Below are 113647 nucleotides of genomic sequence, written 5' to 3' on the forward strand. Positions count from 1 at the left end.
GCGAATTGCTGCTGCGCGTATCCGATGCGGGCGATGACCGGCTGACCCTGTTCGTATTTGCCAATGCCGATGGCAGCCAAGCGCGCCTTGCCGCGCGGCTCGACAATCTGGGCAAGGGCGCGAGCGGCGCCTGCGTGCAAAATCTGAACATCATGGCGGGACTGGACGAAACAGCGGGTCTGCGGCTGTAGGATTTCTTTCCCCTAAGCGCCCGTCATCGTTGCGTTAGAAAGCTGGGTGCTCCGCCAAAGCCCTAATGCACCGTCCCGTGCACATCCTCGGCGGCCAGATAGGTGATCAGCCGCTCGATCTGGCGCCAGCGCGCAAAGAAAATGTGATTGCCGCGCGCCCGATATTGTTCGGCGCGCGCCGCTGCGGCGAAACCCGCTTCTTCGCCATGCTGCGCGATCAAAGCCGTCGCATCGGCGATAGCGTCCCGGTCGGCGAGAAAAGGCGCGGATAGCTGCATGGGATCCTCAGACAATCGGTGGTTTGCCGCCAATAACCCTCCCCCCTCACCGCGCCGTTCCCAAATGTGATGAACAAAAGGGTAAGCATAATTTCCCGGCAAGCCATCTGCCGCTCTATTCGCCCCTTTGCCGCCGCGCCGCAGCGGTGTAAGCAAGGGGCCATGCGCAAGATATTGAAATATGCCGCCCTCGCCCTGTTGCTGCTCGTCATCATCGGGGGCGTCACCCTCTATATGATGGCGCGGCCCGATGTGGCGCGTTTCTCGACCGCCGAACTCAGCGGACGGGTGCCGGTGATGGCCTCGCAAAAGGTCGAAACCTTCCCGACGATCAATGTGCCAGAGGCGACAAGCTGGCCCGCGGGCACCACCCCGCGCGCGCCCGAAGGCCTCAGCGTCGCGCCCTTTGCCGCCGGGCTCGACCATCCGCGCACTATCCTCGTGCTCCCCAATGGCGATGTCCTCGCTGCCGAGGCGCAAAGCCCGCCGCGCGGCGACAGCGGCATCGAAGGCTGGGTGATGAAGAAATTGATGGGCAAGGCTGGCGCGGGCGGCACCTCGGCCAACCGCATCACCTTGCTGCGCGACACTGACGGCGATGGCAAGGCGGACGTCAAAAGCTCCTATATCACCGGGCTCAACTCGCCTTATGGCATGGCGCTGGTCGGTGACACGCTTTATGTCGCCAATACCGACGCGCTCCTCGCCTTTCCCTATGTCGCGGGCGAAACGAAAATGACCGGCAAGGCAAAGAAGGTCGCCGACCTTCCCGCCGCCGCAACCAACCGCCACTGGACCAAGAGCCTCGCGGCCGCCCCCAATGGCTGGCTTTATGTCGGTGTCGGCGCCGACAGCAATATCGCCGAAAATGGCATGCGCGCCGAATTTCGCCGCGCCGCGGTGCTCGAGGTGCGCCCCGACAGCGGCTATGTCCGCACCTTCACCGCCGGACTGCGCAACCCCGTCGGCCTCGCCTTCCACCCCACGGGCGGACGGCTCTGGACCGTGGTGAACGAACGCGACATGCTCGGCAGCGATCTTGTCCCCGATTATCTCACCGATGTGACCGAAGGCGATTTCTATGGCTGGCCCTGGTATTATTGGGGCGGCTTCATCGACCACCGCGTCCCGCCCGATACGGAAGACCGCCGCCAATATGTCAAGCGCCCCGAATATGGGCTGGGCGCGCATACCGCGCCGCTCGGCTTCACCTTCACCCAGGGGCTGGACCTTGGCGACCGCTGGTCAAATGGCGCGCTGATCGCCCGCCATGGCTCGTGGAACCGCGAGCCCGTCGCGGGCTATGATGTGGTGTTCGTGAAATTCGGCGCCAATAGCAAACCGCTCGACGCGCTGCCCATCACCTTCCTCGACCAGTTCCTCGCGCCCGATGGCAAGACCACCCGCGGCCGCCCCGCCGATGTTCAGGTGGCAAAGGATGGCAGTGCGCTGGTCGCCGACGACACCGGCGGTGTCATCTGGCGCGTGGCGAAGGCCGACTAAAAAGCGTCGCCCCCGCACAGGCGGGGCAATCCAGCCCCATCCTCGTCATTGCGGGGAGCCCCGGACCTGATCCGGAGCGACGCGGCAATCTCCAGCTATTGCCGCACAGCGAACGGTGCGAACGGTGGCTGGGATTGCTTCCCCCGGCTTTCGCCGGGCTCGCAATGACGGTGAGTGGTGCGGGTCCTAAACCCGCATCGGCATCAGTACATAGAGCGCCGGGCTCTTCTCGCTTTCGCGGATCAGCGTCGGGGCATTGGCATCGGCCAGATGCAGTTCGACCTGATCGCTGTCGATCTGCCCCAATATATCGCTGAGGTAGCGCGCATTAAAGCCGATCTCCATCGCCTCACTGTCATAGCCAGCGGCGAGTTCCTCGGCCGCCGTGCCATTTTCGGGGCTGGTGACGCTCAGCGTGATGCGATCCTTGTCGAGCCCGACCTTGACCGCGCGGGTCTTTTCGCTGGCGATCGTCGACACGCGATCGACGCCCTGGAACAGGCTTTTGGGATCGACTTTCAGCAGCTTGTCATTCGCGGTCGGAATGACGCGGCTATAATCAGGGAAAGTGCCGTCGATCAGCTTCGACGTCAGCACGGCATTGCCAAGCTGAAAGCGGATCTTGCTCGCCGACAGGCTGATTTCAACATTGCCTTCGGCCTCGTCGAGCAGCTTGCGGATTTCGGCGACGCATTTGCGCGGCACGATCACGTCGGGCATGTCGTTCGCGCCGTCGGGCCGCGTAACGGTATAGCGCGCCAGCCGGTGCCCATCGGTCGCCGCCGCCTTCAGCACCGGTCCCGTCGCATCTTCGGCGACATGGAAGAAAATGCCGTTGAGATAATAGCGCGTCTCTTCGGTCGAAATCGCAAAGCGCGTCTTGTCGATAATCTGGATCAACTCGGCAACCGGCAGTTCGAAAATGGTCGGCAGGTCGCCCTCGGCGATCACCGGGAAATCGTCGCGCGGCAAGGTGGGCAGGTTAAAGTTCGACCGCCCGGCCTTCACCTGCATCTTGCCCTCGGCGGCGGTCAGGCTGACCTCGGCGCCTTCAGGCAGCTTGCGGGCGATTTCGAATAAGGTATGCGCCGAAACGGTGATGGTGCCCGGCGTTTCCACCTTGGCCGCGACGGTTTCGACAACCTGCAGGTCAAGGTCGGTCGCCATCAGCTTCAGGCTGCCCGCGCCATCGGCCTCGATCAGCACGTTCGACAGGATCGGAATCGTGTTGCGCCGTTCCACCACCGACTGGACGTGGCTGAGGCTCTTCAAAAGCACTGCGCGTTCGATCGTCGCTTTCATTCTGTTCCGCCATCCTAAATGTTCGTGCGGGAATAGTCCCTGGACGGAGCCGACACCTTGAGCGCAGGACGCGCCCCGATTCCCTGCCCCGAAAAATGTCCACCTTCCTTAACGCACCCGCCGCGACGCGCAAGCCATGCTTGCAAATCAGCGGCTTTCGCGCGAACGAAGGGCGATGCGCCGCATCCCGCTTTTCCTGTACCTCGGCCTTCTCGCCAGCGCCCTCACCCCCGCGGCGCTCCGGGCGGCCGCCCCGACGGCGCTGGGGGTCTTCGACGGCTGGGGCGCCTTTCGCGAGTCCGAAACCCCGCGCTGCTACGCCCTTTCCAAACCCGCCGCCACCATCGGCAGCCGCAGCGAACAGGCCTTTGCCAGCATCGGTTTCTGGCCCCGCGCGCGCATTCGCGGCCAATTTTATGTGCGCCTGTCCAAGCCGCGCCGCGCCGACAGCGAGCTTCGCCTGTCGATCGGCGCGCGCCGCTTCATCCTCACCGGACAGGGCGTTCACGGCTGGGCGCGCGATCAGCGGATGGACGCCGCCATCATCGCCGCCATGCGCTCGGCCCCCAGCATGAGCATCGAGGGGCGCGGGGCCGAGGGCGGCGCCATCGCCGACACCTATCGCCTGCGCGGCGCCGCCACCGCGATCGACGCCGCCGCCCTCGGCTGCGCGCGTTTGCGCTGATAGGCCGGTCGTTCAGCTGCGGGCGATGCGCGTCAGTTCGCGCGCAAGAAAATCGAGCACAAGCCGGACGCGCGGCACATGCCGCACCCGCTCGTGCGTCAGCAGCCAAACGCCCGTAATATCGTCGTTTCGCGGCGGCAGGCAGCGAACCAGATCCTCCTCGCGGTCGGCCAGAAAGGCGGGAAGAATGGTCAGCCCCATGCCCGCGCGCACCCCGGCGAGCAGCCCCGCAACCGAATCATATTGCATCACCACCGACTCCTCGAGCCGATATTGGCGCAGCCACGCCTGATAAGGCTCCCACAGCGCGCCGCCGCCGCCGATGAAGGGGTGGCGGGCCAGCTGTTCGCGGTTGTTCGGAATGCCGTGAAGCGCTGCATAGTCGCGGCTGCAATAGAGGGTCCAGCCGCTGTCGGCGATACGCCGCCCGACCAGCCCGGCGCCAGCCGGCCGCTTGCTGCAGCGAATGGCGATGTCGGCCGCGCCCGCCCCCAGCTCGCGCAGTTCGTCCGATGTATCGAGCCGTATCTGGATGCCGGGATGCGCGGTACGCAGGTCGCGCAGGATCGCCGGCAGCACGGTGAGCGCGAAAATCTCCATCGCGGTCACGCTGACCACCCCGCCCGCATCGCGCGATTCCGCCCGCGCCAATTGTTCAAAGCGCGCCGCCGCATCGCGCACTCCCAACGCATTTGCGAGCATCGCCTGCCCCGGCGGAGTCAGCGCATAGCCAGCCGAACGCCGCTCGAAAAGGTGCAGCCCCACCTCCCGCTCCAGCGCGGCGACCCGGCGCGCCACCGTCGTCTGGCTGACGCGCAACTGCCGCGCCGCCGCCAGCGTGCTCCCCGTTTCGGCAACGGCGATAAAATATTTGAGGTCATTCCAGTCGAACATAGGCTGTTGTGCCCGATTCCCGCCGCCGCCGGCATTCTGCATTTTTGCAGAATGGGCAGCCATCATCGTTGCTCCCGGTGCAGGCGACAAGCCCCTATCTCGAAAGGGTCGGTTCTTCTCCTCCCCTCCTGATCCCTTGCGAACCGGCCGATGGAGATAAAGATGCAAAAGCTGTCGCTCCTCCCCTTCCTTTTCATCAGCGCTGCCGCCTTGCCGGCGTTCGCGCAGGTTGAACCCGCAACCGAACGGCAGGCGGTAAGCTATGCCGACCTCGACCTGCGAAAGGACCAGCATGTCCGCAAGTTGGACCGGCGCATCGCCCGCACCGCGCGCAGCCTGTGCGGCGATGCGCCCGACTATGACCTCAAGGGCAAAAATGCGGTGCGCGCCTGCCGCCGCGACGCAGCCCAGCGTGCCCGCGCGCAGGCTGCACCCATCATTGCCGCCGTCCGCCGTGCCTCCCCCGTACGCGTGACGGCGCGCGACTAAGGGGCAGGACGCCTTAAGCCCCCGCCGCAAAATAGCGCGCAAGGGGCTTCTGTCCCGGCGCGGCCGACAATAGGTTGCAATTCCATACTTGCCCCCGCGCGGCGGGTGGCGCATGATCCTCCTGCCCCTTGAATCTGGCCCGGCAGAGGCCGCCAAGGGGGTGTTAGGAGAGGAATTGCATATGAACGCTGTCACTCGCTGCGACGCCGACGCCCGCGAACGGCACCGCACGCTCGATTTCATCGGGCTTCGTGCCCATGCCACCACCGTCGGCCTGATCCAGCTTTGCGAGGAACTGCTCAACGCGGGCGTGCTCAAGCCCGAAGGGCTGGAGCGAATCAAGAACGCCATTCGCACCGAACTCACCGTATCCAACGCCCGCATTTCCAATCAGCAGGATTTCGATACGACGCTGCGGCACCGGATCGACGCGATTTTCCCGCAGGCGCCGGGCCAGCCGCCCAAGGAACATGTTGGTTCGCTGGATGAATTTGAGGATGCGCTGGGCGAATATCACGGCGCCTGACCCCTTGGTCGCCTGATTGGCCCAAGCACGGAGGCGGCACGCGCGCAATTGCGCTTGGGCCGCTTCCACCCTATATGCCCGCCCATCATGCAGATCCCCGGCCATATTGACCCGGTTACGACCGGCACCGTGCCCCTGCGCGGGGGCAACCGCATCGACCTTGTCGGTCTGACGCGCGAGGAAATTCGCGCGCGCCTCGAAGAAGCCGGGCTCGATGCCAAGGCGGCCAAGCTGCGCTCGAAACAAATCTGGCACTGGATCTATCATCGCGGCGTGACCGAATTCGACGCGATGACCGATATTGCCAAGACGATGCGCCCCTGGCTGACCGAGCGCTTCATCGTCGGGCGCCCGAGAGTGCGCGAGGCGCAGGTGTCGAACGATGGCACGCGCAAATGGCTGCTCGCCGCCGCTGATGGCCAGGAATATGAAATGGTCTTCATCCCCGACGCCGATCGGGGAACCTTGTGCGTCTCAAGCCAGGTCGGCTGCACGCTCAACTGCCGCTTTTGCCATACCGGCACGATGCGCCTTGTCCGCAATCTGACCGCGGGCGAAATTGTCGGCCAGGTCTTGCTCGCGCGCGATGCGCTGGGCGAATGGCCCAAGGGCACGATGGCCTCGCACGCCGATATGGAGGATGAGGATGATGAGGCGGGTCATTATACCGCCGATGGCCGCATGCTCACCAACATCGTCATGATGGGCATGGGTGAACCGCTCTATAATTTCGAGGAAGTGAAGGGCGCGCTCAAGATCGTCATGGACGGCGACGGCCTTGCGCTTTCCAAACGGCGCATCACCCTGTCCACCAGCGGCGTCGTGCCGATGATGGCGCGCGCGGGTGAGGAAATCGGCGTCAATCTTGCCGTCTCGCTCCATGCGGTGACCAAGGAAATTCGCGACGAAATCGTCCCTCTGAACCGCAAATATGGCATAGAGGAACTGCTCGAGGCCTGCGCCGCCTATCCCGGCGCGAACAATGCCCGCCGCATCACCTTTGAATATGTGATGCTGAAGGACAAGAATGACAGCGACGCGGACGCCCGCGAGCTGGTCCGGCTGATCAAGCAATATCGCCTGCCCGCCAAGGTCAATCTTATCCCCTTCAACCCCTGGCCTGGCGCGCTTTATGAATGCTCGTCGCCCGAACGGGTGCGCGCCTTCAGCAATATCATTTTCGAAGCGGGCATTTCGGCGCCGATCCGCACCCCGCGCGGGCGCGACATCATGGCTGCCTGCGGCCAGCTCAAAAGCGCCTCGACCAAACCCAGCCGCGCCGAACTCGACCGCATCGCAGCGGAGAAACAGGCGGCGCTCGGATAAGCGCGCGATTAATATTTAATCCCGCCTTATTCCCCGAACGTCATTGCGAGCCGGCAAAGCCGGGCGAAGCAATCTCCAGCCATCACCCTTGCACTCCCGATAGCCGGGCAGAGTTGTGTACCCCGGCGAAAGCCGGGGCCCAGGGACGGAAAGCACCAACCTCTCCGCCGCCCGGTCTTCGCCGGGGCACACCAGCCTATTGGCCAAAGGCCACAAGCACCGCCTCTGCAGGGAACCGCCCCTTTCCGCTGTCAACGCCCCTCCGTGTTGCAAAAACAACACAGGTAAGGAAATTGTCATATTCTGTACGATCCGTTCATTGAAGCGACAGCCGCAAACGCCATCTAGGGGGCGATCCGCGACCCAAAGGGCGTGGGTTCGAATGAAAGCAAAAGGAAAAGAAAATGAAAAAATTCGCAGTTGCTGCCGCTCTCCTCTCGGCCGTTGTTGCCACCCCCGCTCTCGCCGCTGACGGCGGTGAAGCCCGCGTCGAAGTGCGCGGCGGCTATATCTGGGGCAATGGCGCAGACGAAGCCACGCTCGGCATCGCTGGTGGTTATGATTATGACCTCGGCACCAACACCTTTGTCGGCGCCGAAATCGCGGGCGACAAGGTGCTCGTCGACGGCGCGAACGTGCAATTCTCGGCTGGTGGCCGCGCCGGTGCCAAGGTTGGCACGGCTGGCAAGGCCTATGTCAACGCCGGTTACACCTTCGGCGACATCGATGATCCCTATGTCGGTGCTGGCTATGAGCACAAGATCGGCCAGAATCTTTATGGCAAGGTCGAATATCGTCACCAGTTCATCAACAATTTCGGTGACTTCGACACGGTTGCAGTCGGCCTCGGCATGGCCTTCTGATCGACCGCACAGCGATCAAGGGAAAGGGGCGGTCCAAGCGGCCGCCCCTTTTCTTTTGTTCCCTGCAACTGCCCCGGACGGCCCCTAAAAGCTTCCCTCCGACATTCCCGCCGGAAAAATCGCCGGAAATCCGCTAAATATTTGACATGAATTGATAATATCAAAGTTTAGCTTCCATCCCCGCTTAACGTTCCGCAGCATTTTCGCCAACTTCCGCGCCTTTTCTCCTTTCCCTCCCCTCCTTGCCTTTCCTTCGCCCGCAAGCAAAGGTCCCGCCGACGACGCCCTTCCTCCTCTTTCGACCCCGGAGCTCCTCAGCATGACCTTTCCCATCGACGCCATTCTCACCGGGAAAGCGCAGATTTTCGGGACAAAGGGCGAGAAAAGCGCCATTGCCAAAAGCCCAACCGACGCGCCGTGCAGGGTCGGCTTTCTGGGTCTCGACGGCGATGAACAGGGTGACCTGTCGGTCCACGGCGGCCCTGACAAGGCGATCCACCATTATCCGCGCGACCATTATCCCTTTTGGGTCGAAACGCTGGGCACCCACCCTCTGCTTGCCGAAGCTGGCGCTTTTGGCGAAAATATCTCCACTCACGGGCTGACCGAAAGTGCCGCCTGTATCGGCGACCGCTATCGGCTGGGGAGCGCGCTCGTGGAAATCAGCCAGGGACGCCAGCCATGCTGGAAACTCGGCTACCGCTTCGGCATCGCAAGCGTCCCGGCTATGGTGGTAAAAAGCCGACGCAGCGGCTGGTATTATCGCGTGCTGGAAGAAGGTATGGTCGCGCCCGGCGACCGGCTGGAACTCATCGAGCGCCCACAACCCGAATGGAGCGTCGAGCGCGTCTTCATGCTGCTGATCGGCGGCACGGGCAAGCTCGAGCCGGAGGCGCTGCGCGCGCTCGCTGCGATGGAAGGTCTCGCCGGAAACTGGCGTGCGCGCGCCGAAAAGCTGCTCGACTGAAATCGGCCTTATTCGGCGCCCGGCAACGCCTGTTCGACAAGTGGTGCCAGCGCCTCCGCCACCAGCGCTACCCCCTTGGCATTGGGGTGGAGATTGTCGGCCAGCATCAGATCCTTTTGCCCCACCACATCATTGAGGATGAAGGGATAGAAAGAGGCATTATATTTGGCGGCGAGCTCGGGGTAGATGGCGTTGAATTCCTGTACATAATCACTGCCCAAATTGGGCGCGGCCATCATGCCGGTGAGCAGCACGGGAATGTCGCGGCGCTGAAGCTCGGCCAGCATGGCGTCGAGATTGGCCCGGGTTTCATCGGGACCGATACCGCGCAACATGTCATTGCCACCCAGTCCCAGGAGAACGAGCGCAGGTTTTGCCTTGGCATTGTCGAGCACGAAGGACAGGCGCTGCCGTCCCGCTGCGGTGGTATCGCCCGAAACCCCGGCATTTTGCACCCGCGCCTCTATCCCATCGGCGCGCAAAGCGGCCTGAAGCCGGGGCGCAAGCCCCTCCTTCGGTCCCAGGCGATAACCCGCATAGAGGCTGTCGCCAAAGGCGATGACGAGCGGCGCATCCTCCGCCACCTGCGCCTCGGACGCTGCCGATGCCGCCCGGTCGTTGGTCGATCCCGAAGGCGCGTCGGCAGAGCCGCACCCGGCAAGCGGTTGGCAAATCGCGATCAGAAATCCATATAGGGCGAAATTACGCCAGCCGGCTTTTCTCATTATCCAAAGGGTCCCTTCTTGACCAATGCCTCCCGACCGTCGCCCGATCCGGCGATTGCCGCCCATAATGTGACGTTGACGCTGGGGACCGACAAGGCCCCCGTCGAAATTTTACGCGGCGTCGATCTGGAAGTCGCAGCAGGCAGCTCGGTCGCGCTGCTCGGCCCCTCGGGATCGGGCAAAAGCTCTTTGATGGCGGTGCTCGCGGGGCTGGAGCGCGCCAATGGGGGCAATATTCGCGTTGCAGGGCTGGATTTCACCCGCATGGACGAGGATGCGCTGGCACGCGCCCGGCGCGGGCGGATCGGCATCGTGCTGCAAGCCTTTCACCTGCTGCCGACCATGACCGCGCTCGAAAATGTCGCGGTGCCGCTGGAGCTGGCGGGTATCGCCAACCCTTTTGACCGCGCCGCCGCCGAACTCGAAGCCGTCGGGCTCGGCCATCGGCTGGGCCATTATCCGGCGCAATTGTCCGGCGGCGAGCAGCAGCGCGTCGCCATTGCGCGGGCAATGGCGAGCGAACCCGCGATCATCTTTGCCGATGAACCGACGGGCAATCTCGACACGGCGACGGGCCATGCGATTATCGAACTGATTTTCGCGCGCCGCGCCGCGCTGGGTGCGACCCTGCTGATCATCACCCATGATCCCGAACTGGCCGAGCATTGCGACCGGGTCGTGGTGATGCACGACGGACGGATCGAGGAGCGTTCGTGAGCGCCGCGCTTCATACGCATCGCGCGAGATCGAGATGCCCCTCCGCCTTGCTCTATGCCGATGAGTGTCTCGCCTTCGCTCGACACGAGCGGACAAACGGGGGGCACAGCTAATGCTCCCCCTCCCCTCGCTCTGGCGCATTGCGCGGCGTGATTTTGCGACGCGGATTCGCGGATTGCGGCTGCTCGCCATTTGCCTGTTTCTGGGCGTGGCGACGCTCGCCGCCATCGGCAGCCTGACGCGCGGGATCACCGCCGAGCTGGAGGTGCGCGGCCAGACGATCCTGGGCGGCGACATCGAGTTCGAACTGCCCCAGCGCGAGGCCAGCGAAGCCGAAATGGCGGCCTTTCGCCGTGAGGGGGCGGCATCAGCAACGGTGCGGATGCGCGCCATGGCGAGCGCACCCGATGGTGAGGCGCTGCTTGCCGAATTGAAAGCGGTCGACGCCGCCTATCCCCTCTATGGTGAAATGCGGCTGCGTAGCGGCGCGCGCAAGGGGCCGCCTAGGCCGGGACATATCTGGATCGGTGCCGATCTCGCTTCCCGCCTGACGCTGGGGCCGGCAGACGAGGTCAAATTTGGTGACAAATATTTCCGCATCGAAGGGATTATCGCGCAAGAACCCGACCGGCTGGGTGAAGGCTTTACGCTGGGGCCGGTGGCGATCATCGGCCTCGCCGACCTGCCCGCCACCCGGCTGATCCAGCCGGGAAGCCTTTATGAAAGCAAATATCGCATTCGCCTGCCCGCCGGAGTCGCCCCGGAGGAAGTCGCCGACCGGCTGGACGAAGAATTTCCGGACGCTGGCTGGGATATCAACGACCGAAGCAACGGCGCCCCCGGCACGCGGCGCTTTATCGAGCGTATGGGGCAGTTTCTCTCGCTCGTCGGTCTTGCCGCACTGGTGATTGCGGGCATCGGCGTCGGCAATGGGGTGGCGAGCTATCTCAATGGAAAGCGTCCCGGTCTGGCGACGCTGAAAGTTCTGGGGGCGGATAGCGGCACCTTGCTGCGCATCTATGGCTTGCAGATATTGGCAGTGGCGCTGATTGCGATTGGCGCCGGACTGGTCGTGGGCGCGCTGGCGCCAGCAGCCGTCGGCTGGGTCGCGGGCGACGTCCTGCCAGTGAAACCGGGACTCGCGCTCTATCCGCTGCCGCTCGCGGTCAGCGCCGCCTATGGCCTGCTGATTGCACTGGCCTTTGCACTGCCCCCCTTGGCGGCGACGCGCCATATTCCGGCGGCGGGCCTGTATCGCGCGACGGTCGGCGGCGCGGGACGGATCGACCTGCGTACGCTCGCCATCGTTGCCGCCGCTTTTGGAGCGATTGTCGCGCTGGCAGTCGGGACGGCACGCGAGCCTCTATTTGCGCTGAGCTTTATCGGGGCAGCAATTGGCCTGCTGCTGGTGTTGATGGCGATTGGCTGGGCGGTGCGGCGCGGCGCGAGCCTGTTGCCGCCGCCGCGCCGCCCGCTGCTGCGGCTGGCGCTCGCCAATCTCCACCGGCCCGGATCGGCGACCGGCGCGCTGGTCGTGGCGCTGGGGCTGGGGCTGACGCTGTTCGTCACACTGGCGGCGACGCAGACGAGTATCACCGCCGAGGTGAGCCGCACCGTGCCGCAGCGCGCGCCAAGCTTTTTCATCCTCGACATTCCGCGCGATGCCGAAGACCGGTTTCGCGCCACCGTGCGGCAGGCCGAACCCGATGCCGATATCAACATGATCCCCGCCTTGCGCGGGACGATCACCGAATTTGCCGGGCAGCGGGTCGATGAACTGGAAGAATTGCCCGAAGGCGCCTGGGTGCTGCGCGGTGACCGCGGACTGACCTATAGCCCGACCTTGCCCGAAGGCAGCAGTCTGGTCGCGGGCCGCTGGTGGCCCCGCGATTACAAGGGCCCGCCGCTGGTCAGCGTTGAACGCGATGTCGCCGAGACATTGGGGCTGAAGCTGGGCGATACGCTGACCGTCAATGTGTTGGGGGTCGAGGTGCAGGCAAAGATCGCATCCTTTCGCACCGTCGATTGGGACAATTTCGGGCTGAACTATGTGCTGGTCTTTTCCCCCGGCACATTCGACGCCGCGCCGCATAATATGGTCGCAACGGTGGCGGTCGGCCCCGAGGCCGAGGCGATGTTGGCGCGCAGCATCCCGCGCGCCTTCCCGTCTGCCTCGCTGATCGCGGTGCGCGATGTGGTGGGACAGGTGACGACGCTGCTCACGCAAATGGGTCAGGCGATTGCAGTAGCGGCGAGCATCGCCATCCTCGCCGGGATCGCGGTGCTGATCGGCGCCATTGCTGCCAGCCGCGAAAGGCGCGTGTATGACAGCGTGATCCTGAAACTGCTCGGCGCGACGCGCGGGCAGATATTGGGGGCGCAGGCGATGGAATATGCGCTGCTGGCGCTGATTTTGGGCGCGCTGGCGCTGGGGCTGGGGCTGGCGGGCGCCTGGTATGTGGTGACGCAGATTTTCGAGTTCGGCTTTGCGCCCGACCCGATGATCGTCGGGCTGACGCTGGTGGGCGGCGCGGGGCTGGCCTTTGTGATCGGCATCGCGGGAAGCTGGCCCATCTTGTCGGCGAAGCCCGCACAGGCGCTGCGCGACCTGTGATACCTTATTGCAAGCGCGTTGGCGGAAGATGGCCTAGTTGAGGATTCGCACCACCGCTGACACCGCCGCAATGCCGAGGACGAGCGCGACCATGGCTTGCCAGACATGGGGCGGTACGCTGCCGAAATGGCGCCCGCCGAGCCGGTTTCCGAGCCACATCGGCGGGAAGAGCAGCAGCGAAAGCAGGAAAAGCTTGAGCGTGGCAATCCCCACCCACAGGGCCGCGAGCGTTCCGGCGATGGCGGTCAGGAAAAAGATGAGCAGCATTGACGCGCGCGAAATGCGCGGATCGAGCGCGCGGCGCAGGTAAAAGGGCACGACGGGCGGCCCCGGCATGGCGGCAAAGCCGGTGAGCAGCCCCGACGCCAGCCCCGTGCCCGCAACTGCCACCCGTCCGGGACGATGCCCGGCGGGCTGTTTGGGAAGCAGCACGGCAACAAAGGCGCCGACCGCGACCAGGGTGATAAGCAGCCGCGCGACATCAGGCCGCGCAGCCTCCAGCGCCATCATCCCCAGCGGCGTCGTCACCATGGCGATAAGACCGATGGGAAGCGCCGTGGCACGATCCGCATCGGCCATGATGATCTTGATCCCCACCGGGCCGATGAGCAGTTGCAGCAAGATGCCAAGCACCACCGCCTCCCCCGGCGCGATGATAAGGCCGAGCAAGGGCACAAGGATGATCGCCATGCCAAAGCCGGTGAGCCCGCGCACATAGGCCGCGCCAAAGGTCATCGCCGCCGCGCCCGCCAGCGTCAGCAGCGGCAGGCCGAGAAAGGTGCCGCTTGCGCTCAAGACCCGCTCAGGCGCCGCGCAGATCGGGCGGGGTCGCCTCTGCCTTCAGCATCGCGATGGCTTCGGCGAGCGGCAGGATGCGTTGGCCTTCCTGCCCCAATGTACGGACCGCGACCGTGCCCTCTTCTGCCTCGCGCTTGCCGACGACGAGGAGATGGGGGACTTTGGCGAGGCTGTGTTCGCGCACCTTGTAATTGATCTTTTCGTTGCGAAGGTCGCTTTCGACGCGAATGCCCGCGGCTTCCAGCTCGGCGGCCGCCTGCCGGGCATAATCATCGGCGTCGGAGACGATGGTGGCGACCACCGCCTGTACGGGCGCGAGCCAGACGGGCAGGCGACCGGCGAAATGTTCGATCAAAATGCCGATGAAGCGTTCATAGCTGCCGAAAATGGCGCGGTGGAGCATGACCGGGCGGTGGCGTTCGCCATCTTCGCCGACATAGCTGGCGTCGAGCCGGTCGGGGAGGACGCGGTCGCCCTGGATAGTGCCGACCTGCCAGGTGCGGCCAATGGCGTCGGTGAGATGCCATTCAAGCTTGGGCGCATAAAAGGCGCCTTCGCCGGGCAATTCTTCCCAGCCATAATCGTCATTGGCCATGCCGGCTTCGGCCACCGCATCGCGCAATTCCTGTTCGGCCTTGTCCCACATGTCCTCGCTGCCGAAGCGCTTTTCGGGGCGCAGCGCGAGTTTGACATGATAGGAAAAGCCGAAATCCTTGTAGACGCTGTCGGCGAGTTCGCAGAATTTGCGGACTTCCTCGACCACCTGATCCTCGGTGCAGAAGATATGCGCGTCATCCTGCGTGAACTGGCGCACGCGCATCAGGCCGTGGAGCGCGCCATGCGGTTCGTTGCGGTGGCAGCAGCCCATTTCGCCAAGACGGATCGGCAGGTCCCGATAGCTGGTGATGCCCTGCTTGAAGACAAGGACATGCGCGGGGCAGTTCATCGGCTTGATCGCCATCCAGTCGGCGTCCGCGGCGACGGTGGGGGATGCGACGCCGCTGTCTTCATCGACTTCGGGGACGATGTCGGGGACGGCGAACATATTTTCGGCATATTTGCCCCAATGGCCCGACTGGGTCCATTGGCGCACGTCCATCAGCTGCGGCGTCTTGATCTCCTGATAGCCGCCACCGTCCATCTTGCGGCGCATATAGGCTTCAAGCTCGCGCCAGATGCGATAGCCCTTGGGGTGCCAGAAAACGCTGCCATGCGCTTCTTCCTGCAAGTGGAAGAGGTCCATTTCGCGCCCCAGCTTGCGATGGTCGCGCTTTGCCGCTTCCTCCAGCCGGGTGAGATGGGCGTTCAGCTGCTTCTTGTTGAGCCAGCCGGTGCCGTAAATGCGGGTAAGCTGGGCATTTTTCTGGTCGCCGCGCCAATAGGCGCCCGCGACGCGCATCAGTTTGAACGCCTGGGGGTCGAGCTTTCCGGTACTCGCGAGGTGCGGGCCGCGGCACATGTCGAGCCAGGCGTCCTTGCTGCCCGGTTCGCCCGACCAATAAACGGTCAGTTCCTCATCCTCGGGCAGTTCCTTCGCCCATTCGGCCTTGAACGTCTCGCCCTCGGCCTCCCATTTGTCGACAAGCTGCTGGCGGCTCCACACTTCGCGCACCAGCGGCTTGTCGGCCTCGATGATCGCGCGCATCTTTTCCTCGATGGCGGGAAGATCGTCCATCGAGAAAGGATCGCGGCTGTCGGGCGCCTTTACGTCATAATAAAAGCCGTCGTCGGTCGCGGGGCCGAAAGTGATCTGTGTGCCCGGCCACAGCGCCTGCACCGCTTCGGCAAGCACATGGGCATAATCATGTCGGACGAGTTCGAGCGCATCCGCCTCGTCGCGCGCGGTGATGAGCGCCAGATCGGTGTCGCCGTCCAGCGGGCGCATGATGTCGCGCACTTCGCCGTCGATTTTGGCGGCGAGCGCGGCCTTGGCAAGGCCGGGGCCGATGTCGGCGGCGATCTGCGCCGGAGTCGTCCCGCGTGCGACTTCGCGGGCAGAGCCATCGGGAAGAGTAACGCGGATCATGTCGGACATCGAAGAAAAGGCCTTTCTGGGCGGATAAACTGCGCCCCTTTGCCAGCGCGGCACGCGGGCGGCAAGGGGGCGATTGGACGCGATTGGACAAGGGGGCGCGATAAGGGCATAGGAAATGAGGGGTTGAAATGATACAATGTATCACTACCTGAGCCTCATCGTCCGTCTGAAAGCCACGCTGCATGAGCTCTCCCCCCTCACCCGCCCCCCTTCCCGACAGCCGCGCCGCCGATGCCGCGGGGATTGCCCTGTCCTTTGCCTGCCTGATCCACTGTCTTGCCCTGCCGATGGCGCTGCTGCTGGCGCCCGCGCTGGCGGCGTGGATCATCCTGCCCGATGGGTTTCATGCCGCGATCTTGATTCTGGTCGTCCCCGCCGCGCTGATCGCGATGCGCGCAGGCTGGCGGCGCCACCGCCGCTGGACACCCACCCTGCTCGCGGCGGCGGGACTGGCGCTGCTGTTGCTGGGCCTTGCCGCGCACGAAGCGCTGATCCCCGTTTCCGACCCCGAAGCCGCCGACCGGTTGCTGACAACGCTGGGCGCGCTGACCCTGGCGAGCGCGCATCTGATCAACTGGCGCCGCGGCGTGCATCCGGCGGCGCATGATTAGGGGGCGCTGGTCGGGGCCAAAACTCATCTGGCTCAATCAACCAGTCACCACGGACTAACAAACTTGTCTTTTTGACAAGGGCGCTTGACTCTGAATGAGCGTGATGTCAAAGATACTTGACATCACGCGAGGGGGTCGGGACGCGCCGGCTGTGCGATCTCGCGTCAGCAGGAGGCCCATGATGTTTCGATTCCAGAATCCCGCGATCAAGCGCTACACGTGGCGGATCTTCTGCTTGATGAGCGCTTACATGATTGCGCTGTTCGGTGTGCGCTGGCTCTTCGACCATCATCCCGTGACCGGCGCGGCGGCCTATGCGCTGGCGATTGTGCCCGCTCTTCCCATTATCGGCGTTTTTGTCGCAGTGATGCGGCTGATCATGGAAATGGAGGATGAGTATCTCCGCATGTTGCTGGTGCGGCAGTGCCTGTTCGCGACGGGCTTTTGCCTCGTTGTTGTGACTATCTGGCAGTTTTTGCAGAATTTCGAGCTGCTGCCGCCCGGCAATGGCGGTTTTGGCGCGGCCTTTTTCTGGTTCATGGGCCTCGGCCTCGGCGCTATTTACAATCGTTTGACATGGGACGCTCCCGGGAAAGAGGCGTGAAAAACCGCTTGAAGATTTTGCGCGCCGAGCGGGACTGGAGTCAGGCTGATCTGGCCGAGCGGCTGGAGGTGTCCCGCCAGTCGGTCAATGCCATTGAAACGGGCAAATATGATCCCTCGCTGCCCCTGGCTTTTCGCATCGCCGACCTGTTCGGCTTGCCTATCGAGGCGATATTCCTGCGGGATTGAACCGTCCCCCCGCCCTTGCGGGCCATGGCTGGCGCGGCTAGGGCGGCGGGGTGTCGCAGCAAAGGGATTCACACTCATGTTCAAGCGCCTGTTCGTCGATCATCCCAAGAGCGTCGATGAAAGCTATGTCGAACATTTTGGCGTCGCTTCGCGCTTTGGCGTGACGATGATCTGGGGCGGGCTGTGCGCGCTGGTCCATGCCGTGGTTCCCGGCTGGTGCATCACCACGGGCAGCGACACCATCCAGCGGCTCAACCGCATCATGGTCGAACAGCGCCGCGCCAAGGGACAGGCGGTGACTCAGATGCAGACGATCGACTGGGTGATTTGAGCCTGTCCGATATGGGCGGCTGAGGCCTATGCGCCCGGGGTGTCCCGACTTCGCTCGACACAGACGGGACGTGACGTGACCAGGCAAGCCCTGGGACTGAAAAAGAGCGCGATGGGGGAAAGCGCAGGAAAGTGGATCCTATGACCAATTTGTCTCCCCCTTTATTTTTCGAGCGCAGCGGGCGGCCGCGGCTGGCCTATCGCCATATGGCGGGGCGCGGGCCGACGATTGTCTTTCTGCCCGGTTATATGTCCGACATGGAGGGCGGCAAGGCGAGCGCGCTGTTTGCCTGGGCGGCGGCCGAGGGGAGGTCCTGCCTGCTGATGGATTATGCCGGATGCGGATCGTCCGATGGGCTGTTCGCCGAGCAGAGCCTGACAAGCTGGTGCGGCGACGTGCTCGATCTGGTCGATGCCAGGGTCGAAGGCCCGGTGATTTTGGTGGGATCGTCGATGGGCGGCTGGCTGATGCTGCTCGCCGCCATGGCGATGCTGCGCCACGACGGGCCGCGCCGCGTCGCGGGGCTGGTCGGCATTGCCGCCGCGCCCGACTTCACCGACTGGGGCTTTACCGCCGAAGAAAAGGCGATCATCCAGGCCGAGGGCGAGCTGCGCGAGGAAACGCCCTATAGCGACCAGCCCTATGTCACCACGCGCAAATTCTGGCAGTCGGGCGAGGCGAACCGGTTGCTGGAGCGCGAGATCCCGCTGTCCTGCCCGGTACGGCTGCTCCATGGGCAGCAGGATGGCGATGTCCCGCCCGAAATCAGCCTGAAACTCGCCGCCGCGCTGGCGAGCGAGGATGTGCAGGTGACGCTGGTGAAGGGCGGCGACCACCGCCTGTCGCGCGATGGCGATATCGCCTTGCTGATCGACACGGTGGCGCGGCTTGCCGACACGCAGACATAACAGAAATAAAGGATAAAATATGGCGCGCAGCGATTTTCGTTTCTCGGTCCGCAAACGGGTCCGCTATGCCGAGATTGACGCGCAGGCGGTGGTATTCAACAGCCGTTATCTTGAATATTTCGACATTGGCATCACCGAATATTGGCGCGCCGCCGGGGTACATGACCGCTGGCCGCACAATGCCAGCCCCGAATTTCACGTCGCCCGCGCAGAGATCGACTATAAGGCGCCGATCCTGCTGGATGAGGAAATCGACATTTGCGTGCGCTGTTCGCGGGTCGGGCGCACGTCGATGACCTATTTGTTCGAACTGCATGGCGCGGGTGCCGATGACCTGCGCGCGGCGGGATTGCTGGTCAATGTCCATGTCGGCGAGGCACGCGGCGCATCCAGCCCGCCGCCGCAAGAATTTGTCAGCCTGTTCGAAACATTTGAAGACGCGAGCCTTCGTTCCTAAATAGCCGCCATGCCCAAATATCTTCACACCATGATCCGCGTCACCGACCCGGATGCCACCATCGCCTTTTTCAAGCTGATCGGGCTTGAGGAAGTGCGTCGTTTTGACCATGAGGCGGGACGCTTTACGCTGATCTTCCTCGCCTGCCCCGGCGAGGAAGGGGTGGCCGAGGTCGAGCTGACCTATAATTGGCCCGCCGAGGATGGCAGCGCGCCCGAAACCTATACGGGCGGCCGCAATTTCGGCCACCTCGCCTATCGCGTCGAGAATATTTACGAGACGTGCCAGCGGCTGATGGATGCGGGGGTGACGATCAATCGTCCGCCGCGCGATGGTCATATGGCCTTTGTCCGCACCCCCGACTGCATTTCGGTCGAGCTGCTACAGGATGGCTATCTGGAGCCGCAGGAGCCTTGGGCTTCGATGCCGAACACGGGTAGCTGGTAGGTGAGCGACTGGCCCGACCGGCGGCTTTCCGGCCTGTTGGGCTCGCTCCATCCGATTATCCAGGCGCCCATGGCGGGGGCGACGTCGAATGCGCTGGTCCTCGCCGCGATGGCGGGAGGCGCGACGGGGTCGCTGCCCTGCGGGATGATGACGCCGGAGCAGATGCGCGCCGCGGTCGCCGAGATCCGGGCGGCGAGCGACGCGCCGCTCATCCTCAACTTTTTCTGCCACCGCCTGCCGCCTGCGCCCGACATGAGCGAATGGGTGGCGGCGCTCGCGCCCTTTTACGCCGAATATGGCATCGACGACCCCGGCCCGCCGCCGCCGATCCGCGCGCCCTTTGACGCGGCCATGGCGGCAGCGACCGTTGCGGCGGCGCCGACGGCGGCCAGCTTTCACTATGGCCTGCCCGACGAGGCGCTGCTCGCGCCGCTGCGCGAAGCGGGGATATTGATCTTGTCGAGCGCGACTACTCTGGCGGAAGCGCGGGCGCTGGCCGCGCGTGGGTGTGACGCGATTATCGCCCAGGGCTGGGAAGCCGGCGGCCATCGCGGCTGGTTCCTTGATCCCGATATGGATAACCAGATGGGAACAATGGCGCTGGTGCCGCAGATCGCCGATGCGGTCGATTGCCCGGTGATCGCGGCAGGCGGGATCAGCGACGCGCGCGGGATTGCCGCGGCGATGATGCTGGGCGCGAGCGGGGTGCAGATGGGCACCGCCTATCTCTTCACCCCCGAATGCCCGATCGCCCCCGCCTTTCGCGCCGCGCTGGCGCGTCCCGAGGCTGAGGAGACGGTGCTGACCAATTTATTTTCGGGGGGCATGGCGCGGGGGACGCATAACCGTCTGATCGAGACGTTGGGCGCAAGATCGCCTGCCGCCCCGCCCTTCCCCTATGCCTCCGCCGCGCTGGCGCCGCTTCGCAAGGCCGCCGAAGCCGCGGGCAAGGCCGATTTCACCCCGCTGTGGGCCGGACAGGCCGCGGGGCTGGGGCGCGAGGGCGAAGGCGCCGAGGCGTTGACGCGGAGGCTGGCCACGGAAGCGCTCGCGCTGATGAGCGGCGGACGGGCTTAACAAGACGCGGCGTCCATGCGATGCTGTCCCCAAATGGCGGGTCCGCCCGGCATGGCCAAGGCGCCCCCGCCCCGGCTCCGTCTTTGGGGTGAGGAGGCCGGAAGAGAAAGGAGATGCCTGTGACCCCGCTTGAGATCCTTCGCATTCCGGTGCTGAGCGACAATTATGTCTGGCTGGTCCATGAGCCCACCAGTAAGGCGACGATGGTGGTCGATCCCGCCGTTGCCGAACCGGTGCTTGCCGCCGCCGCCGCGCGGGGCTGGACGATCACCGATATCTGGAACACCCATTGGCACCCTGATCATACGGGGGGCAACGCCGCGATCAAGGAAGCGACGGGCTGCACCATCACCGGCCCGGCGGCGGAGTTTGAACGTATCCCGACGCTCGACCGGCAGGTGAAGGGCGGCGACGTGGTGCGGCTGGGCGACCGGCAGGCCGAAGTGTGGGACGTGCCCGCGCATACGGCGGGACATATCGCCTATCATTTCGCGGGCGATAACGCGATTTTTGTTGGCGATACGCTGTTCGCCATGGGTTGCGGCCGCTTGTTCGAAGGCACGGCGGAGCAGATGTATGCCAATATGCAGCGGCTGGCGACGCTGGACGATGCGACGCGCGTTTATTGCGCGCATGAATATACGCTGTCGAACGCGCGCTTTGCCATAACGGTCGAGCCCGAGAATGAGGCGCTGGCGGCGCGGCTGAAAGCCGTGGAACGCGCCCGCGCCGAGGGCGAGGCGACCGTGCCCACCGACATCGGCGCCGAACGCGCCACCAACCCCTTTTTGCGCGCACAAAGCGCCGCCGAACTGGCCCGTATCCGCGCGCTGAAAGATGCGGCATAATGGCACTGCCGTTTCTGATCCCCCCAGCCACGCTTCGCAGGAAGGATATCCCCATGGCAAAGCCCCTATTTTCCGCAGCGCTGATCACCGCCCTGCCCCTGCTCGCCAGTTGCACGCCCGCCGGAACCGCCGAGCCGGGCGCCGCGGCGCTGACGCCCAAACAGGCCGAGCGCATGGCGACCTATCTGGCCGACAAGGTGCCGGGCGAGCCCGAAAAATGCCTGCCCAATTACCGGTCGAACGACACGATCCGCATTTCGGACAATGTGCTGCTCTATCGCCAGAGCGGGCGCGTCGTCTATCGCAACGATTTGCGCAGCAGTTGCCCCGGCCTTGCGCGGGACAGCGACATCATGGTCGTACGCCAGTTCGGATCGGCGACCTGTGCCGGCGATTTCTTTTATCTGGTCGACCGGTCGAGCGGCATTCGCGGCCCGACCTGTGTTTTTGGCGAATTCACCCCCTATCGCAAACCGGAAGGGGATGAAGGTTAAATCTGCGGATTTGACCGCGGGCGGGGACCGGTTTGCCTAGGGCTTTTTCCGGGTCGCTCCTCGCCCGTTATGATGAAGCGAAATGGCGGCTCGCCGATATCCCGTCCGCTGGCGCTTTGCCCCGCGCTGAAGATTGCTTCGCCCGTCATCCCCGGGCCCCGCAATGACGTGCGAGGTAGAGGCGGAAACGGAGACTGAGGCGCCCCTTGCCCCTCAAAGGGTATCACACCCCCCTGTCCCCCTTTCGTCACCCCGGACTTGATCCGGGGTCTATAACCACGCGGCCGCCATGGATCCCGGATCAAGTCCGGGATGACGAATAGGCCGTCTGGAGCTACCCCTTATAAAGCGCCGCGATTTTCCTGGCGTAAACCTCGCGCAGGATATGGCGGCGAATTTTCATCGACGGGGTCATTTGCTCATTTTCGATCGAGAAAGGCTCGTCGGCAAAGTCGAATTTGCGGACCTTTTCGATCACCGATAGCTGGGCGTTGACCCGGTCGACGGCGGCGCGGACGGCGGCGCGGAATTTTTCATGTTCGCGCAGCAGATTCATGTCCTTGGGCAGCCCTTCGGCCTCGGCCCATTCGCTCGCCCATTCGGGATCGGGGACGAGCAGGCCGACCAGATGCGGGCGCTGGTCGCCATAGACCATCGCCTGCAGGATTTCGGGCTGGAGCGTCAGCATCCCCTCGACCCGCTGGGGCGAGACATTGTCGCCCTTGTCATTAACGATCAGATCCTTTTTGCGGTCGGTGATGACGATCCGGCCTTCCTCGTCGATATGGCCGATATCGCCGGTGTGAAGCCAGGGCCCGCCCTCTGCATCATCGGGATCGGTGATCAGCACCCGCTCGGTTTCAGACGGATTGTGCCAATAGCCCTTCATCACCAGTTCGCCGCGCACGCAAATCTCGCCATCATCGGCGATGCGCACTTCGGTGTTCATCAGCGGCGGGCCGACCGTGTCCATCTTCAGCCCCGTCGCGGGGCGGTTGCAGCTGATGACCGGGCCGGATTCGGTCTGGCCATAGCCTTGCAGCAGGGTCAGGCCGATCGAATGGAAAAAGACGCCGATTTCGGGGTTGAGCGGCGCTCCCCCCGACACCATCGCCTTTAGCCGACCGCCGAAACGCGCCGAAATTTTGGGCCGGAATAGCTTGTCGAGCAAAAGATCGACAGGTTTGTCGAGCACGCCCATGCGCCGTTCATAGCTTTTGGTGCCGACTCGCATCGCCTGATCGAGCATCCAATTGGCGAGCTTGCCCTGTTTTTCGACCGCCTTGATCATCCGGGCGCGGATCACCTCGAACAGGCGGGGGACGACGACCATGATCGTCGGGCGCGTTTCCTCTATATTGGAAACCAGCTTTTCCAGCCCTTCGCTATAATAGATTTGCGCGCCGACCATGATGGGAAGGAACTGGCCGCCCGAATGTTCATAGGCGTGGCTGAGCGGCAGGAAGGAGAGGAAAACCTCCTCATCGGCGATGCCGAAATCATTGACCAATATCTCGGCGGCGCCCGCCGCATTGTGGAGGATGGCGCCATGATGCTGCATCACCCCGCGCGGTGCGCCGCCGGTGCCGCTGGTATAGATGAGGCAAGCGAGTTCATCGCGCGTCATCGCTTCGCTCTGCGCGCGGGTTTCGGCGACATATTGCGCCCCGTCCCCGACAAGCTTGTTCCAGTCGTGGATTTCGACTTCGCCCTGCTGGCCGACGCGCAGGCTTTCCATGCTGATCACAAAATGGGCATCGGAGCGCATGACCGCGGGCATCAGCGTGCGCGCAAGCTTGGCGGTCGAGACGATCACCGCCTGCGCGCCACTATTGTCCAAAATGTGCTGATGGTCGCGTTCGGTGTTGGTGGTGTAGGTCGGCACGGTGACGCAGCCCGCCGCCATGATGCCAAGGTCGGCGATGCACCATTCGGGGCGGTTTTCGCTGACCAGCACCACCCGGTCGCCCTTCCGCAGACCCAGCTTTCGAAGGCTGTGCGCGAGCGCGGAAACTTGTTCGGCGACTTCGCGCCAGCTCATCGGTTGCCAGACGCGGTCCGCCTTGCGCCACAGGAACGGGTCGTCTCCGCCCCGTTCGGCGCGGTCAAAGAACATCGCGACCAGGCTGGGGAAATGGTCGAGATGCGGGTTATCAAGCTTCATGCCTCTACTCTCCCGGGGAGGATATGATTTTGTCTCTTTCCGCCCGTTTAGCCCTGCGGCGGGGCGCCATCAACGGTGGCGGTGCCGGGGCCGCGCGGATCGGCGGCGCCGCGCCACACGCCGTCGACGCGCTCTGCGGCATTGAGCTTGGACCCGATGGCAGCAGGGGTGAAGCTGTAGCCAAAGGGCTTCATTTTGGCGGCGATAGCGCGGCCCGCCTCATTATCCTCGATCAGCACGCCCTCGCGCCCAAAGAAAAGGTTGGGAAGCGCAATGGCTTCTTCGGCGCTGAGGCCCCAGTCGAGCACACCGATCAGCGTCTTGGTCACATGCATGATAATCCGCTTGCCCCCCGCCGAGCCGACCGCCAGCACCACCTTGCCATCGGGGCCGTACACGATGGTGGGCGACATGGAGGATAAGGGGCGCTTGCCGGGTTCGACGCGATTGGCGGCGGGCGCGCCGTCGCGCATGGGGTTCAGATCGAAATCGGTCATTTCATTGTTGAGGAAATGGCCGTTGGCGATGAGCTGGCTGCCGAAAATACTTTCGACGGTCGAGGTCATCGAGGCGACATTGCCATCGCGGTCGACGACGACAAAATGGGTCGTGCCGCTCTCAGCGACGGGCCCCGACGCGGTGCGCGGCTCTGCCCCCGGGGGCGAGCCGGCGGGATAATCGCCCGCAGGACCGAAGGGCGAGATGAGGTCGCGGCGCTGGGCGAGATATTGCTTGTCGAGCAGGCCCGCGACGGGGACGCTGACGAAATCGGCATCGCCCAGATATTTGGCGCGGTCCGCATAAGCAAATTGCATCGCTTCGGCGAGCAAATGCCAGCTCATCGGATTATCCTTGCCCATCGTCTTCATGTCCCAGCCCTCGACCATGCCGAGAATGCCGAAGACGGTGGTCGCGCCCGACGAGGGCGGCCCCATGCCGCAGACCTTGTAGATGCGATAGCTGGTGCAGACCGCGGGGCGCTCTTTGGCCCGATAGGCGGCAAGATCGGCCATGGTGATGACGGCGGGATTGCGCGGTGCTTGGCCCACCGCATCGACGATCGCGCGGGCATTGGCGCCGCTGTAAAAAGCGTCGGGCCCGCGCGCTGCAAGGTCGCGCAGCAGCGCGGCATAGGCGGGATTCTTGATCCGCGTGCCGACCGGCGCGGGCTTGCCATCGACATAATAGATGGCGCGGGCGACGGGAAAATCCTTCCACACCGGTTCATAGCGGGTCAGCCAGTCGTGAAGGACGGGGGTGACCTCAAACCCCTCTTCGGCAAGCTTGATCGCGGGCTGAAGCAAAGCCGCCCAGTCGAGCTTGCCCCATTTCTTATGCGCCATTTCCATCAGTCGGACATTGCCGGGGACGCCAACCGACAGCCCGCCGGGAACAACGTCCATGAAGGGGCGCGGCTTGCCGTCGGCGCCCAGAAAGCGGTCGGTCTTCGCCGCAGCGGGAGCGGTCTCGCGCCCGTCGATGGTGGTGATGCCATCCTTTTGGTCATGATAGACGAGGAAGCCGCCGCCGCCGACGCCGCTCGATTGCGGTTCGACGAGGGTAAGGACGGCGACCATCGCGACCGCCGCATCGGCCGCCGAGCCGCCCTGATGCAAAATCTGTCGCCCCGCCTCGGTCGCGCGCGGATCGGCGGAAGAGGTAACACCCTGCGCGGCAGCGAGCGGCGCGGTGAGGACAAGCAGGAAAGCGGCGAAAAGGGAGGAGAGTCGGTTCAACATGGGCCGACATTGGCCCGCGTGCGGGGCCAGCGCAAGCCTTGTCGGCCCTTTTGGAGCGGGCGTGACGCGGGACCTAGGCCGCGGCGCTGCCCACGGCGTCGGCGATATGGGCAAAGCCTTCGCGCCGCGCGCGTTCCTCCAGCCCGCGGGCGATGCGCGCGGCAAGTCCCGGCCCTTCATAGATCATCGCCGAATAAAGCTGGACGAGGCTGGCACCGGCGCAGATGCGATCCCAAGCCTGATCGGCCGAGCCGATGCCGCCAGCGGCGACCAGCGCGATGCGTCCGCCGCTCGCGGCGCGGAAATCGCGCAGGCGCTGGAGCGCGAGGCCGGTGAGCGGCGCGCCCGACAGGCCGCCCGCTTCGCCCGCGTAGCGCGAGGCGAGCGCGGGGCGTTCGATGGTGGTGTTGGAGATGATGATCGCCGCCAGCCCCTTGTCCATCGCCACGCCGACGATATCGTCAATGTCGGCGGGTTCGAGGTCGGGCGCGACCTTCAGGAACACGGGGCGGGCGCTATCCTGCTGCGCCGCGGTCACGCCATCGAGCAAGGCTTCGAGCGCGCCCTTGTCCTGCAGCGCGCGCAAGCCCGGCGTGTTGGGCGAGCTGATATTCACCGTCAGATAATCGGCGAGCGGCGCCATGGCGGCGGCGCCCCTGGCATAATCGGCAATGCGGTCGGCGCTGTCCTTGTTCGCGCCGATATTGATGCCAAGCGGGACGGCGAGCGGCGACTGGCGCAAGCGGCGAAGGCGCGCGGCGGCGGCCTGCTGCCCGCCATTGTTGAAGCCCATGCGGTTGATCACCGCCTTGTCCTCGACCAGCCGGAAAAGGCGCGGGCGCGGATTGCCCGCCTGCGGCAAGGGGGTGAGCGTTCCCACTTCGACAAAGCCGAAACCGAAATGCGGCAGGACATGCGCGGCGCGCGCATCCTTGTCGAAACCCGGCGCGACGCCGACAGGGTTGGGAAAGCAAAGCCCCGCCACTTCGGTTCGCAGCATCGGGCTGGTCAGCGCCTTTCGCGCGCGCGGCAGCGCCTGAAGCGCGGCAAGCGTGGCATTATGCGCCGCCTCTCCATCGGCGGCATGGACGAGCGGGCGGACGAGCGCATAAGCGCCATCGGCAAGAGATGCGACAAGCGACATGCCCCGCGCCATTGCGCGGCAACACGCGCTATGGCAAGCCCCGCGCAACTGGTTACCAAAGAAATTAGGGGAGACGTTCGTGTCGCATCTGTCGCTTGCCGCCAAATTATCCGCCAGCCTGATGGCCTTGGCCCTTGCCGGTTGTGCCGCAACCGGATCCCAGCCGCCGGCCGCCGCGACTGGTGCCCCGGTCCCGCCCGTCGCGGGCGCCGATCTGGGTCAGTTTTTCGATAATTATGATGAGGCGCAATTGTCGCTAAGCCCCGAAAGCAAGGCCTATCGCGGCATTCGCGACGCGGATTATGGCCGCTGGACCGACGAAAGCGATGAGGCCGCTGTGGCCCGTCACAAGTTGCAGCAAGCCAGCGCCGCGGCGATGCGCGCCAGTTTCGATCCAGCGCGCCTGTCGGCGAACGACGCGCTTTCCTATGAATTGTTCGACGCCCAGGCGCAGCGCGGCGAACAGCTTTTTCCCTTTCGCGACCATCGCTATATTTTTGATCAGATGAACGGGGCGCAAAGCAAGCTTCCGGCCTTTCTGATCAATATTCACCGCGTGTCGAACCCCGCGGAGGCCGCGGCCTATATCGAACGGATCCGCGGACTGGGGCCTTTGCTCGATACGCTGTCGGCGCAATCGCGCGACCGCGCCGCCAAGGGCATGGCGCCCCCCAAATGGGTTTACCCCCATGTAATTTCGGACATTCGCAACCTGCTGGGCAGCGACAATGCCGTGGTCGCCGATTTCGATGCCAAGGTCGGCAAGCTGAGCATCGCCGACGCCGACAAGGCCGCGATGAAGGCCGCCGCCCGCGCCGCATGGAACGAAAGCGCCGCGCCCGCCTATCAGCGGCTGCTCGCCGAAATGGAGCGCCAGCATAAAATTGCCCCGACCGAGGATGGCGTGTGGCGCATGCCGGGTGGCGAAGCCTATTATGCCGCGCTGCTCGCCAATTACACGACCACCGACATGAGCGCCGAGGATATTCACGCGCTGGGTCTGGCCGAGGTCGCGCGCATTCATGGCGAGATGCGCAAGATCAAGGACAAGGTCGGCTTCAAGGGCAGCTTGCAGGAATTTTTCGTTCATCTGCGCACCAGCCCGCAATATTTCCACACCAGCCGCGAAGCCTATCTGGCCGAAGTCGACGAACATGTGAAAGCGATGGAAGCGCGCCTGCCCGCTTTCTTCAACACCCTGCCCAAGGCGCCGCTGGTGGTGAAGCCGGTCGAAGCCTTCCGCGAGAAATCCGCTGGGAAAGCCTTTTACCAATCGCCCTCGCCCGACGGGTCGCGCCCCGGCACCTATTATGTGAACCTCTATGATCTGCGCGACATGTCGAAGACCGAGCTGGAAGCGCTCGCCTATCATGAAGGCGTACCGGGACACCATTTGCAGCGCGCGGTGCAGACCGAGCTGACCGGCCTGCCGCCCTTCCGCCGCTTTGGCGGCTTTACCGCCTATACCGAGGGCTGGGGCCTTTATACCGAGGAACTGGCCAAGGATATGGGGTTTTACACCGATCCCTATAGCGATTTCGGCCGGCTGGGCATGGAGTTGTGGCGCGCGTGCCGCCTGGTGGTCGATACCGGCATCCATTCGAAAAAGTGGAGCCGTGAACAGGCAATCCAATATCTGAAGGACAATACGCCCAACCCCGATGGCGACATTGAAAAGGCGATCGAGCGCTATATCGTCTATCCTGGTCAGGCGACCGCCTATCTGATCGGAAAGCTGAAGATCATGGAGCTTCGCGGACGGGCGCAGGCCGCGCTCGGCGAAAACTTCCAATTTGGTGATTTTCATGATGTGGTGCTGAAATCCGGCCCGGTTCCGTTGGATATACTGGAACGGCGGGTGGATCAGTGGATCGCGAAGGGGGGCGGCAGCGTCAATTGACGCTTGACGCCTACCGGGAAAATGCAAACGATGCCCCCCGAACAAGACAGCAATAAAGCTGTTCAGGGGTCGCTACGTCATGTCGGAAATTCTCATCTCATCGGGGGATGGGGACGGTCAATCGCCGTTTGAACTCAACTATTACCCGCCCGATCCCGACCTGTCCGAACTGGTGTCGAGCTTTTACATCGCGCGGATCGATATGCCGCGCTTTGAGGAATATGAGCGCGCCGACCGTCCCCAATTCCGTTTCATGGAAGTGGCGGACGGCGCCTATGTCTTTGCCGACGGCCACCGCGCCCCGGCGTGCAGCGCCAATATCATCGGTCCGACCAGCAGCCGCGTGCTTGCCATCTGCAACCAGCCGACCCGTCTTTTTGGTTTTGGCATGTTGCCGGCAGGCTGGGCCGCATTGATGGGCGATCATGCCGAAAAACTGACCGACCGCGCCATCGACGCCGCCGATATTTTCGGCCCTTGGATCAATGAGGTGGCGAGTGAATTGCAGGCCGCGCAAAGCGCCGAGGAAAAGCTGGTCATCGGCAATAATTTCGTGCGCGAGGTGGTGCGGCGCGACGAGGCATCGCCGATGTGGTTCATTCGCACCGTGGATGAATGGCTGACGGCGTCTCCCTCGCCGCAGGTGCCCGACCTTGTCGCCGCGACGGGCATGTCGATCCGATCGGTCGAGCGCATGACCAAACATTTTTACGGCCTGTCGCCCCGCATGCTGGCGCGCAAATATCGCGCCGTTCGTGCCGCCGCCGCGCTGGCGCGGGGCGAAACGCTGGACGATGCAACGCTGGGTGACGGCTTTTACGACCAGTCGCACCTGATCCGCGAAGTCAAGCATTTTGCCGGCGCGACTCCGGGGCAGCTTAGCCGCCCATCGCTCTATACGGAGGCGACATCGCGCGGACGAAAGCAGCTTGCAGGGCTGGTCAGCCCGATCGTGTCGGAAACCTGAGCCAGCGCGGCACAGAAACCGCCGACCTTGCCCGAAAATATTCATCGCCGATTCCATTTTGGCGTTTCCATACAATCCATTGGGTGCGCTGCAGCATAATCCGGCGCTGCGACCCAGAAGAGCTCATCCTCTCTGACGAGATTGAGACCTTCATCTTGGCACCCGTCCGGTTTCGACCAGGCGGGTGCCTTTTTTTGGCCGGCGTGGATCGACGGGTTGCGCCGCCCTTACCCCCTGCCTATATAAGTGGAGTAATTTACTCCAGTTAAGAATCGCTCGCAATTTTCGGGTGATGAGAAAATATGCGCCTGTCCAACCTTGCCGATTATGCTGTCGTGCTGATGAGTGCCGCCGCGCGTCAATGCGGCGCGGTGCCGCTGAGCGCGGGCATGTTGGCCGAGCAGACGGGCATTCCCGCCCCCACGGCGCAAAAGCTGGTGAGCAATCTGGCGCGCGCGGGCCTGCTGGTCGCATCGCGCGGCAGCGGCGGCGGCGTACGCCTCGCCCGGCCCGCCGCGACGATCAATATCGCCGACATCATCGAAGCGGTCGAAGGACCGATTGCGCTGACAAGCTGCGTCGACGAAGGGCGCCATGATTGCGCGCTGGAGGCCAGTTGCAAGGTGCAGCCGCATTGGGGCGTCGTGAACGGTGCGGTGCGCGATGCGCTCGCCGGGATAAGTCTGGCCTCACTCTCCGTCGTCCCCGCGAAGGGTGCCGGGAGTCACGTGCCTCCCGACACGACCGCTGGAGGCATGGCCCTGCCGCCGCCCAACAAACCGACAACGCCCCCCGCCTTCGCGGGGGCGACGAGCTAGAGATATGACCAATACACCCGAAACCCCGACCAAGGATATTGGCGTCAAGGACCAGGCCGCGCATGACGCCGCCGCGCGCGTCGCCGAATATGAGCATGGCTGGTCCGCCGACATCGAAACCGACTTTGCGCCCAAGGGGCTGACCGAAGATACGGTGCGCTTTATCTCGGCCAAGAAGAATGAACCCGAATGGATGCTCGATTGGCGGTTGAAAGCCTTTCGTCACTGGCAGACGATGACCCCGCCCGACTGGGCGAAGCTGAATGTGCCGCCGATCGACTATCAAGATGCCTATTATTACGCGGCGCCCAAGGCGAAGCCGAAGCTGTCGAGCCTGGACGAGGTCGATCCCGAAATCCTGCGGGTCTATGAAAAGCTCGGCATTCCCATCGAGGAGCAAAAGGTGCTCGCCGGCGTCGAGGGCGCGCGCAAAGTCGCGGTCGATGCAGTGTTCGACAGCGTCAGCGTCGCGACGACCTTCCGCGAGGAACTCAAGCGCGCGGGCGTCATCTTCCTGTCGATCAGCGAAGCGATCCGCGAATATCCCGAGCTGGTGAAAAAATGGCTCGGCAAGGTCGTGCCGATGCACGACAATTATTTTGCGACCTTGAACTGCGCGGTCTTTTCGGACGGCACCTTTGTCTATGTGCCCGAGGGCGTGCGCTGTCCGATGGAGCTTTCGACCTATTTCCGCATCAATGCGGAGAATACCGGACAGTTCGAGCGCACGCTGATCGTCGCCGACAAGGGCGCTTATGTCTCCTACCTCGAAGGCTGCACCGCGCCGATGCGCGACGAAAACCAGCTCCACGCCGCAGTGGTCGAACTGGTTGCGCTCGACGATGCCGAGATCAAATATTCGACCGTGCAAAACTGGTATCCCGGCAATGCCGAGGGCCTTGGCGGCATCTATAATTTCGTGACCAAGCGCGCGCTGTGCCAGGGCGCGCGATCCAAGGTGTCGTGGACGCAGGTCGAAACCGGCAGCGCGATCACCTGGAAATACCCAAGCTGCGTGCTGAACGGCGACGACAGCGTCGGCGAATTCTATTCGGTCGCGGTGACGAACAATTATCAGCAGGCCGACACCGGCACCAAGATGATCCACAATGGCAAGCGCACCCGCTCGACAATCGTGTCGAAAGGGATCAGCGCGGGCAAATCGAACAACACCTATCGCGGGATTGTCCGCGTCGCGCCGAATGCCGAGGGCGTGCGCAATTTCACCCAGTGCGACAGCTTGCTTTTGGGCGACCGCTGCGGCGCGCACACCGTGCCCTACATCGAAGTCCGCAACCCCAGCGCAACCGTCGAACATGAAGCAACGACGAGCAAGATCAGCGACGACCAGCTTTTCTATGCCATGCAACGCGGGCTCGATGCCGAGGAAGCGGTGGCGCTGATCGTCAACGGCTTCGCCAAGGAAGTGTTGCAGCAGCTGCCGATGGAATTTGCGGTGGAAGCGCAGAAATTGCTGGGGATTAGTTTAGAGGGGAGTGTCGGGTGACCGCGTCATCAACCTATCACCTTATGGATGACGATGGCCCCATTTTGGCGCGCGAAGATGACGTCAATGATTTCATTGCGGTGGCATGGGAAAAAGGAGCCGCATGGCTCGTCGTTCCGCGGGAACGCTTGTCCCCCGATTTTTTCTACCTGCCGACCGGCCTACTCGGCACCGTCGCGCAGAAATTCCAGCAGTATAATATCGGCCTCGCGATCTTAGGCGATGTCGAAAAGGAAAAGACGCAAAGCAATGCCTTGCGCGACTTTGTTCGTGAAACCAATCAGCGCCGCGCCTTGTGGTTCGTGGCCGATGAAAATGCCTTCCAGGAAAAGCTAAATGCTAAAAATTGAAAACCTCCACGCCACCATCGCCGACAAGCCGATCCTGAAAGGCCTGTCGCTCGCCATCAATGCGGGCGAAATCCATGCGATCATGGGGCCGAATGGCGCGGGCAAGTCGACGCTCTCCTACGTCCTCGGCGGTCGCCCCGGCTATGAAGTGACCGAGGGTTCGGTGAGCTTTACCGCACCTCGTCATGCCGGACTTGATCCGGCATCCACTGCGACGGCGCCGGAAGGGACCCCGGATCAAGTCCGGGGTGACGAAGTGGGTGCGCGCGGTGACGCGGGTGAGACAGTCGACCTCCTCGCGCTCGACCCGCACGAGCGAGCCGCTGCCGGGCTGTTCCTCGGCTTCCAATATCCCGTCGAAATCCCCGGCGTGTCGAACGTCCAGTTCCTGCGCGAGAGCCTGAACGCCCAGCGCAAGGCGCGCGGGCAGGAGCCGCTGTCGGGCGGCGATTTCCTGAAGCTGGCGCGCGAAAAGGCGGCGCTGCTCAAGATGGACATGGACATGCTCAAGCGCCCCGTGAACGTCGGCTTTTCGGGCGGCGAGAAGAAGCGCAACGAGATGGTGCAGATGGGCATTCTCGACCCGCGCCTCGCGATTCTCGACGAAACGGATTCAGGGCTAGACATCGACGCGCTGCGCACCGTCGGCGACGGCATTAACAGCATCATGCGCGCGCCCGACAAGGCGGTGCTGCTGATCACCCATTACCAGCGTCTGCTCGACTATGTGCAGCCCGATTTCGTCCATGTTCTGGCAGGCGGGCGTATCGTCAAATCGGGCGGGCCCGAACTGGCGCGCGAGCTGGAAGAACATGGCTATGCGGAGATTGCGGCGTGATGAGCGCCCATTTTTCCTTCGTTCGTCATGCCGGACTTGATCCGGCATCCATGACCGCGTGGACCCCGGATCAAGTCCGGGGTGACGAAGTGGGGGAGATCGTGATTTGATGACCAATACCCTCCCCACCCGGCGCGACGAAGCGTGGCGCTATAGCGACATCGACGCGGTCGCCGCCGCCTGGCCGCTGCCCGCGCCCGAGAGCATTATCGTGCCCGCAGGCGGCGATTACCGCCGCGCCATTGTTCAGGATGCTGGCACAATCCATCAGATCGAGATGAGCGTCGGCAAGGGCGCGCGCGCGGCGCTGCATGTGCTCAACATCGGCGGCGCCTATGGTCGCCTCGAACTGAATGTCACCCTCCACGAAGGCGCCGACTTCACGCTTGGCGCGGCGCAGATCGGCGGGGGCGAGCAGAATCTGGAGATCGTCACCACCGTCACCCACGCCGAACCCGGCGCGACGTCGCGGCAGGTGGTGCGTTCGGTGCTCGGCGGGACGGCAACCGGCACCTATCTCGGCAAGGTCGCCGTCGCACGCGACGCGCAAGCGACCGACAGCGAGCAGGATGTGAAGGCGATGCTGCTGAACCGCAGCGCGACCGCCAACGCCAAGCCCGAACTCGAAATTTTCGCCGATGATGTGAAGTGCGCGCACGGCTGCGCGATCGGCGAACTTGATGCCATGGCGCTTTACTATCTCCAGTCGCGCGGCCTGCCGCCGGGCGAGGCAAAGAAGCTGATGTTGCAGGCTTTTGTTGCAGGTGTGTTCGACGGCGCCGAGGACGAAGAGCGATTGCAGGCGCTTGCGCTGGCAAAGCTGGGGGAATTGGTGTGAGCAACCTCCCCTCCCCGTCCGCATCGAGCGAAGTCGAGATGCCCATCGATAGCGCACGACATCAGCGTGTCTCGACTTCGCTCGACACGAACGGGATTAGAGACCAGTTCCCCGGTCTCACCCCCGGCTGGCATTATCTCGACACCGCCGCAACGGCGCAGAAGCCGCAGGCGGTGATCGACGCCATGGCGAACGCGATGGGGCGCGATTATGCGACGGTGCATCGCGGCGTCTATGCGCGCTCGGCCGACATGACGCTTGCCTATGAGGCGGCGCGGCGGCGGATCGCGGCCTTTGTCGGCGCCAAGGAGGACGAGATCGCCTTTGTGCGCGGCGCGACCGAGGCGATCAACCTGGTCGCCTATTCGCACCCCAGGAAAGGCCGCGTGCTGCTGTCGATGCTGGAGCATCACAGCAATATCGTGCCGTGGCAGCTTGCGGGGTGGCAGGTCGATGTCTGCCCGCTGACCGAAGATGGCTGCATCGACCTCGACGCCGCCGAGAAAATCCTCACCCCCGATCACAACATGGTCGCTTTCGCCCATGTCTCGAACGTGCTCGGCAGCCCGCTCGACGTCGCGCGCGCAGCCGAACTTGCGCACCGCGTCGGCGCCGAACTGTTGATCGACGGATGTCAGGCGGTGCCGCGCCTGCCGGTCGATATGACGGCGCTCGGCTGTGACTATTATGTGTTTTCGGGGCACAAGCTTTATGGCCCCACAGGCATCGGCGTGCTGTGGAGCGACAAGCTCGATGCGCTGCCGCCGTGGCAGGGCGGCGGGTCGATGATCGACCGGGTGACGTTCGACCGAACCACCTATGCCCCCGCCCCCACCCGCTTCGAGGCAGGAACGCCGGCAATTGTCGAGGCGCTGGGCCTCGCCGCCGCGGTCGATTATGTCGATGCCATCGGGATCGAGGCGATCCACGCGCACGAATGCGCGCTCGTCGCCAGCCTGCGCGAACAGCTCGCACGGCGCAACAGCATCACCCTATATGGCCCTGAAAACAGCGCGGGAATCGTCAGCTTCTCGATGGCGGGGGTTCATCCGCACGACATCGGCACTATCTTGGACGAAAGCGGGGTCGCGATCCGCGCGGGGCATCATTGCGCGCAGCCGCTGATGGAGCATCTGGGCGTTCCGGCGACCGCGCGCGCGAGCTTTGGCGTATACAGCAGCGACGACGATGTCGCGGCCCTGAGCGAAGGGCTGTCGCGCGTCGAAAGGATTTTCGGATGAACGAGGAACGGGCGATCAAGGTGGAAGAAGTGACGAGCGTCGAGGCGCCGCCCAAGGCGCGCGTCGGCGATGCCGAGAGTGCCCCCGAGAAGCTGGAACGCAAGCGCGATTATCTGGAAGGTTTTCTGGCCGCCAAGCCCGCGCCCGCCGACCCGCACAGCGTTGGCGGCGACCTGTATGAAGCGGTGATCGCGGCGCTGAAGGATATTTATGACCCGGAAATTCCGGTGAACATCTATGACCTTGGCCTTATCTATAATGTCGAGGTCGACGAAGGCCATGTGCTCGTCACCATGACGCTGACGACCCCGCACTGCCCCGTCGCCGAATCCATGCCCGCCGAGGTTGAATTGCGCGTCGGCGCGGTGCCGGGGGTCGGCGATGCCGAAGTGAACCTTGTCTGGGACCCGCCCTGGTCGCCCGAAAATATGAGCGACGAGGCCCGGCTGGAATTGGGGATGCTATAAATCCCCCTCCCGCTTGCGGGAGGGGCTAGGGGTGGGCCTGGGGCCGAACCATCCCTATATTGAGTGAACCGGCCCCGCCCCGCCGCCGTCACGCTGACGCCCAATGCCGAAGCGCGCATCGCGAAACTGATGGCCGCCGCCCCGGAAGGCGCGATCGGTGTCAAGCTGTCGACCCCGCGCCGCGGCTGTTCGGGCCTTGCCTATTCGGTCGATTATGTGACCGAGGAAGCGAAGTTCGACGAAAAGATCGAGACGCCCGGCGGTCTTTTCTACATCGATGGCGCGTCGGTCCTCTACCTGATCGGCAGCACGATGGACTGGGTCGAGGATGACTTTGCCGCCGGCTTTGTCTTCAACAACCCCAATGCCAAGGGTGCCTGCGGCTGCGGCGAGAGCTTTACCGTCTGACGATGCAGGCGCGTCCCGCCGCGACAGAGGATATGGCGGCCTGGGCCGCAATGCGCGCGCGGCTGTGGCCCGATGCGGAACCGGGCGAGCTTGCTGGCGAACTTCCCGCCATGCTGGCGGACACGGAACTGTGGAATTTCATTCTGGTCGATGGCGACCAGCGACCGATCGGCTTTGCCGAAGTTCGGCTGCGTTCGATGTTCGACGGTTGCGACGTCCCGCCCTATCCCCATTTGGAGGGCATATGGGTTGCCGAAGAGCATCGCCGTAGCGGCGGCGCGGCGGCGCTGCTGACGGCGATTGAAACCCGCGCGCGCGCCGAGGGTCATGAGTGGATCGGCTCCGACGTCGAACTTTCCAACGAGGGTAGCCAGAAATGGCATGATGCTCATGGCTTTGAAGAAGCCAATCGCATCATCCTTTATTCCAAAAAGCTCTGACGCTGCTCATCCCGAGGGTCAGGACCCTAGCGGCACACCGTCCAGCCGCCGCTTCTCTCCGCCATGTCGAGGTGGAAATGATCGGCATGGGCCTGATTATAGTCGGGCGACAGGGTCGTGCTGAACAGGGTGCAGGCGCCGTCGCGCACGCGACGCAGAAATTGCCCCTTGGCGCCCGCATCCGACCAGTCGCGCAGCAAGGATATGCGTGTGCCGTCGGCAAGGATGAAGGCTGAAATGTCGATAGCATTGGCGGTCGAATGTTCGCTGAGCACATCACGCCCGGCGATGGGGCGGCAATTATAGCTGCCCATATTTTCCATCCGCACCACCTTTTGCCCAAAATATTGGCGGGCGAGCGGCTGCACCGCATCGCGCGTCCACAGCGCCAGCCCGGCGGTCACCGCACAGCCGGGGCCAGCGCCAGCAGGGGCAAGGCTGGGGACCAGCGCATTGCCGGTCAGCGTCATGCGCTGCTTCGCGCGGCACGGCCCCTCCCCCACGGGCGGAAGCCGTTCATAGCCCGCCTCTGCCCGGTCAAAGGCGGCGAAACAGGCGGCGTCATCGCCGACCAGATATTGCAGCTTATCACTGGTCGCCCAGCCTTGCGGATCGGCAAGGTTGAAGGGCGCGAACATATTATGCTGCGGATGCGCGCGCAGCCATTCGATCCCGCGAATGACCGCGAAAGCCCCCAATATCAGCAGGATGAAGGCCGTCAGATAAGAGCGGAAGGAGCGCACAGCCCCATATTGGGGGCGGATGGGGCGCGAGACAAGCTCAGAGCGGCTCGAACCGGACCTTCAACCCGTCCCTGGGCCGGGGGATAGGCAAAATCTGCCATTCGGGCGCATAGCCATCCTCCACGACAATGCGGTGCGTCGTCACCACATGATGGAAGAAGATTTTCGCCTGCATATAGGCGAAATGCAGCCCCAGGCACATATGCGCGCCGCCGCCAAAGGGCACCCAGGCATATTTGTGCCGCCCGCGCGCAACCTCGGGGGAGAAGCGCATGGGATCGAATTTCTCGGGCTGCGGCCAATGTTCCTCCATCATATGGGTGAAGGCGGGGCTGACCCCGACCGACGTGCCCGCGGGGATGCGATAGCCGCCGAATTCGAAATCCTTGAGCGCGCGGCGCGGAAAGCTGGGAACCGGGGGCACAAGGCGCAGCGCCTCCTTGAATGCCCATTCGGTCATTTCAAGCTCACCCAGGCTGTTATGCCCCACGCCTTCGCCTGCGGGCGCAACGGCGAGCATTTCCTCGCGCAGCCGGTCCTGCCATTCGGGATGCTGGCCGAGTTGCCAGACGAGCGTGGTGATCGAGCTGGTGATGGTGTCATGCGCCGCCATCATCAGGAAATTCATATGATCAACAATGGCATCGACCGACAGAAAGCGGCCTTCCTCGTCGCGCGCGCGGCAGATCTGGCTGAAAATATCCTCGCCCGCGCCTTCGCGCCGTTCGGGCACCATGGCGCTGAAATATTCGACCAGATAGGCGCGCCCCTTCACCCCGCGCCGCATCGCGGTGAAGGGCATGGGAACGCGCACCACACCGATTGAGGCCTGCACCATATCGACAAAGGCCTTGTTCACCTTGTCCGCCTCTGGCCCGAGCGGAATGCCCAGAAAGCTGGTCGCGGCCAGATCGAGGGTAAGCTCCTTGATCGCCGGATAAAATTTGAACGTCTTGCCGCTCCATTCGGCGACGCGCTGCGCGATACCTTCGTTCAGCGCCTCGGCATAATGGCGCATCGGTTCGGGCTTGAAGGCGACCGACAGGATTTTGCGGTCGGCGCGATGCTTGTCAAAATCCATCAGCATCAGCCCGCGCGGAAACAAGAGGTTGAGCACCGGGCCCCAGCCCTGCTCGGACGAAAAGATCTTCTCCCGGTCGAACATGACCAGCTCGTTTGCCTCTGGCCCATGCAGCGCGACATTGCGCCCGCCAAAGCTGTTGTTGCGATAGACGCGGCCATATTTGGCGACCATGCGCCGGGTAAATTCGGGATAGTTGCGAAGCTGCTCCAGCGTGTTGCCGACAATCGGCAGCCCGTCCTCGCCCGGAATATGATCGAGCGCGCTTTCGGGGTTGCGCGGCAGCCAATGCGTGGTTTCGGGGCCGAAACGCTGTTCAGCCCAGTGAATTCTGGCAGGGGCATTCATTGCGGCAAATCCTTTGAAAGCATCAAATTACGGCGAGCCTATCGCGTTACTGACATATGTGCAAGTATGCTGAATCGAGGCGCTCGATTCCATTCACCGCAAATTCAACTCGCCTCGTGCAATTTTATGACAAGATGGCGCCGAATATCCGTCGCGCCCCAAGGAATCGGCCACGCCCATGACCTTCAAGAACATGTCTTTCAAGAAGCTGATGCCCGTCGCGCTCGGCACCCTCGCCTCCACCGCTTTGGGCGGATGCTATTATGGCGATGTCTATGGCGCGAGCTATGCGTCGTCGGGCGCCTGCTCGAACGGCTATTATGACTATGACCCTTATGCCTATGACGACGGCTATGGCTATGGCTGCTATGATCCGCAGGATTACAGCGGGGGCTTCGTGCAGATCGGCTTTGGCGGCGGCTGGTATGATGATTATTATTATCCCGGCTATGGCATGTGGATGTTCGACCGCTATCGCCAGCGCTATCCGCTGCGCGGCCAATATCTGAATTATTGGGGGGGACGCCGCGCCTGGTGGCGGCATCGCGACCGCTATGACCGCCCCGGCCATTGGCGCGACCGCGACGGTTATCACGGCAATCGGCCTGGGCGAGACCGCCCTGATCGGGATCGCCCCGGCCGTGACAGACCGGATCGTGACAGGCCCGACCGGGATCGGCCGGGGACAGAACGTCCAGGCCGCCCTGATTCGGGGGCCGAGCGCCCTCCTCGCCCTGGCCGTCCGGGCGTTACCCGTCCCGATCGCCCGACCCGACCCGACGGCGCGCGGCCCGATCGCCCGACCCGACCCGACGGCGCGCGGCCCGAACGCCCGGGCAGACCGGACGGCGCCCGGCCGTCGCGGCCTGAGCGTCCGTCTGGGACAAGGCCCGAACGGCCCAGTCAGCCCGTCGTGACGCGTCCACAGCGCCCGGACCCGATAGTGCGGCCTGAACCCGCTCCACGTCCAGCGGTCTCCCGCAATCCCCGCAATTTGCGGGGCGAGCGGATGAGCGATCAGTAAGTTCGACGTCCGCCGTTACACATCGTCGGCAGACTCAAGTTCCTCGACGTTCAACTCGCCCGTCATCGATGCCACGGTCACTGCGACCGCGGCGTCGCCGGTGACATTGGTGGTGGTGCGCATCATGTCCATGATCCGGTCCACACCGGCGACCAGTGCGATGGTTTCCAGCGGTACGCCGACGCTGCCAAAGACCAGCGCCATCATGATCAGCCCCGCACCGGGAATCCCCGCCGCGCCAATGGCGCCCAGCGTCGCGGTGATAGAGATCATGACATAATCGGCCCAGCTAAGGGTGACGCCGAACGCCTGCGCGCCAAACAGGGTGGCAAGCCCCAGATACATGGCGGTGCCGTTCATATTGATCGTCGCCCCCAGCGAAACGACAAAGCTGGACACGCTTTTGGAGACACCCAGATTACGCTGGGCGCAGCGCAGCGTTACTGGCAGCGTTGCGTTGGACGAAGCGGTCGAATAGCTGACCGCCATGGCGTCCACCATGCCGCGATAAAAGCCGAGAACCGGCACTTTCGCGAGGAAACGGATCATCAGGCTGTAAATAATCGCGATGATCAGGATACAGCCGAGATAGTTGAGGAAAACGAGCGAGCCGAGCGCCTGAAGCGCGTCCATCCCCAGGGTTCCGGCAACCCACGCCATCAGTGCAAAGACGCCAAAGGGGGTGAGTTCCATCACCACCATCGTCACCTTCTGCATGATAACCGCGCCGCTGTCGAAAATCCGCGCGACCGGATCGCCCTCTTCCTTGGCCATCAAAATGCCGATGCCAATCAGCAGGGCAAAAACGATCAGCGGCAGGACATTGACGTCGGCCATCACCTGCACCGGGCTTTCGGGCACGATCGAGAGGATCATGTCGGTCCAGCTTTGCGTTTTGGGTTCGGGCACCGCGCCCATGCTGATCTGATCAGGGTCGATCAGCGATCCGGGTTTGAAGATGCTGCCCAGGAACAGGCCCAGCCACACCGCCATCTGGCCGGTGATGACAAAGATCAGCATGGCCCGGCCGCCGACCTTCCCCAATTTTCGCAGATCGCCAATCGCCGCGACTCCCGCCACGAGCGAGAAAAAGATCAAGGGCACGACGAGCATCTTCACCGCCTTGATGAAGAAGTCACCGATCCATTTGATGCTGGCAGCCTCTGGCCCCCAAAGGAAGCCGGCCAAAATTCCCAGGATCAGCGCAGCGATCACCCGCTGCCACAGTGGAATACGAAACCACCAGCCCATAAATTTCCTTCCCCCGATCCCGCCCGCGGCGCGATTCTCTCTCAATCGCCCTAAAGCTGTGCTTCGTCGGCGGCAAGCACCGCTATATCAGGAGGGTGATGGCAACGCAGGTGATCGCCCCGACGCAAATCGTCATCGGAATGCCGGCGCGCAGAAAATCGACAAAGCGATAATTGCCCGCCGCATAAACCAAAGTATTGGTTTGATAGCCGATGGGGGTCGCAAAACTGGCCGAGGCGGCGAACATCACCGCAACCACTAACGGATAGGGATCGACGCCCAGATCGCGCGCCACGGCAATGGCGAGCGGTGTCACCAGGATGGCCACGGCATTATTGGTGACGATTTCGGTGAGCAGCACCGAAATGACATAAGTCGCAAGCACCAGTCCCCACGGCGGCACATCGTGCAGAAACGGCGTCACCTTGGTAACGATCAGCGCGACACTGCCCGAATTTTCGAGCGCCAGCCCGACCGCGAGCATGGCGAAAATCAGCACCAGCACATTGCCGTCGATCGAATCCCATGCCTCGTCCGCATCGATGCAGCGGGTGACGAGGATCAGCCCGACACCGATAATGGCGGCAACGCCGATATCCATGATGTTGAACGTCGCGAGCAGGATGACGCCCAGCAGCGCGCCGATGGCAATGGGTGCCTTGCTGCGACGAAACTCGCGCCCGCTGGTCGTTCCCACCCCATAAAGATGGGGGTTGCCATACATTTGCTCAATCTGGTTTGCCGGGCCGGTCACCAGCACCCGGTCGATCGCCTGCACACGAGCATTGGGCAGATCGGGGCCCGGCGTCTTGCGAAAGCGTGCGATGCCGAGGATACGGACGCGAAGGGTCGATAAAAAGGGAATTTCGATGAGCCGCCGTCCGATGGCGGGATGGCTGGGCGCGATCATCGCCTCGACAATCGCTTCTTCTTCCTGATCAATCTCATTATCGCCGACGGTCAGGCCGATTTCGACATTCTTGTTCGCGCGCAGCGACAAAAGCTCTGCCAGTTCCAACCGCAGGACAAGACGGTCATTCGCCTCCAGCCGTTCCTCCGCCACGCCGGTGCGCCGCAAGGTCACGCCGCGCTTCAGCCCGACCAGTTGAACATTGGCGCGCTTGGCAAAAGGCACATCACCGATTCTGCGGCCGACCAGATTGCCCCCTTCCAATATCCGCACTTCCGACAGAAAAGCGCGGTGATCCTGGCTGAGAGCGATTTGCGAGGGGGAATCGTCGGGAAGGAAACGACGCGCAATGAACAGAAGCGCAAAAATGCCCGCCACCCCGGCGACAAGACCGACAGGGGTTATGGTGAAAATACCGAAGCGATCGAGCCCGCTGTCTTCGGCCACCGCAGCGACAAGCAAGTTGGTCGATGTCCCGATCAGCGTCGTCGTGCCGCCGAGGATACAGACATAGGAGAGCGGGATGAGCAGCCGCTTTGCACTGATTCCCAACGCAGAGGCGAGTTTCAGCATGATCGGGATCATCACAACCACCACGGGGGTGTTGTTGAGAAAGGCCGAGGCCACATAGACGCCGAAGAACATCTCCGCGAGCGCAAGGCGCGGCCTTTGCTTGGCGCGTTCGATAATCCGGCTGGCGATGGCGTCGAGTGTCCCGGTGCGCAGCAAGGCGCCCGACAGGATGAACATCGCACCGATCGTCACCGGTGCCGAATTGGAAAAGACCGAGAAGAAATCGCGTCCCGACAATATGCCCAGGAAAAGGAAGGTGCAGGTCCCCAGGATCGCCACCACCGTGGCGGGGAACCGCTCCATGACAAAGCCGACGAACATGACGCCCAGCACCACCAGGCCGATCACCGCCTGATGCTGCTGAATGAAGTCCTGAGCCCCCGCGATCATGCCGGGCCTAGCCGCACTGCGCTCTATGGAGCAATTTATGGTCGGCAAGGACCAGCGCCATCATCGCTTCGACCACCGGCGCGCCGCGAATGCCGACGCAGGGATCGTGCCGACCCTTGGTCACAATATCGGTCGCCTCTCCGGCCTGATTGATCGTCGGTACAGGGGTCAGGATCGAACTGGTCGGTTTGAAGGCGACGCGCACGACGACCGGCTGGCCGGTTGAAATGCCGCCTGCGATGCCGCCCGCATTGTTCGACAGGAAATCGGGGCGGTTGCTGCCATCGGTGGCGGGGCGCATCGGGTCGGCATTTTCCTCCCCGCGCAGACGCGCCGCGTCAAAGCCCGCACCGATCTCGACGCCCTTGACCGCATTAATGCCCATCATCGCCGAAGCGAGATCGGCGTCGAGCTTGGCGTAAAGGGGCGCGCCCCAGCCCGCGGGAACGCCGCTCGCCGCGCATTCGATGACCGCGCCCAAGGAACTGCCCGCCTTGCGCGCATCGTCCATCAGCCCTTCCCAGCGCTGGGCCGCGGCGGGGTCGGGGCAGAAAAAGGGATTGCGATCAATCTCTTCAAGGTCAAAGTTGGCGGGGTCTATCGCATCGCCGCCGATTTCGGCGACCCACGCATGGATCTGCACTTCGGGAATGACCAGCCGCGCTATGCCCCCGGCAGCGACGCGCGCCGCCGTCTCGCGCGCGCTCGACCGCCCGCCGCCGCGATAGTCGCGATGGCCATATTTGGCGTCATAGGCATAATCGGCATGGCCGGGCCGATAGGCCTTGGCAATATCGCCATAATCCTTGGAACGCTGATCGACATTTTCGATCATCAGGCTGATCGGCGTGCCCGTCGTCTTCCCTTCGAATACGCCCGACAATATGCGCACCTGATCGGGCTCGCGCCGCTGGGTGGTGTGGCGCGACTGGCCGGGGCGACGCTTGTCGAGAAAGGGCTGAATATCGGCTTCGGACAAGGCAAGGCGCGGCGGACAGCCATCGACGACAGCGCCCAGCGCGGGGCCATGGCTTTCCCCCCAGGTCGTGAAACGAAGCACCCGTCCGAAACTGTTAAAGCTCATGGTCCCCTATCCCAAGCGGCCGAAGGCCGGTGCATAATCCGCCTGCCCGCCTTGCGGCCATTCGGCGTGCGAGTCCAGCATCATCGCCATGAAACAGGCCCCGGAAAAAGGTGAAGCGAAGCGCGCGGCGAGGACGGGTGAATAACCGAACCGCATATAATAAGCCGGGTCGCCAAGCACGAAGCTGATAGCGATACCCTGCGCCCGCAATTCGTCCAGTCCAGCGCGGATCAGCGCACTGCCAATCCCCTGCCCCTGCACATCGGGGGTGACCGAAACCGGCGCGAGGCCAGCCGCCGTCAAGGGCGCGCCATCGGCTTCGACCGTCATGCGGCTGAACAGGATATGCCCGGCCCTGGCAGCGTCGCGCTCGGCGACGAGCGACAGCAGGATATCCCCATCGGCGGCGAGCATGGCGGGAAGGTCCGCCTCCCCCTGATACCCATGCTCGCTCGCGGCGAATGCCGCGCTGATCAGTCTGTGGATCGCCTCCGCATCCTCTGCCGTGGCAGGCCGGATGCGCACAGCGTCATGCAAGCGCGATGTCCGGGGCATCTTCCTGCTTCATGCCGATCGTGTGGTAACCGGCATCGACATGATGGGTTTCGCCGGTCACGCCCGAGGCAAGATCGCTGAGCAGATACAGCGCCGAGCCGCCCACATCGTCGATGGTGACATTGCGGCGCAGCGGCGCGTTAAATTCATTCCATTTCAGGATCAGGCGGAAATCGCCGATGCCCGAGGCGGCGAGCGTCTTGATCGGCCCCGCTGAAATGGCGTTCACGCGCACGCCCTGCGGCCCATAGTCATTGGCGAGGTATTTGACGCTGGTTTCCAGCGCCGATTTGGCGACGCCCATGACGTTATAATGGGGGATCACCTTTTCCGCGCCATAATAGCTGAGCGTGAGGAGCGATCCGCCATCGGGCATCAACGCAGCAGCGCGCGCGGCGACGGCGGTGAAGCTGTAGACGCTGATGTTCATCGTCATCAGAAAATCGTCGAGGCCGACATCGGCATATTTGCCCCGCAGCGCTTCCTTGTTCGTATAGCCGATGGCGTGAACGACGAAATCAATCGTCGGCCAGCGATCGGCCAGCGTCGCAAAGGCGTGGTCGAGATTGGTCATGTCGCTGACGTCGCAGTCGATCAGGAAATCACAGCCCAATTCGTCGGCCAGCGGCTTCACCCGCTTCAGCATCACATCGCCCTGATAGCTGATCGCCAGCTCGGCGCCCGCGGCGTTGAGCGCCTTGGCAATGCCCCAGGCAAGCGACTTGTCATTGGCGAGGCCCATGATCAACCCGCGCTTGCCCTTCATCAGACCCGTCATTTCACTTCTCCGGTCATGTCGTTACCGCTGCCGGTCCCGGCGGCGCTATCGACCAAAATATCATCCACGCGCCCAATAGCGTCATGGTCCAAATCCTCAACCTCGACGAGCGCGGCATTCAGCTCCGCCCCCATCACCATACCCAATCCGACGAGGTAGAAAAAGAAAAGCGCGACCATGACCCCGGCCAGGCTGCCATAGGTCGCGTCATAGCGCAGCAGGCTGGCGAGCAGCGGCGGCAGCGCGAGCGTAACCCCGATCCACCAGCAGGTGGTGAACAAGGCGCCGGGCCATTTCGGGCATTTCAGGCGCCGATATTTGGACGGGGTGAGGCTGTAAAACAGCATATAAATGGCCGCGAACAGCCCCAAGCCAGATACGCCGCGCGAAATGGCAACGACCCCGAATGCCTGATATTGTTCGGGCAGAAAGCGGGTGACAAATTGCTCGACCCCCGAAATCAACACCTGCATGCTGAAGGAAAGCAGCATCAACACCACCGCCCCGGTTATGATGCCGATCGACATCAGCCGATAATGGAAAAAGCCCCTGGAAAAATGCGTGCCATAAGCGCGGCGCAAAATATCCCGGATGGTTTCAACGAGGCTGCCCACTGTCCAGAGCGCCACGAGCGCGCCCAGCCAGAGGAACATGCCGGTGCGGGCGTGCATTACCTCGCGCACCGGGCCGGACAGGACGCGCACCACCGTCGGCGGCATCAGCGAAAACACCGTTTCAATCGCCGCCTCGCCCGCTTCGCTGCCGCCGAACAGGCTGAGCGCGGCGGCAAGCAGGATGAAGAAAGGAAAAAGCGAGATCAGCGCCAGATAGGCGAGATTACCCGCATGGATGAAACCGTCGGTATAGGTGCCAACCACCACTCGCCGTACGACCTGAAAGGCGCGGGTTCCGGGGCCAAGACGCTCCCGCCCGCGTTCGATCAGGCCCTGGGCATCGGCCTTCAGATGCAGGCGATGCGCGTGATCGGCGCGCGCTTCGGGAGAATGAGGCGAATGGCCCTCTGCCAGATATTGCCGGCCGACCTCGTCATCAACTTCGCGCTTCAGCGCCTTGACGGCTTCTTTTTGATGGCGGTCAGCCACGCATCACACGCCCAGATCGGCCCGTACGGCGCGCTCGTCGGTCCAGCCATCAATCAACCGGGCGAGGCCGGGATCGTCGGCGGGAATATCGACCATCAACCGGACGAGCTGGTCGCCGCGTCCGCCATTCTTTTGGCTGAACCCCTTGCCCTTCAGGCGCATCACCTTGCCCGACGTCGAACCGGCGGGAACCGAAAGCATCACCGCGCCATCGACGGTCGGCACCTTCACCTTTGCGCCCTTCACCGCCTCGCCCAACGTGATCGGCAGGTCGAGGCGGATATGGGCGCCGTCGCGGGTGAAAAAGGGATGGTCCTTGACCGTGATCGTCACAATGCCGTCGCCATGGCCGCCTGGCCCTGGCTGCCCCTTGCCCGCGAGCCGCATCTGCGTCCCCGTTTCGACCCCGGCAGGAAGCTTGAGATCAATGGTGCTGCCATCGGCAAGGGTGATGCGCTGCGGCGCCTGTGTCGCGGCGTCGATGAAGGACACCGCCAGACGATAGGCGACATTTGCGCCCTTGGGTGGGGCCTGCCGTCCGCCAAAACCGCCAAAGGGACCGCCCGCTGCACCAGCCGCTCCGCCGCCGCGGGAGAATAATCCTTCGAAAATGTCGCTGAAATCGGCGCCTTCGCCGCCGAAACCGCCGCCCGGATGCCCGCGCGCGCCGCGAAAACCGCCGCCCGCGCCGCCATAGCCATAGGGCATGGCGGGATTGCCGTCGGCGTCGATCTCGCCCCGGTCGAACTGCGCGCGCTTTGTCTTGTCGGACAGAAGGTCATAGGCCTTGGTCACGTCCGAAAACCGCTCTGCCGCGCGCGGATTATCCTTGTTCCGGTCGGGATGCAGCTCTTTCGCCAGCTTGCGATAGGCGGACTTGATCTCCGACTCGTTCGCATTTTTTGCTACGCCCAAGGTGGAATAGGGATCTGCCATAATCTTCCTGTAGCTTGATAAAGCCCTGGCCGTAAGGGCCGAATGAAGCCCGCCATGTGGGCATCGCGGCGGGTGCGGTCAAGTTTCAGCAAGACCAAGGCTTTTGCTCGACCGCGCGCGCGGGCGCGATTATGGATGGCCGCCATGACAAGCACCGACCCCTTCGCCCTGTTCGACAGCTGGTTTGCCGAAGCGCAGGCGAGCGAACCCAATGACCCCAATGCCATGGCGCTGGCGACGACCACGCCAGCGGGGCGTCCCTCGCTCCGCATGGTGCTGCTCAAGGGTCATGGGCCGGACGGCTTTGTCTTTTACACCAATCTCGACAGCCGCAAGGGCGGCGAGCTTGCAGAAAACCCGCATGTCGCGCTGCTGTTCCACTGGAAATCGCTGCGCCGGCAGATACGGATCGAAGGGCCGGTCGCCCCGGTCGATGATGCCACCGCCGACGCCTATTTCGCAACGCGCAGCCGCGACAGCCAATTGGGCGCCTGGGCAAGCGACCAGTCGCGCCCGCTCGACAGCCGCGCGACCTTTGAAGCGCGCTTTGCCGAAATGCAGAAACGCTTCGAGGGACAGGATGTGCCGCGCCCGCCGCGCTGGTCGGGCTGGCGCGTGACGCCGGAGGCCCTTGAGTTTTGGCAGGACCGCGCGCATCGTCTGCACGAACGCAGGCTGTTCACCCGTGTGGAGGACGGCTGGAGAGAGGGGATGCTATATCCATGAGCTGGCGCCGTTTCCCCCTCACCCGGGTCGATGCCTTTGCCGATCGCGCCTTTGCCGGCAATCCGGCAGCGGTGATGCCGCTCGACGAATGGCTGGGCGACGATATGCTGCAAGCCATGGCGGCGGAGAATAATCTGTCCGAAACCGCCTTCCTCGTTCCCGACGAAAGCGACGAGGCCGATTATGAGCTGCGCTGGTTCACCCCGACGGTGGAGGTGGCGCTATGCGGTCATGCAACGCTCGCCAGCGGCCATGCCCTGCTGTCGGCCGCGCCCTGGCGCAGCGAAATGGTCTTTCGCACCCGCAAGGCGGGGCTGCTGCGCGTCAAACGTCTGGAGACCGAGGGCGCCGACGAATATGCCATGATGCTGCCCGCCTATGGCGCGAGCGCGAAGCCGCTTCCCAAGATCGCCAGGGCGATGGGCGGCGATATTGTCGAAACGCTGTGGCATGACGGGGGCTATGCGCTGATCGTCTATGCCGATGCAGCGGCGGTGCGGGCGTTGAGCCCCGATCTTGCCGCGCTTCGCAAGCTGGGCGACATCGCGCTGATCGCGACGGCGCCGGGTGACGGCGACGCGTCCGGCGCCGATGTCGTCAGCCGCGTGTTTGTGCCCGGCGCGGGGGTTGACGAGGATCCGGTGACGGGATCGGCGCATTGCATCCTCACTCCCTATTGGGCCGACCGGCTGGACCGCGCATCTTTCGCGGCCTTTCAGGCAAGTGCGCGCGGGGGCCATGTCGGATGCCGCCTCGATGGCGACCAGATCGAGCTGACGGGCCGCTGCGTGACGACGCTGACCGGTGAATTTCTGCTCTGACGCTGTTCTGACGCTGTTCCGAGGCTATAGCGCCGCCTGCAAGGCGGCGAGGCGGCGGCGCAATTCGGGGAATTGATCGTCGCGCGTGATGCCCAGCCGCACGATCGTCAACCGCTGCGACGGCGAAACGATGATATATTGGCCCTGATGGCCAATGGCGGCGAACAGGTCATTCGGGCCTTCATCGGGCCACAGCGCGGCATTGGCACCCGCGGGGCGGGGCCGGTTGAGCCAGATATGGCCGCCATAGCCCGCATCATTGGCCGAAGGCGCGAGCATGAAGCGCATCCAGCTTTCGGGCAGCAGCCGCTGCCCTTCCACCACGCCATGATTGCGCAGAAATTCGCCGAATTTGGCATAGTCGCGGGCGGTGGCGTGCATGATCGACCCGCCGATCATCGTGCCGCGCGCATCAAATTCGGGGGTCAGGCTGGTCATGCCGAGCGGCTCGATCAGCCGCCCGTCGATAAATTCGCGCACCGCCTGCCGCCGCGCGTCGGCATTTTTTGACGGCGTGAGCGTATCGGCCAATATATCGGCGAGGATGACGCTGGTTGCCGAACTATAGTTGAACAGCTCGCCCGGCCGCGCCACCGCGGGCTTGGCCTCGGCAAAACCCGCCATGTCGGGGGCCGCATCGCCGAACAGCATCTCTACGGTATCGCCCTGCCATATGGGATCGCCATTTTCGACATGTTCAAGCCCCGCCGACATATGGAGCAGATGGCGCAGGGTGATCGCGCCGCGCGGATCGCCGCTGCGCTGCCATGCCGCGACCGGCGCGGGACCATCGAGCGCCAATTGCCCGTCGGCGACCAGAAAACCGATCAGAACCGCCGTGATGCTCTTGGCCATTGACCAGCTGATCAGCTTCGTATCCGGCCCGAACCCCGGCGCATAGCGTTCAAAAACCGGCTTTCCGTCGCGCAGCACATAAAGCGCGCGGGTTTCCCCGGTCGCCTCGAAATCATCGAATAGCGCATCGGCCTTCGCCTGTTCCAGCGGCGGCAGGATCGAAAAGGGTTCCGCTTCGTCCGCTTCCCCGACGCGCGCGGCGTCGGCGGCCACCTGTGTCGGCGACCCCGCGCGCACCCCCTGCGCCTCGGCAGGTGCTGCGCTCGCCTCGCGCCCTGCATGGGAAAAACCCCATAGCCCAAGGGCAATCAGCGCGGCACTTGCAAGCATGCGTTTTTTCGTGATCATGGCCCACCGTGAGTAACATCAACCCACCCCCGACGGCAACGCCCGAACCGACGTCCGAACTGACGTCCCCGGCCGCGTCGCCCGCCCCCATTTCCGGGGCCGAACCCGCACCACCGCCGCCTGCCAGGCCGCGGCGGAGTCGCTGGGGCGGTTGCCTCCCCTGGCTTGGCATATTGGCTTTGCTGTTCGGCGCATTCCTCGTCTGGAAATTTCCGTCCTTCAAGGCGCAGGCGGAGCTGGGATCGGCCTATGCCGCGCGCGTCGGCTGTTCGTGCCGCTATGTGCAGGGACGCAGCCTCGATAGCTGCCAGAGCGATTTCGAACCCGGCATGGAACTGGTCTCGCTGAGCGAGGATCCGGCGACGAAGACGGTGACGGGAAGCGTTCCGCTGCTCGCATCGCGCAGCGCGCGCTACGCCGGGGCGAGCGGCTGCCTGTTCACGGACGGCAAATAACAGCTGCGGGATTTAGCGCGGCAGGAAATCCCCGATCGCGCGATTGACCGCGTCGGGCGCTTCCCACGGCACAAAATGGCCGCAGCCGGGCACTTTGACCAGCGAGAGAGCGGGCACCAGCTCCTCCATCCCTTCCAGATTGCACGGGGGAAGCGCCGTGTCGTCGAGCGCCCAGATCACCAGCGTCGGAATCTCCAGCTTGGGGAATGGCGCCGCGGGCGGCTCAGCATAAGGTTCGTCCATCGCGGGCACATGGATCGGTGATGCGCGATACCAGTTGATCATGCCCCGGCAGGCGTCGCGATCCTCCCAATCCGCAAGCAGACGCGCGATCTCATCGGTCGGCTGCAGCCCGCCACTGGGCACACGATCCCCAAAGGCATGCGCCAGAATCCCCGCAATCCCCCGCTCTTCCAATATCGCGTCGTTAGACAGATCGCGAAAAACCCGAATATATTGACTAGCCCCCCGCTGTTCTTCATTGGTGGCGAGCAGGCGCTGGAAAATGCCCGGATGCGGAGCATTGGCGATGATCGCGCGGGTGACGCGCCCGGCCCATTGCGGATGCAGTCCGCCCGGCTGGCCGGCCAGCGCCACGCCCCAGGCAATGGCGCCGCCCCAATCATGGCCGATGATAGTGAATTGCTCGACACCGCAGGCATCGGCGAGCGCGAAAATATCGGCGATCAGCTTGTCGGGCGTATAGGCATCGACCGCCTGCGGCTTGGAGGAACCGCGATAGCCGCGCTGGTCGGGCGCGATGCAGCGGAAGCGATCCGAAAAATGCACAAGTTGATGCCGCCATGTGCGATGCGATTCGGGAAAGCCATGGAGGAAGATGAGCGCGGGGGCATCGCGCGGACCGATGTCGATGACGTCCAGCTCAACCCCGGTCGAAAGCGCGACCCGCTGCTGCTCGAAATCTTCCATTGCCCCACTCCATTGGTTTCGTTTCAAAACCAATCTGAAGGTTATGAAGGCGATTGGCAAGCGGGGATAGGCGCTGGGTGGCTGTGCGTCCCGCCCGCCCCCTCACCCGTCATGGCGAGGAGCACGGACTTGTCCGGGCGACGACGCCATGTCCCACTATCGGTCGTGCGGGACGATGGCTGGAGATTGCTTCACCCGGCGCCGCCGGGCTCGCAATGACGATTTGGGAGAGGCGGATCGCTCCTTATGGATAGCTGACCGTTTTGGGCACCTCGGGAATGGGAATATATTCCTCGCTATCGCCGGGGACGAGGGGGAAGTTGCCGGCCTTCCAATCCTGTTTCGCAGCGTTGATCCGCTCACGCGAGGAACTGACGAAATTCCACCAGACATGGCGCGGGGTGGAAAAGGCTTCGCCGCCGAGCAGCATCACGCGGGCGTCGCTGCTCGCGCGCAGCAGCATCGCCTGCCCCGGCTTCAATATGTGGAGGCTGTGACGGGCCAGCGGCTCGCCGTCCAGCGTGGCATCGCCCAGCGCCACGACCAGCGCGCGCTCATCGGCGTCGGCATCAATGGGCAGGCTGGCGCCTGCATTCATCAAAATATCCGCATAGATGGTGGCGGCTTGCTGGGTGATTGGCGATGTCGCGCCCCAGAGGCTGCCCATGATGACGCGCGCCGAAACGCCCCCATCCTCGACCAGCGGCAATTCCTCTTTTGCCGCATGTTCGAAGGCGGGGTCGATCTCTTCCTTGCCATCGGGCAGCGCAAGCCAAGTCTGCATCCCCGAAATGGGCGATCCGGTCGCGCGCTCCGCCGACGGAGTACGCTCCGAATGAACGATGCCGCGCCCGGCGGTCATCAAATTGCAGGCACTGGGGCGGATGGTGGCATGGGTGCCGAGGCTGTCGCGATGGTCGATCGCGCCTTCGAACAAATAGGTGACGGTGGCGAGGTTGATATGCGGATGGGGGCGCACGTCCATCCCCTGCCCGATATCGAAATGCGCCGGACCGAACTGGTCGACGAAAATAAAGGGACCGACCATCGTGCGCGCCTTGTCGGGCAAGGTGCGCCGCACCTCGAACGCGCCAAGATCATGGGTCGAGGGGGTGATGGTGGTCAGCATGGACATCCCTTTATGTTCGAGGCGCGCGGTTAGCCGGGAGCGCGCAAAATCTTCTCCATCGCCTTGCCTTTGGCAAGCTCGTCGATCAGCTTGTCGAGATAACGGATCTCGCGCATCAGCGGTTCTTCAATCTCTTCGATCCGGACGCCGCAAATCACGCCCTTGATCTGGTCGCGCGCCGCGTTCAGCTTGGGCGCCTGGTCAAAAAAACCGCTAAAATCGACCTCGGAGGCAATCGCTTCATCAACCTGTTTCTGACTGTAGCCGGTCAGCCAGCGGATGACTTCATCCACCTCTTCCCAAGTGCGCCCCTTGCGCTCGGCCTTGGCGATATAAAGCGGATAGACGCTCGCGAAGCTCATCGAATAAATGCGATGCTCCTCCATCGCCCTATTCCTCCGGTGCGGCTGCGCGAATGGCCAGCGCATGGACGCGCTCGCCCGGAAGGTCGCCCAACGCCTTGTTCACCGCACGCTGGCGCGCGACGCGGTTTTGCCCGGCGAAACCGTCCCAGAGGATCGTCAGGCTGAAATGCGATTCGCCGCTGCCGTCGTCGCCGACATGGCCGTGATGCTGTGCACTATCGTTGGTGAGGTGGAAATCGCCGCCGGGGAAGGCCGCGCGGAGCCGCGCCTCCATCTCTTGTTGCAAGGGACCGGCAGCCGATTTGTGAGGCATTTCATTCTCGCTCATGACTTGACCATAGGCTTTTGCGCGCCAAATGATAAGGCCCTCGCCCTCGCCTTGGACCGCATAGATCCCGAAAGCCTGTTTTGCCTGCCTCCTCCCGTCCCAATCGTTTTCATGGCCGTGTCCCACGCGAAGCCCCGTGCGCTGTCCCCGGATGCACCCAAGCGGGCGAATTTCGTGCGCCCATTCCCTCCACTCGCTCGCCCGACGGTCCGCCGCAATATCGCTGGCTGTGCCTTGACCATGTGCGCGAATTCAACGCGAGCTATAACTATTTTGAGGGGATGAGCGCCGATCAGATCATGGCCGCGCAATCGCCAACGTCGGGCTGGGAAACCGAGACCCGCGCTTTTCGTCCCGCGGGCAGCGTCGACCTGCCGCCGCGCTGGGCCGATTTCAAGGACCCGATGGATGCGCTCAGCGCCCGCTTTCGCGAGCGAATGGACCAAGCGCGGCGCGAGGAAAGCAACCCGCGGCTCAATCGGGAGGAGCATCGCGCGCTCAAACTGCTCGCGCTGCCCGCCGACGCCGACCGCAGCGCGCTGCGCCGCCGCTATGCGGAACTGCTGCGCAAATATCATCCCGACCGCAATGGCGGCGACCGGCGGTTTGAAACGCGGTTGGGCGAAGTGGTGGCGGCCTATCAACTGCTCCGCAAAAGCGCGGCCTTTGCTTGAGGATCAGCGGCCCGAAAGCACGGCTAAAGGCGGAAAGGCGTTGCAAGCTGAAACGGAGAGCGATACCGCGCTATCGCAGTCGGCAAAACAGCGCCGACTCTTCTCCCTCGTCACCCTGGGCTTGATCCGGGGTCCATGACCGGACTTTTCCGCTGGCGCGGTGCCAAAAGAATATCCCGGCCCTGGATGTTGAAGCCGCTTCAGCAGGGCGATCATGACATATGGACGCGATGATGACCGATATTCCCAACAGCCTGCCCGATCACCATGGTTCGACGCTGCTCGCAGCGCCCGATATCGAGGTCGATGCGCGCGAGATGTTCGGGGTCGATATCGATATGAAAATCCCCGCTTTCAGCGAGGCGGACGAGCGCGTTCCCGATCTGGACCCGGCCTATGTTTTCGACGGCGACACGACGCTCGCCATTCTGGCGGGGTTCAAATATAATCGCCGCGTCATGGTGCAGGGCTATCATGGCACGGGCAAATCGACCCATATCGAACAGGTGGCGGCGCGGCTGAAATGGCCGTGCATCCGCGTCAATCTCGACGCGCATATCAGCCGTATCGATCTGGTCGGCCGCGATGCTATCGTGCTGAAGGACGGCCAACAGGTCACTGAATTTCGCGAGGGCCTGCTCCCTTGGGCGCTGCAGACGCCGACCGCGCTGGTCTTCGACGAATATGATGCGGGCCGCCCCGATGTGATGTTCGTTATCCAGCGCGTGCTGGAGACCGAGGGCAAGCTGACCCTCCTCGACCAAAACCGCGTGATCCGCCCCAACCCCAATTTCCGCCTGTTCGCGACCGCCAACACCGTGGGTCTCGGCGATACCAGCGGACTCTATCATGGCACGCAGCAGATCAACCAGGGCCAGATGGACCGGTGGAATATCGTCGTCACGCTGAACTATCTGCCCGCCGCCACCGAAAGCGCGATCATCCTCGCCAAAGTGCCCGACACCGACGACACGACCGTCGCCAATATGGTGAAAGTCGCCGACATGACCCGCCAGGGCTTTATCAACGGCGATATCTCGACGGTGATGAGCCCGCGCACGGTGATCAGCTGGGCACAGAATACGGCGATTTTCGGCAGCCTCGGCTTTGCCTTCCGCCTCTCCTTCCTCAACAAATGCGATGAGGCGGAGCGGATGATCGTCGCTGAATATTATCAGCGCGTCTTTGGCGAGGACCTGCCCGAAGGCGTGGTCGGCAAATAGGGCGCGTTCGAAAGGCCTGATATCCCCGACGCCTCTTTGCAATTTGTCCGCGCTGTGCCAGCGTGCGGCCCATGGCTCGAATCCCGCTCAACATCTGGCGATCGATCAAACTCGCAGCCATGGCGAGCTTGTGCGCCACGCTTGCAGCCTGTGCGACGGGGGTGGAGTATGGCGGCATCCGCCATTCAGCCTATGTTGCAGAGCCGCGCTGCGCCCCCCAGCCGGGGGGAAATGTGGACGGCGCGACGCTGCCGCTGTTCGTCGCGACCACGCGCCTGCCCGATTGCCGCACCGATGCGATCAGCCTGCTGCGACATCGCGGGGACCGCATGCGCTTTGGCCGCTTTGCGCCGCCGCGCGAGGAAAAGGTCGGGAAAAAGAAGCAGACTATCCTGCCCATCGCCTTTCAGGAGGAAAGCGCGTGGTGGCGCGCACTGCAGAGCGAGACCGACAAAAGGCGCGGGCGCGTGCTTCTCTATGTTCATGGCTATCGCGAGACGTTCGAGACAACCGCCCGCGATACGGGGCAGATTGCCCGCATGACCGGGTTTGAAGGGGCTATCGTCAATTATAGCTGGCCCTCGCAGGGCGACCTGCTGGGCTATGCAGTCGATGAAACCAACATGTATCATGATGTCCGCAATTTCCGGAACTTTATCAAAAAGCTGGCCGAACAGCCGTGGGTAAAGGAAATCATTATCGTGTCCCATTCGCTGGGCGCCCGGCTGGTGGTGCCCGCCATCGCCTATGTCGATCGGGAGGCCGCGCGCGCGGACAGCGGCAATATCTCCAATATCATCCTCGCCTCGCCCGATTTCGATACGGGCAGCTTTGTGCGCGATATCGGCGCCGACGTGCTCGGCCCGCGCCGTGTCGCGAGCGGACGGCACGTCACCGCCTATGTTTCGCGCAAGGATCGTGCGCTGGCCGCTTCACGCACGCTTCACGGCTATCCGCGTCTTGGCTCCCCCTTTTGCTTCGATCCGTTCGAGGCGGAGGAGCTGGAAAAAAAGGGACTTCCCGTCCGCTGCTATGTCCCCGAAATTCCCGGCCTCACCATCGTCGACACGACCGAAGTGTCGCGCGGATCGACGGGGCATAGCAATTATCTGCGCAGCGCCGTCGTATGCCGCGACTTTATCGATGTGGTGGCGGGCAAGCGGCAGCGCGCGGAACGCGAAGCGACCCACCTCCCCCATGTGTTCCGCCTTACTTCCGATGATAATGCTCCCAAGGAACGCGACCGCGAAATTTGCCGCCGCGAAGGAGGCGAGGACGACGACTGAGCCCGTACTGCGTGCCGCTCAGCCGAAACCGCACATCAGCGCAATGTCCGACAGCCAGACCGCCGGCCCTTCCCCGCTCCAAAGCCACCAGCCGGGGGCAGCGATCAACAGGAAGGCGAGGACAGCCGCCGCATCGAGGCGCCATCTTTTCATGCTGCCTGCAATCTTCGGACCGGCGCATCGCCGATGGGGATGTGCACCAGCGCGGCAAAGAAGCCGAGCGCAATCGACAGGCCCCAGGCGGCATTATAGCTGCCCGTTGCATCAAAGATCAGCCCCGCCATCCACGCCCCGAAAAAGCTGCCGATCTGATGGCTGAGAAAGACGATGCCATAGAGCATCGACAAATAGCGCACGCCGAAAATACGTCCGACAATCCCGCTGGTCAGCGGCACGGTGCCCAGCCACAAAAAGCCCATCGCCCCGGCAAAGACGAGCGCGCTCATATGGGTGAGCGGCGCGATCAGGAACAGCGCGATCACCGCCGAACGCGCGGCATAGAGCCAGGCGAGCACATATTTCTGACGCAACATGTCGCCCGCGCGGCCAAAGACGTAGGAGCCGAGGATGTTGAACAGGCCAACCAGCGCGAGCACCTGCGCGCCTATCTCGATCCGCAGCCCCTTGTCATCGAGATAGGCGGGCAGATGCGTCGCAATGAAGGCGATGTGAAAACCGCAGACGAAAAATCCGGCGTTGAGCAACCAATAGCCGCGATGGACGGCGGCTTCGCGCAGCGCCTCGCGTGTGCTTTGTTCGCCATTTTCGGTGGTCGTCGCCGCGCCGCCACGCCCCGCCACGCCAATGGCCAGCAGCCCGCTGAGCGCCACCGCTCCCGCCATCAGCCACAAGGTCTGATGATAGCCGATATCGCCGAGCAGACGAGAGGCGATGGGCACCACCAGAAACTGGCCAAACGACCCGCCAGCCGTAACGATGCCAAAGGCGCTGCCGCGCTTTTCGGGGCGGACCACCCGCCCCACCGCGCCGAGCACGACGACAAAAGTGGTCGCCGACTGCGCGGTGCCGATGAGCAGGCCAAAGCTTATGTGCAAGCCCAGCGCATTGGTCGCGAGCGCCGCGCCGACCAGCCCGACGGCATAAAGAAGCGCGCCTGCCAGCACCACGCGCCCCGCCCCATATTTGTCGGCCATCGCCCCGACAAAGGGCTGGGCAAGGCCGAACAGCAGATTCTGCAGTGCCATCGCCAGCCCGAAATCGGACCGGCTGATGTCGATATCGATGCTCATCTGCGGAAGGAAGAGGCCGAAACTTTGCCGTACCCCCATGGCCACGGTGACGATCAACGCCGCACAGAGGATGACGATCCACGGCCTTTTCATGGTGGAGAGGGTGGGAGAGGTCATGCCGCGTCGATGCGCCTGCCGCCGGGCGCCGTCAAGCAGGCTTGGCGATGTTCGGCATCGATGCCGCGCCTGTCGCGGGCAAGGTGCCAGCATCCTCTTTCGCGGCGGAGAAAAGCCGTTTAGAGCATTCTGATGACCAATCAGACTGCCCTCGACGATTTCAAGACCGTGCTGTCGAGCGTAGCGCGTGCCGTGACGCGCGACGCCGAAGTGGAAGTGGGCTTTACCGCCGATGCACCGGCGCGGATCGGCAAGGCGATCAAGGTGCCCACCCCGTCGCGCACCCTGCCCGCCGACCAGGTCGCCGAAGCACGCGGCTTTGCCGACAGTTTTGCGCTGCGCATGAAACATCATAATGAGGCGCTCCACGCGGCAGGGCGCCCCAGCGATCCGGTGGCCGCCGCCGCGTTCGACGCCATGGAGCGTGCGCGGATCGAGGCGCTGGGCGCGCGCCATATGGAAGGAATGCGCGGCAACCTGTCCGCCGCGCTGGCGATGCGGATGCGTTCCGACCCGATCAGCCGCGCCCAGTCGCGCGACGATGTCCCCGTCTCCAGCGCGCTCGAATTGATGCTGCGCGAGGCACTGACCGGCGACAAGCCGCCACAGGGCACCGAAACCGGCCTGTCACTGCTGCGCGAATGGATCGACAAGGAAGCAGGGGGCGATCTCACCGCCCTGTCGATGCTGCTCGACGATCAGGCCTCCTTTGCCGAAACCGCCAAGCTGGCGCTGCGCCACCTCGACCTGATCCAGGCGGACGAGCCGATGGAGGAAGGCGCCGAAGATGGCGGCGAGGAAGAAAGCGAAGCCGAGGACAGCGCCGAGGAACAGGAAAGCGAAGATGGCGGCAGCGGCGAAAGCCAAGTCGACGCCCGCGCCGAAATGGATGGCGACCAGGCCGATGACGGCGATGCAGACCCCGACGCGCAGGAAATGGATGCCGATGGCGAGCCTGAAATGGGCGGCGAAGGCGATGAAGGCATGCTCCCCGTGCGCCCCAATCGCCTGCCGACCGATGTCCCCGACTTCAACTACATCCGCTTCACCGAAAAACATGACGAAATTATCGCCGCAGGCGAGTTATGCGACGATGACGAGCTGACGCGGCTTCGCGCCTATCTTGATCAGCAGATGAACCATTTGCAGGGCGCGGTGACAAAGCTCGCCAACCGTTTGCAACGCCGCCTGATGGCGCAGCAGAATCGCGCCTGGGATTTCGACCAGGAGGAAGGCCAGCTGGACGCCGCGCGGCTGGCGCGTGTCATCGTCTCGCCTGGCCATTCGCTATCCTACAAGATCGAGCGCGACACCGATTTTCGCGATACGGTGGTGACGCTGCTCATCGACAACAGCGGTTCGATGCGCGGACGGCCGATCAGCATCGCCGCGATCAGCGCCGATATTTTGGCGCGCACGCTCGAACGCTGCGGCGTCAAGACCGAGATTTTGGGCTTTACCACCCGGACGTGGAAGGGCGGACAGAGCCGCGAGGATTGGCTCGCCGTCGGACGGCCCGCCCACCCCGGCCGCCTCAACGATCTGCGCCACATCATCTATAAGCCCGCCGACGAGCCTTATCGCCGCGCGCGCAAGTCGCTGGGGTTGATGATGCGTGAGGGATTGCTCAAGGAAAATATCGACGGCGAGGCCCTGATGTGGGCGCATAGCCGGATCGTCAACCGGCCGGAGGAACGCCGCATTTTGATGGTGATTTCAGACGGCGCGCCGGTCGATGACAGCACGTTGTCGGTCAATCATGGCGCCTATCTCGACCAGCATCTGCGGCAGGTAATCGACTGGATCGAGAATAAATCCCCAGTCGAACTATGCGCGATCGGTATCGGCCATGACGTGACCCGCTATTACAGCCGCGCGGTGACGATCATGGATGCCGAACAATTGGGCGGCACAATGGTCGAACAATTGGCCGGGCTGTTCGACGTGGATTAAACCTAAACAGACTTGATCCACTTTGGTGCCGAACCGGGGGGTGTCACCGATCCGCCGTCAAAAAGTCCTCAAACTGTCGCGATTTCAAATCTCATGCTGTAACAAAACTCCTGTCTAGGCCGTGGGCAGCCCAAGGCTGTTTACGGAGTGCGCCATGGCCTCGATTTCGACGCTGCCGATTCCCGCCCGCTTTCCCGATCCTTATCAGACCCAGCCGCATGTCCCCGAACGGGTGATCGGCGAACGGCGCAAATATCGCACCGTCTGGATCAGCGATATTCATCTGGGCACGCGCGGGTGCAACGCCCATCTGCTGATCGACTTTTTCGACCATGTCGATTGCGAGACCCTCTATCTGGTCGGCGATATCATCGACGGATGGCGGCTCAAGAAACGGCATTTCTGGCCGCCCGAGCATAATGATGTCGTCTGGCGCGTGCTGAAGCGCGCCAAGCGCGGTACCCGCGTCGTCTATGTACCCGGCAATCATGACGAGATGGTCAAGCCCTTTGACGGGTTCGACTTTGGCGGTGTCGAGATCCGGCGCGAGGCAGTGCATGAAACCGCCGATGGCAAGAAATTGCTCGTCGTCCATGGCGATGAATTTGACGCCGTGATGCTCGCACACCGCTGGCTCGCCTTTGTCGGCGATGCCGCCTACACCGCGCTGATGCGCTGCAATGTCGTCGTCAACTGGGTGCGCGGCAAGCTCGGCTTGCCCTATTGGTCGCTGTCGATGGTGGCAAAACACAAGGTGAAAAACGCCGTCCAGTTCATCGGCCGTTACGAGGAAGTCGTTGCGAATGCGGCGCGCTCGCGTGGGGTCGATGGGGTGGTGTGCGGCCATATCCACAGCGCCGAAATGCGCGAGATTGCCGGTACGCTCTATTATAATGATGGCGACTGGGTCGAAGGCTGCACCGCGCTGGTCGAGCATGAAGACGGCCGGATGGAAATTTTGCACTGGGCCGAAGAAGTAGCCGCACGCGACGCCCCGGCGAAGCTGAGCCTGCCCGGACCGGCGCGGGCGGCTTGACCGCAAACGAGACCGACATCATGCGGATATTGATCGTCACCGACGCTTGGGAACCGCAAGTCAATGGCGTTGTCCGCACCCTGCAGGCCACGACCGCGAGACTGCGCGCGGGGGGGCATGAGGTGGAGGTGATTTCGCCCGATCTTTTCCGGTCCGTTCCCTGCCCTTCCTATCCCGAAATCCGGCTCGCCTTTGCCGGGCGCCGGGCGGTCGGGCGGCGCATCGAGCAATTTGCCCCGCAGGCCGTCCATATCTCGACCGAAGGGCCGCTGGGGCTGGCGGCGCGGCGCTGGTGTCTGGCGCATGATTTTCCCTTCACCACCGCCTATCACACCCGTTTTCCCGAATATGTCGCGGCGCGACTGCCCGTCTCGCCCACAATAATCTGGCGTTTCATCCGCTGGTTTCATCGTCCCGCACGGCACATCATGGTCGCAACGCGCAGCCTCGCCAGCGAATTGGCCGGACAGGGATTGCATCAGACGATGATGTGGGAACGCGGAGTCGATCATGCACTGTTTCGCCCCGACCGCGCGCCGCACCCCGCATTTGAAGCGATGCCGCGTCCGATCCAGCTTTATGTCGGGCGCGTGGCGGTCGAGAAGAATATCGAGGCATTTCTGGGCAGCAAACAGCCCGGCACCAAGGTGGTCGTCGGCGATGGCCCGGCGATGGCCGAGCTGCCGCAGCGCTACCCCGAGACCCATTTTCTGGGCAAGCTTAGCGGCGAGAGCCTGGCCGCGGCTTATGCTGGCGCGGATATTTTCGTTTTCCCTAGCCGTACCGATACATTCGGGCTGGTGATTATCGAGGCGCTGTCGTGCGGGACTCCGGTGGCTGCCTTTCCGGTTCCCGGCCCCAGCGATATCCTGCGCGATGGCGCAGGCGCGCTGGACGAAGATCTCGATCATGCCATTGCGCGCGCGCTCCGCTGTGACCGGAAAGACGCCGCCGCTCTCGGTGCGCGCTATAGCTGGGACAGCTGCACCGCCCAATTTTTTCGCGCCTTGACCTTTGTCGCCGGCGAGGAGGAAAGCGCAGCGGCCGCGACAACTTGGCGCAGCGCCGCCTGAGCGGCTCCCCCCTTCATCGTTCTTAAAAGGATTTGCGCCATTCGAGCTCGATATATCGGCCCAAGGAGTCGATATAGCCGGGCTGATAGTTAAGCGGCACGGTGCCGGTGGCGTCGGTGATCCGCCGCTGGGCATCGAACAAATTGTCGACCGACAGGCTGAGACGCGAGCCTTTCAGGAAAGGCAGGTCATCGGTCAGCTTCGGCATCTGGTTGAGATCGGCGAAGAAGCGCAGGTCAAACGTCGCCAGATCGCCGAAATGCAAATCGCCGTTCGCGCCGCCGATCACGCGGCTGCCACTGTCATATTTGGCGCGAAGTCGGCCCCCAAAACCCTTGTAGAACATGCCAGCATTCCATTCGACGAGATGGCGGTTACTGCCCCCATCGCTGCCTGTTGCCGAGCCGTTGAGGAGATCAAGCTCGGGGATGCCCGGACCGATAATGACCTTGTCCGTAAGTTTCAGCGTATGATGGAGAGACATATGCCAGCGGCCGCCCCGACCGCCACCGAACATCGCGCCGCCGCGCCGTGTCATAATGGCGCCCCCGCCGCCGCCGCCGCCGCCGCCGCGGGGCGGACGGGGCGATGCGGATGCGGCACCGTCACCCGCTGGGTGCATGGGCGCCGCGGCGCCCTCAGGCGGCGGGGGCGCAGCACCCTCGCGCGCTGGCGGCGGGGCATCACCGGCGCCACGCGGACGCCGAACGGCACCACCCACCCCAGGCCCACCCGTCGACCGGCGCATCGCCGCAGGTTCCGCGGCCTTGGATTCGGCAAAGCTACCGCTGATGTTGAAGCCCCAGCGAATCTGCGAATTGGTTGCCCGATCAAAATTTACCGGACGCTGATCAAGCGCCAACAAAGTACCGTCGGGCGCGCGCGTCACGCGGTCGGGAAAAGCTGCCTCTATTTCGGGCGTCAGCAGCGGAAAACTGTTCGTCGTATCGTCGCTGCGATTATGATTATAATCGAGCGAGAAACGGAGATTTTCGACCAGCGGCACCTCCCAGTTCACGCCGACCTTGAAATCGCGGCGTTTTTCCGCGCGCAGCAAAGGGTTGCCACCGGTGGTGGTGGTAATTTCCACCGTCTGACCGGTCGCGAAATCATAATAGGTGACGCCCGGCGTTTCCAAGGGCGCCGCCCCAAGCTGAGTCATGCTGGGTGCGGCTTCATCATTCTTAAAACTGGTGATCAGCGAAAGCCGGTCGGTGATCCCCCAGTTAAGCGTTGCGCCCCAGCTGGTAAGAGCGGTGAAATCGCTCGGTCGTTCGGCCTGGGCATTGAGCGTCAACGACAGCCGACCGACATTGCCGACATCATAATCGGGATCAAGCAACGGTACAGTCAGCGAGCCAAAAACGCTAGGGGTGTCGCGCCCGAGATCGCTGGTGGTGACGGCCACATCGCGTTCAGCGCGGCTATCATAGCGTAGCCCGCTATAGCCACCGGTGATCGAGGTACGAAGCGGCCCCGCCCAACCCTCGATCACCTCACCCGAAATATTGGCGTTCGCGCCGAAACTCTGACTGCTGCTGTCAAAACGGTCGCGCGTTCCCCCCGCTCGATCGGTGAATGTCCGCGTGTCGCTGTCAGCATAATTGCCAGTCACCGACCAGCGCCAGTCGCCGAGCATCCCATTCACGCTGGCCGAACTGGTCCAATTTTGACTGCGATTGTTCCGGCGCAGTGGATCGCCCGCACCACCCAGATCAGGGCCGAGCAGGCTGAGGCTGTCAGTCTGGTCAAAACGCACGCTGACCGATGCCTCGGTGACCTTGTCGATATTGCGGACCAGGGTGCCGTCAATGACATATTCGTCGGCGCGAGAGAGCAGACTGCGAAACGGCGCTTCGGCCGCGCGATCAGGATCATCATACAGAAGGTCGCGATCGCTTTCGAGCAGCAGCCCCTTATGTTCCCACCCCGCATTGAGGTTCACCCGGCCATTGTCCCCGATGGCGGTAAAGGCAGGTTCAATTTCATGCTGGAAACGCCCGCCCTGGGTCGGCATGCCGCCTTCAGCTTCCAGCGAGACCTGCCGGAAATTGGGCTTGAGGACAAAATTGACCACACGCTCGGTCGCGGAATAGCCATATTGAAGCGCGACTTCTTCTGGAAAAATTTCCACCTTTGCAATGGCTTCTGGCGGAATATTGCGAATAGCGCCAAAGCCTGCGATGCGCCGACCATTGACGAGCATGACCGGTCGACCACCCCCGCGCCCGCGGCCCGAACGGGTCATCGGCTCCAGCGCTTCGAGCAGCTCGTCAATCGAAGAGGCGCCATAGCTGGCGATAGTGGCTTCATCGAGCTCAGCCTCAGCGGCTATATCGGTGTCCAGTTGGCCGCGCAAACGCGGCGCGGTGACGATGATCTCATCCTCCAGCGAGGCGATGCCTTCATCGCTGTCCGAACCGCCCGGAGGCACATCGGCGGGCTGGTCGGCGGTAGCGGCAAGCGATGTGACAGCCGCTGCCAGGGCGGGACCCGCCGCCAGGGAGGCGCTCGCAAGCAAGGCGGCGCGCATCGACAAAGACAAGGGTTTCATCATCGGGAGAGAAGCCTTCTATTCTTTCAATATTAATAAAATATTGGCCGGTCCGGCTGAACCGGCGCTGAAAATCTTCCCCTCGTCCCCGGGCGCTCTTCTGGAAGGAAATTGTCGCAAGAATGTCTCAAGATGCTCTGCGGCATTCCCTTGAGAGGCAAAAGCCGCACGCCCGCGCTGGACAGGGCGGCGCGCGACCCTTATCGGCCTGCCATGCCGACTCCAGACTCATCTTCCGCTCTTCCCGCCGCCGAAACACCCGAATCGATCCTGATCGTCGATTTCGGTAGTCAGGTAACCCAGCTCATCGCGCGCCGTGTGCGCGAGGCCGGCGTCTATAGCGAAATCGTTCCTTTCAGCGCCGCCGAGGCCGCGCTGGCGCGGATGCAGCCCAAAGGAGTTATTCTGTCGGGCTCGCCGGCATCGGTGCCCGCCGAGGGCAGCCCGCGAGCACCGCAGGCGATTTTCGACAGCGGCCTGCCGATCCTCGGCATTTGCTATGGCCAACAGGTGATGAGCCAGCAGCTTGGGGGCAATGTCGAACCCGGCGGCGCCGACGGGGCGCGCGATGGCGAATTTGGCCGCGCCTTTCTGACAGTGACCGAACCTTGCGTCCTTTTTGACGGGCTGTGGGAAGTAGGTGAGCGTCATCAGGTGTGGATGAGCCATGGCGACCGCGTAACGCAATTCGCCCCCGGCTTTCGCATTGTCGCCGTCAGTGACGGCGCCCCCTTTGCCCTGATCGCCGATGATGCGCGCCGTTATTATGGCACGCAATTTCACCCCGAGGTGGTGCATACCCCCGATGGCGCCAAGCTGATCGCCAATTTCGTGCGTCACGTCTGCGGCTGCACGGGTGACTGGACGATGGCCGAATTTCGCGCGACCAAGATCGCCGAGATTCAGGAACAAGTGGGTGACCAGCGCGTGCTCTGTGCGCTATCGGGCGGAGTCGACAGCGCGGTGGCTGCGGTGTTGATCCACGAAGCCATTGGCGAGCAGCTTACCTGCGTCTTTGTCGATCACGGCCTGCTTCGGATGAACGAGCGCGAACAGGTCGAGCGCCTGTTCCGCGACCATTATAATATCCCGCTTGTTGTGGTCGATGCCGAAGAGCGCTTCATGAGGGGCCTTGCAGGTGTCACCGACCCTGAGAAGAAGCGCAAATTCATCGGCGCGGAATTTATCAACGTCTTTGAAGAAGAAGCGAAGAAGATGGGCGGCGCCGATTTCCTCGCCCAGGGCACTCTTTATCCCGATGTGATCGAGAGCGTTTCGTTTACCGGCGGGCCCAGCGTGACGATTAAGAGCCACCATAATGTCGGCGGCCTGCCCGAGCGGATGAATATGAAGCTCGTCGAACCCTTGCGCGAATTGTTCAAGGACGAGGTTCGCCTACTCGGCAAGGAGTTGGGGCTTCCCGATATTTTCGTCGGCCGCCACCCCTTCCCCGGCCCCGGCCTTGCCATCCGCATTCCGGGTGAAGTTGCCAAGGATCGCTGCGATATTCTTCGCAAGGCCGACGCCATTTATCTCGATGAGATTCGCAAAGCCGGTCTTTACGACGCCATATGGCAGGCCTTTGCGGTGCTGCTCCCCGTCAAAACCGTCGGGGTGATGGGCGACGGGCGCACCTATGACCATGTCTGCGCGCTCCGCGCCGTGACCTCGACCGACGGCATGACTGCCGATATCTATCCCTTTGACGCCAGCTTCCTCTCCCGCTGTGCGACCCGGATCATCAACGAAGTGCAAGGCATCAACCGCGTCGTCTATGACTATACGTCAAAGCCGCCGGGAACGATCGAGTGGGAGTGAGGCGCGCCCTTAATCTCCCTTTATTCTGGAAATAGAGGCGCCTTGCTGACCATGGCGGGGAGCGGGCGGTCGATGATGTTGCCGAGCCAGCGGGCTGCTTCGACCAGAGGGTCGAGAGCAAGGCCGGTGGCGATTCCGCTGCGTTCGAGCAGATAAGTGACATCCTCGGTCGCGACATTGCCCGCCGCGCCGGGAGCGAAGGGGCAACCGCCCAAGCCGCCTAGCGCGGCGTCAACCGTTGTCGCGCCCTCCCCCACCGCCGCCCAGACATTGGCGAGGCCGCTGCCCCGTGTATTGTGAAAATGGACGCGCAGCGGTAGCCCTTCCACAGCCTCGCTTACTCGCCCTACCAGTTCGGCGACTTCCCCCGGTGTGCCCGCGCCGATTGTATCGGCGAGCGCAATTTCGCGTGGCCTGGCATCGGCGGCGCGCTTTGCCATATCGACAACATGATCCATCGCCACTTCCCCTGTAAAGGGGCAGCCGAAGGCGGTCGCGATGGTGATTTGCGCGGTGCGTCCTGCCGCCCTTGCCATCGCGACAATCGCCATCGCTTCGGCAAGCGATTCGGCCGATGTCTGCCCCTGGTTGCGCGTGCCAAAAGCATCGCTGGTGACGCAAACCGCACCCAGCTCGTCGATCCGCTCGCTCGCCAAGGCACGCTCGGCGCCGCGCCGGTTGAGCACGAGGCCGATATAGGTGACGTCATCGCGTTCGGGCAGCATGGCCACCAATTGTTCGGCGTCGGCCAGTTGCGGCACGCGGCGGGGATTGACGAAGCTGGTCACTTCGATCCGGCGCGCGCCATAGTCGATGGCACGGCGGATGAGCTCGGCCTTGTCGTCCGTCGGAACGACGATCCGTTCATTCTGAAGCCCGTCGCGCGGCCCGACCTCGACCATTTCAATAGTCTTTGCTGCAAGGGCTCTTGCCGCCATGATCCGCCTGCTTTCAATTAAGTGGCAATGTGGGTTGATAAATACATAGTATTCTAAGTATATCAAGGCCAGCGCAATGGGGCGTGGAGCGCGGCCTTTACGGCATCCGTATGAAGGGAATGAGATGACGCAGCAAGTTGGCGCCAAGGGGGCATTGGATGGCATCCGGGTCGTCGAAATGGGACAATTGATTGCCGGACCCTTTTGCGGCCAGCTTTTAGGCGATATGGGCGCCGAGGTTGTCAAGCTGGAGCCGCCCGAAAGCGGAGACCAGATGCGCCATTGGGGCCAGGGCGAGAAACCGAGCTGGTGGCGGGTGATCGCGCGCAACAAATATTCGGTCGCCGCCGATCTGCGGTCCGCCGAAGGGCAACAGCTTGCCCGCGACCTGATCGCGGAGGCTGATATCCTCATCGAGAATTTCCGGCCCGGGACGCTGGAAAAATGGAACCTTGCCCCCGCCGACCTGATGGCCGCCAACCCCGGGCTGATCGTCGTGCGGGTATCGGGCTATGGTCAGACCGGTCCTTATTCCGGGCGGGCAGGCTTTGGCGGCATTGGCGAAGCGATGGGAGGATGGCGCGGCATCGTTGGCTATCCAGACCGCCCACCGGCCCGCATGGGCGTCTCGATCGGCGACACGCTCGCCGCCACCTATGGCTGTATGGGCGCGCTTGCGGCGCTGCATCATCGCAGTCGCACGGGAAAAGGGCAGATCGTCGATTCCGCCCTCTATGAAGCCGTTCTGCAGGTCATGGAATCGACCATTTCTGACTATTCGGCGAGCGGCACAAAGCGTCGCCGTACCGGATCGACCCTGCCCGCCATTGCGCCGTCCAACGTCTATCCGTGCCGCGATGGCGAATATTTGATCGGCGCCAATCAGGACGGCGTTTTCGCAAGGCTGGCGGCAGCAATGGGGCGGCCCGAGCTGACAAGCGATCCCCGCTATGCCACCCACCGCGCGCGGGGCGAGCGGCAGGAGGAGCTCGACGCATTGATCGGCGAATGGACGCGCACGCTGACGATTGCCGAACTGGAAGCGCAGATGATCGCCGCCAGCGTTCCGGCAGGCCGCGTCTATGACGCCGAGGATATGATGGCCGATCCCCATTTTGCGGCGCGCGAGGCGCTGATTACCGTTCCCGACGCCGAATTTGGCGAGGTGACAATGCAGGGGGTGTTTCCCAAATTGTCGGAAACGCCAGGCCAGGTACGCCGCCCTGCCCCGCTGACCGTGGGGCAGGATAGCGATGAAATTCGTCGCCGCTGGCTGGACGAAGGAAGGGGCGAGACGGGAAACGCGGCCTGAACGCCGCCGCCTTCCCCGCCAGTCAATTCTTTCCTCAGTTCAGCAGATGATCTTTCCAGAACAAGAGCGAGGTCCAGAAGGCATAGTCGGCGTTTTCCTTTTTGGCGAAGCCATGGCCCTCGTTCGTGCCGATCAGATGCCAGGCGGTTCCGCCATTGGCACGGACTTTGTCGACAATTTGATCGGCCTCTGATGCCGGGACACGCGGATCATTGGCGCCAGTGACGACAAACAGGGGTTTGCGGATTTCGCCAGCGCGGGTGAGCGGGGAAATTTCCATCAGCTTTGCACGCTGCTCGGGCACACGTTCATCGCCATATTCGACGCGGCGCAAGTCGCGCCGATAATCCTGCGTATTTTCGAGGAACGTCACGAAATTGGAAATGGCGACGACGCACAGATTGGCGCGCAGCTTGTCGGCATAGTGAATAGCGGCAGCGTAACACATATAGCCGCCATAGCTGCCCCCGGTCAGGCCAAAGCGCGAAGCGTCAAGGCTTTTGTCCTTGGCAAGATAGGTGAGGAAGGCACCCATATCCTTGACGCTATCCTCCCGCTTGAAGGGACCATTGTCGAGGCTGACGAAGGTTTTGCCGTAGCCCGTTGAGCCGCGAACATTGGGATAGAAAAGCGCGACACCCAATTCGTTGAGGAGATAATTGTTGCGGCCCTGGAAACCAGGACGCGACTGGCCTTCGGGGCCGCCATGCACGTTCATGATCAGCGGGCGCTTGCCAGGAAATTTGGCCGGATCCGGACGATAAAGAAAACCCGAGACTTCCAGCCCGTCAAAGCTTTTCACCTTGACGAGTTCCGGCTCGACATTGCCGCTGACATCCAGCCCGCCCGTCTCACTCGCAGTCCAGCGGGTGACGGCCAGCGTTTGCGGATTGACGCTATAGGCATCGGCAGCGCTCCGCGCCGAGGTAAAGCTGATCCCAACATCGCCCCACGGCGCGATTTCCAAGCCCCCGATAATTCCGGCAGGCAAGGTATCGACGGTGCGAACCCCGCCGCTCTTGGGATCAAAGAGGCGCAGCTTGCTCATCCCCGCTTCGTTGACCACATAGGCGATGAAGCTGCCGTCTTCGGCAATGTCGAAATTGTCGACATCCCATTGTTCCGTCGGGCCGCGCGGAGTGAAGGCTCCGCTGGCGAGGTCGAGCGTTCCCAGCCGCTGAAAATCGCTGCCCTCGTCACTGGTCACCCAGATCGTGCCGTCCGGCGCAATGGTCGCGCCGCCCAGCGAGATGATTTTCGAATGATCACCAATCGGGGTCATCGCCCCGCTTGCAAGGTCGAGCCGGTAAAGATTGCTCTTTTGAACCGAGACATATTGGCCAACGAGCGCCCAGCTCTTGTCGGGGGCGAAATCGGCAAGATACCAGCCCCCGCCCTCTACCTGTGCCACCATGCGCGCGGACGCGGGATCGCGCGGGTCCATGACATAAAGGTCGGTGTCGCGGCCATTGCGGCGGGTGGAGCTGTAAGCGACAAGTTCGCCGTCCTTGCTCCAGGCCGACAGGCTGTTGCGGCTTTTGCCGTCGGTCAGCAGCTCGAGCTTTCCGTTTTTGAGTGCGTAAATCTGGTAGAATTCATTCCCGCCGATATCCTTTTGCACGAGCATGATATCGGCACGCTTGGGCGCCCAGCTTGCCCCGCGAACCGGTTCGGCTTCGAAGGTAAGTTGCTGACGGGCGCCCATCGGGGCGGCGACGCGGTGAACTTGCGCCGTGTTGGCAAAGCGGGTGGAAATCAGCATCGACCGGTCGCTGGGATGCCAGCCTGAAAAGCCCGCGCCGCGATTTTCCAGATAGGGGCCTGTCGCCGCCGCAAGATCAGCGGGCACCGCAGGGACCCCGTCGGCCACGAGCGCGGCGGGCTTTGGCTCGACCGCGCCTCCTCCCTCTTCGGCGGCAAGAGCAGGCGCAAGCGGCAGCGCCAGAGCGGCAAGCAAGGTGAGATAGCGCATTGAAGGTCCCCGTTTTAAATGGTCAGCTATTTTCCTAGACGGCGAAGCCAGCGCTTTCCGACCCCAATGTTTCGACCAACGCCCTGCCCGCTTCGACCAGCGGCGTTCCCGACCAGAGGGATGGAACAACAACGAACAGGCTTGATCGCGATTCGCAAATGACCTTCGCCCGCGCTCCCACGGGACCCCTGGCGGGGGCCGCTCAAGGGAAACCCGGCCCGATTCCGTCCCAATTTCGATGTCAGCCAGCATTTTCGAATCGAATCCGGACCTAAAGCAACCAATAATTAAGCGAATTGACGCATCACCCCCTTGACATGCCGGATTGTATAGCAATTCTCGCATTTCTCGGGATTCGCCCGCCGGGGAGGGTTTAATGGCTACGACGTTCGAGCCGCGTCTTTGGAACCGCGCAACCGCCAGCGTACCGCCGGCGCGAAGTCTTGGCCGACGAATGACCGTTCATGCGGCGATGGCACTGCTTGCTTTTGCAGGCTTGCAAATCTGGCTTGTCCTGAGCGCAGTGGACAAGGGCGCGCCAACAGCGCTCATCTTTATCGCGCTGGCGGTTCTGCTGGCGCTGGCGATTCCCATCACCCGCAAATTTGAACGCCGCTGGTATCGGCTAAGCCGCGAAGCGCTGGCAAGCTGGGGACTGCATGCGCGGTTCCGTCGCGATGTCCGCCGCCTGTGGGTAGTTGCCTTGACCCTGCCCTTCTTGTGGGTCAGCGGCGCGCTTGCAGCCACCGATGCCATCGCCGCGATCGTCGGCTGACAACTGATCGGACAAGTTAGATTTTGACGCTGCGCGCCGCCACGTATAGGGCGCGGCCATGCTGAGCGTATCCGAAGCCCTCGACCGCGCGCAATTGATGTGCGACGCCGCGACCAAAGCTGGCGCCGACGCCGCCGACGCGCTTTACTATTGCAATGCCGCTACATCGGTATCGATGAGACTGGGTCAATTGGAAGATGTCGAGCGATCAGAAAGCCAGGATATCTCGCTGCGTGTCTTTGTCGGACAGCGCAGCGCAAGTGTCTCCACCGGAGATATGGACGAGGGCGAACTCGCCAAGCTGGTAGACCGCTGCGTCGCCATGGCGCGTGAAGCGCCCGAAGATATTTATGCCGGCCTCGCGCCCGCCGACCTGTTGTTCAAGGGCGAGGCACCGGACCTCGACCTTGATGATGGTAGCGAAGCGGACCCGCAGGCTTTGCGCGAAGCCGCACTGGCAGCCGAGGAGGCCGCGCGCGCCATCGACGGTGTCACCAATAGTGAAGGCGGCAGCGCGAGCCATAGCCGCACCCGTTTCGCACTTGTCACGAGCCATGGCTTTGCAGGAGGCTATGGATCGAGTGGGCACAGCCTGTCGGCGAGCGTAATCGCGGGCGAAGGCGCTGCCATGCAGCGCGACTATGGCTGGCACAGCGCGCATCATCTAGCCGATCTGGAAAACGCGGATGAAATCGGCGCCCGCGCAGGGATGCGCGCGGTGGCGCGGCTCAACCCGGGCAAAGCGCCGGGCGGCAAGGTTCCGGTGATTTTGGATCCGCGCGTCGGCAGCAGCATCGTCGGCCATTTGCTGAGCGCCATAGCCGGGCCCGCAGTGGCGCGCGGCACGAGCTTTCTGCTGGGCAAGGAAGATCAGCCGCTGTTCGACAGTAGCATCGTAATCCGCGATGAGCCTCACCGTCCGCGTGGACTTCGCAGCCGCGCCTTCGATGGCGAAGGCCTGCCAACAGCGGCACGCGACATCGTTATGAATGGCAGAATCAGCGGCTGGTTGCTCGACACAGCATCGGCCAAGCAGCTTGGTCTTCAACCGACCGGCCACGCCAGTCGCGGTGGCGGCGCATCGGGGGTCAGTGCATCGAACCTGCACCTTGCCCCGGGCAGCGTCACCCGCGAAGCCTTGATGGCCGATATCAAGCGCGGCGTTCTGGTCACCGAACTGATCGGCCAGGGCGTCAACCCGGTCACCGGCGATTATAGCCGGGGCGCATCGGGTTTTCTGATTGAGGATGGCGCGATTGCCGGGCCAGTTGCCGAATTTACGGTGGCGGGCAATCTGATCGACATGTTCGCCGCGCTAATCCCGGCCGATGACTTGGAATTCCGGCACGGCACCAATGTTCCCACTTTGCGGATCGACGGCATGACCGTCGCGAGCAGCTAAAAGCGCAGCGCCTTGACGCCTGCCCGCAACCTGGAGGCCGTGATCGCCGCGACGCGCGAGGTTGGCGACATGGCGATCGCGCGCTGGCGCGGTGAGGGAAAGGCAGTCAATGTCTGGGACAAATCGCATAATAATCCCGTCAGCGACGTCGACCTGGCGGTCGATGCGCGGCTGAAAGCCGTTCTGGGCGCCATCGTGCCCGATGCGGGCTGGCTCTCGGAAGAAACCGCCGACAGCAAGGAGCGGCTGTCGCGCCGTGCCATGTGGTGCGTCGACCCTATCGACGGCACGCGCGATTTCATCCGCGGGCGGCCCGGCTGGGCGGTTTCGGTCGCGCTGGTGCTGGATGGGGAACCCGAAATCGGCGTCCTCTATGCGCCCGCTCTGGACGAGCTTTGGGTCGCACAGCGCGGCCAGGGCGCGAGCCTCAACGGCGAAACGCTGCACGCCAGCACGCGGCAACAGTTCAGCGGCGCGCGCGTTCCCGCCGACAGCCTGCCCAAGGTCGATCGCGATCTGGTCATGGTGACCAAACCGAACAGCATCGCGCTGCGGATGGCGCTGGTTGCCGATGATCGTGCCGATCTGGTCGCCACGCTGCGCTGGGGCTATGAATGGGACGTCGCCGCCGCAGCCCTGATCGCCGCCGAGGCAGGAGCGACGGTCACCGACGCCTTTGGCGCGCCGCTCGCCTTTAACACGCCGCGTGCACAGGCCTTTGGCGTTATCGCCTGCGCGCCCGCCATTCACGCCGCCGTGGTCGAGCGCCTGCACGACCGGGCAGTGACGCTTTCAGCCGCGCGCTGAGACGCAGCGGCCTGCGCCCCCCCAGCGCCGAAAAAGCCCGGTTGCGCTTGACATTCGGGCCGACTCGCCCTAACCGCCACCCTATTCCGACAACATGACCGGACGGCGAAGCGCGCCTGGCGCATTCGTGGTCCGTTTTTTGCGTTGGATAATCAGACGCTTTGAGATGGGGCCGTTGCCAGCGCGCCCTGTGGAGCAGGAGAAAGTTACCAATGGCACGTATCGCGGGCGTCAATCTGCCCACCAACAAGCGCGTAATCATCGCGCTCACCTACATCCACGGCATCGGCCGCAAGACCGCCGTCGACATTGCCGACAAGTTGGGCATCGACCACAGCCGCCGTATTCAGGACCTCAGCGACGCCGAAGTCCTCCAGATCCGTGAAACCCTCGACGCTGATCACACGGTGGAAGGCGACCTGCGCCGCAACACCGCGATGAACATCAAGCGCCTGATGGACCTCGCCTGCTATCGCGGCCTGCGCCACCGCAAGGGCCTGCCGGTTCGCGGCCAGCGTACGCACACCAATGCGCGCACCCGCAAGGGCAAAGCGAAGCCGATCGCCGGCAAGAAGAAATAAGATCCGCCGTCGCCCGCAAGGGCGATGCTGCTTATTTCTATGCCGGAGGCCGCCTTACCATGGCACCATCGGCCGTTTCAGGATTACAGGTTTAGGAATTCAACATGGCTCGTGAACCGCAGCGCCTTCGTCGGCGCGAACGCAAGAATATCTCGTCGGGTGTCGCCCACGTCAACGCCACCTTCAACAACACGATGATCACCATCACCGACGCGCAGGGCAATGCCATTGCCTGGTCGAGCGCCGGCATGATGGGCTTCAAGGGCAGCCGCAAATCGACGCCCTATGCCGCGCAGGTCTGCGCGGAAGACGCCGGCAAGAAGGCCGCCGAACATGGCGTCCGCACGCTGGAAGTTGAAGTCAAGGGCCCCGGCGCGGGCCGTGAATCGGCTCTGCGCGCGCTGCAGGCGGTCGGGTTTCACATTACGTCGATCCGCGACGTGACGCCGATCCCGCACAATGGCGTCCGCCCGGCCAAACGCCGCCGCGTCTGACGTTTTCGGATCGGCGGCCAGCGCGCCGCCGCGCCGTTATACTATTTCACGCTGGACCGGCCGACCGACCCCGACCCGTCCCGCCATCAGCAAAGGGAAGTCTATGACTGTCAATATCCGGAACTGGCAGGAATTGAAGAAGCCCAGCAACCTGGAAATCAAGGCTGGCAGCGACGGCAAGCGCAAGGCTACCTTCGTCGCCGAGCCGCTGGAACGCGGTTTTGGCCTGACGCTGGGCAACGCGCTGCGCCGCGTTCTCCTTTCGTCGCTCCAGGGTGCGGCGATTACCTCGATCAAGATCGAAAATGTGCTGCATGAATTCAGCAGCCTTGCCGGCGTCCGGGAAGATGTTACCGACATCGTCCTTAACGTGAAGCAGATCGCGCTCAAGATGGAAGGCGAAGGCCCCAAGCGGCTTCAGCTTTCGGCTACGGGCCCTGCGACCGTCAAGGCGGGCGATATCATGGTTTCGGGCGACATCAAGGTGATGAACCCGAACCATGTTATCTGCCACCTCGACGATGGTGCGACGCTGAACATGGAACTCGTTGCCGATACGGGCAAGGGCTATGTCCCCGCGACCGCCAACCGCCCGGCTGATGCGCCGATCGGCCTGATCCCGGTCGACTCGCTCTATTCACCGGTCCGTCAGGTCGCCTATAAGGTCGACAATGCCCGCATCGGGCAGGAGCTTGACTATGACAAGCTGAACCTGACTGTCGAAACCGATGGCACGGTCACGCCGGAAGATGCCGTTGCCTATGCCGCGCGCATCCTTCAGGACCAGTTGCAGGTGTTCGTCCACTTCGAAGAAGCGATGAACGACAGCGGCCTGATCGGCATGGCGGCACCCAGCCAGTCGAGCGACGAGTCCGACGCCAACCAGCTCAACCGCTTCCTCCTCAAGAAGGTGGACGAACTGGAATTGTCGGTCCGCAGCGCGAACTGCCTGAAGAACGACAATATCATCTATATTGGCGATCTGGTCCAAAAGACCGAAGCCGAAATGCTTCGCACGCCGAACTTCGGTCGCAAGTCGCTGAATGAGATCAAGGAAGTGCTCTCGTCCATGGGACTGCGCCTTGGCATGGATATCCCCGGCTGGCCGCCGGAAAATATCGAGGAAATGGCCAAGAAGCTCGAACAGGAGCTGCTGGGTTAAAAACCCTCCCCGCTTGCTGGAGGATCAAACGGGAATGGGCTCCCCCGCAAGTGGGCCTGGCTTGGGGTTCCGTCAAACGGCCCCTCTGACAAACGAAGGAATATACTATGCGTCATAAATCGGGTGGCCGGAAGCTGCAGCGCACGAGCGCGCATCGTACGGCAATGTTTCGCAACATGTCGGCTTCGCTCATCAAGCATGAGCAGATCACGACGACCGTCGCCAAGGCGAAGGAACTGCGCCCCTATGTCGAAAAGCTGGTCACGCTCGCCAAGCGCGGCGGCCTTGCCAATCGCCGCCTGGCGCAAAGCCGCCTGATGGACGACACACAGCTCAAGAAGCTGTTCGATGTGCTGGCCGAGCGTTACAAGGACCGCAACGGCGGTTATACGCGCGTCATCAAGGCCGGCATTCGTGCATCGGACGCAGCGCCGATTGCGATCATCGAATTTGTCGACCGCGACATCGATGCGAAGGGCCAAGATTCGGGCCCCGTCGAGCAGTATGACGAGGATATGGCCGAAGCCTGATCGGCAGGCGCCATAAAAGATAGAAGGGCGGCGTCCAAAAGGATGGCCGCCCTTTTCTTTGTCTCCTTTGCTCGCCAACGAAGATAGCAAGTCCCTCCTTCCCCCTTTCCAGCCACCCGTCGCGGCGCGGCGCTTTCCGTTTACGTAAAGTGATTGCGCGGGGCGCCGCGACGGGATAGTCAGGACCCATGCTTTTGGGTTTTCTCGACGAACTGCGCGCCGCCGGCATTCCGGCGAGCCTGAAAGAGCATCTGATGCTGCTCGAAGCGCTCGACCGCGAAGTGATCGACCGCAGCCCCGAGCAATTCTACTATCTCTCCCGCGCCATTTACGTGAAGGATGAAGGCCTGCTCGACCGCTTCGATCAGGTGTTCAACAAGGTCTTCAAGGGGATTCTGACCGATTATGGCCAGAACCCCGTCGATGTCCCCGAAGAATGGCTGAAGGCGGTCGCCGAAAAGTATCTCACGCCCGAGGAGATGGAGGGGATCAAGTCACTCGGCGACTGGGACGAGATTATGGAGACGTTGAAAAAACGGCTCGAAGAACAGCAAAAGCGCCACCAGGGCGGCAATAAATGGATCGGTACCGGCGGAACCAGCCCTTATGGCAACTCCGGCTATAATCCCGAAGGGGTACGGATCGGCGGCGAGAGCAAGCACAAGCGCGCACTGAAGGTCTGGGAAAAGCGCGAGTTCCAGAATCTCGACAATACGAAGGAACTCGGCACCCGCAATATCAAGATCGCGCTGCGCCGTCTGCGCAAATTTGCGCGCGAGGGCGCGGCGGACGAGCTGGATATCGAGGGTACGATCGACGGCACCGCGCGGCAAGGCTGGCTCGACATCAAGATGCGCCCCGAGCGGCGCAATGCGGTCAAGCTGCTGCTGTTCCTCGACGTCGGCGGGTCGATGGACCCGTTCATCAAGCTGTGCGAGGAATTGTTCAGCGCCGCGACGAGCGAATTCAAGAATCTGGAATTCTTCTATTTCCACAACTGCCCCTATGAAGGGGTGTGGAAGGATAATCATCGCCGCTGGTCCGACCGGACGCCCATGTGGGATATCCTCCACAAATATGGCCATGACTATAAGGTGATTTTCGTCGGCGATGCGTCGATGAGCGCCTATGAAATCACCCACCCGGGCGGCAGCGTCGAGCATTTCAACGAGGAAGCGGGCGCAGTCTGGCTCCAGCGCATCACCCATGTCTATCCGGCGGCCGTATGGCTCAATCCGGTGCCCGAGGCGCATTGGGGCTATACCCAGTCGGTGAAGCTGATCAAACAGTTGATGAACGACCGCATGTATCCGCTGACGCTGGCCGGGCTGGATGATGCGATGCGCGAGCTGACGCGCAAACATTGATCCCCGGCATCACTTTGGCGGTGACGGCCCTGCGCCGATTGGCTAATCCCCTGTCTGTCGCGTGAGGCGCGATGCCAACGAGCCTGGCTTTGGGCCCGCTGTAGTGGACGCTCCATGTTCGACCTGCCTCTTCTCACCATCTTGCTGCTCACCGGCTTTATCAACCTCATTGGCGCGCTGGCCTATGCGGCGCGGATTGCGGGGGTGCGGACGGGGCGGATTGCCATGTCTTTTGCGCTGTTCAACATCCTGCTGCTCTTTTCGCGGACGTCGAACAGCTTCCTCGGCCCCTTTCTTGCCAAGCGGATCGAGACGCGGATACATGATGGCACGGGGGCGACGCTGTTCCTCGACATGCAGATGGTTCTCGCCGCCGCGAGCGTGGCGACTTTGATCGGGATTCTGCTGGTGCCGACGGGCCAGCGCCTCTTTGCGGCTGCCATCGACTGGTATCAGGATCATCGCTCGACGACCCGGCTCGCGGTCAAGGCCGTCAGCCCCGGCGGACTGGCCACAGTGCGGCGTTCGCTGCGCTGGCCGCGGCTGTCGCATTTGCGGCGCTGGACGATGCCGCCGGGAATGGGCTGGGGCATATTGGTCGCCAATTGCCTGGCCCAGTCGCTGCTGGCGGTCGGGGTCGTCGCGTCGCTTTATGCCGGATATCTGGCGCCCGAATTTCGCGTCACCGCCTCGCAGCTTTCGGCGCTGATCAACGGCTTTGCCACCATATTGCTGTTCGCCTTCATCGACCCGCAATTGTCAGTGATGACCGACGATGCGGTGCACGGCAGCGTCGGCGAAGGCGATTTCCGGCGGGCGATCATGCTGATCTCTCTGAGCCGGCTGGCCGGCACCATATTGGCGCAATTGCTGCTGCTTCCCGCCGCCATGCTGATCGCGCTGGTGGCGGTCCATGTCTGAGTTTCCTCCCCTGCCCCGGCATAGCCGCTTTTATGCGGTTCGTACGCGGCTGGAGGCGATGGCGGTGGCGCCGGGGCCGCGTGGGTGGTTCCTCGAATTTCTGGTGTTCGGCTTCAAGCAGGGCTGGGCCTGCCTGTTCGGCGGATTGATGCTCGCGCTGCTGCTCGCGACCCATTTCTGGTGGCCCGAAAATGCGCCTATCCATCGTTATGACGCGATCACGATCGGGGCGGTGCTGATCCAGATCGGCATGCTTGCCTTTCGGCTGGAGACGCCGAAGGAGGCACTGGTCATCCTGATTTTCCATGTCGTCGGCACGGTGATGGAGCTGTTCAAGACGGCGGCGGGGTCGTGGCAATATCCCGAGGCGAGTCTGCTGCATATCGGCGCGGTGCCGCTGTTTTCGGGGTTCATGTACGCCTCGGTCGGCAGCTATATCGCGCGGGTGTGGCGTATCTTCGATTTTCGCTACACCCATTATCCGCCGCGCTGGGCCAGCTTTGCGCTGGCGGGGGCGATTTATGTCAACTTTTTTGCCCATCACTGGACCTATGACATTCGCTGGCTGCTCTTTGCCGCGACCGCGCTGCTCTTCTGGCGCTGTCAGGTGTGGTTCCGGCCGCTGCATGTGCATCGGCGCATGCCCTTGCTCGTCGGCTGGGGGCTGGTGGCGTTGTTTATCTGGTTTGCCGAGAATATCGGCACTTTTGCGCGCGCCTGGACCTATCCCAATCAGGCGAACGGGTGGGAGATGGTCGGGATCGAGAAGCTGGGGAGCTGGTATCTGCTGATGATCATCTCCTTTGTGCTGGTCAGCATTGTCCAGCGGCCAAGGGGGATCAAAGAAGGGGTGGAAGGTGGCAAAGGTGCACGTGAGCTTGCACGGGAAGGCAGCGCTTTTGATAATTATTATTAATTATCAAATGCCTATACGGAAGTTGAATGTTTCAGGGCGCCATTTTGGGGTCGGCAGGTTGCCGCGCGGGCGCGGCGGCGCCCCTGCCCTGCCGCACCAAAGGCGTTATGGATAGAGCAGCAGGTCGGCGGTCTGGTCCTGCCACGCCGCCTCGTCGGGGCGGGCGAAGGCGTCGAGGTCGCCGGGCGCCGCGCCCATATCATCGACCCATTCCCGCAGCATTGGCCCGCCGTTGATCACGTCGATGGCGAGCACATCATTGGTATATTCATATTTGAAATCGAGCCCGCGCCAGAGCGGATAGTCGGGGTAAAGGGTGCGGATCGCCTTGAAACCCAGCGCCTGCACGCGCCAAGGGCGAAAGGCGCGGTGATCATAATGCGGTCCCTCGGCATGGATGTGCACACCGCTGTTGAGCCGCCCGACATGCTTGTGAAAAGTGGGTTCGAACCAGCAATCGCGCAATTTGCACCCCGCCAGCCAGTCGGGCGCGAGCCGCTGCATTTCGGCAATTACCGCGCGCGCGTCCACATCGGGCGCGCCGAAGAGTTCCAGCGGGCGGGTGGTGCCGCGCCCTTCGCTTAACGTTGCGCCTTCGACCATCACCGTCCCCGCATAGGCGCGCGCCATATTGACATTGGGGGCGTTGGGGCTGGGGTTGATCCAGACGCGCGAGGACGGCCAGCCAAAGCCGGCGCCTTCGGGGTCCCACCCCTCCATTTCAATAACGCGATAATCGACGTCGAGGCCGAAATGGCGCAGGAACCAGCGGCCCATTTCGCCCATGGTCAGCCCGTGGCGCATCACCATCGGCCCGGCGCCGACGAAGCTTTCCCAGCCCGGACGCAGCAAATTGCCCTCAACCGGGCGCCCGGCGGGGTTCGGACGGTCGAGCACCCACACCGCCTTGCCATGGCTGGCGGCGGCTTCGAGCACATAGAGCAAGGTCGTCACATAGGTGTAGATGCGGCAGCCAAGATCCTGAAGATCGACGAGCAGCACGTCGAAACTCTGCATCGACGCATCGGTCGGGCGGCGCACTTCGCCATAGAGGCTGAAACAGGGGATGCCATAGAAGGGGTCGGTGAAATCGGGCGACTCCATCATATTGTCCTGGAGATCGCCGCGCACACCATGCTGCGGGCCGAAGACGGCGGTGATATTCACCCCCGCCGCGATCAGCGCATCGAGGCTGTGGGCCAGATCCGCCGTCATCGAGGCGGGATGGGCGAGCAGGGCGACGCGCTGGCCCTCCAGCGGCTGGCGGAGCGCAGGGTCGGCGAGCATGCGGTCGATACCGAATTTCACTGTCATGCTGCGTCGGGTGCCCCAAGCACCAGATGAAAGCAATCGGGATGATGAAAATCGGGCTTTCCGGGTGGGTGGCGCAGCGCCCAATAGCTTTTGGTGCCGTCCCTTTCCTCGATCACCGCCGACAGCCCGATCCGGGTCCCGCGTTCGGGGAAAATGCCGGGTTCGACATGCAGGCTGAAGCGGTCCGGGTGACGTTCGACGCGCATCGACCAGGGGGCGAGGTCATCCTCGTGCAAGAGCGAGCGATAATCGTCGAACTGGTAACAGGCCCAGCGGCCATCGGGGGCATAGTTGAATTCGGTATAGTCGGGCGCATCCTCTTCGGTCAGGAAAATCTCGAAACAGCTGCTTTGCCATAGCCCGTCGGTGGCATTGTCGGCGATGACCCGATCGCCGCCCTTTTCCGGCAGTAGCAGCGCATCCATCGCGCCGGTGACATGAAAGGCGAGCGCAAAGCCATCCTCGAACGACAGCGAGACCTCTGCCTCCACCGCCCGCACGGCGCGCGCCGGGGTATCGGGATGGCAGATCAATTCGGCGCGAATACTACCCAAATTCCAAACCCCGTGCTAAGCGCCCCTCCGCTTTCAAAGAGGCTGATATGACCCAATACCAATCCGACATGCTTCGCCTGCTCGATGAGCGTGGCTATATCCACCAGATGACCGACGCGGAAGGACTGGATGCCCTGGCCGCGAAGCAGATCGTGCCCGGCTATATCGGCTTTGACGCGACTGCGCCCAGCCTTCATATCGGCAGCCTGGTTCAGATCATGATGCTGCGCCGCCTGCAACAGGCTGGACACAAGCCCATCGTGCTGATGGGCGGCGGCACGACGCGGATCGGCGACCCCACGGGGCGCGACGAGAGCCGCAAGATGCTGTCGGACGAGACGATCAAGGCGAATATCGCGTCGATCTTCAGCATTTTTCAGCGTTTCCTGACCTTTGGCGACGGGCCGACCGATGCGGTGATGGTCGATAATCAGGACTGGCTGGGCGAGCTGGGCTATATCCAGCTGCTGCAGGAAGTCGGCACCCATTTCACCATCAACCGGATGATGACCTTTGATTCGGTGAAGCTGCGGTTGGACCGCGAGCAGCCGATGACCTTCCTCGAATTTAATTACATGATCCTGCAGGGGTATGATTTCCGCCATTTGTCGCGCGAAATGGGCGTGCGCTTGCAAATGGGCGGGTCCGACCAATGGGGCAACATCGTCAATGGCATGGAGCTGGGCCGCCGCATGGACGGTGCCGAGCTTTACGGGCTGACCACCCCGCTGCTGACCACCGCGGCGGGGACGAAGATGGGCAAGACGGCATCGGGCGCGGTGTGGTTAAACCCCGCTCAACTGTCCCATTTTGACTATTGGCAATATTGGCGCAATTGCGACGACCGCGACGTCGGCAAATTCCTGCGCCTGTTCACCGACCTGCCGCTGGACGAGATTGCGCGGCTGGAAGCGCTGGAAGGTGCCGAGATCAACGAGGCCAAGAAAGTGCTGGCCGACGCCGCGACCGCCCTGTGCCGGGGCGAGGAAGCCGCGCGGACGGCAGCCGAGACCGCCGCGCAAACCTTTGAAAAGGGGCAGATTGGCGGCGATTTGCCGCAAGTCGCCGCCCCCGCCGAGGGCATTGGCGTGCTCGCCGCGCTGCGCGAACTGGGCTTTGCCGCGTCGAACAAGGAAGCGCGGCGCAAGCTGGAGGAAGGCGCGGTCAAGCTGAACGGCGAAGTGGTGCGCGACCCGCATCTGACCATCCTGCCCGCCGATGAGGCCATCCCGCTGTCGCTGGGGTCGAAGAAGCATGGGCTGGTTATTCGCGCCTGATGTTTACGCTTTTTTCAGCCCTAGGGTTGATCGTCGCGCGCATATAAAAAGGGGTCCGCGACATGCGTAAGATCGACAAGGCCAAAGCCCATTATGAAGGGCTGGACCAGCGAATAGCGCCGCGCAGCGACGTTTACTGCCGCTTGCCCTTTGTCCTGCCCGACGGGCGACAGGAGATCTGCACCTGTGTCAATATCAGCGCCGACGGGCTGCTGATGCGCTATGAGCGCGGGCTGGAGCCGAGCGAACTGGTGATTTACCGCCTGCCCGTGATCGGCCGCGCCGCCGCCAAGGTCATCTGGTCGGTCGGCGGCAAGACCGGCGTGCAATTTGAAAAAAGCATTTCGGCGCAGGATTATATCGCGGTGCTGCGCGCGATGGGTGGGCGTGCCGACGTCAATTGAGATTTTTGGGGGTGGCGGCGGTTACGCTGTGCCCTTCCGCTCTGCGGCCCATCCTGTCCACCCCTCCTTCCGTTCGCATCGAGCGAAGTCGAGATGCGCTTCTACGTGAGAGCCCTAACGATAAGTGTCTCGACTTCGCTCGACACGAACGGAGTTAGGGGACGGTGGATTGGTGATGGCGCGGGGGAGTGACGGGGCCATCCCCCTTCCCTATCCGCTGCGGAGGAGGGGGACGGCGGCGTCGCGTTCGAAGAGGTAGAGGCAGTGGCGCACTGCTTCGCCGCGCTTTCCGCTTATGCCGCCGTCGCGTTCGACGAACAGGCGGGCGTCGTCATGGGCGAGCGGCAGGAGGCGGACGAGCTGTTCGGGGGTGGCGACGCGGTAATCGGCGTCGCCTGACTGTTTCAGCCCCAATAATTCGCCGCCGCCGCGCAGTTCGAGATCCTTTTCGGCGATGACGAAGCCGTCATTGGTGTCGCGCATCAGCGCGAGCCGCTCGCGCGCGGTTTCGGACAGGCTTTGCGAACGCAGCAGCAGGCAGACCGATTTCGCCGTGCCGCGTCCGACACGCCCGCGCAGCTGGTGCAGTTGGGCGAGGCCGAAATTATCGGCATGTTCGACGATCATCAGGCTGGCGGCAGGGACATTGACCCCGACCTCGATCACCGTGGTGGCGACGAGCACGCCAATTTCGCCCGCCGCAAAGCGGGTCATCACCGCATCCTTGTCCGCCCCCTTCATCCGGCCATGGACAAGGCCGACCGCACCGGCGCCAAAGCGTTCGCGCAGCATGGCGGCGCGATCCTCTGCCGCCGCCATGTCGCGCGTCTCGCTTTCGGCGACGAGCGGGCAGACCCAATAAGCCTGCGCCCCGGCGGCGAGGTGGCGTTCCAGCCCCTCCACCACCGCGTCCAGCCGCTCCACCGATATGACGCGCGTGTCGACGGGCGTGCGGCCGGGGGGCATTTCGTCGATGCGCGATACGTCCATCTCGCCATGATTGGCGAGGAGGAGGGTGCGCGGAATCGGGGTGGCGGTCATCACCAGCAGATGCGGCGGATAGCGGCCCTTGTCGGTGAGCATCAGCCGCTGGGCAACGCCGAAGCGATGCTGTTCATCGACGACAACCAGCGCAAGGTCGCGATAATTGACCGCCTGCTGAAAAATCGCGTGGGTGCCGACCAAAATGTCGATGCTGCCATCGGCGAGGCCCATGAGGGTCGATTCGCGCGCACGGCCCTTGTCGCGCCCGGTGAGGATGGCGATGTTGACTGGCAGGCCCGCCAGCATCTCCTGCAAGGTCGCATGATGCTGGCGCGCAAGAATTTCGGTCGGGGCGAGTAGCGCCGCCTGCGTTCCCGCCTCTACTGCGGCGAGCATGGCGCGCAGCGCGACCAGCGTCTTGCCCGACCCGACATCGCCCTGCAGCATCCGCAGCATCGGCTTGTCCTGTCCCATATCGCCCGCGATTTCGCGCCCCACCCGCTCCTGCGCGCCGGTGAGGCCAAAGGGGAGCTTGAGCGCGCCGGTCAGCCGTCCGTCGCCGACAATCGCCCGCCTCTTGCGCGCGCGCAGCCCTTCGCGGATCAGCATCAGCGCGACCTGGCTGGCGAAAATCTCGTCATAGGCGAGCCGGTCGCGCGCGGCTTCGTCGCGAGGGCTGGCATGGGCGCGTTCGAGCGCTTCGCTCCATGTGGGCCAGCCGCGCGCGGCGAGCAGGGGGGCGTCGATCCATTCGGCAAGCTCGGGCCGGCGGGCGAGCGCGGTGGCGGCCAGCTGTGACAGGCGGGCGTTGGTCAGCCCTTCGGTCAGCGGATAAACGGGCTCATGCTCTGCAATCGCCTCCCCCTCCCCCGGTTCGGTGACATGGTCGGGATGGACGATCTGGCGCATGTCGCCATAAAGGTCGAGCCGCCCCGAAATGCGGCGCTTTTCGCCGAGCGGGAATAATTTGCGCGCGAGGCCCGAGGTGCGGCCGAAATAGACGAGGCGGACATGGTCGCCCGCATCGTCAAACGCCTCGACCCCAAAGGGCGCGCGGGGGGAGCGGCCGGGGCGATAATCCTGCGCCGTCACCTCGACAATAATCGTCTGGCCCGCCTGCGCCTGATCGACCCGGTCGACGGGGAAGCGCGAGATCAGGCCGGTGGGAAGATGGAAGAGGACATCGAGAACCCGCTCCAGCCCCAGCCGCGCGAGCGGCTTGGCAAGCTGCGGCCCCACGCCTTTCAAATCGGTGAGGGCAGCAAAGAGCGGGTTGAGGATTTCGGGTCGCATGGCTAGGGCCTGTCTAGCCTCGTCTTTCCGTTCGTGTCGAGCGAAGTCGAGACACCCCGATGGCAACCGCCAGACCGATGGGCATCTCGACTTCGCTCGATGCGAACGGGCCGGGATTTGTTCGCGGTCTCTCACGCCGAATCAGTCTAGAAGAAGCGCCATGCAAGACCGCCTGAAACGCCTGAAATTTCGCGCCTGGCATCGCGGCACGCGCGAGGCCGATTATATGATTGGCGGCTTTTTCGACCGCTATTCGTCCGAATGGGGCGAGGATGACATCGCGTGGTTCGAGGCGGTGTGCGAAGAGGATGATGTCGATATCATGAGCTGGGCGCTCGGCACCGGCGAGCCGCCCGCGCATCTCGACCGCCCGGAACTGATCGCGGCGATGCGGCGTCTGGATTATATTCCGCTGCCATGACGCGACCCGCCGCCGATATTTTCGCCGCCATCGGGCAGGCGACCAAGCCGCTGACGCTCGCGCGCGTGGCGGACGGTTTCCTGCCGCTGTTGCTTGCCGACCTGGCGCGGGCCAGTGACAAGCGCCTCCTTTATGTCGCGACCGATGATGCGGCGATGCAGGCGATTGCCGATGCGGCGCCTTTCTTTGCGCCCGACCTTGTCGTCCACCGCTTTCCGGCGTGGGACTGCTTGCCTTATGACCGCGCAGGGCCGTCGATGCGGGTCAGTGCCGACCGGCTGGCGACGCTGTCGGCGCTCCAACAGCCGGCGAAACGCGGCGAACTGATCCTGACCACGGTGGCGGCGATCACCCAGCGCACGCTGACCCCCTTTCGCATTCGCCAGCTGGCCACGGCGCTGGGGGCGGGACAGCGGATCGACCGCGATTCACTCGCCGAACTGCTCGTTGCCAATGGTTTCAGCCGCGTCGATACCGTCGCCGACCAGGGCGAGTTCGCGGTGCGTGGCAGTCTGGTCGATTTGTTCCCGGCGGGCGAGGAAACCGGCCTGCGTGTCGATTTTTTTGGCGACGAGATCGAGAGCATCCGCCGCTTTGACCCCGCCGACCAGCGCAGCCTTGGCCCCGCCAAGGCGCTGCAATTGCTTCCCGCTGCCGAAACCTTGCTCGACGAAGCGACGATCAAGCGTTTCCGTTCGGCATACCGGGAGATTTTCGGGGCGCAGGCGACGAGCGATCCGCTGTATCAGGCGGTGAGCGAAGGGCGGCGGCAGGCGGGAATGGACCATTGGCTGCCGCTGTTCGAGGAACGGCTGTCGACATTGTTCGACCATATTGCGCCCGAAACCCCCGTGCTACGCGGCCACCGGACCGACGCGACCGCCGAAACGCGTTTTGAAGCCATCAATGATTATCATGCCAACCGCGTCGCCGCCGAGCGCGAGCAGCCGGGCAGCTATCGCCCGCTGACACCCGATGCGCTCTATCTGACCGGAAAGGAGTGGCACGATGCCGAGGCGGCGCGACCGATTCATATCGTCACGCCATTCGACGTGCCCGAGGCGGCGAACGTGCTCGACCTCGAAACCTTCGCCGCCCGCGATTTCACGCCCGAGCGCACCGCCGACCTCAACGTCTATGACAAGGTTGCCGACCATCTGGCCGACGAACGGCGCAAGGGACGTCGAACAATCATCGCCAGCTATTCGACCGGCGCGCGCGACCGGCTTGCAGGGTTGCTGAAGGAGCATGGGGTCACGGGTCTCGCGCTCGCCGAGACGTGGCCGGAGGCGCTTGGTTCAAGTTCCGGGGGTTCGCTTGGGACCGGCAATGTCGCCCTCATCGTTCTCCCGCTCGACCACGGCTTTGCCTCGGACGTGCTCAGCCTGCTCACCGAACAGGACATCCTCGGCGAGCGCCTCGTCCGCCGCAACAAGCGCCGCAAAAGTGCCGACGCCTTCCTCGCCGAGTTGGCGACGCTCAGCGTCGGCGACCTCGTCGTCCATCTTGACCATGGCATCGGGCGTTATGAAGGGCTGACCTCGATTCCGGTGGGCAAAAGCCCGCACGACTGCGTCGCGCTGACCTATGCGGGCGGCGACAAGCTTTACGTTCCGGTAGAAAATCTCGACGTGCTGTCGCGCTACGGCGGCGAGAGCGAAGGGGTCGCGCTCGACAAGCTCGGCGGCGAGGCGTGGCAGCGGCGCAAGGCGCGGATGAAGGAACGCATCCGCGAGATTGCGGGCGAACTGCTGAGCACCGCGGCGCTGCGCGCGCTTCGTCAGGGCGAAGTGCTGGCGCAGGACGCCGCCTATCCCGCCTTTGCCGACCGTTTTCCCTATCAGGAAACCGACGACCAGGACCGCGCGATCGGCGATGTGCTGGAGGATATGGCATCGGGACGCCCGATGGACCGGCTGGTGTGCGGCGATGTCGGTTTCGGCAAGACCGAAGTGGCGCTGCGCGCCGCCTTTGTCGCCGCCATGGCCGGCGTGCAGGTCGCGGTGGTCGTGCCGACCACGCTGCTCGCGCGCCAGCATTTCACCAATTTCGCCGAACGCTTCAAAGGCTTTCCGGTCAATATCGGGCGCCTGTCGCGCCTTGTCCCTGCTGCCGAGGCGACCAAGACGCGCGAAGGCCTCGCCAATGGGCAGATCGACATTGTCGTTGGCACCCATGCGGTGATTGCGAAATCGGTCGAGTTCAAGAATCTCGGCCTCGTCATCGTCGACGAGGAACAGCGGTTCGGCGTCGTCCACAAGGAGCGGCTGAAGCAGCTGAAGGCCGACGTCCATGTGCTGACGCTGACCGCGACGCCGATCCCGCGCACGCTTCAGATGGCGATGTCGGGGCTGCGCGAGCTGAGCGTTATCCAGACCCCGCCGGTCGACCGGCTGGCGGTTCGCACCTATGTCGCGCCGTGGGACCCGGTGGTTATCCGCGAAGCCTTGCTGCGCGAACATGATCGCGGCGGGCAAAGCTTTTTCGTGACCCCGCGGATCAAGGACCTGCCCGATATCGAGGAGTTCCTGCGAACCCGCGTGCCCGAAATCAAATATGTCGTTGCGCATGGCCAGATGGCGCCGGGCGAGGTCGAGGAGCGGATGAGCGCTTTCTACGACCGCAAATATGATGTGCTGGTATCGACCACCATCGTCGAAAGCGGGCTCGATATTCCGAGCGCCAACACGCTGATCATCCACCGCGCCGATCGCTTCGGTCTCGCGCAGCTTTACCAGCTTCGCGGCCGCGTGGGCCGGTCGAAAACGCGCGCCTATGCCTATCTGACCACGCCCGACAACGGCGCGATCACCGATACGGCGGAAAAGCGGCTGAAGCTGCTTGGCGATCTCGACACGCTGGGTGCGGGCTTTCAGCTTGCGAGCCACGACCTCGACATTCGCGGCGCGGGCAATCTGGTCGGCGACGAACAATCGGGGCATATCCGCGAGGTCGGGTTCGAGCTGTACCAGTCGATGCTGGAGGAAGCGATTTTGGTCGCCAAGGCCGAGGGCGCCGGCGTCGCGCCCCCGCGCGAAGCCTTGTCGCCCGTCATCACCGTCGACGCGCCGATTCTGATCCCCGAAGATTATGTCCCCGACCTGCCGCTGCGCATGGCGCTCTATCGCCGCCTCAACGAAGCCGACGACCGCGCGGCACTCGACGGTTTTGCCGCCGAGATGATCGACCGTTTCGGGCCGCTACCGCCCGAAACCGCGAACCTCATCCAGCTGATGGAGATCAAGGCGAACGCGAAGACCGCGGGCATCGCCAAGCTCGACGTCGGCACCAAGGGCGCGCTCGTCAGCTTCCACGGCGACGAATTTGCCAATGTCCCCGGCCTGATCGCCTATGTCGAGCGGCTGAAAGGGCGCGCGCGCATCCGCCCCGACAACAAGCTGTCGGTGAGCGGCGACTGGGCGAGCGCGGGCGCAAGGCTGAACGGCGCGCTGCAATTGTCCAAGGGATTGGGGAAGCTCGCGAAGCAGGCCGCGTGACGTCGCCCCCGCGCAGGCGGGGGCGCTATCGGCGTGGCGCGAGGCCGCGGGCGGCCGCGTTCAGAGGCACGTGACTCTAAAACGCCCTTCGCGGGGGCGACGACTATATGTTTATGGCATCAGCCCCGGCAATTGATCGCCGGGCACCGGCCCCGACCGCAAGAAACCCTGCCAACTGGCGACGCCGAGTTCGGCAAGCCGCGCAAGCTGGGTTTCCTTTTCCACCCCTTCGGCCACGACGAGCAATCCGAGCGCGCGCGCCAGATCACCGATGGCGCGCACGACGATGCGGTCGCGGTCGCTGCCGTCGATGGTGCGGGTAAAGCCGCTGTCGATCTTGAGATAATCAATGGGCAGCCGCGCGAGTAGCGACAGGCTGGAATAGCCCGTGCCGAAATCGTCGATGGCGATGGCCGAACCCAGCGCGCGAATCTGCGCAAGCTGCGCCGCCGCGCTCGACGGATCGCCCAGCATCGCCTGCTCGGTGAGCTCCAGCGTCAGGCGTTCAGGGTCCACCCCCGCCCCGCGGGTCATCGCGGCATAGCGGTCGGCAAATTCGGGATCGGCCAGATCGGCCGCCGTAATGTTGAGCGACACGCGCAAATGCCGCAGCGCATCGGGCCATCCGGCAACTTCCGCCAGCGCGACCCGGTGCGTATGTTCGGTCAATTCGGTTTCTAGCCGCGCGGCGCGCGCCGCCGTAACCAGCGGCCCTGCGCCCAAAAGGCCGAGTTCAGGATGGCGCCAGCGCAGCAGCGCTTCCACCCCCAGCATCTTGCCCGAGGCGACCGAATATTGGGGCTGATAGTGAATGACGACTTCATCGCGCGACAAAGCCGCATGAACCATCGCCCCGTCGCGCGCCGATGCGGGCCGCGCCAATTGGTCAGACGCCGCGCCAAGCTGGACCGGAATGGCCTCGTCGCGGGTGATCAGCGCAGCGGCGATGCGGATGACCAGTCGCCCGTGCGGGTCGCCCACCATCGGCTCGGCCAAAGTGACGTGCAGCGCCCGTTCGAGCGCCCGCAATGTATCGAGCGGCAAGGCTGCGGCCGGGACAATCAGAAAGCGCGGTCCGTCGAGGCGGTCGACATGGGCGCCCGGACCAAATTCATGCGCGACGAAATTTTCAAGCCTGCGCCCGACTTCGTCAAGCACGGCATCGCCCGCCGCCGTGCCCGCGCGATTGTTGATTCGGGCGAGTTGATCGACCTGTATCAGCAGCACGCCTGCATCGGCCTGATGCCGCCGATGGAGCGCGTCAATATGGTCAGCGGCTTCGGAAAAAAAATCGTCGGATTGATTCATCCGGACGCTTTAGCAGCGATTGCTTGCCAAACGCTTCCTTTTTGCACCAATATTGCTTGTGGTCTCAGCTCCCCCGCCTTTTTCCTCTTCCTTGACCGATGGATTCGGACGCCGGGTCGATTATCTGCGCTTGTCGGTGACCGATCGCTGCGACCTGCGCTGCCGCTATTGCATGGCCGAGGATATGGTCTTTCTGCCCAAATCGGCGGTGCTGAGCATCGAGGAAATGGCGACGCTCTCCGAACGCTTTGTCGCGCGCGGGGTGCGCCGCATTCGCCTGACAGGAGGCGAGCCGCTGGTGCGGCGCGGGGTTGATGAGCTTGCCGGACGGCTGGGCGGGCTGATCGGGCGCGGGCTCGACGAGCTGACGCTGACCACCAATGCGATGCGGCTGGCTGAATATGCGCCGATGCTGGCCGAAGCGGGCGTACGGCGGATCAACGTGAGCCTCGACACGCTCGACCCCGATGCTTTCCGTCGCATCACCCGCGTCGGCGATTTGTCGATTGCGCTGCGCGGAATCGACGCCGCGCGCGAGGCAGGGTTGGCGGTCAAGATCAATATGGTTGCGCTCGCCGGACTGAATGAGGATCAGCTGCTGCCGATGCTGGGCTGGTGCGCGGCGAGCGGATGCGACCTCACGCTTATTGAAACCATGCCGCTGGGCGAAGTCGCGGAGGACCGCAGCGATCATTATGTCGCGCTCCACCAGTTTATCGCGCCGCTGCGCGACCGCCATGCCCTGTTCCCCATCGACCGGCGGACCGGTGGACCGGCGCGTTATTTCGGCATAGAGGGAAGCCCGGTGACGCTGGGATTGATCACGCCGCTCAGCGACAATTTCTGTGCAAGCTGCAACCGCATTCGGCTGACGGTGGAGGGGCGCATCTATATGTGCCTGGGCCGCGACGATCATGTCGACCTGCGCGCCGCGCTGCGCGATGGCGGCGACGTCGATGGCTTGATTGACCGGGCATTGGCTGGCAAACCCCGCGCGCATGACTTTCAAATCGCGCGAAAGTCGCAGCCGGCCGTCGCCCGGCACATGAGCGCGACGGGCGGATAGAAACGCCGCAGAGGGAAGCAAAAATGCCAGGCAAGATCGCGCTCGTCGCATCGACCGCGCCCGCCGCGCAGGAGGCCGAGGCCGAGCTGCGCCCGCTCTATGATTTCGTCGACCTGGCCGAGGCCGATATGCTGATCGCGCTGGGCGGCGACGGCTTCCTGCTGCAAACGCTGCACCAGATGCTCGACCAGCGCCGCACCCTGCCCGTGTTCGGGATGAACCGCGGCACCATCGGCTTTTTGATGAACGAGTTTCGCGTCGAAAATCTGCTCGACCGCGTGGGCGTCGCGCGCCCCTTCCTCATCCATCCGCTGCAAGGCGATATCACCACGGTGAGCGGTGAACGGCATATATTGCCCGCGATCAACGAAATATCGCTGCTGCGCGAAACGCGGCAAGCGGCGAAGCTGGAAGTGCTGATCAACGAGCGGCAGATGCTGGAGGAGTTGGCTTGCGACGGCGTGCTGGTTGCGACGCCCGCCGGGTCGACCGCCTATAATCTCTCCGCCAACGGCCCGATCTTGCCGCTAGGGTCCGACCTTTTGGCGCTGACGCCGATTAGCCCGTTCCGCCCGCGGCGCTGGCGCGGCGCACTGGTGCCCGAATCGACCCGCATCCGCTTTAACATTCGCGAAGCCGCCAAACGTCCCGTCAGCGCGGTAGCCGACCAGCGGGAGATTCGCGATATCAAGACGGTGCTGATCACCAGCGACCGCAGCCGGCCGCTGACGCTGCTATTCGACCCCGACCACGGCCTTGATGAGCGCATTGCGATGGAACAATTCATCGTCTGACCGCGCAAAAGCCGCGCGATGCGGCGCGGGAGGAAAATATTCCCGAAACCCTCTTGATAAATGCGCGTATTGGCGGCAAAGGGACCGCCTTACCGCCATGGCGGTGTGTTCCTCGGTAGCTCAGCGGTAGAGCAATCGACTGTTAATCGATCGGTCGTAGGTTCGAATCCTACCCGGGGAGCCATTTCTCATTTTTGCCGATATTGGCGCTCGAGGCGCCCCCGCGAGCTAGAGCACGCGGCAGGCTTTCTGCAATAATATCAAATGGCTTGCGGAAGGTAGCGGTTAGCTGACCGTCGCTGTACGAGCAGTTCGATAGTAGATGGTGAAGGATATTTCTTTTGCCCGCGATATCGGCCTGCGCGAACATTCGGCGCGTATCCCTGGCAATGCCAAGCAGGGCAATGCCATCGTCGATATAGGCATGATCGGCTTCTGACAGACGCTCAAACTCCCGCGCCAATCCCTTGAGGTCTTCCCGGTAGTCGGCCGAGATACGCGCGAAGAGGCTTTCGTCGAGCTTGCCGTCGACATGGTCGAGATAGGCTTGCTTCATGCGCTCACGGATATCGTCCTGGTCGCGACGCAGGCGATCAAGTACCCGCGCATGTTCGGTTTCGACGAGGTCGCTGTTCTCCTTGAGTGCCCGCCCAAGCCACTGGTACATTTGCGGCGTCATCGAGACCTGCGCGATAATGTCCGTGAACTGGTCGAGCAGCTTTTCCTGACGGACATAAGGTTCCTTGCAATTCCCTTTGTAGCGGCTGCAGCGGTAGTAAATATATTTCTGCTTCTTGATGTCGCCGACAAGCATCCCGCCACAATGGCCGCAGCGAATGAGGCCGGGGAAAATAAAGTCTTTCTCCTTGTGCTGATCGCGCGTGTGGTGCCTGCCATCCAGAACTTGCTGAACCTTCTCCCAGAGATCGAGACTGACAAGAGGCTGATGCGAGCCCTGGTAGCGGCGCCCCGCCCATTCAAACTCCCCGGTGTAGATCCGCGAACGGAGAATTTTGTGGACAGTGCTTGCGCCGAGAGGCCTGCCGCTTTTGCGGTAGGCCATGCCCATTGCGCGCGCCTTTTTTCCGGCCTCTTTCACTGAATAGAGACCGGTGGCGTACCATTCGAAGAGCCGGGTCACGCCGGGCGCCGTAGCAGGATCGACCTCGATAATCTTCTTGCCGTTCGGCCCCATGACATTGCGATAACCAAGCGGCGCCATGCTCGGCCAAATTCCCTGTTCGGCCTTTTCGAGCATGCCCTTGCGCGATTCTTCGGAAAGATTGTCGATATAGTTTTTCGCCATCAGCACCTTGATGCCGTGCATGAACTTTTCAGACGACTTGGAATCGGGCGAGAGAATGACGCCTTCCTTGACCAGATGAACGTCGATATCGAATTCGTCGAGCGTCACCCAATCGCGCAAATTGCGATAAAGCCGATCCGTCTTCTCCACGAGAATGGTATCGACGGCAGGATGACGCCGGAGATAGGCGATCATCCGGTTGAAATGCGTCCGTCCTGCCGCTTTCGCGGTTTCAACATCGACAAATTCCTCAACGATCCGCATCTCCTTGTCGGCGGCATAACCGCGCAGCAGCTTGAGCTGGGCATCGATCGAAAAGCCTTCGCGATCCTGCTCTTTTGATGAAACGCGGGCATAGACAAGCGTCCTGCAGACAGCTGTCTGACAGATCTGAACGGGTTGGCCGGACCGGCGGGGTTTGCGCATATCGAAATCACTCCATCGATGATCGGAACAGCGCGAGGGCGCACCGGTCCGGGCTTGCAAGGACTGTTTCCGATATTGATGCCGCGCCCGCGCTTTCCCCCCCCGCTTTTTTTGCCTCATTTTTTCGGTCAGCGGCCGATCTTCGACAGAAGACGCAGGAAATTCACCATATTCTCGATGATTTCGCGCGCGTCTTCGTCGGTCAGCCTGTCAGCATAATAGGGCTGCCAGACCTGCTTTGTTTCGGCGATCAGCTCTGCCGAAAAACGGGCAATGGCGGGCCGAGGTTCGACCGCGCCATGATTATCGGGCAGGACGGGCGTACTCCACCGCGGCTTGTAGCGCGACCGGCGCGGCATGCTTCAGCCCTTTTGCCGCGCCATCCGGGCAAAAGCGCGGTCGCTGTCAAGAAAAGCCGCGAGCATGGCAGGAATGAGCGCGGCGACGGGTTCCTCGACCCCATAGGCTTTGGCGTAGGCCGCGGCATAAGCGGTCAGCCTGGCGTTGAGTTCGGGCATGACAGTTATGCCGATCTTCACCGGAGTGCAATCGGGCAGCCGAGCAAGCTTGAGACCGGTCACCGCGGCCCTCCCGCGCGCCATGGCCGAAGAATAATATCCTTGTGGACAAGGACCCGCAGCGGCCAGCCGGGCCGCACCCGCAAACTTGGCTGGACGTCGAGATTGCGGGCGACGAGTTGGTCGCCCGCGCGCGAGCCAGCCTGCTGCGCCGCCTCGCGGATCGCACGCGCAAGATCGCTTTCGCGCCCCCTCCACCCAAGTTCAGTGCCGACCCCGAGTAGTGTCGAAAGCGCCACGCCCTTGAGAAGCCGCCAGCTGTGGCGGTCGATACGATCGGCCAGCCCGGCATAGCCTTCGGTGTCGCTCGCGGGCGCATCATCGATCCGGATCGACGCGCCGTCGGGAAAGATGATCCGCTGCCAAATGACAAGCGCCCGGCTTTGGCCGAACGCCACGACATTGTCGTAACGTCCGATCAGCCGCGCGCCCTGTGGTACGAGCAAGATTCGGCCCGTCACGCTGTCATAGACATTCCCGGTCACCTGGGCCGTGACGATTCCAGGCAGGTCGGAGTTCAGGCCGGTGATCAGGCTCGCCGCGATCACGCTGCCCGCCTGCAGCGTCCAGGGCGAAACCGCAGTCTCGAGCCGGTGCGGATTAACGGAGGTGTCGCCATTGCCGGCGTCGGCAAGCTCGTTCGGGCGGCGCTGCGGCTTTGCACCCCTTGCATCGTCCAAGGCGGCGGTCATGCCGGGAGCAACGCCATCGATCGGCGGCCGCGACCTTTCTTTTCGTCGCGTCACGGGGCTGGAGAGATCAAGCATGACGTCCGATTCGCGAGCGGCGCGTTGCTCGCTCTCCATCCGCTGGCGCTCGGCCTCGGCATGCTGGGCCGCGCGCACTGCGGCCTGCGCATCGATCTCCGGCGCGGGGTCGATCCGCGCCTCGCTCTCCTGGCGCTGCCGGGCCAGGATCGCCCTGCCGAGATCGCCGGGAAGTGGCTCGCCCAGTGGCGGAACCTCCGCATAGCTGGTCGGTGCGCCGACGAGCGCGTCGGGAGCCGCTTGGGTCGCGGGGGTCCGGCTTTCCTCCGGGACACCCGGATTCGTTTCAGGACTTCTGAGCGCAAACCAGCCTATGATAACGAGCAGGATGACGCTCGTGCCTGCAAGGGCAATGGTCGGCATGCGGCGGAAACGCACGACCGGCGCGAGCCGGGCCCGCATGGCAAATTGGTACGGCGGCGCTTTTTCAGGCGCCGCGCTGTCCCGATCGGCCTGTCCTTTTCCTTTTTCGGCGATTTCAGGAGCGTCGCCGGAAGCGGCTGTTTCTGCGGTCATCTCCCCCTCCCCCGTCCTGTCGGCGCCTTGCCGGTTCGGGTGATCCGAACGATTTTCTGCTTCTTGCCGCCGAGCCGCAGTTCAGCGACCGCGAATAGACGGTCGACGATATAAAAACGCCCGGAAACCCGGTAATTTACAAGTTCAGCTTCACCCTCCTCGCCGCGGATGAAGAGCGGCGGCGCTTCACCCGTCGCGATATCTTCGGAAAACTCGATCCAGGTCTGGCGCCCGTCATCGAACGCGCGCACGGGCCGCCACGCGGGTCGGTCGCCGCTGATTGCGTAGCCGAATTCGAGATTCTCCACGGCGACACCGACCGACACCGGGCGTATCGCCTCACCCGCCGCGCGCTGCCGCGCGAGCGCGAGCAGCTCGTCGTCGGGGTAGGTCCAGCCGATTGCCGCCATCGCGGTGGATGCGGTGCTGGTCAGCTGGACATGATAGACGCGGCGGTCGGTCGCGATAACGAGGTTGGTCGACAGTCCGGATGAGAAGGGCTTGACGAGAATATGGGTGCGCTGTGCCGCGCCGCTGCCGCTCACCGTGTCGCCGAGGGTCCAGCGGGCGGTGTCACCTGCCGCAACCGAGGTCAGGTTTTCGCCGGGCTGGAGTGCAATATCGCTGACGCGCCCGGGCGCGGTGTAGAGACGGTAGAGCGCGCCTTCGGCATAAGGATAGAGCTGGACGGCGTTGCGGTAGGCCGCAGCGTCGGGTTCGCGGATCGCTGCCTTGTTGGCAGTGACGACAGCCGGTGCAGCGGATGTCTTGGCGTACGCCACGGGCCCGATCGCAATGAGGCACGCCGAAAGAATGAGATGGCGGATCATGATTATGCTCCTTCATGGCTGGAGGGCAGCGACGCCGAGGCGCCGGGGGCGACCGGCGAACCGTGACGCAGATCGCGCGGCGGCGATCCTGTCACCGGCATTTCGGAAGCTGGGCCCGCCGCGGCCGATGCCGCCGCCGGCAGGGCGGGTGTCTCGAGCTCGCGGCTCCAGTCGATCGCATCGACATAGAGACCGAGCGGATTCTTGCGCAGCACCTCAGCCGAGCGCGGCGGCCTGCTCCTGATCGTCACCACCGCGGTCCAGCGCGACGTTTCCGCAAGGCTTCCGCGCTCAAACGCCTGCTCGATCCAGTTGATGCGGAAGCTGTCGTCCGACGAGCGGACGATACTGAGGACCTGCACCGACACGGTGCGGCGACCGACGTCGGCGAAGGGGCTCACGGCGCGGGCATATTCGCCGAGGAATAGGGCGCCGCGTTTGGTCACGAAATCATAGGCCGCCAGCCAATTCTCGCGCATCAATACCGCATCGAGCGAGCGCGAACGGATATTGGTAATGAAACGGCCGAGGTGCCAGGCGATTTGCGCGTCGCTCGGCCGATAGTCAGCATCGGCGGGCGCGACGCTCCGCGCTTCGCCGAGCTTGTCGACCTCGACGACATAAGGAATGACGCGGCTCTGCATCGACTGCCAGACGAGCGCCGCCGCAAGGCCCGTCGCGAGCAACAGTCCGCCGAACGCCATCAGCCGCCAGTTCTTCGCCTGGACGCGCGCCGAGCCGATGCGCTCGTCCCAGAGCTGACCCGCGCGCTGATACGGCGTGTCGGGCTCGGGTGTTTGTCCATAGCGCTGTATTGGGCGTCTGAATGTCATGGGTTAATCCCTTTCGTGGATATCGGGAGTGATACCGGCGCCGCCGCGATCGCCGTCGCGGATCGCGTGGACGGCCATTTGTCGGCGGTACCGGGCGTTCTGCTGGTTCTGCAGCCGCTGCGCCCAAGCCGGCGCCATATTCTCGGGCGCCGCGCCGCCGCCTGACGCAGGCACTGCTGCGGCTGCCGTGCCCCCGCGCGCAGGCGCCGTGCTGTTGGCAGCATTCCACGCCGCCTGCTCGCCGCGCGCTGCGGCGATGTCGAGCGCGGCGGCGGCGCGCAGGCGCTGCCCAGCAGCGCCGCGCACGGCGGTCACAACGCCGCCAAGTCCTGCGCCGACGCTCGCCGATCCCGAGGTTTCCTCTCCGAGCTTGTATGCGGTCGAGGTCGCGCTCCCCATCGCGGTGCCGGCACGGACCGCGCCGAGACCCGCGGCACTCACGCCGCGCGCCGCAGCAATCGCACCCGCGCCGCCCATCGCAAGACCGCCGGCGGCGAGCGCACTGGTCGCGACCGCCGACCCGGCGCCGAGCTGCGGCGCGCCCGCGACGAGCCCCGATGCGATCCCCGGACCGAAGATTGAAAGGCCAAAGAGCGCGAGGCTCGCAAGCATCAGCGACACCGCCTGCTCGATCGTGACGTCCTCGCCAGCGAGAGCTCCGGTGAACTGGGCGAAATAATTGGAGCCTATGCCGACGATTACCGCGAGCACCATCACCTTAACGCCCGAGCTCACGACATTGCCGAGCACGCGCTCGGCAAGGAAAGAGGTCCGGTTCCAGAGCGCAAAGGGGACGAGCACAAAGCCCGCAAGGCTCGTCAGCTTGAATTCGAGGATTGTGATGAAGAGCTGGATCGCGAGTATAAAGAAGGCGGCGATGACGATGATCCAGGCGATGATCAGCACCGCAATCTCGACGAAATTGTCGAAGAAGGCGATCGGCCCGACGAGCTCCTTGGCCTGTTCGAGCAGGGGCCAGGCCGCCTCGAAGCCGGTGCCGGCGAGGCGCCCGGGCATCAGCAGGTCGTCGGGGCCGATCGCGCTGCCCCCGGCGGTGAGACCGAGTCCGGCGAAGGAACGGAAGATGATCTCGGACAATGTCTGGAAGCTGTTCAGAATCAGCGCGAAGACACCGACATAGAGGATCTTCTTCAGAAATTTGGCGATAACATCATCCTCGCCGCCGAGCGCCCAGAAGAGGCCTGCGAGCGTGATATCAATCCCGACGAGGACGCTCGTGAGGAAGCCGACATCACCGCCGAGCAACCCGAAGCCGCTGTCGATATAGGCGACAAAAGCGGTCAGGAACTGGTCGATGATATTGAGATCGTCCACGGTCGATGTCCTCAAACAAGGCCTTGGGGAATTTTGTCGCGGGGACCGGTGCCGGGCGGACAAGTGATCCGCTGGCCGCGGCCGTCCCCGCGACGGGGCAGCTCTCGGGCTGGGGAAGCGGTGCGGCCCGTCCTGCCCCGATCGGTCGAGCCGGTCAGCGCGGCGGCGTCCACGCCTTGCCGTCGCCGAGGAAGCGCTTCGCCTTTTCGCGCGCCTCGCGTTCGCCTTGCGCGCGCCGCGCGCGCTCGAGCGTCGTCTCGCGGAACTGCGCTGCCATCAGCTGCTGGATCTGGAACTGTTGCTGCGTAGCGAGCGCGAGCAGCTGGTTCGTTGCCTGCGCGGCCTGGAGCGCGCCTTCGGCGCCCTGGCTCCGTGCGACGATCGCCTGCAGTGCCGCGGCGTCGTCCCGGACATTCTCGACGATAGCGCTCTGCACCGCCATCGCATGCCGGAAAGACTCCATTTCAGCCGCAAGCTTCGCACGCGCGGCGGCGATGCGGGCGTTGCGCGTCACAACGTGGGCAAAGTCGGCGGGGAAGGCCGCGCGGAACTGTTCGTCAAGCCGGTCGACGCTGAAGTCGATGCCTTGCGCCTTTTGCATCAGCCGATCGATCTCCCCGAGCCGCTTCTCCAGCGCCCTCATTTGCGGAAAGTCGATCTTCGCCAGATTCTTCGCCTGGTTGACGAGCATTTGTGCTTCATTCTGGAGCGACTCGATCTGCTGGTTGATCTGCTGGAGCGTTCGCGCGGCAGTGAGCAGGTTCTGCGAATAGTTGGCGCTATCGAACACCGGGATCGCGCGCGCCGGGACCGTCGGAACCGTAGCGGCGATACTGCCAAGCAAAAACGCGATCATGACCTTCTTCATCTTCCTTCTCCTTCTGGGGGACTTGCGGACGGTTCAAAACGGGCGAGCAACTCGGCGGCCCAGCCAAGGCCGCGCTCGGCGAGGAAGCGCGCCGCGAAGCTTTCGGGGCCGTGCTCGGCGAGAATGCGGTCGATTCGCTTCTGGATGCGGGGATCGGACGCGCCGCACAGCGCGAGCGCGACGGGGCCGAGCCCGAGCTCGAACAATCGGTTGCCGCGCGCTGATTGCAGATAATAATGCCGCTTGGGGGTCGCGCGCGCGACGAGTTCGATCTGCCGCGCGTTGAGCCCGAAACGCGCATAGGCGGCGGCGCTTTGCGGTTCGACCGCGCGGTCGTTGGGAAGGAGGATGCGCTGCGGGCAACTCTCGATAATCGCCGGCGCCACCGCGCTCTCCGCAATATCGGCGAGGCTCTGCGTTGCGAAGATCACCGAGACATTCTTCTTGCGCAGCACTTTCAGCCATTCGCGAATGCGCGCCGCGAAGAGCGGATGATCGAGGAATACCCAGGCCTCGTCGAGGATCAGGAGCGTCGGTCGTCCGTCGAAACGTTCCTCGAGCCGGTGGAACAAATAGGTGAGCACGGGCGCAACGACGCTCGCCTGGGCCATCAGCGCCTCGGTTTCGAAACACACCATGTCGGCGAGCGCGAGATCGTCCTCGGCGGCGTCGAGCAACCGCCCGAATGGGCCTTCGAGCGTGTAGGGCGCGAGCGCGGCGCGGAGCGGCGCCGACTGCAGGAGCAGCGACAGCCCGGTGAGCGTTCGCTCCGCGGGCGGCGCACTCGCAAGGCTCGCAAGCGCCGACCAGAGCGCCTCCCGGACCTCGGGGGTGACCGCGACCTGCTCGCTGGCAAGAAGAGCAGCAAGCCATTCAGCCGCCCATGCCCGCTCGGCAGCGCGGTCGATCGCGCGCAGCGGCTGGAAGGCGATGCCGCCCTCGCCCGCCAATTCAATATCGCCCGACGTATCGTCCGCGCCGCCGAGACCGAGCGCATGGTGCCTGCCGCCCATCGCGAGCACCGCGGCCCGCGCCGAACCTCCCTTGTCGAAGATATAGACCTGCGCATTCTCGTAGCGGCGGAACTGGAGCACGAGCAGCGCGAGGAGCACCGACTTGCCCGCGCCCGTCGGCCCGACGATCATCATATGACCAACATCGCCCACATGCGTCGAAAGCCGAAAGGGCGTCGCGCCGCTGGTTTCGGCATGGAGCAGCGGGGGCCCGCCAAGATGCGTGTTGCGCGCCGGCCCCGCCCACACCGATGACAGCGGCATCAGATGCGCGAGGTTGAGCGTGTGGACGAGCGGCTGGCGAACATTGGCATAGACCTGCGCCGGGAGCGAGCCGAGCCAAGCCTCGACCGCGTTGACGCTCTCGCGGATCGCGGTGAAGCCGAGCCCGTTGACGACGCGCTCGACCGCGCGCTGCTTCTCCTCGACGCGCGCGCGGTCGGGGTCGGAAACGGTAATGGTCGTAGTCAGGTGCCCGAAGGCGACATGATCCTGCCCCAGCGCCTGGAGCGCGAGATCGGCGTCGAGCATCTTGTTGTCGGCGTCGCTGTCAAGAAGCTGCGCGGGCTGGTTGTACATCACCTCGCGCAGTAGCGCCGCGACCGACTTGCGTTTGTTGAACCACTGCCGCCTGAGCCGCGTCAGCGCCTTCGTCGCGTCCTGCTTGTCGAGCGCGATGAAGCGCGTCACCCAACGATAGGAAAAGCCGAGATGATTGAGCGCATCGAGGATGCCGGGTCGGCTGAGGTTCGGAAAGCCGCGAATAGTGACCGTGCGAAGATGCCGGTCGCCGAGCATCGGTTCGAGTCCGCCGAGGACCGGCGTGTCGGCGAGGAGGCCGTCGAGATAAAGCGGCGTCGCAGGGACGGCGACATCGTGCCGCCGTGCCGAAACCGTGCCGTGGAGATAGGTCAGCACCGCGCCGTCGTCGAGCGCGCGCACCTCGGGCATGAAGCCCGACAAGAGGTCGAGCACGCGGTTCGTCTCGGCGACAAAGGCAGCGAGCGCTTCGCGCCAGTCGCGCCGTTTTCCGGCGTCCGCGCGCTCGACGAACCACCGCCCTGCCCGCTCGCTGCGGTCGGCAGGCGGGAGGAAGGTCAGCGTCAGATAATAGGCGCTTTCATAATGGGCCTCGGCCTTTTCGAAGGCCGCGCGCCGCTCGGCATCGACGAGCCACGAGGCAGCGTCGGGAAAGCAGCTCGCGGGATAGCCCGGCGCGGCGCGGCGTTCGGCCTCGATATGGAGCGCCCATCCCGACCCGAAGCGCTTGAGCACATTGTTCGCGCGCGCGGCCACCGACACGAGCTCGGCCTCGGTCGCGCTTTCGAGGTCAGGACCGCGGAATGCCAGAATGCGGCTGAAACTGCCGTCCTTGTTGAGGAGGACGCCCGGCGCGGCGAGCGCCGCCCAGGGAAGATGATCGGCGAGGCGGTCAGCCTTGCGGCGATATTCGGTGAGGTTTAGCATGTAAGATGGCCTTTCTGGCGAAGGTGGCGCATCAGTACCGGCGCGAAATCGGGGTCGCGCTTCGCCGCGATCACCGCCGCGCTGTGCCCCAGCGCCCAGACGGCGACGCCCGCGATCCATTGCTGGAGGCCGAGCCCGAGCGCGGCGGCGAGCGTGCCGTTGAGGATAGCGATCGCGCGCGGCGCGCCGCCGAGCAGGATCGGCTCGGCGAGGGCGCGGTGGAGCGGCGCCTCGAAGCCTTCGATATGCGCGCTGCCACTCATGCGATCAGCACCCCGCCGCCGAAGCTGAAGAAGGACAGGAAAAAGGAGCTGGCGGCAAAGGCTATCGACAGGCCGAAGATGATCTGGATCAGCTTGCGGAAACCCCCGCCGGTCTCGCCAAAGGCGAGCGTCAGCCCGGTCGAGATGATGATGATCACCGCGATGATCTTGGCGACCGGCCCCTGCACCGACTCGAGAACCTGCTGGAGCGGTTCCTCCCACGGCATTCCCGATCCCGCCGCTCTCGCAGTGACGGCGAACAACAGTCCCGCCGCTGCTGCCGCAACAGACACCGCACGAGCGCCGCGCCGTCGTGAAGCCAATTCCCTGTCCATCAAAATATCTCCTTCTTTCATGATGTTGGAACGACATCTTCGATCGCGTAGCAGCCACCGGAGCGCAGCCCGGAAACGCGCGCGACGGTTTCGACGCGGCGCGCGAGCCCGCGCCCGGCGATGAAGACGATGATGTCGACCGCATCGGCGATCAGCGCGCGCGGCACGGTGATCACGGCTTCCTGGACGAGCTGCTCGAGGCGGTAGAGCGCGGCGGCCGCGCTGTTGGCATGGATCGTCGCGATCCCGCCCGGGTGGCCGGTATTCCACGCCTTGAGCATGTCGAGCGCCTCGCGCCCGCGCACCTCACCGACGATAATGCGATCGGGCCGCAGCCGCAGCGTCGCGCGGACGAGATCGGCCATGGTGACCGCGCCTGCCCCGCCCTCGCCGGGAGCGGCGCCGCCGCGCGCGCGCCGCGTGCGCAGCGCGACGACGTCGCGCGCGGCGCATTGGAGCTCGCGCGTATCCTCGATCAGGATCACCCGCTCGTCGCGCTCGCCCATCGCGGCGAGCAGCGCATTGGCGAGCGTGGTCTTGCCCGAGGAAGTGCCGCCTACGACAAGGATATTGCGGCGCTCGGTGACCGCCTGCGCCAAGAGCCGCGCCGTCGCCGCGGGCATGATGCCGTCCCTCGCATAATCGCCGAGCGTGTAGATGCGCGCGGCGGGCTTGCGGATCGCGAAACAGGGCGCGGTCGATACCGGCGGCAATATGCCTTCGAAACGCTCGCCCGCCCCCTCGCCGTGCGGAGGCAGTTCGGCCGAGACGATCGGCGATGCCGCATGCGCCTCGCTGCGGGCGTGCGAGGCGACGAGGCGGATGATACGCTCGACCTGCGCGGGCGCGAAAATTGTGCCGCTGTCGCTTCGCCCGTCGCCCAGGCGGTCGATCCACAGCCGCCCGTCGGGGTTGACCATGATTTCGGCGACATGCGCGTCGGCGAGCGCGGCGGCGATCGTCGGCCCCATCGCGGTCTGGAGCATCGCGCGGCTGCGCGCAGCGGAGAGACTCTCGCTCACGCCCTCCTCCCCGGCGCGCTGCGGGCTGCACCGAGCGTGTGCTTGCCGCTCGCCATCGCTTCGCCGACGCGCTCGACGAAGGCGTTGAACCGGTCGCGCCCGAGCGCGCGCGCGGCGTCGTCGCCCTCGGCGAGCGGCGCCTGGACCATGAGCTGGTAGCGCACAAAAAGCGCGAGGCTCTCGAGAAGAATATGGCCGTCGCGCTCGACCCGCCCGAGCGCGAGCGACATGCGGTCGAGCCGCGCGCTGAAGCGGTTCTCGAGTTCGGACACCGCCTGCCTGCCGAGCCAGGCGGTGAGCGCGTCGGTGAGGATGGCCGATTTGCTCGCGCCGGGCCGGGCGGCGAGCGCCTCGAAGTGTGCGCTCAGTTCCTCAGGGAGGAAGAGCTGGTAGCGCACCTTGTTTTCCTTGCGGCGCCCCATGATCAAAGGCCTCCCATCGGATCTTCGCTATCGGCGCGGTCGATCATATGCGCGCGCTGGATTGCGCCCGGACCGGCCGCTGCGCCGCGCACCCGGTCGATCGCGCGCTTGTCGGCGGCGGCGTCATCATCGTCCTTTTCGAACCCGAGCACGTCGAGCGATTTGGGCGGGTTGGCGGGTGCCCGCATCTCGTCGGCCATGCCGGGCGCGCGCTGCTGCTCGCGGCCGCCCTCGTCCCCGGCTTTGCCATCTTCGTCAGCGGCGCCGGCGAGCCGGATGTCGGGACGCTGCGCGAAACCGTCCCAGTCGTTCGGCCTCGGCCCGGGCCGGTCGGGCCAGACCCCGCCTTTGGCGGCGGGCGGGCTGAGCAAGCGCTCCGTGAAATTGGCGTCCTCGAAATAGCGCAGCTTTCTGGCGCGGATCGGCGCCATGCCCGCGACGAGGACGAGCTCGTCGTCGGGCGGCAGCGCCATCACCTCGCCCTGCGTGAGGAGCGGGCGCGCGGTCTCCTGGCGGCTGACCATGACATGCGCGAGCCAGGGCGCGAGCCGGTGCCCGGCATAGTTGCGCATCGCGCGCTGCTCGGTGGCGACCCCGAGCGCGTCGGAGATCCGCCGCGCGGTACGCTCGTCGTTGGTCGCGAAGGCGACGCGGACATGGCAATTGTCGAGGATCGAATTATGCTCGCCATAGGCCTTCTCGATCTGGTTCAGCGATTGGGCGATGAGGAAGGCGCGCACGCCGTACCCCGCCATGAAGGCGAGATTGGTCTCGAAAAAGTCGAGCCGTCCCAATGCTGGAAACTCGTCGAGCATCATCAGGAGCTGGTGGCGGCGCACCGACGAACGGTGGTCGTCGAGCTTTTCGGTGAGGCGGCGCCCGACCTGGTTGAGAATGAGGCGGACGAGCGGCTTGGTACGGCTGATGTCCGACGGCGGCACGACGAGATAGAGCGACAGCGGCGCTTTGCTCCCGACGAGATCGGCGATCCGGAAGTCGCAGCGCGACGTAACCTCGGCGACCGTCGGGTCGCGATAGAGGCCGAGGAAGGACATGGCGGTCGAGAGCACGCCCGAGCGTTCATTCTCGCTCTTGTTCAATAGCTCGCGCGCGGCCGAGGCGACGACCGGATGGACCCTCGGCTCGTCCTTCGTGCCGAGATGATTGGTGGTCATCATCTGCCGCAGCGTCGCGACAAAGGGGCGCTGCGGATCGGAGAGGAAAGTCGCGACGCGCGCGAGCGTCTTCTCCTCCTCGGCGTAGAGAATATGGAGGATCGCGCCGACGAGCAGCGAATGCGAGGTCTTCTCCCAATGGTTGCGGCGTTCGAGCGCGCCTTCAGGGTCGACGAGGATGTCGGCGATATTCTGGACGTCGCGCACTTCGTGCGTGCCGCGGCGCACCTCGATCAGCGGATTATAATGTGCCGACGCCGCATCGGTCGGGTTGAAAAGCAGGGTGTGCGAGAAGCGCGAGCGCCAGCCTGCGGTCAGCTTCCAGTTTTCTCCCTTGATGTCGTGGACGACCGCACTGCCCGTCCAGCTGAGCAAGGTCGGAATGACGAGCCCAACGCCCTTGCCCGAGCGCGTCGGCGCGAAGGCCATGACATGTTCAGGGCCGTCGTGGCGGAGATAGCGCGCACCGTGGCGGCCGAGAAAGACGCCCGCGTCACGGCGCAGCCCGGCGCGGCGGATCTCTCGCGCGCTGGCCCAGCGCGCCGAACCATAAGTGGTGACATGGCGCGACTGCCGTGCGCGCCACAGCGAACTGCCGATCGCCGCGGCGCAGCCGAAGAAACCGCTCGCGGCAGCGAGCATCCCCGCCTTGTCGAACACTTGGGGCGCATAGGCTTCATAATGATACCACCAGGCAAAGATCTGCCACGGGCGGTAGACCGGCGTGCCCAGAAATTCGGACCAGGCCGGGCCAAGCTGCGGCTGGTAGCCGAGCATCGCCGCCGCCCACTGCGTCGCCGCCCACAGCCCGGCGATCATGATCGCGAACACAATGACAATCTGACCGACAAGCAATTTGGTGGGTGTCATGATCTACTCCGCCCCCGGGCGACCGGTCGCCTCGGTTCATGAGCAGCGAGGATCGATAAAAGAGCACGGTTTGAACATTGCGGCCTCGCAGCGCCAAGCCGCGCCAATCAGCGCCAAATGTCCCACGGCACGCCGGCCTCGACCCCACAATAATTTATCGGGACGCGAGGCGGCCTTGCCCTGCTTTTCGTTTCCAGCATGAAAATGCAGGGTAATATCTTGAAAAACTCGGATTTACCCTGCATAATGAAGAAAATAGAAAAAGCAGGGCAACATGAAAGCCGTCACACCGTTCAGCGATGAGCAGGCGCGAAACCTGATCAACATTCGCCAGCAATATGAGGTATGGCGTGACGCCGAGCGCGCGCTCGCCGAAATGCCCTATAATCTGCGCATCAAGGAGGTGTCCGGAAACGCCTATCTCTATGAACTCACCGACCGGGAAGGCAATATGAAGAGCCTGGGTCGGCTGGACGAAGAAAAGCAGGCGCAATTCGATGCTTACAAGAGCGACAAGGAAGCGGTGAAAGCGCGCATCGAGGCCAGCCGAACAATGCTTGCCGAGCGCGCGCGCATCTATCGCTCGCTCAAACTGCCCATGCTCGATCCCGAAGCAGGAAAAATCCTGCGCGAGGCCGATCGACGCCGTCTTCTTGGCAGTCACCTCATGGTGGTCGGCACGAACGCGATGCCCGCCTATCATATCGAGGCGGGCGGCAGGATCCGCGACGTTCCGGAGGAAACGCTCGACTTTGATCTTGCATGGACCGCCGAGCCCCCCGCTGACGAAATTTCGTCGATCTGGATGATGCTGAAGGCTGTCGACCGAACCTATAGCGTCAACACCGAACGCCAGTTTCAGGCGCGCAATGCCAAGGCATATGAGGTCGAGATTCTTGCTGCCCCCAGCACGATCGACGGGATGTTCCGCAAGGACCAGCCGAGGCCGATCCCGCTCCCCGAGCAGGAATGGTTGCTGCTCGGGCGGCAGGTCGATCATGTCGTCATCTCCCGCGACAATGCGCCCGCGCGCATCGTGGCTCCCGATCCGCGCTATTTCGCGTTGCACAAGCTCTGGATGGCCGAGAAGGCCGGTCGCGACCCACTCAAGCGGCCCAAGGATGCCAAGCAGGGCATGCTGCTGCTCGACGCCGTTGCCGAAGCCATGCCCCACTTTCCGATGGATGAGGCGTTTGTCTCCACCCTGCCCCCGGCGCTCCTCCCGCATTTCGATCGTTGGCGCGCCCAATGGAAAGGAGAGCCCGCGCCATCCTGGTAGCGATCAGCCTCCCCGACAGCGATTGTCCGAAGGACTGCTTTGCGCCTCATGTCGGCCGTTCAACGGAAGTAGAGCGGACACCCTAAGCGGTCACTGATACAACGCAAGGCGGCCGCTGATCGCGGGCGGCTAAAACTTGCGATTACGGATGGGCCAAGACGATGCTGAATGAGGGCGATTGGAGAAAAATACAGGCTTTGGAAGACTTCAAATTCTCCGTCGGTGGCTTCTCATTGCTGTCGAATTTGCCGACAGAGAGGCTTCAGGTCGAGCGTGAGGCAGCACGCAGCTATCACGACGCCGCGGTTGTTTCGTACTGCCGACCGTTTACGCAATCCAAGGGGCTTCCGATTCTTTCCTTTAAGTCGATCGGAATTAAACCAAGCTCGACGGAGCGAGCGCTCCATGAGAGGCTTTTGGAGTATCGAAATAAGGTCGTCGCTCACACTGATGTGGACCGCATGAGCCTCGTGCTAACTTCGTCTAGGATTTGGGAAGGCGTCAGATACATGATGCCACATGTTTTCGAGGAAGTCGGCTTCGAGTTTATTGGGGACTTGGACGCGCTCGATGATTGGCTGCGAAAAATTATGACGCCTTTGGCGACGTTTGTATTCGACCTGATGCAAGAGCTTCCGCCCGGAACGCGGATCGACAAAGCTCCCAGAGGCGCCGATCGCCGATTTGGTCCCACCGATGCAGAAATTGTGGCTTTGGGAGAATTTCCAGGTCAATCGCTATGAGAGTTCGATTGGATAGACCCATGTGCGGCCAAGCCCTTTTCCAGTCTCACGAAAGTAGCGGTTGACCACGGGAAATATGACGCTTGATGCACTTCCTTCAAGTTCCTTAAGGTAGAACAGAGCGAAGCCTACGGCCTGCGGCTTTGTCGCCAAGGAGCTGAGGTAGAGATTAGATATGGGAAGCTTAGCTCGAAGCTTTTGGCACGCTTCGGAGAGTGTTGCGGCGGTTACGAATGGATCATTTGCGCTGCTGAAAAACGTCTGGTCTTCAGCGACGTCGGCAGTACCGCTTACGCGATCGAGCCTCAGGAGAGCCTCATGGTACATATCTGCCGAGAGCGACGGCAACGAGTGCACCTGCACAAGGCGCGCTTTCTCGCGGCTCAGAATGACGTGGGCAACAAGCGGGTGATCATAGCCACCTCCCATGATCAAAACATCGTTGCTCGTGTCGGTGGAGTGTTGCCCTTCGTAGCCAGCTACTTGTCGCACCATGCTTACCTCGCCTAGTGCGAAAGTCGTGTCCGCTTTGCGCGCATAATGCTCTGGTTCAGTGTAGAGCAGGCTATACCGAGGGATTTCTCGATCTTTCATCAATCTCATGATGAAGAAGATATGCTGTCGCATTAGCCCCGTGATGTCGATGCAGATGCTCGACGTCGGGTCATCGAGAAGTCCTTCAAAACCTTCCCGGATTAGCTCTGCTTCATGTCGCGACGCGAATTCGCGAACTTCAACTCCGTCGTTGGGAAGTTCTTCTTCAGTGTAGCCATATTCTGGGAGCGACCACCAGATTTTTCGCTTCGCCTTGACCCACGAGAACGTGTCGCGCACGCGGCTATTGTCGTTGAACGCGGAGATGAAGATATCCCATTCATCTGACGATTCCGCTGATAACGCCCGTTTAGCGTCGATATAGTAGTCGAGCGCCGGGATCATGGTTGAAACAGCTCGTCTTGATCTCCTTTGCCGCCGCTTGCGAAGCTTTCAGCTCGCATGCCCGCGACCCGCGCTCGAACTAGGCCGGGGAGAAGGTCTCGGCTATCCTTGTCGAAGATCGCGTTGGCCAAGTCAGGGCGAAGTTCTATATTTCCGCGACGATGCTCAGATATATCCCATTGCGGGGCGAGCATTGGTCCCAACTGATACTTTTGGCTGACTCCGCGGTCGTTTTTGTTCCGGGCGCCCTCACGGACTTGGATAAGGTACGACCAATTTTCGGCAAGCTTGAGGATCTTGCGCGACCGCAGCGAGAGGGTCTCTGTATCAACACTAAACGTACAGAGGTCACATTCAGCCGGTCTGTCGCTGAACCGCACACTACGAAATAGCAGCGCCAGCGCTTCAATCGCCTCGCGCACGTCCTCGCCATCGCCATCTGGTTGGGCATCTTCCCAAAACCACGCCGAGCTGTCGCGGACGCCATTCGATTGAGAGGTTACGCTTATCACGCCGCCGTCGAATGGAGCTTCGTTGGCAAAAAATGAGCGACGGTAGATGTACTTGAGGATTGTAAGGAAATTTCGAGGGATGCCTTGGCTAAGCTCCGTGAGCGTCTTCAGGCCTGCGAAGGGGACGCGTTGGCGGCAGTCTCGATAGAACTGGGCAATAAGGTCGGATCGAAAATAGAGTAGTGTCTTAGCCATCTCTCCGCGTCGATCGCCGCTTCGGTAGGCGCCCGCCTTCTGCTCGATGTTCTTTGCGAGGTTGAGTAGATTAGCCCTCTGCGATGGCCAGCGCCGGTACAACATGAAAATGCTTGTCTTTTCGACGATCGGATCTTCGTCCGCTCTGAGATGCTGAACGATGGCATCGCTCAGGTCGACATCCCCGGGAAAGGCCGCTTCGATATGCTTCCGCAACCGCTTGAAGTACGGACGCTCTCGATCATCAGCATCGTACTTCCTGGCGAGCTCGAGCATCGCCTGCCTCCATTCCTCTTCGCGGCTGAGGCTAACGAAATAGCTATCGAGCGCTTCCTGACCTCTAGGGGCGCGATTGAGGCGTCTTAAGCGCGTCGAAACCAAGCCTTTGATCAGCTTGGTGTATTCCTCTTCTTGGTCTCTCAAGAACTCATCCAGGATTACCTGATGATACTCCGCGTCTAGCTTGTTGGGTTCGCCTGACCCCAAGATCTCGTTGGTCCGAATGCCATACAACCTAGCCCCGACGCGGATGGTGGCGTTCCCCTTCCGATATCGGATTAAGGTGTTGAGGAATCTCTGCTGATCCACAGTCAGATTTTCGGCTTCATCGATCAGATATACGACCGTTTTCCCGGGCATAAAGTCGAGCAATTTTTCAAGAGCTTGCGGGACGCCGTAAATTAGCTTTCCGTGAGAGAACGGAACGGTCAGGCCATCCAAATTGCCTCGGAGAGAACTATTATTCACAACAACATCGATGTTCTTTCTGACCCGGACGAGATACTCGAGACCGTCCGTTAAGGTCCTAAAATTATTCGATACATCCTCGTCAAAAAGGTTGGCGATCTCTGAGGCCAGCGCTGCTTGGGAAGCGTTATCAATTTCATCGATTGCGTGGTCGATCACCGTCTCGAGTAAGGCGGTGACCAGCCAAAGCTCGAAATACATCGCGAAGATGTCGGCCCAAGCAGCGGCGCTTTGGCCCTTTTCCGCAAACCTATGAGGGTTGAGGGCTTCGGTAGGCACGTAAATCCCAATGAACCCCTCACGCTGAATAGCCTCCGTCAGCTTATTCTGATGCCGGGCTGCTTGGACCGGCGCAGAGCAATACCGAAGCAGGTGAGTTTTGCCGCTCCCTTTGCCGCCAAGCAGCATCATTGGTGTAATTTGCTTGGGCTGGAGCACGGACATCAGTCCGCCCTTGTCCTCCATGATATCAACCCAATAGTCCAAAACCTCGGTCACCGAGAAGTTGCTAGCCTTGCTCAGCTCGAATGGGTTCTCTGTGGCTGGAGGAAAGCTCATCTCTTATGCGACCTTTGGGTAGCGCCGGAAGGCGGGCGTCCAAGGGATCGACGATCCGTGCGATTCGTCCATCCAAATTACGGGGATCGTATTGTCTGGCGTATTGTGGTGGAAGCCCATCAAGAGTTCGCTGCCGAGAAAACCATTGGGATGGTTCGGCAGGAGTTTCTCGCCATAGGTCAACGCAACCTTGCGGACGGTGTCGGGCTCAATCTTGTCGGGAACGACTTTCAGATAGCGAGAATCCGCACTTAGGCATTTGTAAGTCTTGTCCAACTCGTAGACCGCGGCTGCCGCTTGTCCAAAGATAGACTGCTCCCGCACGGCCTTCATACCGTCGTCAGTGGAAAACATGGCCAAATATGACAAGGTGACCTCGTCCTTGCACTCCTTAACTTCGGTGAGAAAATCCTTCGAGTATTTGATGGCGGTGTCTCCGGATCCGCAGACATCGTCGACAAATATGTAGCGCTCTACATCGGGATACCGCAGCCGCCGTTGATAACTGCTATCCGGCAATAGATGGCGCTCAAGAATCTGAGCCGTGTCGAGGAAGTGCCTCTTCCGGAGTCCATTCTCCTGACGGAAGAAATATAGGAGGTGGACCCCACTTTCTGAGGGATTTCCGACACCTAGAAATCTCGTCTTTTCCAGCTCGGCCTCCACGAGCCCTCTCAGGAGGTTCGGATCACGAATCCCGTTGTGCTTCTCACGTACTTCCTGGATCAACGGGAGAAGAAACAGGTCACGATACAGAGCTTTAAGAAGAACGCGTATTTCCCGACTGCCGAAGTATAGGAATTGCGACAAAAGATACAAAGCGTGAATGCGCTCTTTTTGGATGTCCAAGCCGGACTCACCCGTGAAGTTCGACATCCAGCGTTCCACTAGATCCCACTTAACCCGACCCTCCCAAGCGCGCTCGCTTAGGATCGTGATGCGGGTGCGCAGCGTCTGCTTTGTTTCCTCCCAATCTGCGCTATCGTCTTCGTCGACGGCATCAAGGGCACGCAGTTCGTCGAGCGGACTCACAGTGATTCTACCGGCTTTTGAAGCAGAATGATCCATTCTTTCGATATCATACCTGCCGTCTTGTTCCGCTTGGTGATCAGCCCTCGTGACCGGATTTCATCAACGAGCCGCAATCTGGTCTGAAGCCCGAGGTCATTTAGAATCTGGGTGAGGTAGCGGGATGATGCAAATTCGCGTCCGCACACTTGATTGTCGCCAATGACGAGCACGAAATAGCCGCCCGGACGAAGCGCCCGCACGCTCTCTTTCAAAGCCAATTGCATCTCTACAAGGTAGGTCGCAACTATTGCTGCTCGACTGGAATTCTCGCGCGAGATCGCAGAGATCAGCGCGTCCGCCTGCTCCAATCCTGATTTCGGGATACGCTGCACTTCTCCCAAGTCGAGATGCTCGCGGCCTATGTTTTTCCGTTCAAAGCCTCTCAGCTCACGTGAGCCAGCCAATCCGAGCCAACCCAGACTAAGGCTCGACGCACGAATGTATTTTTGAGCGCCAGCGTAAGGTGGCGATGTGATAATCAGATCCACCGATGAATCTGGCAGCCGCTTTTTCCCAAGATCATCCCAATCGCTTGCCACGCGCAAGTCTCGCGCATCGTCCCCAACGCAGTGTCGCGCGCGCGATTTGAAGCCCATCTGGCGAAGACTGCAAAAACGCTCTGCATTCGCGAAGAACTGGTTCTCAAAGTGATCCCAAACAAGTGAGCGGGCGCCGACATCGCCAGTGCCGCTGTCTTTTCGACGCACTGGGACGGAAAACCGCGGGTCTGCATTGCTTACTCGGCGACAGACAGAAGAAAACGTGACGAGCAGAAAATCTCGCAAGGGCTTATGGCGTTCGCCAAGAACGGCTGATCGCAGCCGGCAAAGGGCGCGAATGTCGACAGCGGAGTACCAATACTCCAAATTCACCACTGAAGGAGGTTTGCCCGCTCGTGCGAGCTTGTAGCGGTTTTTGACGCCTTCGAATGCGTTGAGAAGTTCGTCATCTGACAGCACCCTGGTCTTAACTTGGGCGATCAGTCGTGCGAGGGGATTTGCGTCGGCGTTGATCGCGTTGCGTCCGGACAGCAGCGCTTCCAATGCTACGGTTCCCGTCCCTCCGAATGGAT

111 protein-coding genes and 1 tRNA gene (2 of these 112 cut by a window edge) are annotated in these 113647 nt (G+C 63.2%); 62 read left to right on the forward strand and 50 right to left on the reverse strand.

Going from position 1 to position 113647, the window contains the following annotated elements:
- Nucleotides 1-191, forward strand: partial view of an N-acetyl-gamma-glutamyl-phosphate reductase gene (argC, locus tag JV18_RS0105670; protein ID WP_033073757.1) — the 3' portion only. Its footprint begins 736 nt before the window's first position; only the last 191 of its 927 coding nucleotides appear in the window; its start codon lies beyond the left edge, outside the window; its stop codon occupies nt 189-191.
- 62 nt (nt 192-253) lie between these two features.
- On the opposite strand, the gene JV18_RS0105675 is transcribed toward argC, so the two are convergent.
- Nucleotides 254-469: a hypothetical protein gene (locus JV18_RS0105675; RefSeq protein ID WP_033073758.1), complete on the reverse strand. Its 216-nt coding sequence runs from the start codon at nt 467-469 to the stop codon at nt 254-256.
- A gap of 162 nt (nt 470-631) precedes the next feature.
- On the opposite strand from JV18_RS0105675, the gene JV18_RS0105680 reads away from it, so the two are divergent.
- Nucleotides 632-1972 carry a PQQ-dependent sugar dehydrogenase gene (locus JV18_RS0105680; protein ID WP_033073759.1) on the forward strand — a complete coding sequence of 447 codons (1341 nt, stop codon included), beginning with the start codon at nt 632-634 and terminating at the stop codon, nt 1970-1972.
- A 186-nt stretch (nt 1973-2158) separates the two neighbouring features.
- On the opposite strand, the gene dnaN is transcribed toward JV18_RS0105680, so the two are convergent.
- A complete protein-coding gene (gene dnaN, locus JV18_RS0105685) occupies nt 2159-3274 on the reverse strand; it encodes a DNA polymerase III subunit beta (RefSeq protein ID WP_033073760.1) in 1116 nt (371 codons plus the stop codon).
- A 175-nt stretch (nt 3275-3449) separates the two neighbouring features.
- On the opposite strand from dnaN, the gene JV18_RS0105690 reads away from it, so the two are divergent.
- Nucleotides 3450-3959, forward strand: a complete 510-nt coding sequence (locus JV18_RS0105690; RefSeq protein ID WP_033073761.1) for a hypothetical protein — start codon at nt 3450-3452, stop codon at nt 3957-3959.
- A gap of 12 nt (nt 3960-3971) precedes the next feature.
- Here JV18_RS0105690 and JV18_RS0105695 read toward each other — a convergent pair whose 3' ends face one another.
- Complete coding sequence (locus JV18_RS0105695) at nt 3972-4853, reverse strand: LysR family transcriptional regulator (protein ID WP_033074993.1); 882 nt, start codon at nt 4851-4853, stop codon at nt 3972-3974.
- Between the two features lie 162 nt (nt 4854-5015).
- On the opposite strand from JV18_RS0105695, the gene JV18_RS0105700 reads away from it, so the two are divergent.
- From JV18_RS0105700 to JV18_RS0105720, 5 genes are all read left to right on the forward strand, one after another.
- Complete coding sequence (locus JV18_RS0105700; RefSeq protein WP_033073762.1) at nt 5016-5342, forward strand: UrcA family protein; 327 nt, start codon at nt 5016-5018, stop codon at nt 5340-5342.
- Between the two features lie 181 nt (nt 5343-5523).
- Nucleotides 5524-5868 (forward strand): hypothetical protein, encoded by a 345-nt coding sequence (locus JV18_RS14610; RefSeq protein ID WP_144243868.1) that lies wholly within the window; start codon nt 5524-5526, stop codon nt 5866-5868.
- 87 nt (nt 5869-5955) lie between these two features.
- On the forward strand, nt 5956-7194 hold the full coding sequence (gene rlmN / locus JV18_RS0105710) for a 23S rRNA (adenine(2503)-C(2))-methyltransferase RlmN (protein WP_033074995.1): 1239 nt from the start codon (nt 5956-5958) through the stop codon (nt 7192-7194).
- A gap of 404 nt (nt 7195-7598) precedes the next feature.
- The gene (locus JV18_RS0105715; protein ID WP_033073763.1) at nt 7599-8057 is read left to right on the forward strand and encodes an outer membrane beta-barrel protein; all 459 of its coding nucleotides are present in this window, start codon (nt 7599-7601) and stop codon (nt 8055-8057) included.
- A gap of 319 nt (nt 8058-8376) precedes the next feature.
- Nucleotides 8377-9024: an MOSC domain-containing protein gene (locus tag JV18_RS0105720; RefSeq protein ID WP_033074996.1), complete on the forward strand. Its 648-nt coding sequence runs from the start codon at nt 8377-8379 to the stop codon at nt 9022-9024.
- A gap of 8 nt (nt 9025-9032) precedes the next feature.
- On the opposite strand, the gene JV18_RS0105725 is transcribed toward JV18_RS0105720, so the two are convergent.
- The gene (locus tag JV18_RS0105725) at nt 9033-9749 is read right to left on the reverse strand and encodes an arylesterase (protein ID WP_033073764.1); all 717 of its coding nucleotides are present in this window, start codon (nt 9747-9749) and stop codon (nt 9033-9035) included.
- Between the two features lie 18 nt (nt 9750-9767).
- On the opposite strand from JV18_RS0105725, the gene JV18_RS0105730 reads away from it, so the two are divergent.
- Together JV18_RS0105730 and JV18_RS0105735 are read left to right on the forward strand one after the other, a co-directional pair.
- On the forward strand, nt 9768-10466 hold the full coding sequence (locus tag JV18_RS0105730) for an ABC transporter ATP-binding protein (protein WP_033073765.1): 699 nt from the start codon (nt 9768-9770) through the stop codon (nt 10464-10466).
- A 112-nt stretch (nt 10467-10578) separates the two neighbouring features.
- Nucleotides 10579-13080 carry an ABC transporter permease gene (locus JV18_RS0105735; protein ID WP_052071762.1) on the forward strand — a complete coding sequence of 834 codons (2502 nt, stop codon included), beginning with the start codon at nt 10579-10581 and terminating at the stop codon, nt 13078-13080.
- A 33-nt stretch (nt 13081-13113) separates the two neighbouring features.
- Here JV18_RS0105735 and JV18_RS0105740 read toward each other — a convergent pair whose 3' ends face one another.
- Nucleotides 13114-13875 (reverse strand): sulfite exporter TauE/SafE family protein, encoded by a 762-nt coding sequence (locus tag JV18_RS0105740; RefSeq protein WP_033073766.1) that lies wholly within the window; start codon nt 13873-13875, stop codon nt 13114-13116.
- 7 nt (nt 13876-13882) lie between these two features.
- Entirely contained in the window at nt 13883-15913 is a 2031-nt protein-coding gene (gene thrS, locus JV18_RS0105745) for a threonine--tRNA ligase (RefSeq protein ID WP_033073767.1), read from the reverse strand.
- 182 nt (nt 15914-16095) lie between these two features.
- On the opposite strand from thrS, the gene JV18_RS0105750 reads away from it, so the two are divergent.
- The 10 genes from JV18_RS0105750 (at nt 16096) to JV18_RS0105795 (ending at nt 21878) form a co-directional block, all read left to right on the forward strand.
- Nucleotides 16096-16524 carry a MerC domain-containing protein gene (locus JV18_RS0105750; protein ID WP_081944697.1) on the forward strand — a complete coding sequence of 143 codons (429 nt, stop codon included), beginning with the start codon at nt 16096-16098 and terminating at the stop codon, nt 16522-16524.
- A gap of 178 nt (nt 16525-16702) precedes the next feature.
- Nucleotides 16703-17128 carry a hypothetical protein gene (locus JV18_RS0105755; RefSeq protein WP_052071763.1) on the forward strand — a complete coding sequence of 142 codons (426 nt, stop codon included), beginning with the start codon at nt 16703-16705 and terminating at the stop codon, nt 17126-17128.
- Nucleotides 17125-17316, forward strand: a complete 192-nt coding sequence (locus tag JV18_RS0105760) for a helix-turn-helix transcriptional regulator (RefSeq protein WP_033073768.1) — start codon at nt 17125-17127, stop codon at nt 17314-17316. Before JV18_RS0105755 ends, JV18_RS0105760 begins: the two co-directional genes overlap by 4 nt.
- 76 nt (nt 17317-17392) lie before the next feature.
- Nucleotides 17393-17647: a DUF6356 family protein gene (locus JV18_RS0105765; RefSeq protein ID WP_033073769.1), complete on the forward strand. Its 255-nt coding sequence runs from the start codon at nt 17393-17395 to the stop codon at nt 17645-17647.
- Nucleotides 17648-17787: 140 nt separating this feature from the next.
- Nucleotides 17788-18555 (forward strand): alpha/beta fold hydrolase, encoded by a 768-nt coding sequence (locus JV18_RS0105770; protein WP_033073770.1) that lies wholly within the window; start codon nt 17788-17790, stop codon nt 18553-18555.
- A gap of 19 nt (nt 18556-18574) precedes the next feature.
- Complete coding sequence (locus JV18_RS0105775) at nt 18575-19012, forward strand: acyl-CoA thioesterase (protein ID WP_033073771.1); 438 nt, start codon at nt 18575-18577, stop codon at nt 19010-19012.
- 9 nt (nt 19013-19021) lie between these two features.
- Nucleotides 19022-19459 carry a VOC family protein gene (locus JV18_RS0105780; RefSeq protein ID WP_033073772.1) on the forward strand — a complete coding sequence of 146 codons (438 nt, stop codon included), beginning with the start codon at nt 19022-19024 and terminating at the stop codon, nt 19457-19459.
- Nucleotides 19460-20536: an NAD(P)H-dependent flavin oxidoreductase gene (locus JV18_RS0105785; protein WP_033073773.1), complete on the forward strand. Its 1077-nt coding sequence runs from the start codon at nt 19460-19462 to the stop codon at nt 20534-20536. It abuts the gene before it with no gap.
- A gap of 113 nt (nt 20537-20649) precedes the next feature.
- Nucleotides 20650-21384 (forward strand): hydroxyacylglutathione hydrolase, encoded by a 735-nt coding sequence (gene gloB, locus JV18_RS0105790; RefSeq protein ID WP_033073774.1) that lies wholly within the window; start codon nt 20650-20652, stop codon nt 21382-21384.
- A 53-nt stretch (nt 21385-21437) separates the two neighbouring features.
- Nucleotides 21438-21878 carry a hypothetical protein gene (locus tag JV18_RS0105795; protein WP_052072088.1) on the forward strand — a complete coding sequence of 147 codons (441 nt, stop codon included), beginning with the start codon at nt 21438-21440 and terminating at the stop codon, nt 21876-21878.
- A gap of 334 nt (nt 21879-22212) precedes the next feature.
- Here JV18_RS0105795 and JV18_RS0105800 read toward each other — a convergent pair whose 3' ends face one another.
- The 3 genes from JV18_RS0105800 to JV18_RS0105810 form a co-directional block, all read right to left on the reverse strand.
- On the reverse strand, nt 22213-24042 hold the full coding sequence (locus JV18_RS0105800) for an AMP-dependent synthetase/ligase (protein ID WP_033073775.1): 1830 nt from the start codon (nt 24040-24042) through the stop codon (nt 22213-22215).
- Between the two features lie 47 nt (nt 24043-24089).
- On the reverse strand, nt 24090-25781 hold the full coding sequence (gene ggt, locus JV18_RS0105805) for a gamma-glutamyltransferase (RefSeq protein WP_033073776.1): 1692 nt from the start codon (nt 25779-25781) through the stop codon (nt 24090-24092).
- A 73-nt stretch (nt 25782-25854) separates the two neighbouring features.
- Nucleotides 25855-26925: a quinone-dependent dihydroorotate dehydrogenase gene (locus tag JV18_RS0105810; RefSeq protein ID WP_033075001.1), complete on the reverse strand. Its 1071-nt coding sequence runs from the start codon at nt 26923-26925 to the stop codon at nt 25855-25857.
- A 121-nt stretch (nt 26926-27046) separates the two neighbouring features.
- Between JV18_RS0105810 and JV18_RS0105815 the strand changes: the two genes are divergently transcribed.
- The 11 genes from JV18_RS0105815 to JV18_RS0105865 all read left to right on the forward strand — a co-directional run bounded on the left by JV18_RS0105815 (nt 27047) and on the right by JV18_RS0105865 (nt 36699).
- Nucleotides 27047-28825: a DUF885 domain-containing protein gene (locus tag JV18_RS0105815; protein WP_144243948.1), complete on the forward strand. Its 1779-nt coding sequence runs from the start codon at nt 27047-27049 to the stop codon at nt 28823-28825.
- A 79-nt stretch (nt 28826-28904) separates the two neighbouring features.
- Nucleotides 28905-29792: a helix-turn-helix domain-containing protein gene (locus JV18_RS0105820; protein WP_033073778.1), complete on the forward strand. Its 888-nt coding sequence runs from the start codon at nt 28905-28907 to the stop codon at nt 29790-29792.
- Nucleotides 29793-30094: 302 nt separating this feature from the next.
- Complete coding sequence (locus JV18_RS0105825; protein WP_033073779.1) at nt 30095-30610, forward strand: SUF system Fe-S cluster assembly regulator; 516 nt, start codon at nt 30095-30097, stop codon at nt 30608-30610.
- A gap of 4 nt (nt 30611-30614) precedes the next feature.
- Complete coding sequence (gene sufB / locus JV18_RS0105830; RefSeq protein ID WP_052071764.1) at nt 30615-32117, forward strand: Fe-S cluster assembly protein SufB; 1503 nt, start codon at nt 30615-30617, stop codon at nt 32115-32117.
- The gene (locus JV18_RS0105835; RefSeq protein ID WP_033073780.1) at nt 32114-32467 is read left to right on the forward strand and encodes a DUF4180 domain-containing protein; all 354 of its coding nucleotides are present in this window, start codon (nt 32114-32116) and stop codon (nt 32465-32467) included. Before sufB ends, JV18_RS0105835 begins: the two co-directional genes overlap by 4 nt.
- A complete protein-coding gene (gene sufC / locus JV18_RS0105840) occupies nt 32454-33305 on the forward strand; it encodes a Fe-S cluster assembly ATPase SufC (RefSeq protein ID WP_033073781.1) in 852 nt (283 codons plus the stop codon). Before JV18_RS0105835 ends, sufC begins: the two co-directional genes overlap by 14 nt.
- A gap of 109 nt (nt 33306-33414) precedes the next feature.
- On the forward strand, nt 33415-34143 hold the full coding sequence (locus JV18_RS0105845; protein WP_033073782.1) for a SufD family Fe-S cluster assembly protein: 729 nt from the start codon (nt 33415-33417) through the stop codon (nt 34141-34143).
- A gap of 38 nt (nt 34144-34181) precedes the next feature.
- On the forward strand, nt 34182-35384 hold the full coding sequence (locus JV18_RS0105850; protein WP_033073783.1) for an aminotransferase class V-fold PLP-dependent enzyme: 1203 nt from the start codon (nt 34182-34184) through the stop codon (nt 35382-35384).
- Nucleotides 35381-35851 (forward strand): SUF system Fe-S cluster assembly protein, encoded by a 471-nt coding sequence (locus JV18_RS0105855; protein ID WP_033073784.1) that lies wholly within the window; start codon nt 35381-35383, stop codon nt 35849-35851. Before JV18_RS0105850 ends, JV18_RS0105855 begins: the two co-directional genes overlap by 4 nt.
- A 63-nt stretch (nt 35852-35914) precedes the next feature.
- Complete coding sequence (locus JV18_RS0105860; RefSeq protein ID WP_033073785.1) at nt 35915-36259, forward strand: HesB/IscA family protein; 345 nt, start codon at nt 35915-35917, stop codon at nt 36257-36259.
- A 2-nt stretch (nt 36260-36261) separates the two neighbouring features.
- Nucleotides 36262-36699, forward strand: a complete 438-nt coding sequence (locus tag JV18_RS0105865) for a GNAT family N-acetyltransferase (protein WP_033073786.1) — start codon at nt 36262-36264, stop codon at nt 36697-36699.
- A gap of 26 nt (nt 36700-36725) precedes the next feature.
- On the opposite strand, the gene JV18_RS0105870 is transcribed toward JV18_RS0105865, so the two are convergent.
- Both JV18_RS0105870 and JV18_RS0105875 read right to left on the reverse strand, forming a co-directional pair.
- The gene (locus tag JV18_RS0105870; protein WP_033073787.1) at nt 36726-37442 is read right to left on the reverse strand and encodes an extensin-like domain-containing protein; all 717 of its coding nucleotides are present in this window, start codon (nt 37440-37442) and stop codon (nt 36726-36728) included.
- A 37-nt stretch (nt 37443-37479) separates the two neighbouring features.
- On the reverse strand, nt 37480-38871 hold the full coding sequence (locus JV18_RS0105875; RefSeq protein ID WP_033073788.1) for a cytochrome P450: 1392 nt from the start codon (nt 38869-38871) through the stop codon (nt 37480-37482).
- Nucleotides 38872-39049: 178 nt separating this feature from the next.
- On the opposite strand from JV18_RS0105875, the gene JV18_RS0105880 reads away from it, so the two are divergent.
- Complete coding sequence (locus JV18_RS0105880; protein WP_052071765.1) at nt 39050-39895, forward strand: hypothetical protein; 846 nt, start codon at nt 39050-39052, stop codon at nt 39893-39895.
- Between the two features lie 15 nt (nt 39896-39910).
- Here the strand turns inward: JV18_RS0105880 and JV18_RS0105885 are convergent, their stop codons facing one another.
- From JV18_RS0105885 to JV18_RS0105915, 7 genes are all read right to left on the reverse strand, one after another.
- Complete coding sequence (locus JV18_RS0105885; RefSeq protein WP_033073789.1) at nt 39911-41146, reverse strand: dicarboxylate/amino acid:cation symporter; 1236 nt, start codon at nt 41144-41146, stop codon at nt 39911-39913.
- 82 nt (nt 41147-41228) lie between these two features.
- Nucleotides 41229-43019: an SLC13 family permease gene (locus tag JV18_RS0105890; RefSeq protein ID WP_033073790.1), complete on the reverse strand. Its 1791-nt coding sequence runs from the start codon at nt 43017-43019 to the stop codon at nt 41229-41231.
- Between the two features lie 7 nt (nt 43020-43026).
- Nucleotides 43027-44103, reverse strand: coding sequence for a chorismate synthase (gene aroC, locus JV18_RS0105895; RefSeq protein WP_033073791.1), 1077 nt, complete (start codon nt 44101-44103; stop codon nt 43027-43029).
- A 6-nt stretch (nt 44104-44109) separates the two neighbouring features.
- On the reverse strand, nt 44110-44628 hold the full coding sequence (locus tag JV18_RS0105900) for a GNAT family N-acetyltransferase (RefSeq protein ID WP_160174164.1): 519 nt from the start codon (nt 44626-44628) through the stop codon (nt 44110-44112).
- A 4-nt stretch (nt 44629-44632) separates the two neighbouring features.
- Nucleotides 44633-45436, reverse strand: a complete 804-nt coding sequence (fabI, locus tag JV18_RS0105905) for an enoyl-ACP reductase FabI (protein ID WP_033073793.1) — start codon at nt 45434-45436, stop codon at nt 44633-44635.
- The gene (locus JV18_RS0105910) at nt 45433-46539 is read right to left on the reverse strand and encodes a YihY/virulence factor BrkB family protein (protein ID WP_081944699.1); all 1107 of its coding nucleotides are present in this window, start codon (nt 46537-46539) and stop codon (nt 45433-45435) included. The genes fabI and JV18_RS0105910 overlap by 4 nt, the downstream gene beginning before the upstream one ends.
- Nucleotides 46540-46542: 3 nt before the next feature.
- Nucleotides 46543-47475, reverse strand: a complete 933-nt coding sequence (locus tag JV18_RS0105915; protein ID WP_033073794.1) for a DnaJ C-terminal domain-containing protein — start codon at nt 47473-47475, stop codon at nt 46543-46545.
- Nucleotides 47476-47619: 144 nt separating this feature from the next.
- Between JV18_RS0105915 and pdxH the strand changes: the two genes are divergently transcribed.
- Nucleotides 47620-48201 (forward strand): pyridoxamine 5'-phosphate oxidase, encoded by a 582-nt coding sequence (pdxH, locus tag JV18_RS0105920; RefSeq protein ID WP_033075005.1) that lies wholly within the window; start codon nt 47620-47622, stop codon nt 48199-48201.
- A complete protein-coding gene (locus JV18_RS0105925) occupies nt 48198-49022 on the forward strand; it encodes a PhzF family phenazine biosynthesis protein (protein ID WP_033073795.1) in 825 nt (274 codons plus the stop codon). Before pdxH ends, JV18_RS0105925 begins: the two co-directional genes overlap by 4 nt.
- A 24-nt stretch (nt 49023-49046) precedes the next feature.
- Here JV18_RS0105925 and JV18_RS0105930 read toward each other — a convergent pair whose 3' ends face one another.
- Entirely contained in the window at nt 49047-50207 is a 1161-nt protein-coding gene (locus tag JV18_RS0105930; RefSeq protein WP_235302904.1) for a serine hydrolase domain-containing protein, read from the reverse strand.
- Between the two features lie 26 nt (nt 50208-50233).
- Between JV18_RS0105930 and JV18_RS15575 the strand changes: the two genes are divergently transcribed.
- Nucleotides 50234-50680 (forward strand): hypothetical protein, encoded by a 447-nt coding sequence (locus JV18_RS15575; RefSeq protein ID WP_081944700.1) that lies wholly within the window; start codon nt 50234-50236, stop codon nt 50678-50680.
- A 12-nt stretch (nt 50681-50692) separates the two neighbouring features.
- Here the strand turns inward: JV18_RS15575 and JV18_RS0105940 are convergent, their stop codons facing one another.
- The 4 genes from JV18_RS0105940 to JV18_RS0105955 form a co-directional block, all read right to left on the reverse strand.
- On the reverse strand, nt 50693-51610 hold the full coding sequence (locus JV18_RS0105940) for an alpha/beta fold hydrolase (protein ID WP_033073797.1): 918 nt from the start codon (nt 51608-51610) through the stop codon (nt 50693-50695).
- A gap of 244 nt (nt 51611-51854) precedes the next feature.
- Nucleotides 51855-52739, reverse strand: a complete 885-nt coding sequence (locus JV18_RS0105945; protein ID WP_443027764.1) for a pirin family protein — start codon at nt 52737-52739, stop codon at nt 51855-51857.
- A 29-nt stretch (nt 52740-52768) separates the two neighbouring features.
- On the reverse strand, nt 52769-53125 hold the full coding sequence (locus JV18_RS0105950; protein ID WP_033073799.1) for a DUF2200 domain-containing protein: 357 nt from the start codon (nt 53123-53125) through the stop codon (nt 52769-52771).
- Between the two features lie 4 nt (nt 53126-53129).
- Nucleotides 53130-53432, reverse strand: a complete 303-nt coding sequence (locus tag JV18_RS0105955; protein ID WP_235302906.1) for a BolA family protein — start codon at nt 53430-53432, stop codon at nt 53130-53132.
- 80 nt (nt 53433-53512) lie between these two features.
- Between JV18_RS0105955 and JV18_RS0105960 the strand changes: the two genes are divergently transcribed.
- From JV18_RS0105960 to JV18_RS0105970, 3 genes are all read left to right on the forward strand, one after another.
- Complete coding sequence (locus tag JV18_RS0105960) at nt 53513-54106, forward strand: J domain-containing protein (protein WP_033073800.1); 594 nt, start codon at nt 53513-53515, stop codon at nt 54104-54106.
- A 233-nt stretch (nt 54107-54339) separates the two neighbouring features.
- Nucleotides 54340-55329 carry a cobaltochelatase subunit CobS gene (cobS, locus tag JV18_RS0105965; protein ID WP_033075008.1) on the forward strand — a complete coding sequence of 330 codons (990 nt, stop codon included), beginning with the start codon at nt 54340-54342 and terminating at the stop codon, nt 55327-55329.
- 71 nt (nt 55330-55400) lie between these two features.
- On the forward strand, nt 55401-56615 hold the full coding sequence (locus tag JV18_RS0105970; RefSeq protein WP_081944701.1) for an alpha/beta hydrolase: 1215 nt from the start codon (nt 55401-55403) through the stop codon (nt 56613-56615).
- Between the two features lie 18 nt (nt 56616-56633).
- Here JV18_RS0105970 and JV18_RS15720 read toward each other — a convergent pair whose 3' ends face one another.
- Both JV18_RS15720 and JV18_RS0105975 read right to left on the reverse strand, forming a co-directional pair.
- Entirely contained in the window at nt 56634-56768 is a 135-nt protein-coding gene (locus tag JV18_RS15720) for a hypothetical protein (RefSeq protein WP_268746263.1), read from the reverse strand.
- Nucleotides 56765-57982, reverse strand: a complete 1218-nt coding sequence (locus tag JV18_RS0105975; RefSeq protein WP_033073801.1) for an MFS transporter — start codon at nt 57980-57982, stop codon at nt 56765-56767. The genes JV18_RS15720 and JV18_RS0105975 overlap by 4 nt, the downstream gene beginning before the upstream one ends.
- 132 nt (nt 57983-58114) lie before the next feature.
- On the opposite strand from JV18_RS0105975, the gene cobT reads away from it, so the two are divergent.
- The 3 genes from cobT (at nt 58115) to JV18_RS0105990 (ending at nt 62044) form a co-directional block, all read left to right on the forward strand.
- Nucleotides 58115-59935 carry a cobaltochelatase subunit CobT gene (gene cobT, locus JV18_RS0105980; protein WP_033073802.1) on the forward strand — a complete coding sequence of 607 codons (1821 nt, stop codon included), beginning with the start codon at nt 58115-58117 and terminating at the stop codon, nt 59933-59935.
- Nucleotides 59936-60089: 154 nt separating this feature from the next.
- Nucleotides 60090-60971 carry a UDP-2,3-diacylglucosamine diphosphatase gene (locus tag JV18_RS0105985; protein WP_033073803.1) on the forward strand — a complete coding sequence of 294 codons (882 nt, stop codon included), beginning with the start codon at nt 60090-60092 and terminating at the stop codon, nt 60969-60971.
- 20 nt (nt 60972-60991) lie between these two features.
- A complete protein-coding gene (locus tag JV18_RS0105990; RefSeq protein WP_033075010.1) occupies nt 60992-62044 on the forward strand; it encodes a glycosyltransferase family 4 protein in 1053 nt (350 codons plus the stop codon).
- 22 nt (nt 62045-62066) lie between these two features.
- Here the strand turns inward: JV18_RS0105990 and JV18_RS0105995 are convergent, their stop codons facing one another.
- The gene (locus JV18_RS0105995; RefSeq protein ID WP_033073804.1) at nt 62067-64601 is read right to left on the reverse strand and encodes a TonB-dependent receptor plug domain-containing protein; all 2535 of its coding nucleotides are present in this window, start codon (nt 64599-64601) and stop codon (nt 62067-62069) included.
- Between the two features lie 210 nt (nt 64602-64811).
- On the opposite strand from JV18_RS0105995, the gene guaA reads away from it, so the two are divergent.
- Nucleotides 64812-66416, forward strand: coding sequence for a glutamine-hydrolyzing GMP synthase (guaA, locus tag JV18_RS0106000; RefSeq protein WP_052072099.1), 1605 nt, complete (start codon nt 64812-64814; stop codon nt 66414-66416).
- A gap of 20 nt (nt 66417-66436) precedes the next feature.
- On the opposite strand, the gene JV18_RS0106005 is transcribed toward guaA, so the two are convergent.
- On the reverse strand, nt 66437-67354 hold the full coding sequence (locus JV18_RS0106005; RefSeq protein WP_033073805.1) for a hydroxymethylglutaryl-CoA lyase: 918 nt from the start codon (nt 67352-67354) through the stop codon (nt 66437-66439).
- A 124-nt stretch (nt 67355-67478) separates the two neighbouring features.
- Between JV18_RS0106005 and JV18_RS0106010 the strand changes: the two genes are divergently transcribed.
- On the forward strand, nt 67479-68666 hold the full coding sequence (locus JV18_RS0106010; protein ID WP_081944702.1) for a CaiB/BaiF CoA transferase family protein: 1188 nt from the start codon (nt 67479-67481) through the stop codon (nt 68664-68666).
- A 34-nt stretch (nt 68667-68700) separates the two neighbouring features.
- Here JV18_RS0106010 and JV18_RS0106015 read toward each other — a convergent pair whose 3' ends face one another.
- Nucleotides 68701-70638: a S9 family peptidase gene (locus JV18_RS0106015; RefSeq protein ID WP_033073806.1), complete on the reverse strand. Its 1938-nt coding sequence runs from the start codon at nt 70636-70638 to the stop codon at nt 68701-68703.
- Nucleotides 70639-71092: 454 nt separating this feature from the next.
- Between JV18_RS0106015 and JV18_RS0106020 the strand changes: the two genes are divergently transcribed.
- From JV18_RS0106020 to JV18_RS0106065, 10 genes are all read left to right on the forward strand, one after another.
- Nucleotides 71093-71413: a hypothetical protein gene (locus tag JV18_RS0106020; RefSeq protein ID WP_235302908.1), complete on the forward strand. Its 321-nt coding sequence runs from the start codon at nt 71093-71095 to the stop codon at nt 71411-71413.
- 58 nt (nt 71414-71471) lie between these two features.
- Nucleotides 71472-72815, forward strand: coding sequence for a TldD/PmbA family protein (locus tag JV18_RS0106025; protein ID WP_033073808.1), 1344 nt, complete (start codon nt 71472-71474; stop codon nt 72813-72815).
- Between the two features lie 12 nt (nt 72816-72827).
- Entirely contained in the window at nt 72828-73622 is a 795-nt protein-coding gene (locus JV18_RS0106030) for an inositol monophosphatase family protein (RefSeq protein ID WP_033073809.1), read from the forward strand.
- Between the two features lie 212 nt (nt 73623-73834).
- A complete protein-coding gene (gene rpsM, locus JV18_RS0106035; RefSeq protein WP_033073810.1) occupies nt 73835-74203 on the forward strand; it encodes a 30S ribosomal protein S13 in 369 nt (122 codons plus the stop codon).
- Between the two features lie 104 nt (nt 74204-74307).
- Nucleotides 74308-74697, forward strand: coding sequence for a 30S ribosomal protein S11 (rpsK, locus tag JV18_RS0106040; protein ID WP_003040416.1), 390 nt, complete (start codon nt 74308-74310; stop codon nt 74695-74697).
- Nucleotides 74698-74800: 103 nt separating this feature from the next.
- Entirely contained in the window at nt 74801-75859 is a 1059-nt protein-coding gene (locus JV18_RS0106045) for a DNA-directed RNA polymerase subunit alpha (RefSeq protein ID WP_033073811.1), read from the forward strand.
- Between the two features lie 107 nt (nt 75860-75966).
- Complete coding sequence (rplQ, locus tag JV18_RS0106050; protein WP_033073812.1) at nt 75967-76389, forward strand: 50S ribosomal protein L17; 423 nt, start codon at nt 75967-75969, stop codon at nt 76387-76389.
- A 188-nt stretch (nt 76390-76577) separates the two neighbouring features.
- The gene (locus tag JV18_RS0106055; protein WP_033073813.1) at nt 76578-77756 is read left to right on the forward strand and encodes a vWA domain-containing protein; all 1179 of its coding nucleotides are present in this window, start codon (nt 76578-76580) and stop codon (nt 77754-77756) included.
- 114 nt (nt 77757-77870) lie between these two features.
- Nucleotides 77871-78677 (forward strand): lipid II flippase Amj family protein, encoded by an 807-nt coding sequence (locus tag JV18_RS0106060; protein WP_033073814.1) that lies wholly within the window; start codon nt 77871-77873, stop codon nt 78675-78677.
- Nucleotides 78670-79593, forward strand: coding sequence for a DUF817 domain-containing protein (locus JV18_RS0106065; protein ID WP_052071767.1), 924 nt, complete (start codon nt 78670-78672; stop codon nt 79591-79593). The genes JV18_RS0106060 and JV18_RS0106065 overlap by 8 nt, the downstream gene beginning before the upstream one ends.
- A 105-nt stretch (nt 79594-79698) precedes the next feature.
- Here JV18_RS0106065 and JV18_RS0106070 read toward each other — a convergent pair whose 3' ends face one another.
- The gene (locus JV18_RS0106070; RefSeq protein WP_235302910.1) at nt 79699-80907 is read right to left on the reverse strand and encodes an exo-beta-N-acetylmuramidase NamZ family protein; all 1209 of its coding nucleotides are present in this window, start codon (nt 80905-80907) and stop codon (nt 79699-79701) included.
- Nucleotides 80904-81461 (reverse strand): DOMON-like domain-containing protein, encoded by a 558-nt coding sequence (locus JV18_RS0106075; RefSeq protein WP_033073816.1) that lies wholly within the window; start codon nt 81459-81461, stop codon nt 80904-80906. Before JV18_RS0106075 ends, JV18_RS0106070 begins: the two co-directional genes overlap by 4 nt.
- Before the next feature lie 47 nt (nt 81462-81508).
- Here JV18_RS0106075 and tyrS point away from each other — a divergent pair, with 47 nt between their 5' ends.
- Together tyrS and JV18_RS0106085 are read left to right on the forward strand one after the other, a co-directional pair.
- Nucleotides 81509-82738 (forward strand): tyrosine--tRNA ligase, encoded by a 1230-nt coding sequence (gene tyrS, locus JV18_RS0106080; protein ID WP_033073817.1) that lies wholly within the window; start codon nt 81509-81511, stop codon nt 82736-82738.
- Between the two features lie 62 nt (nt 82739-82800).
- The gene (locus JV18_RS0106085) at nt 82801-83142 is read left to right on the forward strand and encodes a PilZ domain-containing protein (protein ID WP_033073818.1); all 342 of its coding nucleotides are present in this window, start codon (nt 82801-82803) and stop codon (nt 83140-83142) included.
- Between the two features lie 210 nt (nt 83143-83352).
- Here JV18_RS0106085 and recG read toward each other — a convergent pair whose 3' ends face one another.
- Entirely contained in the window at nt 83353-85419 is a 2067-nt protein-coding gene (recG, locus tag JV18_RS0106090; protein WP_033073819.1) for an ATP-dependent DNA helicase RecG, read from the reverse strand.
- Nucleotides 85420-85579: 160 nt separating this feature from the next.
- Here recG and JV18_RS0106095 point away from each other — a divergent pair, with 160 nt between their 5' ends.
- A complete protein-coding gene (locus JV18_RS0106095) occupies nt 85580-85840 on the forward strand; it encodes an FAD assembly factor SdhE (protein WP_033073820.1) in 261 nt (86 codons plus the stop codon).
- The gene (mfd, locus tag JV18_RS0106100; RefSeq protein WP_033073821.1) at nt 85837-89337 is read left to right on the forward strand and encodes a transcription-repair coupling factor; all 3501 of its coding nucleotides are present in this window, start codon (nt 85837-85839) and stop codon (nt 89335-89337) included. The genes JV18_RS0106095 and mfd overlap by 4 nt, the downstream gene beginning before the upstream one ends.
- Nucleotides 89338-89448: 111 nt before the next feature.
- On the opposite strand, the gene JV18_RS0106105 is transcribed toward mfd, so the two are convergent.
- Nucleotides 89449-90645, reverse strand: a complete 1197-nt coding sequence (locus JV18_RS0106105; protein WP_033073822.1) for a GGDEF domain-containing phosphodiesterase — start codon at nt 90643-90645, stop codon at nt 89449-89451.
- Nucleotides 90646-90736: 91 nt separating this feature from the next.
- Here JV18_RS0106105 and moaA point away from each other — a divergent pair, with 91 nt between their 5' ends.
- The 3 genes from moaA (at nt 90737) to JV18_RS0106120 (ending at nt 92689) form a co-directional block, all read left to right on the forward strand.
- Entirely contained in the window at nt 90737-91711 is a 975-nt protein-coding gene (moaA, locus tag JV18_RS0106110; RefSeq protein WP_235302912.1) for a GTP 3',8-cyclase MoaA, read from the forward strand.
- A gap of 23 nt (nt 91712-91734) precedes the next feature.
- Entirely contained in the window at nt 91735-92505 is a 771-nt protein-coding gene (locus JV18_RS0106115; protein ID WP_033073823.1) for an NAD kinase, read from the forward strand.
- A gap of 109 nt (nt 92506-92614) precedes the next feature.
- A tRNA-Asn gene (locus JV18_RS0106120) sits at nt 92615-92689 on the forward strand.
- On the opposite strand, the gene JV18_RS14615 is transcribed toward JV18_RS0106120, so the two are convergent.
- The 14 genes from JV18_RS14615 to JV18_RS0106195 form a co-directional block, all read right to left on the reverse strand.
- Entirely contained in the window at nt 92675-94237 is a 1563-nt protein-coding gene (locus tag JV18_RS14615) for a recombinase family protein (RefSeq protein ID WP_081944825.1), read from the reverse strand. The two genes, JV18_RS0106120 and JV18_RS14615, sit on opposite strands and share 15 nt — an antisense overlap.
- Nucleotides 94238-94365: 128 nt before the next feature.
- On the reverse strand, nt 94366-94596 hold the full coding sequence (locus JV18_RS0106135; protein WP_033073826.1) for a hypothetical protein: 231 nt from the start codon (nt 94594-94596) through the stop codon (nt 94366-94368).
- A gap of 3 nt (nt 94597-94599) precedes the next feature.
- Nucleotides 94600-94818, reverse strand: coding sequence for a DUF2274 domain-containing protein (locus tag JV18_RS0106140; protein WP_144243869.1), 219 nt, complete (start codon nt 94816-94818; stop codon nt 94600-94602).
- Nucleotides 94815-96098, reverse strand: a complete 1284-nt coding sequence (locus JV18_RS0106145) for a TrbI/VirB10 family protein (RefSeq protein WP_081944703.1) — start codon at nt 96096-96098, stop codon at nt 94815-94817. The genes JV18_RS0106140 and JV18_RS0106145 overlap by 4 nt, the downstream gene beginning before the upstream one ends.
- Nucleotides 96095-96928 (reverse strand): P-type conjugative transfer protein TrbG, encoded by an 834-nt coding sequence (gene trbG, locus JV18_RS0106150; protein ID WP_033073828.1) that lies wholly within the window; start codon nt 96926-96928, stop codon nt 96095-96097. The genes JV18_RS0106145 and trbG overlap by 4 nt, the downstream gene beginning before the upstream one ends.
- Before the next feature lie 2 nt (nt 96929-96930).
- Nucleotides 96931-97761 carry a conjugal transfer protein TrbF gene (gene trbF / locus JV18_RS0106155; RefSeq protein WP_033073829.1) on the reverse strand — a complete coding sequence of 277 codons (831 nt, stop codon included), beginning with the start codon at nt 97759-97761 and terminating at the stop codon, nt 96931-96933.
- Nucleotides 97762-97764: 3 nt separating this feature from the next.
- Nucleotides 97765-99096: a P-type conjugative transfer protein TrbL gene (gene trbL, locus JV18_RS0106160; RefSeq protein ID WP_033073830.1), complete on the reverse strand. Its 1332-nt coding sequence runs from the start codon at nt 99094-99096 to the stop codon at nt 97765-97767.
- A gap of 154 nt (nt 99097-99250) precedes the next feature.
- Nucleotides 99251-99964, reverse strand: a complete 714-nt coding sequence (trbJ, locus tag JV18_RS0106165) for a P-type conjugative transfer protein TrbJ (protein WP_033073831.1) — start codon at nt 99962-99964, stop codon at nt 99251-99253.
- Nucleotides 99961-102444: a conjugal transfer protein TrbE gene (gene trbE / locus JV18_RS0106170; protein WP_033073832.1), complete on the reverse strand. Its 2484-nt coding sequence runs from the start codon at nt 102442-102444 to the stop codon at nt 99961-99963. The genes trbJ and trbE overlap by 4 nt, the downstream gene beginning before the upstream one ends.
- Nucleotides 102438-102707: a VirB3 family type IV secretion system protein gene (locus tag JV18_RS0106175; protein ID WP_033073833.1), complete on the reverse strand. Its 270-nt coding sequence runs from the start codon at nt 102705-102707 to the stop codon at nt 102438-102440. The genes trbE and JV18_RS0106175 overlap by 7 nt, the downstream gene beginning before the upstream one ends.
- On the reverse strand, nt 102704-103042 hold the full coding sequence (locus JV18_RS0106180) for a TrbC/VirB2 family protein (RefSeq protein ID WP_033073834.1): 339 nt from the start codon (nt 103040-103042) through the stop codon (nt 102704-102706). Before JV18_RS0106180 ends, JV18_RS0106175 begins: the two co-directional genes overlap by 4 nt.
- A 17-nt stretch (nt 103043-103059) precedes the next feature.
- Nucleotides 103060-104064 (reverse strand): P-type conjugative transfer ATPase TrbB, encoded by a 1005-nt coding sequence (gene trbB / locus JV18_RS0106185; RefSeq protein WP_033073835.1) that lies wholly within the window; start codon nt 104062-104064, stop codon nt 103060-103062.
- The gene (locus JV18_RS0106190; protein WP_033073836.1) at nt 104061-104486 is read right to left on the reverse strand and encodes a hypothetical protein; all 426 of its coding nucleotides are present in this window, start codon (nt 104484-104486) and stop codon (nt 104061-104063) included. The genes trbB and JV18_RS0106190 overlap by 4 nt, the downstream gene beginning before the upstream one ends.
- A 2-nt stretch (nt 104487-104488) precedes the next feature.
- Nucleotides 104489-106531, reverse strand: a complete 2043-nt coding sequence (locus JV18_RS0106195) for a conjugal transfer protein TraG (RefSeq protein WP_033073837.1) — start codon at nt 106529-106531, stop codon at nt 104489-104491.
- 274 nt (nt 106532-106805) lie between these two features.
- Between JV18_RS0106195 and JV18_RS0106200 the strand changes: the two genes are divergently transcribed.
- Nucleotides 106806-107810 (forward strand): GSU2403 family nucleotidyltransferase fold protein, encoded by a 1005-nt coding sequence (locus tag JV18_RS0106200; protein ID WP_033073838.1) that lies wholly within the window; start codon nt 106806-106808, stop codon nt 107808-107810.
- 161 nt (nt 107811-107971) lie between these two features.
- Nucleotides 107972-108553 (forward strand): hypothetical protein, encoded by a 582-nt coding sequence (locus tag JV18_RS0106205; RefSeq protein ID WP_033073839.1) that lies wholly within the window; start codon nt 107972-107974, stop codon nt 108551-108553.
- Here the strand turns inward: JV18_RS0106205 and JV18_RS0106210 are convergent.
- The 4 genes in view from JV18_RS0106210 to JV18_RS0106225 are tightly spaced (at most 3 nt apart) and all read right to left on the reverse strand, a layout consistent with a single transcriptional unit that may run on beyond the window.
- Nucleotides 108548-109492 carry a hypothetical protein gene (locus tag JV18_RS0106210; protein WP_033073840.1) on the reverse strand — a complete coding sequence of 315 codons (945 nt, stop codon included), beginning with the start codon at nt 109490-109492 and terminating at the stop codon, nt 108548-108550. The genes JV18_RS0106205 and JV18_RS0106210 overlap by 6 nt on opposite strands.
- Nucleotides 109489-111504 (reverse strand): ORC-CDC6 family AAA ATPase, encoded by a 2016-nt coding sequence (locus JV18_RS0106215; RefSeq protein ID WP_033073841.1) that lies wholly within the window; start codon nt 111502-111504, stop codon nt 109489-109491. Before JV18_RS0106215 ends, JV18_RS0106210 begins: the two co-directional genes overlap by 4 nt.
- A gap of 3 nt (nt 111505-111507) precedes the next feature.
- The gene (locus JV18_RS0106220; RefSeq protein WP_033073842.1) at nt 111508-112536 is read right to left on the reverse strand and encodes a phosphoribosyltransferase-like protein; all 1029 of its coding nucleotides are present in this window, start codon (nt 112534-112536) and stop codon (nt 111508-111510) included.
- Nucleotides 112533-113647, reverse strand: the 3' portion of a protein-coding gene (locus JV18_RS0106225; protein ID WP_160174165.1) for a DNA methyltransferase. Its footprint extends 241 nt past the window's final position; 1115 of the gene's 1356 nt are visible here — the last part of the coding sequence; its start codon lies off the right edge, out of view; it ends in the stop codon at nt 112533-112535. Before JV18_RS0106225 ends, JV18_RS0106220 begins: the two co-directional genes overlap by 4 nt.

This window comes from Sphingopyxis sp. MWB1 (assembly GCF_000763945.1).
Lineage (GTDB): Bacteria > Pseudomonadota > Alphaproteobacteria > Sphingomonadales > Sphingomonadaceae > Sphingopyxis.

Coding starts and splice junctions, on each gene's coding strand:
- JV18_RS0105880 (WP_052071765.1), top strand. CDS start 39,050: ATGACCTTCAAGAACATGTCTTTCAAGAAGCTGATGCCCGTCGCGCTC.
- JV18_RS0106195 (WP_033073837.1), bottom strand. CDS start 106,531: ATGACACCCACCAAATTGCTTGTCGGTCAGATTGTCATTGTGTTCGCG.
- rplQ (WP_033073812.1), top strand. CDS start 75,967: ATGCGTCATAAATCGGGTGGCCGGAAGCTGCAGCGCACGAGCGCGCAT.
- JV18_RS0105800 (WP_033073775.1), bottom strand. CDS start 24,042: ATGAAGCTTGATAACCCGCATCTCGACCATTTCCCCAGCCTGGTCGCG.
- tyrS (WP_033073817.1), top strand. CDS start 81,509: ATGACCCAATACCAATCCGACATGCTTCGCCTGCTCGATGAGCGTGGC.
- JV18_RS14610 (WP_144243868.1), top strand. CDS start 5,524: ATGAACGCTGTCACTCGCTGCGACGCCGACGCCCGCGAACGGCACCGC.
- JV18_RS0105825 (WP_033073779.1), top strand. CDS start 30,095: ATGCGCCTGTCCAACCTTGCCGATTATGCTGTCGTGCTGATGAGTGCC.
- JV18_RS0105690 (WP_033073761.1), top strand. CDS start 3,450: ATGCGCCGCATCCCGCTTTTCCTGTACCTCGGCCTTCTCGCCAGCGCC.
- JV18_RS0105720 (WP_033074996.1), top strand. CDS start 8,377: ATGACCTTTCCCATCGACGCCATTCTCACCGGGAAAGCGCAGATTTTC.
- JV18_RS0105750 (WP_081944697.1), top strand. CDS start 16,096: ATGAGCTCTCCCCCCTCACCCGCCCCCCTTCCCGACAGCCGCGCCGCC.
- JV18_RS15720 (WP_268746263.1), bottom strand. CDS start 56,768: ATGAAAAGATGGCGCCTCGATGCGGCGGCTGTCCTCGCCTTCCTGTTG.
- JV18_RS0105890 (WP_033073790.1), bottom strand. CDS start 43,019: ATGATCGCGGGGGCTCAGGACTTCATTCAGCAGCATCAGGCGGTGATC.
- fabI (WP_033073793.1), bottom strand. CDS start 45,436: ATGACGGGTCTGATGAAGGGCAAGCGCGGGTTGATCATGGGCCTCGCC.
- JV18_RS0105820 (WP_033073778.1), top strand. CDS start 28,905: ATGTCGGAAATTCTCATCTCATCGGGGGATGGGGACGGTCAATCGCCG.
- JV18_RS0105850 (WP_033073783.1), top strand. CDS start 34,182: ATGCCCATCGATAGCGCACGACATCAGCGTGTCTCGACTTCGCTCGAC.
- JV18_RS0106205 (WP_033073839.1), top strand. CDS start 107,972: ATGCTGAATGAGGGCGATTGGAGAAAAATACAGGCTTTGGAAGACTTC.
- dnaN (WP_033073760.1), bottom strand. CDS start 3,274: ATGAAAGCGACGATCGAACGCGCAGTGCTTTTGAAGAGCCTCAGCCAC.
- JV18_RS0105700 (WP_033073762.1), top strand. CDS start 5,016: ATGCAAAAGCTGTCGCTCCTCCCCTTCCTTTTCATCAGCGCTGCCGCC.
- JV18_RS0105885 (WP_033073789.1), bottom strand. CDS start 41,146: ATGGGCTGGTGGTTTCGTATTCCACTGTGGCAGCGGGTGATCGCTGCG.
- JV18_RS0105915 (WP_033073794.1), bottom strand. CDS start 47,475: ATGGCAGATCCCTATTCCACCTTGGGCGTAGCAAAAAATGCGAACGAG.
- JV18_RS0105855 (WP_033073784.1), top strand. CDS start 35,381: ATGAACGAGGAACGGGCGATCAAGGTGGAAGAAGTGACGAGCGTCGAG.
- mfd (WP_033073821.1), top strand. CDS start 85,837: ATGACGCGACCCGCCGCCGATATTTTCGCCGCCATCGGGCAGGCGACC.
- JV18_RS0106175 (WP_033073833.1), bottom strand. CDS start 102,707: ATGAGTGGCAGCGCGCATATCGAAGGCTTCGAGGCGCCGCTCCACCGC.
- JV18_RS0105755 (WP_052071763.1), top strand. CDS start 16,703: ATGATGTTTCGATTCCAGAATCCCGCGATCAAGCGCTACACGTGGCGG.
- rpsK (WP_003040416.1), top strand. CDS start 74,308: ATGGCTCGTGAACCGCAGCGCCTTCGTCGGCGCGAACGCAAGAATATC.
- JV18_RS0106055 (WP_033073813.1), top strand. CDS start 76,578: ATGCTTTTGGGTTTTCTCGACGAACTGCGCGCCGCCGGCATTCCGGCG.
- JV18_RS0106200 (WP_033073838.1), top strand. CDS start 106,806: ATGAAAGCCGTCACACCGTTCAGCGATGAGCAGGCGCGAAACCTGATC.
- thrS (WP_033073767.1), bottom strand. CDS start 15,913: ATGTCCGACATGATCCGCGTTACTCTTCCCGATGGCTCTGCCCGCGAA.
- JV18_RS0105815 (WP_144243948.1), top strand. CDS start 27,047: ATGGCCTTGGCCCTTGCCGGTTGTGCCGCAACCGGATCCCAGCCGCCG.
- JV18_RS0106180 (WP_033073834.1), bottom strand. CDS start 103,042: ATGGACAGGGAATTGGCTTCACGACGGCGCGGCGCTCGTGCGGTGTCT.
- JV18_RS0105865 (WP_033073786.1), top strand. CDS start 36,262: ATGCAGGCGCGTCCCGCCGCGACAGAGGATATGGCGGCCTGGGCCGCA.
- cobT (WP_033073802.1), top strand. CDS start 58,115: ATGACCAATCAGACTGCCCTCGACGATTTCAAGACCGTGCTGTCGAGC.
- JV18_RS0105715 (WP_033073763.1), top strand. CDS start 7,599: ATGAAAAAATTCGCAGTTGCTGCCGCTCTCCTCTCGGCCGTTGTTGCC.
- JV18_RS0105725 (WP_033073764.1), bottom strand. CDS start 9,749: ATGAGAAAAGCCGGCTGGCGTAATTTCGCCCTATATGGATTTCTGATC.
- sufC (WP_033073781.1), top strand. CDS start 32,454: ATGCTAAAAATTGAAAACCTCCACGCCACCATCGCCGACAAGCCGATC.
- aroC (WP_033073791.1), bottom strand. CDS start 44,103: ATGAGCTTTAACAGTTTCGGACGGGTGCTTCGTTTCACGACCTGGGGG.
- JV18_RS0105775 (WP_033073771.1), top strand. CDS start 18,575: ATGGCGCGCAGCGATTTTCGTTTCTCGGTCCGCAAACGGGTCCGCTAT.
- rpsM (WP_033073810.1), top strand. CDS start 73,835: ATGGCACGTATCGCGGGCGTCAATCTGCCCACCAACAAGCGCGTAATC.
- JV18_RS0105975 (WP_033073801.1), bottom strand. CDS start 57,982: ATGACCTCTCCCACCCTCTCCACCATGAAAAGGCCGTGGATCGTCATC.
- JV18_RS0106070 (WP_235302910.1), bottom strand. CDS start 80,907: ATGACAGTGAAATTCGGTATCGACCGCATGCTCGCCGACCCTGCGCTC.
- JV18_RS0106145 (WP_081944703.1), bottom strand. CDS start 96,098: ATGACCGCAGAAACAGCCGCTTCCGGCGACGCTCCTGAAATCGCCGAA.
- JV18_RS0105875 (WP_033073788.1), bottom strand. CDS start 38,871: ATGAATGCCCCTGCCAGAATTCACTGGGCTGAACAGCGTTTCGGCCCC.
- JV18_RS0105680 (WP_033073759.1), top strand. CDS start 632: ATGCGCAAGATATTGAAATATGCCGCCCTCGCCCTGTTGCTGCTCGTC.
- sufB (WP_052071764.1), top strand. CDS start 30,615: ATGACCAATACACCCGAAACCCCGACCAAGGATATTGGCGTCAAGGAC.
- JV18_RS0106010 (WP_081944702.1), top strand. CDS start 67,479: ATGACGCAGCAAGTTGGCGCCAAGGGGGCATTGGATGGCATCCGGGTC.
- JV18_RS0105990 (WP_033075010.1), top strand. CDS start 60,992: ATGCGGATATTGATCGTCACCGACGCTTGGGAACCGCAAGTCAATGGC.
- rlmN (WP_033074995.1), top strand. CDS start 5,956: ATGCAGATCCCCGGCCATATTGACCCGGTTACGACCGGCACCGTGCCC.
- JV18_RS0105810 (WP_033075001.1), bottom strand. CDS start 26,925: ATGTCGCTTGTCGCATCTCTTGCCGATGGCGCTTATGCGCTCGTCCGC.
- JV18_RS0106020 (WP_235302908.1), top strand. CDS start 71,093: ATGACCGTTCATGCGGCGATGGCACTGCTTGCTTTTGCAGGCTTGCAA.
- JV18_RS0105770 (WP_033073770.1), top strand. CDS start 17,788: ATGACCAATTTGTCTCCCCCTTTATTTTTCGAGCGCAGCGGGCGGCCG.
- JV18_RS0106190 (WP_033073836.1), bottom strand. CDS start 104,486: ATGGGGCGCCGCAAGGAAAACAAGGTGCGCTACCAGCTCTTCCTCCCT.
- JV18_RS0106105 (WP_033073822.1), bottom strand. CDS start 90,645: ATGAATCAATCCGACGATTTTTTTTCCGAAGCCGCTGACCATATTGAC.
- pdxH (WP_033075005.1), top strand. CDS start 47,620: ATGACAAGCACCGACCCCTTCGCCCTGTTCGACAGCTGGTTTGCCGAA.
- JV18_RS0106005 (WP_033073805.1), bottom strand. CDS start 67,354: ATGGCGGCAAGAGCCCTTGCAGCAAAGACTATTGAAATGGTCGAGGTC.
- JV18_RS0105985 (WP_033073803.1), top strand. CDS start 60,090: ATGGCCTCGATTTCGACGCTGCCGATTCCCGCCCGCTTTCCCGATCCT.
- JV18_RS0106085 (WP_033073818.1), top strand. CDS start 82,801: ATGCGTAAGATCGACAAGGCCAAAGCCCATTATGAAGGGCTGGACCAG.
- JV18_RS0105955 (WP_235302906.1), bottom strand. CDS start 53,432: ATGAGCGAGAATGAAATGCCTCACAAATCGGCTGCCGGTCCCTTGCAA.
- JV18_RS0105675 (WP_033073758.1), bottom strand. CDS start 469: ATGCAGCTATCCGCGCCTTTTCTCGCCGACCGGGACGCTATCGCCGAT.
- JV18_RS0105735 (WP_052071762.1), top strand. CDS start 10,579: ATGCTCCCCCTCCCCTCGCTCTGGCGCATTGCGCGGCGTGATTTTGCG.
- JV18_RS0106115 (WP_033073823.1), top strand. CDS start 91,735: ATGCCAGGCAAGATCGCGCTCGTCGCATCGACCGCGCCCGCCGCGCAG.
- JV18_RS0106045 (WP_033073811.1), top strand. CDS start 74,801: ATGACTGTCAATATCCGGAACTGGCAGGAATTGAAGAAGCCCAGCAAC.
- JV18_RS0105765 (WP_033073769.1), top strand. CDS start 17,393: ATGTTCAAGCGCCTGTTCGTCGATCATCCCAAGAGCGTCGATGAAAGC.
- trbF (WP_033073829.1), bottom strand. CDS start 97,761: ATGACATTCAGACGCCCAATACAGCGCTATGGACAAACACCCGAGCCC.
- JV18_RS0106095 (WP_033073820.1), top strand. CDS start 85,580: ATGCAAGACCGCCTGAAACGCCTGAAATTTCGCGCCTGGCATCGCGGC.
- JV18_RS0105995 (WP_033073804.1), bottom strand. CDS start 64,601: ATGATGAAACCCTTGTCTTTGTCGATGCGCGCCGCCTTGCTTGCGAGC.
- JV18_RS0105940 (WP_033073797.1), bottom strand. CDS start 51,610: ATGGAAGATTTCGAGCAGCAGCGGGTCGCGCTTTCGACCGGGGTTGAG.
- JV18_RS0105945 (WP_443027764.1), bottom strand. CDS start 52,739: ATGCTGACCACCATCACCCCCTCGACCCATGATCTTGGCGCGTTCGAG.
- JV18_RS0106060 (WP_033073814.1), top strand. CDS start 77,871: ATGTTCGACCTGCCTCTTCTCACCATCTTGCTGCTCACCGGCTTTATC.
- JV18_RS0105925 (WP_033073795.1), top strand. CDS start 48,198: ATGAGCTGGCGCCGTTTCCCCCTCACCCGGGTCGATGCCTTTGCCGAT.
- JV18_RS0106065 (WP_052071767.1), top strand. CDS start 78,670: ATGTCTGAGTTTCCTCCCCTGCCCCGGCATAGCCGCTTTTATGCGGTT.
- gloB (WP_033073774.1), top strand. CDS start 20,650: ATGCCTGTGACCCCGCTTGAGATCCTTCGCATTCCGGTGCTGAGCGAC.
- JV18_RS0106215 (WP_033073841.1), bottom strand. CDS start 111,504: ATGAGCTTTCCTCCAGCCACAGAGAACCCATTCGAGCTGAGCAAGGCT.
- JV18_RS0106210 (WP_033073840.1), bottom strand. CDS start 109,492: ATGATCCCGGCGCTCGACTACTATATCGACGCTAAACGGGCGTTATCA.
- trbE (WP_033073832.1), bottom strand. CDS start 102,444: ATGCTAAACCTCACCGAATATCGCCGCAAGGCTGACCGCCTCGCCGAT.
- cobS (WP_033075008.1), top strand. CDS start 54,340: ATGACCGATATTCCCAACAGCCTGCCCGATCACCATGGTTCGACGCTG.
- JV18_RS0105950 (WP_033073799.1), bottom strand. CDS start 53,125: ATGGAGGAGCATCGCATTTATTCGATGAGCTTCGCGAGCGTCTATCCG.
- JV18_RS0106135 (WP_033073826.1), bottom strand. CDS start 94,596: ATGCCGCGCCGGTCGCGCTACAAGCCGCGGTGGAGTACGCCCGTCCTG.
- trbJ (WP_033073831.1), bottom strand. CDS start 99,964: ATGAAGAAGGTCATGATCGCGTTTTTGCTTGGCAGTATCGCCGCTACG.
- trbG (WP_033073828.1), bottom strand. CDS start 96,928: ATGATCCGCCATCTCATTCTTTCGGCGTGCCTCATTGCGATCGGGCCC.
- JV18_RS0105795 (WP_052072088.1), top strand. CDS start 21,438: ATGGCAAAGCCCCTATTTTCCGCAGCGCTGATCACCGCCCTGCCCCTG.
- JV18_RS0105780 (WP_033073772.1), top strand. CDS start 19,022: ATGCCCAAATATCTTCACACCATGATCCGCGTCACCGACCCGGATGCC.
- JV18_RS14615 (WP_081944825.1), bottom strand. CDS start 94,237: ATGCGCAAACCCCGCCGGTCCGGCCAACCCGTTCAGATCTGTCAGACA.
- JV18_RS0105695 (WP_033074993.1), bottom strand. CDS start 4,853: ATGTTCGACTGGAATGACCTCAAATATTTTATCGCCGTTGCCGAAACG.
- JV18_RS0106015 (WP_033073806.1), bottom strand. CDS start 70,638: ATGCGCTATCTCACCTTGCTTGCCGCTCTGGCGCTGCCGCTTGCGCCT.
- JV18_RS0105930 (WP_235302904.1), bottom strand. CDS start 50,207: ATGCTTGCAAGTGCCGCGCTGATTGCCCTTGGGCTATGGGGTTTTTCC.
- JV18_RS0105970 (WP_081944701.1), top strand. CDS start 55,401: ATGGCTCGAATCCCGCTCAACATCTGGCGATCGATCAAACTCGCAGCC.
- JV18_RS0105845 (WP_033073782.1), top strand. CDS start 33,415: ATGACCAATACCCTCCCCACCCGGCGCGACGAAGCGTGGCGCTATAGC.
- ggt (WP_033073776.1), bottom strand. CDS start 25,781: ATGTTGAACCGACTCTCCTCCCTTTTCGCCGCTTTCCTGCTTGTCCTC.
- recG (WP_033073819.1), bottom strand. CDS start 85,419: ATGCGACCCGAAATCCTCAACCCGCTCTTTGCTGCCCTCACCGATTTG.
- guaA (WP_052072099.1), top strand. CDS start 64,812: ATGCCGACTCCAGACTCATCTTCCGCTCTTCCCGCCGCCGAAACACCC.
- JV18_RS0106025 (WP_033073808.1), top strand. CDS start 71,472: ATGCTGAGCGTATCCGAAGCCCTCGACCGCGCGCAATTGATGTGCGAC.